Raw genomic sequence first — 111,713 nt, 5'->3', positions numbered from 1 at the left:
CGGACAGTACGAGATCCTCAGGTCGCTGACGCGACAGGGCCGGGCTGGACAGGACCGTGGCGCCCGCGCCCAGGACGAGGCCGCGGCGCGAGGGGATCATGCCTCGACGAAGCGGCTCAGGGCTTCGGCGGGGCTGAAATAGGCCTCCTGCCGTTCGGCGGACCAGTAGCGCAGCGTCTCGAGCGGAATGGCCCGGCCGGACACGGCGCACAGCACGAAGGGACCCGGCTTCAGAACGGCGAACTCGCCGTCGCCATAGTGGAGGGTCGCAGGGATCGGGGTCGCGTTCATGGGGTCAGCTTAACGTTATCGGCACCGGCTGGCTATCGCGCCGGCGGGCGCTGTTCCAGAGCGAAGACGGCGTCGGCCAGTTCCTCGATCTTGCCCGCGATCAGGGCCTGGGCGTCGTACAGGCCGCGATTGTAGATGCCGTGGCCCAGGTCGCGGGCCATGAAGTCCAGCAGCATCGAGGCCTGCAGCGCACCGACCTCCACGTCCAGTTCGTCACGCAGGAAGGCCTGGAGGCGCGGGGCGAGGTCGGCGGTCTCTTCCTTCGAAAAGACGATCGGCTTCATGCGGTGACCTCGGCCAGGGTTTCCTCCGCCGACATCCAGGCGGCTTCGGCAGCCTCGAGGTCGGCCTGGGTCTTCGCGCGCGCCCGGGTCAGGCCCTCGAGCGCCTTCGGGTTGGAGACGGCGGCGTTGGCGAGGTCGTCGTCGATGCGGGCGATCTCGGCCGTCAGGGCGACGACGCGTTCCTCGGCCTTCTTGACGGCGTGGCGCAGCGTGGACGGGGACGGTCCCCCCTTCTGCTTCTGCTGCGGCTTGGCTGCGGGTGCGGCCGCAGCGGGCGCGGCCTCTTCCTTCTTGACCTGGCTGGGCTTCACGGCGTCGCGCTTGGCGCGGTCGAGGACGAATTTGGCGTAGTCGTCCATGTCGCCGTCGAAGGGCTTCACCGTGCCGTCGGCGGCCAGCCACAGCCGGTCGGCGACCATCTCCATCAGCGAACGGTCGTGGGTGATGAGGATAACGGCGCCGCTGTAGTCGTTCAGCGCGTCCAGCAGGGCGCGGCGGCTGTCGATGTCCAGGTGGTTGGTCGGTTCGTCGAGGATCAGGACGTGGGGCGCGTCCATGGCCACCATGTTCAGCAGCAGGCGCGCGCGCTCGCCGCCGGACAGGCTGGCGACGGTCGTTTCCTGCTTCTCGTAGTTCAGGCCGAACTGGGCGAGCTTGGACCGACGGGCGCTCTCGGGGGCATCCGGCATGGCGCGGCGGATGATCTCCAGCGGCGTGTCAGTCGGGTCCATGGCCTCGATCTGGTGCTGGTGGAACCAGCCCACCCGCATCTTGCGGTCGCGGTGCAGCTCGCCGTCCGAGACGTTGAGGGCACCGGCGATCATCTTGGCGAAGGTCGACTTGCCCGCGCCGTTGACGCCCAGCAGGCCGATCCGGTCATCCAGATCCATGCGCAGGTTCAGGTTCTTCAGGATCGAACGGCCGGCCTCATAGCCGACATTGGCGCGTTCCAGCCGGATCAGGGGCGGGGCGAGAGGACGCGGCGGCGAGGGCAGGGTGAAGGGGGCGACGCGTTCCTCGATCGTGGTCGAGACCGGCTGCATCTTGGCCAGACGCTTCATCCGGGACTGGGCCTGGGCGGCCTTGGAGGCCTTGGCCTTGAACCGGTCGACGAAGGCCTGGAGGTGGGCGCGCTCGGCGTCCTGCTTGGCCTTGGCCGACAGCTGCAGGCGGGCCTTTTCGGCGCGGGCCTGTTCGAACTGGTCGTAGTTGCCGGTGTAGATCTCGAGCTTGCGGTTCGCCAGGTGCAGGATGTGGGTGCAGACCTCGTTCAGCATCTCGCGGTCGTGGGAGATGATCAGGGCCGTCGCGGGGTATTTCTTCAGCCGGGCCTCGAGCCACAGCGCGCCTTCCAGATCGAGATAGTTGGTGGGTTCGTCCAGCAGCAGCATGTCGGGCTGGGCGAACAGGGCGGCCGCCAGGGCCACGCGCATGCGCCAGCCGCCGGAGAACTCCGACATCGGCCGCTGCTGGTTCTCGTGGTCGAAGCCGAGGCCGGCGAGGATTTCGGCCGCGCGCGAGGGGGCCCCGTCGGCGTCGATCTCGATCAGCCGGGTCCAGATCTCGCCCATCTCCTCGGGCTCGGCGGTTTCCAGCCGGGCCAGCAGCTCGTGGCGTTCGGTGTCGGCCTCCAGGATCGTCTCGATCACGCTGACGGGGGTGGCCGGGTGCTCCTGGTCGACCGAGCCGATGCGGGCGGTGCGGGGGAGGGACACCTCATCGCCATTGCCGGCCAGTTCGCCGAGGATGATCTTGAACAGGGTCGACTTGCCGATGCCGTTGCGGCCGACCAGCCCGACCTTGGAGCCCGGCGGCAGGCTGACCGAGGCGTCGTCCAGAAACTGGCGGCCCCAGGCGTTGAACGTCAGGTTGGTGATCTGGAGCATGGCGAAGACGAGAACCTCGTCCCTCAAGCAGCGAGGCAGCGCGTGCCGAGCGTTAGGGACACAAAGAAGGAGTGGTTGGAAACCGGGGAGGCCGCGTCTATAAGCCCGCGACCCTCAATCTCCCAACAAGAAGTCTCTCCATGACCGAACGTACCTTCTCGATCATCAAGCCCGACGCCACGCGCCGCAACCTGACCGGCGCGATCAACGCGGTGATCGAGGCCGCCGGCCTGCGCATCGTCGCCCAGCGTCGCGTGCACCTGACCGAAGATCAGGCCAAGAAATTCTACGAAGTGCACGCCGAGCGTCCCTTCTACGGCGAACTGGTCGGCCAGATGACGGCCGAGCCCGTCGTCGTGCAGGTTCTGGAAGCCGATGGCGCCGTCGCCAAGTACCGCGAAGTCATGGGCGCGACGAACCCGAAGGACGCCGCCGACGGCACCATCCGCAAGCAGTTCGCCCTGTCGATCGGCGAGAACTCGGTCCACGGTTCGGACTCGGTCGAGAACGCCGGCATCGAGATCGCCCAGTTCTTCACGGACGACCAGATCGTCGGTTAAGCGCACCCGCTCGCTCGAGCGGCGAGCGTTGGCGACCTTTCAGGAACGACCCGTCTCCGGAACCGGAGGCGGGTCGTTTCGTTTGGCCTCCACTATGGCGATCCGCCAATCCGGAGAGACCCAATGAAGACGATCCTGAAGATGACGCCGCTGGTTGGTGCCATGGCCCTGCTGGCCGCCTGCGGCACGACCATGGAACAACGCGCCGCGACGGGCGCCATCGGCGGCGCGGTCGCCGGTCAGGCCATCGGTGGCAACACCACGGCCACCGTGGGCGGAGCCGTCGCCGGTGCCGCTGTCGGCGCCGCGACCACGCCGCGCCGCCCGAACTGATCGTTCGCGCCTGAAAGACTGAAGGCCCCGGAGCGATCCGGGGCCTTCTTCGTGTCGGCCTACCAGATGCGGGCGCGGGCGTCGGGGGCCAGGTACTGCTCGTCCCCGGGCTTGACCCCGAAGGCGTCGTACCAGGCGTCGATGTTGCGCACCGTCGCCCCGGCCCGGAAGGCCGCCGGCGAATGCGGGTCCACCGTCACCTGCTGGCGCAGGGCCTCGTCGCGGGCGTTCTCGCGCCACACCTGGGCCCAGCCGAGGAAGACGCGCTGGTCACCGGTCAGGCCGTTCAGCACAGGGGCGGGCTGGCCGTTCAGCGACAGGTGATAGGCGTCGAGCGCCAGCAGCAGGCCGCCCATGTCGGCGATGTTCTCGCCCATCGTCAGGTCGCCGTTGACGTTGGCCCCCTCGACGGGGCTCAGGGCGGAGTACTGGGCCCCCAGAACGGCGGCGCGCGCCTCGAACCGGGCGGCGTCCTCGGCGGTCCACCAGTCGCGCAGCACGCCGTCGCCGTCGGTCTTGCGGCCCTGGTCGTCGAAGCCGTGGGTGATCTCGTGGCCGATTACGGCACCGATGCCGCCGTAGTTCACCGCCGGATCGGCGCGCGGATCGAAGAACGGAGCCTGGAGGATGGCGGCCGGGAAGACGATCTCGTTGCGCGGCGGGTTGTAGTAGGCGTTCACCGTCTGGGGCGTCATGCCCCATTCCAGCGGATCGACCGGGCGTTGGAGCTTGCCCAGGTTCCACTGCCACTCGAAGGCCGAGGTCCGTTCGACGTTGCCGTAGAGATCGCCCGGAACGAGGTTTAGCCCCTCATAGCTGCGCCACTGCTCCGGATAGCCGATCTTCACGCCGAAATGGGCCAGCTTGTAGAGCGCCTGTTCCTTGGTCGCGTCGCTCATCCAGTCGATCCGCTCGATGCGGCCCCGCATCGCGACCATCAGATTGGCGACGAGCGCCTCCATCTGGGCCTTGGACTCGGCGGCGAAGTGGCGGGAGACATATTCCCGGCCGAGCGACTCCCCCAGCGATCCATCGACCAGGGTGACGCCGCGTTTCCAGCGGGGCCGGTTCTCCGGCTGGCCGCTCAGGACCTTGCCGTAGAAGTCGAACCGGTTGTCGACGAAGGCCTGCGACAGATACGGGCCGGCCTGATCCACGATGTGGAAGGCCTCCCACGCCTGAAGCGTCTCGATCGGGGTCTCGGCGAAGATGCGCGCCATGCCCGGGAAGGCGGTGTTGTTGGCCGCGATCAGGACCGGGACGTCCTGCACGCCGGCACCCTGCGCCCAGCCCGCCCAGTCGAAGCCGGGGGCGGCGGTGGCCAGGTCGGCCAGGGTGGTCGGGTTGTAGATCTTGTCGATCTGGCGGTTCTGGACCTGGGTCCAGTGTTCGCCGGCGATGGCGGTCTCAAAGGCGAGGATCTTTTCGGCGTTGCCGGCCGGGTCGGACCAGCCGGCGAGCTCCAGGGCCTTGGTGACGTAGGCCAGATAGGCCGCCTTCTGGGTCGCGAAGCTGTCTTCGAGATAGTAGTCGCGATCGGGCATGCCGAGGCCGCCCTGGGTCACATAGGCCGAGACCTTGTCGGGGTCTTTCAGGTCCTCGAACGTCTGGATCCCGAACAGGCTGGCCCCGAACCCGGACTGGGTGCGGCCCATCAGGGCGGCCAGCTTCTCGCGGGTATCGGCGGCGCGGACTTCGTCCAGATCGGCCTGGAGCGGCGTGGCCCCCAGCTGGTTGACCTTCGCCTCGTCCATGAAGTCGCCGTACAGGGTGCCGATGCGCTGGGCGTCGGGGCTGGCGGTCGGGTTGGCGGCGCTCTCGTCGACCAGGGCGCGCAGATTGGCCTGGGACCGGTCGTACAGCATGTCGAACACGCCGTAGGAGGTCTTGTCGTCGGGGATCGGGGTGTTGGCCAGATAGGTCCCGCTGGCGTAGCGGTTGAAGTCGGCCCCCGGCGAAACCGAGGTGTCCATGCCGTTCAGGTCGAAGCCGAAGACGCCGATCTCGGCCTGGTCCTGGGACGGGATCTCGACGGCCACCGGCGCGGTCTGGGCGAGGGCGGGCACGGCGACGAACAGCGCGGCCGAGGCGGCGCAGGCGAGCAGGCGGAGTTTCAGCATGGGGGCGTCCCGACGGGTGAAGATGTCGGAACGGACACTGTCGCGGGTTGCGGGGTCTGTCGCGCCGAAACCGCGCAGATTACGAACTTCTAATCCAGCGTTCGGCAGAAATCGGCCAGGGCCCGGGGGTAGAGGGCATGTTCGGCCTCGAGCACCCGCTGGGCGAGGCTGGCCGGCGTGTCGCCCGGGACGATGGGAACCTGCGTCTGTGCCAGGATCGGGCCCTCGTCCACGCCGTCGGTGACGATGTGGATCGTGCAGCCGGCCTCGCTGTCGCCCGCCGCGATGGCGCGGGCATGGGTGTCGAGGCCCGGATATTTCGGCAGCAGACTGGGGTGGATGTTGATCATCCGCCCGGCCCAGCGGCCGACGAGCCAGGGGGTCAGGACGCGCATATAGCCGGCCAGGGCGACGACCTGGACCGATGCGGCGTCGAGCTCGGCCTGGAGGGACGCCTCGTGGGTCGCGCGGTCCTTGCCGAAGGGCCGGTGATCGATGGCGACGGCATGAACGCCCTTGGACCGGGCGACCGCGAGACCGCCCGCTTCGGGGTCGTTCGACAGGACCAGCACGACCTCATAGGGCGCATCGGCCGGGGCGGCCGCGTCGATCAGGGCGGCCATGTTGGAGCCGCCGCCGGAGATCAGGATGGCCACGCGGACGCGGCCGGAAGGGTCGACCATCGTCAGTTGGACCGAGCGGGCGGATCGCCGACCGAGACGAAGGCCCCGGCCGGGCCCGGGAAGACGACCGGGCTTTCATAGCCGTCGTCGGACACCGCCGAGACGCCGAAGAAGTAGTCGTCGATCGGCACGCCGACCAGCACCAGCCGGGTCGCGTCGCCGGCCCAGCGGCTGTTGGTCCACTGCGGCGCGGTCGTGGAGCGCCACCAGACGCGGTAGCCGGCGGCCCCCGGGACGGCGGTCCAGCTCAGGGTCGTGTCCGGCTTGACCGCCCCCTCGATCGTCACGCCGGACGGCACCATGGGGGCCGAGGCCAGGGCCGCCATGGTCGCGATGTTGAGCCGGGCGACCTGGCCCAGATAGGCGAAGTCGACGCCCTCGAGAGTGTCGCCGTATTCGACGCCGTTCTCGGTGCGCAGGTCCTGATGCTGGCGGTCGTAGTTCTCGGCCCCTTCGGAGATACGGACGGCCGGGAAGCCGGCGCGCAGCATCTCGACCTGATCGCCGCCGCGTCCGAAACGGTCGGTGCGATAGACCATCTCGACGTCGAAGTTCGTCAGATAGCGGTCGGCGATGCCGTCGACATAGCGGCCCAGGTTGCGCGACGAGGAATCGAGCTCGCCGCCGTTGTAGCGCCGGCGGTCGGTCTGGGCGGCGGTTTCGACCGTCTTGGTGCCTTCCGAGAAGACCCGGACGCGGGTGGTGTCGCGGATGCCGTACTGGCCTTCCGAGTTGCCCACGATGTCGTTGTTCAGATTGGCCTCGACGACCCAGCCCTGGGCCTTGGCGTAGTCCGCCAGGATCTTGCCGCCATACAGGCCCTGCTCCTCGCCCGACAGGACGGCATAGACCAAGGTCGCGTCGAACCGGTGCTGCGACAGCACCCGGGCCGCCTCCAGCACGGCGGCGACGCCGGATGCGTCGTCGTTGGCGCCCGGTGCGTCGGCCGTGAAGTTCATCACGTCGGTGACGCGGCTGTCGATGTGGCCCGAGATGATGATGACGCGGTTGGGGTCGCCCGTGCCGCGCTGGATGGCCAGGACGTTGACCACCTCTGTCGGGGTGGGGACCCGCGTCCCGGTGACGGTCTCGGCCGGCAGGGCGATTTCCAGACAGCCCCCGCAGGCCTCGCCCATGGCGCGGAACTGGCGCTCGGTCCAGCGCCGGGCCGCCCCGATGCCGCGGGTCTCGGAGACGGTGTCCGACATGGTGTGGCGGGTGCCGAACCCGACCATGGCGGTGATGTCGGCGCGCATGCGGTCGGGCTCGACCTGGGACACCACCTCATGCAGCAGCGGCTGTTCGGGAGCCGCGGCCGTCTGGGCGTGGGCGACAGCCGGAAGGGCGAGAAGGGCGGCGAGGGCAATCAGACGCATGCGGGACTCCGGTTTGGCGGGAGCCTAACGCCTTCCTTCCGTCAGTGGGAGGGGGTTTGAAAGGGCCGTTCCGGCGTGAAAGGGCGGGGTCGAGCGCGAGATGTCTGCGGATTGGACTCGAAAAAAACCGGGTGCAACGAGTCCAATTGTTTGGACCTGATATGCGGAAAGTCCCTGATCGTATTGAAATCGTTCGCATCACTCCCGTCGTTCTGGATCGGCGCAAATTGCACCCCGTTGGACTCCCGTCGCGTGGATGGCACGCCCGGCAAGGCGATCGACACGGGCGCGGACCTCGGATTGCTCTGGTCGTTCGGGCACATGGCCTCAGTCTGGCACGTCGCTACGTCAGAATCGGACGCAGGGGTGATCCGCGTGCTACCTGGCTCGCTTTTGGTGACGAACGCGTTTGCGATGCTGTCCGGTCGTTGGATCAGGCGGCGCATTGTAGGCCTTGGAGGGCCATGCTGAATGCCGGTCCAAGATGGACTGGGTGGACGAGAAAGTCCGCTTCCCGGTCTGGAATCGATGACCGATTCCGACCCATAGCGGACGTTGCAGCGTATGGCCTCTCGCCTTAGCGTCGAGCCCATGGATATGGCGCGAATATGAACTCAAGCGGCCTACTCTGGGATGATGGAGCCCTAATATCCTTCTACATCTACGCCTTCGGATTCGGATGGGCCGCAACGCTCGCTGGATTGATAGCGTCCGCCCTAGCCGGGACTAGGCAGAGACGCCTCCTTCCCGCGTTGGGATGCGCCGCCTCCGGCAGCCTGCCCTTTGTCTACCTCTGTCTGCTGAGTTTTTTGAAATCGCATGGGCCACACGCCTCAAGTTCGGACATTTCGATTATTGCCATCTCAATCGGGATGGTCACTGCAATCGCCGTGTGCCCTGTTGCTGGCTTCGTTTTGCTTCGACGAAGTGCCAGCCGCCCAGAATGGAACGTCCGTTAGCCACCCTCAACTGACGTTGGAACGCTCAGCTTCAGGCGTCTGGACAGGGTGTCATCACCGACGCGACGTCTGCCCGACATCCATGTGCCCTCTCCCGCCGGGAGAGGGTGCTCAGACCAGCTGGCCGCAGACGAAGGCCGCCTCGCCGGCCTCCAGCAGGCCGGCCAGGACCTCCTCGGCGTTTTCCGGGGCGACGACGAGGATGAAGCCGATGCCGCAGTTGAAGGTGCGGCGCATCTCGTGGTCGCTGATGCCGCCGACCTCGGCCAGCCACTGGAACACGGGCGGCACAGGCCAGGCGTCCCAGTCGAAGGAGGCCGTCAGGCCCTCGGCCAGACAGCGCGGGGGGTTCTCGATCAGACCGCCGCCCGTGATGTGGGCCCCGCCCTTGATCAGCCCGGCCTTCATCAGCGGCAGGACGGACTTCACATAGATGCGCGTCGGCTCCATCAGGGCCTGGGCCAGCGAGCGGTCGCGGGCGAAGGGCGCGTCGTCGCCCCACGACAGGCCGGAACGCTCCACCACCTTTCGGATCAGGGAATAGCCGTTGGAGTGCGGGCCGGACGAGGCCAGGCCGATGATCAGGTCGCCGGTGTTCTGCAGGTCCAGCCGGGGCAGGGCGTGGCCGCGTTCCAGCGCGCCGAGCGAAAAGCCCGCGAGGTCGTAGTCGCCGCCGGAATACATGCCCGGCATCTCGGCCGTCTCGCCGCCGACGAGGGCGCACCCGGCCTGACGGCAGCCCTCGGCGATGCCCGAGACGACGCGGCGGGCGGCGTCGATCTCCAGCTTGCCGGTGGCGTAGTAGTCGAGGAAGACCAGCGGCTCGGCCCCCTGGGCCAGAAGGTCGTTGACGCACATGGCGACCAGGTCGATGCCGACGCCGTCGTGGCGACCGGTCTCGATGGCGATCTTCAACTTTGTGCCCACGCCGTCGGTCGTGGCGACGATCAGGGGATCGACGAAGCCCGCCGCCTTCAGGTCGAACAGGGCCCCGAATCCGCCCAGGGCGGCTTCCGCGCCGGGGCGGCGAGTCGACTTCGCCAGCGGCTTGATATGCTCGACCAGCATGTCGCCGGCGTCGATGTCCACGCCTGCATCGGCATAGGTCAGGCCGTCGTTTTGCGTGTCGGAAGTGTCGCTCATCGCTCACAGGCCTGGATTCGGTGCGGAAATATGGTCGCGGCACTTGCCACGACGGCGTTGCGGGGGGCTATAGCATTTCAATGACGCCGATCACCACCAATGACGCGCTGGTTCAATTCTGTTCCGATGTCGCGAGCGCCCCGTTCATCGCAGTCGACACCGAGTTCATGCGAGAGACGACCTACTGGCCCAAGCTGTGCCTGATCCAGGCCGCGACGCCGACGCATGAGGCGATCATCGATCCCCAGGCGGACGGTCTGGACCTGACGCCCTTCCTCGACATCCTGCGCGATCCCGCGATCGTGAAGGTGTTCCACGCGGCGCGTCAGGACACCGAGATCTTCGTCAAGCTGGGCGCCATGCCCAAGCCGATGTTCGACACCCAGGTCGCGGCGATGGCGGCCGGGTTCGGCGATCAGGTCGCCTACGACGGTCTGGTCCGCCAGATGCTCAAGATCGATCTCGACAAGGGCAGCCGGTTTACCGACTGGTCGCGCCGGCCCCTGTCCGACGCGCAGCTGACCTATGCGATCGGGGACGTGACCCATCTGGCGGCGCTGTATCCGAAGCTGCGCGACCGGCTGGCGCGCGAGGGGCGGCTGGACTGGGTGACGTCGGAGATGGAGGATCTGGTCAATCCGGAGCTCTACGACACCACCCCCGACAAGGCGTGGAAGCGGCTGAAGCCCAAGAAGTACAACGCGAAATACCTCGCCGCCTTCAAGGCGACGGCGGTGTGGCGCGAGCAGGCGGCGCAGGATCGCGACCAGCCGCGCGGGCGTATCCTGAAGGACGAGGCCATCGACGAGATCGCGACCCAGGTCCCGACCGACGTCGAGGCCTTCAACCGGCTACGGTCCGTGCCGAAGGGGTTTGGGGGATCGCGCCTCGGGCTGGAGCTGGCCGAGACCCTGAAGCGGGTCATGCTGGACCCCGAGGCCCATGCCCCGAAGATGGATCGCCCGGCCCACAACCAGCCCGCGCCGCCGTCGGTCGTGGAACTGCTGAAGGTGCTGCTGAAGGCCAAGAGCGACAACGCGGGCGTCGCCTCCAAGCTGATCGCCAATGTGGCCGACCTGGAGAAGATCGCCCTGTCGGACGCCGCGGACGTGGATGCGCTCAAGGGCTGGCGGCGTCAGCTGTTCGGCGAGGACGCACTGAAGCTCAAGCGCGGCGAGCTGGCCCTGGTGCTGAACGGCGCGCGGGTCGAGGTTGTCGAGATCGAATAGTCAGGACGCCGGGGGCTGCCACAGCTCGATGGGGTTGCCCTCGGGATCGTGGATGCGGGCGAAGCGTCCGACTTCGGCCGAGGCGTTCCATTCCGGTTTGGTGATGACCTCGATGCCGGCGGCGGCGAGGCTGGCCGTCAGCCCGTCCAGGTCGTCGACCCGCAGATTGAGCATCCAGCCCTTGTCGGCGGCGAAATAGTCGCTGTCGGCCTTGAAGGGCGCGAAGACGGTCGGTCCGGCCTGCTGGTCCCACAGGAACTGGCCCTCGGGCGCGCCGACGCCGAGGTGCGTCAGGTACCAGGCCGCGAGGGCCTGGGGATCGCTGGAGCGGAAAAAGAAGCCGCCGATGCCTGTGACCGCCATGTCGTCCCCCTGATGAAGCGGCCAGTCTGCCCGCTGTGCCGTCAGATATCCAGCTTCAGGCCCATGGCTTCGGCCAGGGCCTTGGCGCGACGGCGCGTCTGCTCGCCGAGCAGGACGTCGGCATAGCCGTCCGAGGCCGTCAGCTTCAGCTGGCCCCTGGTCACGGTGATCGAGGCGTTGGCCAGCAGTTGTGGCGACCGGCCGGACAGGTCGCACCCGAGCCGCATGGCCAGACCCAGGGCCCGCGCACTCTTCCGGGCCTCGTCGCTCAGCAGCCGGTCCGCCGCTTCCGGGGCCGGCGTCGCGGCATTGCCGCCGTAGCGGGCGTTGAGCGCGCAGGCCAGCCAGACGCGCTCGGGGTGGGTCTGGCCGGGAATCGGCGCCCGCAGGACCTGGTCGAACACCAGTTCCAGCCTGTGGTCGGGATGCAGGCGGGCCCCCAGGTCGGCCAGGCGACAGGCGGCGGCCGCCAGCACCGGATCCCGCTCGGGCCCGAAGGCCTCGGGCAGGGCGGCGATGACGTCGGACAACCAGGCGTTCAGGGCCGCGGGCAGGGCCGGGGAGATGCCCTGGCGCGCGCCGAGGGCCGCACAGCCGGCGATCAACGGGTCGGCCGCCGGCTCGTCGCGGTCCAGAGTCTCGTAGAGCAGGCCTTCGCGCAGGCCCCAGGCGGAGAAGATGACGCGCTTCAGCGACAGGGTGTCGAGCAGCCCCTCGAGCACCAGGGCGGCATAGGGCAGGGTTTCCGCCCGTCGCTTGGACACGCCCGGCAGGCGGTCGAGCGACGCCTTGGACTGCTGGGCGACGAAGCGGGCGACGCCACGCGCATCCTCCGCGCTCATGGCGTACTGGTGCACGATGCGCAGCGGATAGCCGCTCATCTCCATGTGGAGCTGGGCCAGCGAGCGCCAGCCGCCGCCCACGGCGTGCAGTTCGTCGGCGCTGAACTGCGCCCTGACGGGCGACAGGCGGTCGGAGATGGTTGCGCGCAGCCGCGCCGCGTCGAATCCGCCGGGATCCGCCAGGGCGAACGGGCCCAGGGCCAGGGTGACGCCCGGCTCGATCCTGCCGTTGCCGATGCGGATCAGCTCCAGGCTGGAGCCGCCCATGTCGGCGGCCAGCCCGTGAGCGCGCGGGTCGCCCGCCATGACGCCCAGGGCCGAGTAATGCGCCTCTTCCTCGCCCGTCAGGACGCGGACCTGAAGCCCGGTCTCGGCCGCCACGCGCCCGCAGAAGTCCGGACCATCCGTCGCCTCGCGCACGGCGGCGGTCGCGGCGACGAAGGTGTAGGCCGGACGCACGCCTTCCAGCACGGCGGCGAAGCGGCGCAGGGCGGTCATGGCCAGTTCGACGCCCGGCTCGGACAGGCGGCCGGTCGTGGACAGATCACGGCCCAGGCCGGCGAGGACCTTTTCGTTGAACACGGTCCAGATCGCCCGACCCTCCAGACGGTACAGCACCATCCGGACCGAGTTGGAGCCGATGTCGATGACGGCCGCCTCGCGCGGGGCGGTGAAGACCTCGGTCATCGAGACGGCCGGTCGTAGCGAAGTTCCTGCGGCTTGTTCTTCACCTTGCGGCCCCGGCCGGACAGGCTGGGGTTGGTCATGAAGTATTTGTGGGCCGAGAAGGGGCGGTCGGGGTCGACCGGCTGCACGCGGGTGTAGCCGCCGTCGGCGCCGAGGACCCAGCTCTGGGCGTCGTCCTTGAGATTGGCGACCATGATCTGGTCCAGCACCTGGTCGTGGACGGTGACGTTGGTGATCGGCGTCATGATCTCGACCCGGCGGTCGAGGTTGCGGGTCATCCAGTCGGCGGAACTGATGAAGACCTTCGCCTTGTCGTGCGGCAGGTCCTTGCCGTTGGCGAAGCAGATGATGCGGCTGTGCTCGAGGAAGCGACCGACGATCGACTTGACCCGGATGTTCTCCGACAGGCCCGGCACGCCGGGGCGCAGGCAGCAGATGCCGCGCACGACCAGTTCGATGCGCACGCCCCACTGGCTGGCCCGGTACAGGGCATCGATGATCTCGGGATCGACGAGGGCATTGAGCTTGACCCAGATCGCCGCCGGCTTGCCTTTGGCCGCCGCCGACATTTCCCGGCCGATCAGCTCGATCAGCGTCGACTTCATGTTGAGGGGCGAGACGACCAGCGCCTCCAGATCCTCGGGCTGGGCATAGCCGGTGATGTAGTTGAACACCCGCGACGCATCGCGGGCCAGGATGGGGTCGGAGCTGAACAGGCTGAGGTCGGTGTAAACCTTGGCCGTGATGGGGTGGTAGTTGCCGGTACCGAAGTGGCAGTAGGTCTTGAGCCCGTCGCCCTCGCGCCGGACGACGACGCTGAGCTTGGCGTGGGTCTTGTACTCGACGAAGCCGAAGACGACGTGGACGCCGGCCCGCTCCATGGCCCGGGCCCAGCGCAGGTTGGCCTCCTCGTCGAAGCGAGCCTTGATCTCGACCAGGGCGACGACGTTCTTGCCGTTCTCGGCCGCCTCGATGAGGGCCGCGACGATCGGGCTGTCCTTGGAGGTTCGGTACAGGGTCTGTTTGATGGCGATGACGTTGGGGTCCCGCGCCGCCTGGCGCAGGAACTGGACCACCACGTCGAAGCTCTCGAACGGGTGGTGGATGAGGATGTCCTTCTCGCGCACCGCGGCGAAGACGTCGCCGCCCTGGTCGCGGACGCGCTCGGGATAGCGGGGCTCATAGCCGGGGAACTTCAGGTCGGGGTGGCCCGACGGGATCAGATCGCCCAGCTGGGCCAGCCCCAGCATGCCGTCGATCAGCACCACGTCCTGGGGCTCGGCCTCGAGCTCGCCGATGATGAAGTCGCGCAGATCCGAGGGCATGGAGGCTTCGATCTTGACCCGGACCACGTCGCCGAGACGGCGCTGCTTCAGCGCCTCCTCGAACTCCATGACGAGGTCCTCCGCCTCTTCCTCGATCTCGATGTCGGAATCGCGGATCAGGCGCAGCACGCCCTTTTCCAGAACCTCATGCCCCGGAAACAGGTGCTCGATGAACATGAGCAGCACGGTTTCCAGCGTCACGAACCGCCGGCGACCCTTCACGGACCGGCCGTCGCCGGTCAGCTCCCAGAATCGGCGCACCTGCGTCGGCACCGGGACGAGGGCGTAGAGGGTCTTGTTGTCCCGGTTGCGGCGCAGCTTGAGCGCCAGGGAGAAGCCCAGGTTCGGCAGGAAGGGAAACGGATGCGCCGGGTCGATCGCCAGGGGCGTCAGGACGGCGAACAGCTGGTTCAGAAACTCGGGTTCCAGCCGTTCCTTGTCGGTCTTGGTGACCTTCTCGGAATGGACGACCTCGATTCCGGCCCCGACCAGTTCCTTGCGCAACTGCCGCCAGCGCTGCTGTTGCTCGTCCATCAATTCGCCGGCGGCGATGTTGAGTTTTTCCAGCTGCTCCGCCGCCGTCAGGCCGTCGGCCGAGAGCGCCCGCACCCGCTCGCGCACCTGGCCCTTGAGCCCGGCGACGCGGGTCATGAAGAATTCGTCGAGGTTGTTGGCCGAGATGGACAGGAAGCGCAGCCGCTCCAGCAGAGGGTGGTTCGGGTTCGCGGCCTCCTCCAGCACGCGCGCATTGAAGGCCAGCCAGCTGATCTCGCGGTTGAAGAATCGGGTCGGCGAGGCCATCAGCGCCTCGTCGAGGCTCAGCTGGGGCGCGCGAGAGGAGGGGACTTCCTCTCCCCGGGTCTTGTCGGCGATGGCGGCGTCGGACATGGGCCGGTTGTGGGGCGCGTTTGTTACGGCTGCAACCCTTCGTCGGTGCCGGAGAACAGATCGGCGCTCGCCTCCAGCACCTGGCGCGCGAGGGCCCGGGTGATCGGACGATGCTCGTCGTCCAGACGCGCCACGATCCCGGCGGCCGCCTCGGCCGAACGGTCGATCCGCAGCACCAGATAGTCGATCACCCCGTCGCCGGGCGTGATGCTGCGTTCGGCGAATCGGGCGGCGAGGATGGCGGACATGACGGCATCGTCCGGAGCCTCCATCGCGACGACCCTCACGGCGTCGAGCCGCGAGCGCAGATCGGGCACCTGGACCGCCCAGCGACGGGGGGAGGGGCGCGACACCATCAGCAGGGCCCCGCCGTCATGCTGGGCCAGGTTGATGAGGTGGAACAGGGTCTCGTCGTCCGCGTCCTGGGCGATGTCGAGGAGCACGGGGCGGCCCTCCAGCTCCAGCGGATCGGTCAGGGCCGCCTCGGCCCCGTTGAGGGGGATGGCTCCGACCCGCTCGGCCCAGGCCGACGCCAGATGGCTCTTGCCGCACCCGGCCGGTCCGCACAGGGCCATGACGCGGCCGGCGGCATTGGGCCAGGCCGCGAGCGCATCGACGGCATAGGCGTTCGAGCCGGAGCGCACGAAGGTGGCCGCACCGCCGATGATGTCGGTGGTCAGGGGCAGCCTGAGCTGATCGCGAAGGGGACGACGTGCCGTCATGGGGCAAGCATAGCAGATCGTTGCGACTGTCCGGACACGGTAGCGATTCGGACCGTGGACAGACAAGGCGACCTGTGGACGCGTGCCGGGATCGGGCGCGACCTTGACTTTCCGGGACGTTGATGCGCCCTACGCCGCTTCCATTTCCCGCCGTGTCCTGTCTTTCTCGGGGCCGTTACAGACGATTTTGCATATGCACGCCTATCGCTCCCACACCTGCGGTGCCCTCCGGTCGTCGGACGCCGGATCCAATGTGCGGCTGTCGGGCTGGGTGCACCGGAAGCGCGACCACGGCGGCCTGCTGTTCATCGACCTGCGCGACCACTACGGCCTGACCCAGCTGGTCTTCCACCCCGAGACGCCGGGCTTCGAGGCGGTCGAGCGCCTGCGGGCCGAAAGCGTCATCCGCGTGGATGGCGAGGTGGTGGTGCGCGACGCTTCGGTCGTGAACGCCAACTTGCCGACCGGTGAGGTCGAGCTGCGGGTGACGGGCGTCGAGGTCCTGTCGGAAGCCGCCGAGCTGCCGCTGCCCGTGTTCGGAGAGCCGGAGTATCCCGAGGAGCTCCGCCTCAAGCACCGCTATCTCGATCTGCGCCGCGAGACCCTGCACAAGAACATCGTGCTGCGCAGCCGCGTGATCTCCTCGATCCGCCAGCGGATGGTCGGGCAGGGGTTCCTGGAGTACCAGACCCCGATCCTGACGGCGTCGTCGCCGGAGGGCGCGCGTGACTTCCTGGTGCCGTCCCGCCTGCATCCGGGCAAGTTCTACGCGCTTCCGCAAGCGCCTCAGCAGTTCAAGCAGCTGCTGATGGTCTCGGGCTTCGACCGGTATTTCCAGATCGCTCCGTGTTTCCGCGACGAGGACCTGCGCGCCGACCGCTCGCTGGAGTTCTACCAGCTCGACGTCGAGATGAGCTTCGTGACGCAAGAGGATGTTTTCGCGGCGATCGAGCCCGTCATGCACGGGGTGTTCGAGGAGTTCGCCGACGGCAAGTCGGTGACGCCCTATCCGTTCCCGCGCATCCCCTATCGCGACTCGATCGCCTGGTACGGCACTGACAAGCCGGACACCCGCAACCCGATCAAGATGGCCGACGTGTCGGACCGCTTCCGCGACGGCGGCTTCGGCCTGTTCGCCAAGATCCTGGGCGCGGACGCCAAGAACGCGGTCTGGGCCATTCCGGCCCCGGGCGGCGGCTCGCGCGCCTTCTGCGACCGCATGAACAGCTGGGCCCAGGGCGAGGGCCAGCCGGGCCTGGGCTATATCTTCTGGTCCGACGACAACGACGCCTGGGGCGGTCCGATCGCCAAGAACCTGGGCGGCGAGGCGACCGACGCCCTGATGAACCAGCTGGGCCTCGGCAAGGGCGACGCGGCCTTCTTCGTCGCCGGCGACCCCAAGGTCTTCTACAAGTTCGCCGGTTCGGCCCGCACCCGTCTGGGCACGGAGCTGAAGCTGATCGACGAGGGCCGGTTCGAGTTCTGCTGGATCGTCGACTTCCCGATGTTCGAGTGGTCGGATGAGGAGAAGAAGGTCGATTTCAGCCACAACCCCTTCTCGATGCCGCAGGGCGAGCTGGAGGCGCTGACGACGAAGGACCCGCTGGATATCCTCGCCTACCAGTACGACATCGTCTGCAACGGCTATGAGCTGTGCTCGGGCGCGATCCGGAACCACAAGGCCGAGATCATGCTGAAGGCCTTCGAGATCGCCGGCTATGACGCCTCGGTGGTCGAGGACCAGTTCGGCGGCATGCTGAACGCCTTCCGCTACGGCGCGCCGCCGCACGGCGGTCTGGCCCCCGGCATCGACCGGATCGTCATGCTGCTGGCGAATCAGGTCGCCATCCGCGAGGTCATCGCCTTCCCGCTGAACCAGCAGGGCGAGGATCTGTTGATGAACGCCCCGACCGAAGCGGGCGAACGTCAGCTGAAGGACGTCCACATCCGCACGGCGATGCCGCTCAAGGTCTGAGCGGCGCCAATGCCGTCGGGGCGGGCCTTAGGGCTCGCCGCCGTCGGCGATGATGATGTTCCGGCGCGGCGACGGGGCAGGCGCGGGGGGCACCGGCGGCACGGGCGGGCGCGGCGGCGAGACGCGCATGGTCATCCGGCTGGAGCAGCTGCGGACCGTCAGGCGCGCCGGCAGCCGGGTGGAGCTGTCGCCACACGCTTCCGACACCTGGGACTGGGTCAGGCCGCGCGCGCCGGACAGGTCGGCACCGCGGATGTCGGTCCGGTTCATCGACGCATCGGTGAAGGTCGCGCTGCGGAACGTGGCATTGGCCAGTCGCGCGCCGTCCAGCGCTGTTCCGTTGAAGTTGGCCGAGGTGAAGTCACCGCCCGCCATATTGGCCGCGTTCAGCTCGGCCCCGGCGAAGGACGCGCCGCGCGCCGACAGGTTGGCCAGGGTGGCGCCGAACAGCTCGGCCCCCGACAGATTGGCGCGGGTCAGGGCGGCCCCGCTCATATTCGCACCCACCAGTTCGGCACCCGACAGATTGGCGTTGGTCAGGTCGGCGCGGTTGAAGTTCGACCCCTGGGCCTCCGCGCCCGTCAGGACGGCGTCGGTGAAGTTGGCCGCCGAAAAGTTCGAGCCCTGGATCTGGGCCCCTCTGAGATCGGCCCGGCTGAAGTCGCTGGCGGAGAAGTTCGAGCCGACCAGCTCCGCGCCCCGGAGATTCGCCCCCACCAGGGTGGCGGAGATGAAGGTGGCACCGGTGAAGGTCGCGCCGGACAGGTTGCGTCCCGACAGTTCGCAGCGATTGCAGGACCCGCCCAGCGAAACCATGCGGGCGACTTCGCGATCCTGCATGTTGAACTGGACGTCGGCGGAAGCAGGCGATGCGAGGACGCTCACGCCGGCGGAAAGGGTCAGCGCGACGAGGGCGGGGCTCAGGCGACGGCTGTGGGTCACGGACTGTTTCACGCCTTCTAGATGCCTCCTCGTGCCGCGAAACCCTACTTAAATCGCGGTAAGAATGGCGACTTTCAGCAGGCGGGAATGCGCAGCGAACCGGGCAGGGTGGTCGATGCGTCGCCGCACGCGCCGTTCAACTGGGCCTGGGTCAGCCCCGTCGCCCGGGCCAGGCGGGCGCCGGAAAAGTTGGCACCGGTCAGGGTCGCGCGGGAAAAGCTGGCCCCTTCCAGATAGGCGCCGACGAAGCTGGCGTTGGTCAGATTCGCACCGTTGAAGCTGGAGCTGGAAAACACGCCGCCATAGGCCTCGACGTCGCGCAGATCGGCATTGGAAAAGCGCGTGCGGTTCATGACGGCCAGGCTCAGATCCGCCTGGCGCAGCCGCGCGCCGGACAGGTTGAGACCGCGCGATTCCAGTCCGCTGAAGTCACCCTGGAACAGGTTGCAACCGGCACAGCTGGACCCGCTCCGGACGCGCGCGATCTGGCCCGCATTCTGGGCCAGGACCGGCGAGGCGAAGGCGACGAGCGCGACGGCGAGGATCAGGCGTTTCATGCAGACAGACTCCAGGACGCCTGAAGGATAGGCGGAACATCCTTAAAATCTGCTGAGTTCGGCCTGTCTCAGCCCCGCATCGACGGCGCGATGCCACAGGTGTCGCAGATCCAGGAGCCGCCGCGCTGCTGCAGGGTGAAATCTCCGCAGGCCGGGCAGGCCTTGGCCTCGCGCAGGTCATAGGGGCTTACCTCGGGTTCGGCCTTGCGGCCGAACGGCAGCACGACCAGATTGTCCGGCGTCGAGCCGCGCGCGAAGCCCTTCGAGATGAAGCGGGCGGCCGGGACGAGTTCGTCGGCCTTGCCCGACCCCAGGCCGTCGGCATCCAGCGGCTCGGCGTCCGCATTGGCCAGCTCGGTCCGGTCCAGATAGCTGACGCCCAGCTCGCGGAAGATGTAGTCCAGGATCGAGGTCGCGGACCCGACGCGGTCGTTGCCCGTGACCCTTCCGGCCGGCTCGAACCGGGTGAAGACGAAGGCATCCACGAACTCGTCCAGGGGCACGCCGTACTGAAGCCCGATCGAGATGGCGATGGCGAAGTTGTTCATCAGGCTGCGGAAGGCGGCACCTTCCTTGTGCATGTCGATGAAGATCTCGCCGAGCTCGCCGTCCTCGTACTCGCCGGTGTGGATGTAGACCTTGTGCCCGCCCACGGCCGCCTTCTGGATATAGCCCTTGCGGCGATCCGGCAGCTTGCGGCGGGTGCGGACGCGTTCGATGACCCGTTCGACCACCCGCTCGGTGACGGGCGGGGGCGAGGGGGCCGCCGCTTCGGGCGCGCGGCGCAGCGGTTCCGTTTCCGGCAGGAGCAGCAGGGGTTCGCCCGAGGCCTCGCGTCGCGAAAGCCGGACGGCGCGGTTCCCCTGCGAGGCGGCCTGGCTCAGCGTGGCCATGGCCGCACCGATCCCGGCCCGGCTCGGCAGTTCGATCACGGCCAGATCGGCCACGTCACTGAAGGTCTCGGCCAGACGGGTCAGCCCGGCGGAGGCCGCGGCGGGGTCCGCCAGCAGCGTCTTCAGGCGAGACGGGGCCCCGGGCCAGCCCGAGAGGTCGCGGTGCCCGAACACATAGGCCGTCGCCGCCGAGATCTCGTCGGCCGTGGCCAGCAGGCTCAACAACCGCCCCTGTTCGAAGGTGTCCGCGTCGATCCCGAGGACGTCGCGGACGAAGCCGGACTCGAGCACCGGGCGGCTGAACGCGTCTTCCAGACGCTCGACGTGGCCCAGCGCGTCCTCGACCGCCTCCAGCTCCGTATCCGTGAACCCGCGGGCGGCGAGGTCGGCATGGTCGAGGGCCGGGGCATCCACCAGGGTGCGTCGACCCAGAAGCCAGCGCTCGGCGCTTTCCACATCGCCGTCCTGGGTCTCGATCGCCTGCGCGAGCGCCGGGTGAAGACGGCGGATGAGCTGTCCGTCGCGGGTCTGGAACAGATCGACCGCGCCCAGCGTCGCGACGCCCAGGCGCAGGTCGCGCTCCGGGTCGGCGGCCACGGCGGCGATCAGGCTGTGACGCCGGCCGACGGTCTGCGCGGCGTCGAGGGCCTGGGCCGTGCGCAGGGCGGCCGTCCGGCCGAGCTCGGTGTCCAGAAACGAGAGGCTGGCTTCGCGCGCCTTGAGCGAGGCGACCACGTCCGCGGCCCCTGTGGGCCAGTCGGCGGCGGGCCGCAGGGTTTCGGCCAGCTCGCTGGACGCCAGCGACGCCGACGCCGCGAGGAGCCCGGCAGCCGCCTTGAAGGCGTCCTCGGGGCCGGCGCCACGGGATTGGGCGACCAGCCATTCCAGTCCCCCCACCAGGGTGAGCACGATCGGGCGAACCGCATGCCGGCGCCGGGCCAGACGGCCGTCGGCGGCAAAACCGCTGGCGACCTCGATTTCGAGGGCGGTGGTCCAGAGGCGGGCCAGGGCATCCAGGGCGGGGACGAGGTCGGGCAGGGTGGCGGCGACAGCGGGCAGGGAGACCGCGCAGGCCGGAGCCATCGACAGATCGGCGAGGGCCTCGGCGTCCCGCACGGAGAAGGCCACGATAAGATCGTCGGCCAGGGCCCCGTCGGCGGCGGCCCTCAGGGGCGCGTCCACCGGCGCGTCCGGATGGCTGACGGAGACGATCCGCGTCTGGCCCGACGCCTCGGGCTCGGGAGCCGAGAACAGGCGTCCGGCGATGGCGTCGAGAATGGCCGTGTCGTCCGCTCCGGCGCGCCGGGCCGCCAGAGCCGCGCGGGCGAGCGCGGGGTTCGCGGCCGGGTCGCCGCAGACCGAGGCGGGACCGTCGCAGCGCCGGACCGCGTCCGTGACCGACTTCAGGGTCCGCGTGACGCCGGACAGGGCGTGGGCGGTGACCCGGGCCGTGCGCAGCCTTGCCGTCTCGCTCTCGAAGCGGGCGCGGACGACCGGATCATCCAGTTCGAAGATGGTGGCGTTGCGCGTCGGTGCGCCGGCGTCCTCCGCCGAGGGCGGCGTGCGTGCGCCTTCCATGAGGGTCGCGGAGGGGGCGGCCAGGCCCAGCAGCACACTGGCGACCAGTTCCGCCGCGAAGACATCGGCATCCTGTGACGACCGGAACACGCCCGTGGCGCGACCCCAGGCGGCGAGGCGTCCCGCCCACCGATCGAGCGCACCGTCCAGAATCGCAGGCCCGGAAGCGGCGACCCGGCCCGGGGCGCTCTCGAGCCGGGGAAAGTCGTCCGGCGATCGCTCGTGCCAGTCCAGCCACGCCTCGATGCGGGCATCGCTCCAGTTCGCGGGGGCCGTGACCCGGACGACGCGGCTGGCGCGTTCGATCTCGCGCGCCTCGCAAACGACGGCGGCGGACAGCTCGGTCAGATAGGGGTTGAAGCGCATTCGCGGGCCCGCACAGGATCGTTACGACAGCCTAGGGCGCGTCGGGGCCTGCCCGCAATAGATGTGGTGGGTCGCGCGAGGGTTACCCCCAAGATGTTGGCGACAAGGATTTCGGCTCCACGCTGGACGTGAGCGAGGCCGGTTTCTATGATCGCCGGCGTGGATCGGGCCTCCCGCCGATCCGAATCTGGACTGGATACGCCTCGTGCTCGGCAGAATCTTCGGTTGGACGTCCGGCGCGACGATCGGCACCTTCTTCACCATCGCCAAGCGGGGCGAACTGATCGGGACCGACGAGAACGGCAACCGCTATTACCAGTCGCGCGACAACGTCAGCTACGACGGACGCAAGCGTCGCTGGGTCGTCTACAACGGTTATGCCGAGGCCTCGAAGGTCACGCCCGACTGGCACGGCTGGCTCCACTACACCTTTGACGAACCGCCGACCGAGTCGCCGCTGCCGCGCCGCCGCTGGGAGAAGGATCACCTGCCCAACATGACCGGCACGCCCCTCGCCTGGCATCCGCAAGGGTCGCTGGCCGCTGAGGGCGTCCGTCCGGCCGCGACGGGCGACTACGAAGCCTGGAAGCCCGAATGAATCCCGTCCGCTGGCTGCTGACGGGCGCGGCCGCCGTCGTGCTGGCGACATCGGGAGCCGTCGTGGCCGGTGGCCGGCAGGATGGTCCGCCCCAGGACGCCCGTCCCGCGTCCGACCCGATCGGCGACGCCCTGCGCAACGATCCGGGTCAGGAAGCGGCGCCGGCGGGCGACCCAGCCCCGGCCGTGCCCATCGCCATCACGCCACCGGGCCCGGCGGTCGAGCCCACCCAGCTGGCGGCGGACGCGGCGTCGGCCGAGGACGATCAGGACGCCGCCGCCGAGGACGAGGCCAAGGACGACGAGGGCCTCGAAAGCGACGAGGACAAGGCCAAGCGCATGGCCCCCGAGACCCCCACGCCGCGCCAGCGCCGCCGGGTCGCGATCGTCGAGGCCATCGACAAGATCACGGCCGAGAGCATGCGATTCGAGGTCGAGGTCGGCGGGCCGCCGGTGCGGTTCAACAACAACCTGATCTTCACGGCGCGCGCGTGCGAGGTGTCGGCCGACAACGAGCTGGTCAACGACGCCATCGCCTATCTGGACATCACGCTGCAGCCGCGCGCCACGCCGGCGGCGGCTCCGCGTCAGATCTTCCGGGGCTGGATGTTCTCGTCGACGCCCGCCATCAGCGGCCTGCAGCATCCGATCTATGATGCATGGATCGTCGGCTGCAAGGCATAGGACACCGCGTCCAGGCCTGACAGCGGGGCGGAAAGCCCTGCCGGATCCAGGGTCGTCTCCAGCGCGGTCGCCAGGCGCTCCAGATAGGCGGACTGCGGGATCTCGATCAGGCCGAACTGATCCAGGTGGGGCGTCCTGAACTGGGCATCGAGCAGTCGCCAGCCCCCCCGGCGCAGCCGGGCGACGAGGTGGACCATCGCGACCTTCGAGGCGTCGGTGACGCGGCTGAACATGCTCTCGCCGAAGAAGGCCCCACCCAGGGTGACCCCGTAGAGACCGCCGACCAGCTCTTCGTCCCTCCAGCATTCAAGGCTGTGGGCGTGTCCCATAGCGTGCAGCTGGAGATAGAGCCGTCGAATAGGGCCGTTGATCCAGGTGTCCTCGCGCCCGGGAGAAGGCGCCGCGCAGGCGTCCAGCACGGCAGGGAAGACCGTGTTCCCACGGACGACGAACGGTTCGGCCCGGACCGTCCGTCGAAGCCGGGTCGGGATGTGGAAGCCGTCCAGCGGGATCACTCCGCGCAGCTCGGGCTCGACCAGGAAGACGCGCGGATCGTCCCGCGCCTCGCCCATGGGAAAGACGCCCTGGGCATAGCAGCGGAGCAGGGTCTCGGCGGTGAACGAACCGGGCGGCGGGAAGGCTGAGGCGGCGGGGTCCGTCACGTCATGCCTCCCGGAGCGCGCCTAGGCCTGGCCCTTCTGCCGCTTCGCCCAGTTTTCCAGCCAGTGGATGTCGTAATCCCCCGACAGGATGTCGGGCTCGGCCAGTAGCTTCTGGAACAGCGGAATGGTCGTGTCGATTCCGCCGATGACCATCTCGTTCAGGCTGCGCTTGAGCCGGGCGATGCATTCGGCCCGGTCGCGGCCATGGACGATCAGCTTGCCGATCAGGCTGTCGTAGAAGGGCGGGATCGAATAGCCGGCGTAGATGGCGCTATCCAGCCGCACGCCGAGGCCGCCGGGGGCGTGGAAGTCGGTGATGGTGCCGGGCGAGGGCGTGAAGGTCTCGGCGTTCTCGGCGTTGATCCGCACCTCGATGGCGTGACCCTCGAAGTGGATGTCCTCCTGGGTGAAGGACAGCGGCAGGCCGGCGGCGATGCGGATCTGTTCGCGCACCAGGTCGACGCCGGTGATGGCTTCGGTGACCGGGTGTTCGACCTGCAGACGGGTGTTCATCTCGATGAAGAAGAACTCGCCGTCCTCCCACAAGAATTCGATCGTGCCGACGCCCAGGTAGCCGATCTTGGCGATCGCCTTGTTCACCGTCTCGCCGATGGCGACGCGCTCGGCAGCCGACAGGGCGGGCGAGGGGGCCTCTTCCAGCACCTTCTGGTGGCGGCGCTGCAGCGAGCAGTCGCGCTCGCCCAGGTGGACGACGTTGCCGTGGCTGTCGGCGATGACCTGGATCTCGATGTGGCGCGGCTTCTGGAGATAGCGCTCCATGTACACCGCGCCGTTGCCGAAGGCGGCGAGGGCCTCGGACTGGGCCGTCTGGACGGCCTCGACCAGATCGTCGGCCGTCAGGGCGACCTTCATGCCGCGCCCGCCGCCGCCGGCGGAGGCCTTCACGATCAGCGGAAAGCCGATGGATTTCGACGCGGCGATCGCGTCCTCGACCGTCTCGACCTCGCCGGGCGAACCGGGCACGCAGGGGATGCCGGCTTCCAGCACGGTCTGCTTGGCCGTGATCTTGTCGCCCATGATCCGGATGTGCTCGGGCCGGGGCCCGATGAAGGTCATGCCGTGGGCCTCGACGATCTCGGCGAAGCGCGCGTTTTCCGACAGGAAGCCGTAGCCGGGGTGGATGGCCTGGGCCCCGGTGATTTCAGCCGCCGCGATGATCGAGGGGATGTTCAGATAGGATTTGGCGGCCGGGGCCGGTCCGATGCAGACGCTCTCGTCGGCCAGCCGGACCCACATGGCCCCGCGATCGGCCTCGGAGTGCACGGCGACGGTGGAGATGCCCATCTCCTTGCACGCGCGGTGGATGCGCAGCGCGATTTCGCCGCGGTTGGCGATCAGGACCTTGGTGAACATGGCTTACGCCTCGAGCAGGACGAGGGGTTCGCCGAACTCGACGGGCTGGGCGTCGCCGACCATGATGTCGGCCACGACGCCGTCGCGCGGGGCCTGGATCGGGTTCATCGTCTTCATGGCCTCGATGATCAGGAGGGTCTGGCCCTTCTTCACCTTGTCGCCGGCCTGGACGAAGGGCGGCGCCTCGGGCGAGGCCTGCAGGTAGACGGTGCCAACCATGGGCGACTTCACCTGTTCGCCCGATTTCGCGACGATCGTCGCAGGATCGGAGGGCATGGACAGGGGCGCGGCGACCGGTGCCGGCGCGACGGGCGCGGCCTGCGCCGGCGCGGCGGCGTACTGCATGACCGGCGCGGCGGTGATCTCGCGGGCGACCCGGATGCGCAGCTCGCCGCGCTCGACCTCGATCTCCGTCAGGGAGGTGTCATTCAGGATGTCAGCCAGCTGGCGGACCAGGGCGGCGTCGATCTCGGTCGACGGTTCGTTCTTGAGCGGTTTTTCGGTCGCCATGAAAGCTATGCCTTGTGGTCTGGGTTCAAACGGTCGGCGGAGGAACTGCGTTCCCGCACCAGCCGGAGCGCGGCCTTGATGGCCAGTTCGTAGGAGTGGGCGCCGAAGCCCGAGACGACGCCGGTCGCCGCCAGCGAAACGAAGGTCTTGTGCCGGAATTCCTCGCGCGCCGCCGGATTGGACAGGTGGCACTCGATCACCGGAATGGTCAGGGCCTTCAGCGCGTCGAGCAGGGCGATGGAGGTGTGGCCATAACCGGCCGGGTTCAGGATCAGGGCGTGCGCCGCGGTGCGCGTCTCCTGCACCCAGTCGATCAGTTCGCCCTCGCGATTCGTCTGCCTGAAGACGATCGTGGCCCCCTCGGCCGCCGCCTCGCACAGTGCCTGGACGTCGGCCAGGGTCTCGCGCCCGTAGATATGCGGCTCCCGCACACCCAGAAGGTTGAGGTTGGGGCCGTTCAGGACGTAGAGGACGGGGGTTTCGGGCATTCGCTCCGGACGGGTTGGCGACGGCTGGACCGCTTCGGTGGGGCGGCCTTTTAGCGGAACGGCGTCCCTCGTCAAAGCCGAGGATGCGCCGGATCGGATCGGGTTGACGTAACGACATGCGCATTCAAGTCAACGGAGATACGCGCGAGGTGGCCGCCCGGACGGTTCTGGGCCTCGTCGAGGAACTGGGTTTCGACGTGCGCAAGGTCGCGGTGGAGCGGAATCTGTCCATCGTGCCGCGTTCGCTGCATGCCGAGACGGCCCTGGTCGAAGGCGACCGGATCGAGCTGGTCCAGTTCGTCGGCGGCGGCTGAGCGGGTTTCGTTCGCGGCCCGGCGCGCCTAGATACACGGGATGAACGCACCCTTTAGCCCGCCGACCGCCACCGACGCCCCGTCCGACACCTGGACCGTCGCCGGGCGGACGTTTTCTTCGCGCCTGATCGTCGGGACCGGCAAATATGCCGACTATGCCCAGAACGCCGCCGCCGCCGAGGCCGCCGGGGCCGATATCGTCACGGTGGCGCTGCGGCGGGTGAACCTCAGCGATCCGTCCCAGCCGATGCTGGTCGACTTTCTGAAGCCGGACCGGTTCACCTTCCTGCCCAACACCGCGGGCTGCTTCACCGGCGAGGACGCGGTGCGGACCCTGCGGCTGGCGCGCGAGGCCGGGGGGTGGGACCTGGTCAAGCTGGAGGTGCTGTCGAACTCGGCGCACCTGTATCCCGACATGATCGAGACGCTTCGGGCGCTGGACCTGCTGGTCAAGGACGGTTTCGACGTCATGGTCTATTGCACCGACGACGTTGTGATGGCCCAGCGGCTGGAGGAGGCCGGCGCGGCCGCCATCATGCCGGCGGCCTCGCCGATCGGATCTGGCCTCGGCATCCAGAACCGGGTCAACATCCGCCTGATCGTCGAGCAGGCCAAGGTGCCGGTGCTGGTCGACGCGGGTGTGGGCACGGCCTCGGACGCCACGATCGCCATGGAACTGGGCTGCGACGCCGTCATCGCCAACACGGCCATCGCCGGCGCGCGGGACCCGATCGGGATGGCCCGGGCGATGAAGCACGCGGTCATCGCGGGCCGCGAAGCCTACATGGCCGGGCGGATGCCCAAGCGGATGTATGCGGACCCGTCGTCGCCGCTAGGCGGGCTGATCTGAGCGATCGCTGATTGACGGCAGCGTCGCGGCAGGCCATCGTGTTCCCGAAATGTTCACGGAGGCGACCCATGCGCGTGCTGACAGCCAGGGGCTACAGCGTCCTGATCGCTCTGCTGCTGGTGGTGATGATGGTCGGGATTATTGGTGCGGGCGCCGCGGGCGCGCAGGAGGCGCCGGTCCGGCACGCGACCGGCACGTTCGAGGTCACCATGGCTCCGGGCGATGAGGAGCAGGTCGAGGCTGGTCTGGGGCTGTCGCGCTACGTCCTGTCGAAGACGTTCCAGGGCGGCATCACGGCCGTGGGGGCGGGACAGATGCTGGCAGGAGGGCCGCCGGGCAGCGAGACGGCGGGAACCTACGTCGCGCTGGAGCGGGTCGTCGGAACGCTCGACGGGCGGTCGGGCGCGTTTCTGCTGGCCCATCGCGGCGACATCAACAGCGAGGGCTACAGCCTGTCGATCACGGTCGTGCCCGGATCGGGAACCGGGGACCTGACGGGTCTGAGCGGCGACTTCGCCCTGACCATCACCGACGGGATCCACCATTACGATCTGGCCTATCGCCTGCCCGACAGTTGAGGTCGCACCGGCCGGCAACCGGGCAGGACGCTAGCGTTCCAGACGGAAGACGCTGGGGACGTCGCAGCGCCATTCCTTCAGCCGCGCGGTGATGGCGAAGGCCTCGATCTGCGACATCGCCCCCAGCGCGAACGCGGCATAGAGGGGCCACCCGCCCTGTCCGGTGAGGTACAGCTGGATGAACAGGCCCCACAGCGCCAGCCCGAAGGCCTTCGACAGATAGTGGTGCGGCGAGGCCTCGCGGCCGAACCGCGCGAAGCTGAAGGCGTGATTGATCCCCTCCATCGCGATCAGGGTCGCGATCACCGGTCCGGTCGAGGGGAGCAGGGCAGGGTGCATCAGGTGGACCGCGATCGTGGCGCTGGCCCAGAAGAGGACGTCGGCGCGGCTGTCGTAGCGACGCAGCTTCGGCGTCGAAACCTTCAGACGGCGCGCGATGATGCCGTCGAAGATGTCCGACACCACGCCGAGCGACAGAAGCACGACGCTGATCCACGCCGCCGTGTCGCCCGACCGCAGGGCGACCGCGATCAGCGCCGGCCCGGCCAGCAACCGGAAGACGACCAGACTCCAGGGGATGACGGACCGTGGCATACCCCTGGCATAGTGCAGACCGGTGGATTTGCGCCAGCTTCCGAGGCAAGGTCTGGCCCGGAGGGTTCGTGATGCGAAATCGGCTGCTCGGGTTCACGGCGATCGTCATGTGTCTGGCTGCGCCCGCTGCGGTCGCGGATGCCACGACGGCCAGGGCAGACGAAGCCGCCGCCGCCGCCCTCATCCAGACACCGCGCGGCTGCGGCCGCGTGGGCTCGTCGCTGGATGCGGCGTCCGAGACCGGCATGGTCATGGTCGACGGGTTCGGAGGCGCGACCTGGAAAGTCGACACCGACAATCCGGAGGCCCAGGCCTGGTTCGACCACGGCGTGCGGCTGCGGTGGGCCTTCGAACATACGGAATCGGTCCGGGCCTTTCGCAAGGCGAGGGCGCTGGATCCCGAGTGCGGGATGTGCGCCTGGGGCGAGGCGTGGGCACTGGGGCCCAACATCAACGGCGGCGGCACGGACGATGCCTCGATGGATGCGGGCCGCGTCCTGGCCCAGCTGGCGCGCCGGCGCGGGCGCGATACCACGGCCGTGCAGCGCCAGATGATCGACGCCATGATCCAGCGCTACTCCGGCGCAAAGGCCAGTCGGGGCGTGCGCTTCGCCCGCTCCATGGACCGCATCGTCCGGCGCCATCCGCAGGAGCCGCTGATCGCCGCCGTGACCGCCGACGCCTGGATGCTGCAGGCGGACGAATGGTGGGACGAGGAGGGCCGGGCCAAGGATCACGGCATCGTCCGCGCCATGTCGATCCTGGAAGACTCCCTGGCGCGGTCGCCGGACGATCCCGGCACGATCCACCTGTACATCCACCTGACCGAATGGTCCGACGACCCGCACAAGGCCATTCCCTACGGCGAGCGGCTGGCGGCGCTGACGCCGGGCGCATCGCACCTGGTGCACATGCCGTCGCACACCTTCTATCGCGTCGGCCGCTACCGGGACGCCATGCGCTCCAATGTGAACGCGGTGGGCCTGGACAAGCGGTACAACGAACTGGCGGCCCCTCCGGGCGGGGTCGTGGGCATGCCCCTGCACGGGCACAATCTGCATTTCGGCATGGGTGGAGCCCTGATGGCGGGCGGCGCCCAGGAGGGTCTGGCGCTGGCGCAGGACTTCCTGACCACCTATCCCGAGATCGCCGCCAGCAACACCTGGCGTCAGCTGATGGCCAACGACGCCTATGCCATCTTCGGCCGTTTCGGGACGCCCGAACAGGTCGCCGCGCTGGGCCAGCCCCCGGCGGACCGGCCCCTGCTGCGGGCCAGCTGGCACTATGGTCGGGGCGAGGCGGCCGCGCGCGCGGGCGACGCCGCCGCCGTCCGCGCCGAGGCCGGCGCGATCAGGGCGATCCGGGAAGATCCGTCGATCACCGGCGACGATGCCAGGGACATGAAGGACTTCATGGAGGTCTCCCAGCGCGTGCTGGAGGGGCGGGCCGCCATGATCGAGGCCAACCCCGCCGCCGCCATCGCCGCCTTCACCCGCGCCGCCGAGATCCAGGCGGAAGGCCCGGAGGGCGGGGATCCGCCGGTCATCTGGTACCCGACGCGGCGCAGTCTGGCGGCCGCCCTGCTGGCCAATGGCGACGCCGCGGCGGCCAAGGCCAAGATCGAGGAACTCCTGATCGACTGGCCGATGGATCCGTACAGCTATTTCGTTCTGGCGGAGGCCGAGGCGGCGCTGGGCAACCGGGCGGCGGCCGAGGCGGCGCGCGCCCGGGCGGGCGTCGAATGGATCGGCGGCACCATGAGCCTGACGCTCGCCTAGGCGGCGGCCTTCGCAGCCTCGATGGCGGCCAGGACCTCGGCTGGCGCGATGCTGGACGTCGTCTTGCCGTTGATCAGGAAGGTTGGCGTCCCGACGAGGCCCAGGGTCGCGCCCGTCGTATGGATGTCGGCCAGATGCCGGTTCATTTCCGGGGATCCGATGGCCTGTCGGGCCTCGGGCATCGTCACGCCGTTCTCGGCCAGGATGCGGTCCACGGCCTCGCGCGTCAGGGCGTTCTCGGCCATCAGCGCCTGATAGACCTGCAGATACCGGCCCTGCCGGTGGGCGGCCAGGGCGGCGCGGGCCGCATAGTTGGACGAGGTGTCGTCACCCCGATCCAGGATGGGCCAGTCCTTGAACACGAACCGGACGTCCGGATGGGCCTGCATCAGGGCCACATAGTCCTTCGCCACGGCCTTGCAGCCGGGGCAGCGGAAGTCGAAGAATTCCACCACGGTCACCTTGGCGTCTGCGGGGCCGAACGAGGGATCGCGGGGGTCGGGGGCCATAAGCGCCGGGTTGGCGGCCACGGCGGCGTTGATCTTTTCGACCGTGTTGTTCGCCTCAGCCTGCTCGCGGGCCTGCACGACCTCGTCCAGGACGGCCGGATTGGCCATCAGATAGGCCCGCACCTTCGAACCGAAATCCCCGCCCGTCGCATAGGGCGCGACGGAAAAGCCGAGCGAGACGACGGCCACGGCCACAGCGACCGCTCCGCCGCGACCGGAGCCGAACCAGGCAAGCGGATCACGCCGCTCCGGGGAGGAGGGATCGGTCGGGGTCGGGTCGGTCATGTACAGGCTCTGTGGGAAGGGGTCATGCGCCGGCGGGCGGGACGACGGCGGGACGTTCGCGTCGCCGTTCCTGACGCCGGTCGAGGTCGTTGATGTCGTCCATGGTGGCCCCGGAGGCCAGGACGATGTCCATGGCGCGACGCCACTCGTTCGATCCCGGGGGCAGCATGTCGCGGGCGCGCAGGGCGAACTGGGTGGCTTCCTGCTCGCCGCCGGCCGCGAAATAGTATTCGGCCGACGCCAGTCGGGCCTCGCCCTCCTTGCCCTGGCTGGCATAGGCCTGGGACAGGAGACGCCAGGCCAGGGTGTTGTCGTCCTCGCGCGCGACCGCCCGCTTCAGTTGATCGACGGCGGCGTCGAGGTTGGCGGGATCGTTGGTCTCGATCAGGGCGTGCGCCAGGTTGATCCGCAGCAGCGGCGCGTCGGGCTTCAGCCGGACCGATTCGGTGTGCGCGGCGATCGCTTCCTGCGGGCGGCCTTCCTCGAACAGGATCTGGCCCTTCAGTTCCCACAGATAGGGGTCGTCGACGTCTTCAGCGATCAGGGCATCGGTGGTGTCCAGCGCCTTCTGCGTCTGGCCGTCGCGATACCAGGCGATCGCGCGTGCATAGCGGGCGGGAAAGGAGGTGTCGCTGGACCCGTAGGCCCTCAGGGTCTGGTTCGGCGGATCCATGAAGGCGTGGACCTTGGCCAGGATCAGCGCGTGCTGGGCCATCCGCTCGGGGCTGTCGACCTGGCCATAGTGCGAGGCGGCCTCGACCGGACGACGCAGGGCCTCGATCCGCTGCCCGGACAGGGGGTGACTGCGGAAATAGGGATAGCGACGGGCGTCGGAAAACACTTCCTGGCTGCGGAAATTCTCGAAGAACTCCACCAGCCCGCGGCCGGATTCACCGGCGGCCTCCAGCCCGCGCTGGGCGACGATGTCGGCCTCGCCCTCCTGGCCCTGCAGATAGCGGAGCGCGTTGACCGTCCCGAAATACTGGCTTGAGCTCAGCAGGGCGGCCCCGGCGCCGGGTTGACCGGCGATCACGGCCAGCGCCCCCAGGGCCATCGACATCAGCATCGGCTGCATGGCGGCACCCTGGGCACCCTCCCGCAGGACGTGCCGGTTCTTCACGTGCCCGGCCTCGTGCGCCAGCACGCCCAGCAACTGGTTCGGACTGGTCGTGCGCAGGATCAGGCCGGTGTTGATGCCGATGACCCGGTTACCGGTCGCGAAGGCGTTCAGGTCGGCGTCGTTGACCAGCAGGACCTGAATCTCGGACGGCTCCAGCCCCATGGCCGTGAAGACCGGGTCCGTCCATTCCCGGATGATTCCCTCGACCTCGGTGTCGCGGATCGTGGACTGGGCGGAGGCCGGACTGGCAAGCGCAGCCGCCATCGCAGAGACGGCGACGGCGCAGGCCAGGCGCGCGACGAGGCGGGACGCTGTTCGGCTCGACCGTATCATGGCCAACTCCTTCGACCGGCGCCCCCGCCTCGTCTTCATGCTCAATCTAGGCCGTCACGATCCCAGACGCCACCATCCCCGCTTGGGTTTGACCGGGGGTGCGGTGATCTGCGCCGGATCGCTGGCGATGATGGCCGACAGATCGGCCTCGGGCTTCGGCGGAGCGACGGCCTCGACGAGGACCGCGGGTTCCGGCTCAGGCTCGGACACGAAGGGTGCCGGTTCGACCTCGAGCTCGACCTCGGCTTCGACCTCGGGCGCGTCGGCCTCTGCGACGAAGGCCATCTCCGGCTCCAGAGGCGGGGCGATTCCGGTCTCTTCGGCCACGAACTCATCGAGCGGAGCCGTATCCGCTTCGACGATTGATGCCGAGGTCTTGCGACGGACTCGGCGGCGCTGCGGCTCGGCGACGACGACCGGAGCCGGGGCTTCGGACGCGTCCTCGGACAGCATGACGGCCATGGGGACGTCCGGCGAACCGTCGGCGGGCATGCCCTCGTTGGTGGCGCGACCCTCGACCTTCAGATCGTGCGGCGTGGCCCGTTCGGCGCCGCGACCGCGACCCCGACGGCGACGGCGCGAACGGCCGCCCTCGCGGTCGCCGGCGATCTCGCCCTCGGGACGCTCACCGATCCGTTCCTCGACATCCGCCGCAGCCTCGACTGGCCCCGACGGCACGGGGGCCCGCTCGCCGCGATCGGCACGGGCCGGCGGGTTCAGCGGATCAAACCAGACATAGGGATCGTCCAGCGAAGGCGTGCGACCGCGCACCCAGAAGAAGTCGCTGGAGCCGGTCGACGCCGTGTCGCCGTCCTCGCGCACGCGACGCCCGCCACGGCGACCGCGGCGCCGACGGCGGCCGGCCTCGCTGTCGTCATCGTCGTCGGACGCGACGCCCTCGACCGCGGCATCGGCGGCGATCGGTGCGGCTTCCTCATCCCGGCGTCCACCGCGACGGCGACGGCCGCGACCCCGGCCGCGCTCGCCCTCGACCCGTTCCGGCCGCTCGGCACGCTCGCGCGGCTCGTCGTCGTCCGTATCCTCCCGGTCCAGCGCGCTTTCGTCTTCGTCGGCGATGAAGTCGTCATCGTCGTCGTTGTCGTCCTCGTCGCTGTAGGCGGCGTCATCGAAATCGTCGTCGAGGTCCGACAGGGAGACGACGGCTTCCGGCGCGACGAAGTCCTCGTTGGTCTCGGTGCGCTCGATGGCGCTCTCGCCCTGACCCAAGCGATCGTCGATCTGGATGATGACGGCCAGGCCGCGACGCTCCAGCAGGCGCTGCAGATAGTCGCGCTTGTGGTTCAGGATGTAGAGGGCGACGGCCGAGGAGACCTTCAGGTTGATCGAACCCGCGCCGTTCTTGCCGGCCTCGATGTCGACGGCCCGCAGCACCATCAGCGCGGCGGACTCGGCCGAGCGGACACGTCCGGCGCCCTGGCAGTGCGGGCAAACCTCGGTCGCGCCTTCCAGCACGCCGAGGCGGCGACGCTGGCGGCTGATTTCCATCAGGCCGAAGCCCGAGATACGGCCCATCTGGATCCGCGCCCGGTCGAAGCTGAGCTCGTCCTTCAGGATGCGTTCGACGGTCCGGTTGTTCTTGGACTCGTCCATGTCGATGAAGTCGATGACCACCAGACCGGCGAGGTCGCGCAGGCGCAGCTGGCGGGCGGCCTCGACGGCGGCCTCGCAGTTGGTCTTGAAGGCCGTGGCCTCGACGTTGCGTTCCTTGGTGGCGCGCCCGGAGTTGACGTCGATGGCGACCAGGGCCTCGGTCTGGTTGATGACCAGATAGCCGCCGGACTTCAGCGGCACGACCGGCTGGTGGATCTGCGTCAGCAGTTCCTCGATGCCGTTGGCGGCGAACAGCGGCTTCGACCCCTGATACAGGTGCACCTTCTTGGCCTGCGAGGGCATCAGCACCCGCATGAAGTCGCGCGCTTCCTTGAAGCCCTCGACGCCCTCGACCTGGATGCCGTCGAAATCCTTGTCGAACATGTCGCGCACGGCGCGGCGGACCAGGTTCTCTTCCTCGTAGATCAGCGAGGGGGCGTGGGAGGCGAGGGTGGTCTCGCGGATCGTCTCCCACAGACGCAGCAGATATTCGTAGTCGCGCTTGATCTCGGCCTTGGTGCGCTTGGCGCCGGCCGTGCGGATGATCAGGCCCATGCCGCGCGGCACGTCCAGGGCGGACGCGGCGGCCTTCAGGCGCTTGCGATCGGTGGCCTGGGTGATCTTGCGGGAGATGCCGCCGCCCTTGCCGGTGTTGGGCATCAGCACGCAGTAGCGGCCGGCCAGCGACAGCCAGGTGGTCAGGGCCGCGCCCTTGCCGCCGCGCTCGTCCTTGACGACCTGCACCAGCAGGATCTGGCGGCGCTTGATGACGTCCTGGATCTTGTAGCGCCGCATCAGGCGACGCTTCAGGCGCTCCTCCTCGGCCATTCCGCCTTCGGAATCGCCGTCATCGGAATCACGGGCGTTCTCGTCGTCGGAGTCGTCATCGGCCGAGTGCGCCTCGGCCATGATGGCTTCGCGGTCGGCGGCCGGGATCTGGTAGTAGTCGGGGTGGATTTCGTTGAAGGCGAGGAAGCCGTGACGATTGCCGCCGTACTCGACGAAGGCGGCCTGCAGGCTGGGCTCTACGCGGGTGACCTTGGCGAGATAGATGTTGCCGCGAAGCTGGCGTTTGGTTTTCGACTCGAAGTCGAATTCCTCAACCTGGCGGCCGTCCACGATGGCGACGCGGGTTTCTTCCGCGTGCGCCGCATCGATAAGCATGGTCTTTGACATTGAAGGGTTCTCTCTGGCGCGCTCTGCCGGGGCCTGAAGGGGCCGTGGCGGCTCGCCGAACGGGGTAAGGGGCGAACGCGTGCATCATCCCGTCGTCGCGGCGAAGGCCGGACACGACTGCGACCGGCCCCTGAAGGGCAATCGATCGGAGGGAGAGGCAGGCGGAAAAGCCCATGGGGTCTGGTCGGTCCTGGACCCGCACGCGCCGTTGGCGTCGCAAGGTCGGGTAGGCCCGGCTCCGTCGATCGTCAGGGGGCTACCCGTTTTCAGGGTCTGGCCTGGCGATCCGCGAAGGCGGGAGTGGGGCGCCGCGCCGGGGCCGCGCCAGACCGTCGATGCGGCGGCGCGATCGTTCGCGAACGGATACAAGCATAGGCATGCCGGGTGTGAATGAAAAGCCACGATGGTTTTCCGGCGCGCTTAACCCAATCCCAACCGCGATCTGGCAGGTTGCCCTCAACTACAAGAGTGGGTCGCCGTCAGAATGCGCGGGTCTATGCGTTTCAGCCTGTCCGAATGGAGCGTCCGCGACTGGGCGTTGACGGCGCTCGCGCTCGTCGTGCTGGCGGCCGTGTCGCTGGCCGGCAGCCGGTCCATGGCGACCGGCGCGACCGGCGACGTGCGCGGCGTTCGGTTCGGGGGCGATGCGGATCATACGCGGGTGGTCATCGACCTGGACCGATCGGCGCGGGGCGAGGTGATCGAGTCCGGCGCGGCGGGACAGGTGGTCCTGACCCTGGCCGGCGTGGGGGCCGGACGCGGCGTGGACGGGACCGGTTCCGGCCTGGTGCGCGACTGGCGGGTCAGTCCGTCGGGGACGGCCTCGCGGGTTCAACTGGCCCTGGGCCGGACGGCGCGGATCGAGCGGCGCTTCCTGCTGCCGCCCGGAGACGGCGTGGCCCACTACCGCTACGTCATCGACATCACCGCCACGGGCGGGGCTGTCGCCGGCGCCACGACGCGTCGTGCGGCCCCGCGTCCCCCGGCGCGTGCCGAGCGACCGCTGGTGGTCATCGACGCGGGCCATGGCGGCCATGACCCCGGGGCCCTGGGGGCCCATCGCTCGGAAAGCGCCGTCACCCTGGCGGCGGCCATCGCCCTGCGGGACGAGCTGCTGCGCACCGGGCGCTACCGGGTCCAGCTGACCCGCGAGTCGGATGTCTATGTCGACCTGTACCGGCGTGTCCGCATCGCCCGTCAGGCGGACGCCGATCTGTTCATCTCGCTGCACGCCGACGCGGGGGCCGACCCGGCCACGCGGGGCGCGTCCGTCTATACCCTGTCCGAACAGGGCGCGAGCCGCGCCGTGCGCGAGGTCACGCGCGGCGATAACTGGCACCGCGATCTTCATCTGCCCGGCCGCGATCCGTCCGTGGACCGCATCCTGCTGGATATGACGCAGCGCGCGACCCAGAATCGCTCGGCCCAGTTCGCCCGGGTCCTGCTGACCCATCTGGAAGCGGCCGACCATCCGCTGCTGCGTCGCAGCCATCGCGATGCGGGCCTGGCCGTGCTGCTGGCCCCGGACGTTCCGGCAGTCCTGCTCGAAATGGGCTTCATCACCAATCCGGACGACGAGCGGGCGCTCGGCGACGCCACGGAACGCCGTCAGCTGGTTCGCGCCGTGGCCGAGGGTATCGACCGCTATTTCAGCCAGCCGTCGGCTCCGCTGCAGATGGCGGCCCTGAACAGCGCCGCCGGTGCGCCATAGGAAACCGACCGCCCGGTCGCCGACGCCCTAGCGAAGCATCGCGACCCCGGCTAAACCCGTGGGCGACCGTCGGATCATGCGACCCGCGGTCGGGTCGTTGGAGTCTGCGGTGAAGGTTGCCGAACGCTGGTTCGTGATGGCGGGTGTGGCCCTGCTGGGGGCGATCGCGCTCGCCGGGCTGATCGTCGCCGTCTATGCGGCCTGGCTCTTTCACGATCTCCCCGATGCGTCCGATCTCGCGGATTACCGTCCCGCTACGGCGACCCGCGTCTATGCCGGCGACGGCACCCTGATCGGCGAGTTCTCGGACGAGCGCCGCATCTATGTCCCCTACGAGCAGATCCCGCCGCTGGTGGTGAAGGCGTTCCTGGCGGCGGAAGACCGCAACTTCTTCCAGCACGGCGGCATCGATGTCTCCGGCCTGGGTCGGGCCATGCTGAAGAACGTGCTGAACGCGGCGACGGGGCGGCGTCTGGAGGGTGGGTCGACCATCACCCAGCAGGTGGCCAAGAACGTCCTCCTGACCAACGAATCGAGCATCGGACGCAAGCTGAAGGAGGCGATCCTTTCCAGCCGTCTGGAGACGACGCTCTCGAAGCCGCAGATCCTCGAGCTCTATCTGAACGAGATCTTCCTGGGTTACCGGTCGTACGGCGTGGCCTCGGCCGCCTACAACTATTTCGGCAAGTCGCTGGAGCAGCTGACGCCGGACGAGGCGGCGTTCCTGGCGGCGCTGCCCAAGGGTCCGAACAACTATCACCCCAAACGCCACCCCGCCGCCGCCAAGGGCCGCCGCGACTGGGTGCTGGGCGAGATGGCGCAGAACGGCTTCATCACCCAGGCCCAGCTGGTCGAAGGCCAGGCCCGGCCCCTGAATGCCCAGGCCGCGCCACGCCGGGCCGAGTATCAGGACGCTGATTTCTTCGTCGAGGAAGCGCGCCGCCAGGCGGCGTCCAATCCCGATTTCGGCGCCCAGCTGAACGCCGGCGGCTTCTACATGCGCACGACGCTGGATCCCTCCCTGCAGACGGCGGCGCGTGATGCGCTCATGCGCGGTCTCGAGAACTACGACCGCCGCCACGGGTGGCGGGGAGCCTGGGGCACGACGGACTTCGCCCCGGGCTGGCAGGCCGTGGCCCTGCGCGAACAGGCCCCGCCGGAACGCCGCGAGTGGCGCGCGGCCGCGGTCGAGAGCGTGTCCGGCAACACCGTCCGGGTCCGTACGGCGCGGGACGACGAGACCGGCACCCTGCTGACGGCCGACGCCGCCTGGGCCAATGCCAACCGGCCGCTGAAACGCGGCGACCTGATCTTCGTGGAGCCCCGGTCGGGCCAATTCGCCCTGAAGCAGGTCCCGGCCGTCAACGGCGCCCTGGTGGCGATCGAGCCCCAGTCCGGGCGGGTCCTGGCGATGGTCGGGGGCTATTCCTACGCCCTGTCCAGCTTCAACCGCGCGACCCAAGCCCAGCGCCAGCCGGGCTCGTCCTTCAAGCCCTTCGTCTATGCGGCGGCGCTGGAAGGCGACTTCACCCCGGCCTCGATCGTGGTCGACGGCCCGATCAGTTTCGCGGGCGGGCCGAACGGACGTCGATGGACGCCGGAGAACTACAGCCGGCAGTACTATGGCCCGTCGACCCTGCGTCGCGGCCTGGAGCTGTCGCGCAACGTCATGACCGTGCGTCTCGCCGACAGCATCGGCATGGAGAAGGTGGTGGACCTGGCGGCGCGCATGGGCGTTGCCAGCAACCTGCAGCCCAATCTGTCGGTCTCGCTGGGGGCCGGCGAGGTCACGCCCTACAATCTGACCGCCGCCTATTCGGCGTTCGTGAACGGCGGGCGTCGGGTCAATCCCTATCTGATCGAGTACGTCCAGGACCGCGACGGAGAGACCATCTATCGCGCCGATCAGCGCCGCTGCCGCGAGTGCGGTCGCGCGTTCGCCGGTCAGGCCTCGCCCTTCCTCGAGCCGCGCGGCACCCAGGTGATAGACCCCATCACGGCCTACCAGATCAGCTCGATGCTGGAGGGCGTCATCCAGCGCGGCACCGCCGCCAGTGCCCGCGGCCTGGGTCGCTGGGTCGGGGGCAAGACGGGGACGACCAACGAGTACCGCTCGGCCTGGTTCGTCGGCTTCACGACCGACATCGTGGTCGGGGTCTTCATCGGCTTCGACGACAACCGGTCGCTGGGGTCAGGGGAGGCGGGGGCCTCGGCCGCCGTGCCGGTGTTCATCGACTTCATGGAAGATGCCCTCAAGGAGCGGCCGGCCCGTCCCTTCGTGCGGCCGCGCGGCGCGATCTTCCGCAGCGTGAACGGCATCGAGGAGGCCTTCCGCCCGGGCACCGAGCGTCGCCGCGAGGACGAGCGTCAGGCCCAGGCCGCCGCCGTGCCGGAAGGCCCCCAGAACTACAACGACGTCATCCGGCGCGAGGCCGAGGCGGCGGCCGGCGTGACGCCGGGGCTGAACACCCAGTCGAACTCGCCCCCTCCGCCCACCAAACAGGAACCGGCCGAGGACTTGAGCGGGCTGTACTGAGGGCCTAGGTAGGGCCATCGAGCGGCGCGCCATCCGGCGCGCCGTCTTCTTTTTGAGTTCGCAGGAGTTTGCGATGAGACCGGATGTCGAGGCCATGAAGGCCGACATCGAGCAGAGCGTCGCTCTGCTCAGGAGGCGTCTTTGACTGGGATGTCGCCAACCGAAAGCTCGATGAGCTGAACGCGCGGGTCGAGGACCCGACGCTGTGGAACGATCCCGATGCGGCCCAGGCCGTCAGCCGCGAACGCTCGCGCCTCAAGACTCAGATCGACACCGTCCTGGAGATGGAATCGGGCCTGGAAGAGGGCGTGATGCTGGCCGACATGGCCGACGAGGAGGGCGACGAGGCGACGCTGGAAGAAGCCCGCGCGGCCTTGAAGGCGATCAAGGACCGGGCATCCCGGGCCGAGCTGGAAGCCCTGCTGTCCGGTGAGGCGGACGGCAACGACGCCTATCTGGAAGTCAATTCGGGCGCCGGCGGCACCGAAAGCTGCGACTGGGCCGGCATGCTGCTGCGCATGTATTCCCGCTGGGCCAAGGCCCACGGCTATGAGGTCCAGATCGAGGCCTCGGAAGACGGCGACCAGGCCGGGATCAAGTCGGCGACCATTCTGGTTACCGGCCCGAACGCCTACGGCTGGCTGAAGTCCGAGTCCGGGGTTCACCGGCTGGTGCGCATCAGCCCCTATGACGCGGCCGCCAAGCGGCACACCTCGTTCGCGTCCGTGGGCGTTTCGCCCGTCGTGGACGACACGATCGAGATCGACATCAACCCCGCCGACGTCCGCACCGACACCTATCGGGCGTCGGGATCGGGCGGGCAGCACATCAACAAGACGGATTCGGCCGTCCGCCTGACGCACATCCCGACCAACACCGTGGTGGCCTGTCAGGCCGGCCGCTCACAGCACCAGAACCGGGAACAGGCCTGGAAGATGCTGCGCGGGCGGCTGTACGAGCTGGAACTGCAGAAGCGCGAGGCCGCGGCCCAGGCCCTGGCGGACGCCAAGACCGATATCGGCTGGGGTCACCAGATCCGCAGCTACGTCCTTCAGCCCTACCAGATGGTCAAGGACCTGCGGACCGAGGTCGAGACCTCGGACACCCAGGGCGTTCTGGACGGCGACCTCGATGCCTTCATGGGCGCGGCCCTGGCGGCGCGTGTGGGCGAGACGCGCGGGTCGACGGTGGAGTAGGGACTGCGGCGCTTTCCCTCCCCGGCCGGGGAGGGTGGTCGTCGCGAAGCGGAGACCGGGTGGGGGCGACCGGGCCACGCTGCACATCCCCGAGTCCGGGTTGCCTTGACCGCCCCACCCCGTCGCTTCGCGACGTCCCTCCCCCAAGGGGGAGGGAGAGAGTCAGATCAGCTTCAGACCGACTTCAGGTCGATGACCTGCGGCGCGGGCTCGGCGGGCGCGGGGGCCGGAGCGGGCGGGGCTTCGAAGGCCGGCTGGGCCGGCCGGGGCGCGGGCGCGACGGCGGCCGGGGCTTCGCGGCGGCTCTGCAGGACCCGGCCCTGGAAATAGGCACCGATGTCGATCGACAGCTGCTCGGCCGTGATGTCGCCGTCGACATAGGCCGTGGAGACCAGCTTCACCTGTTTGCCGGACACGCCACCGACGATGCGGCCGCGAACCTCGAGGTAGTCGGCCGTGACATTGCCTTCGATGGCCCCGGTCTCGCCCACGATCAGACGGCCGACGCGGACGTCGCCCTTGATCGAGCCGTCGACCTGAAGGTCGCCGGCCCCGGAAACATGGCCCTCGAACTGCAGGTCCGACGACAGGGTCGACAGGCCGCGCGAGGACGCGATCGGCGACGGGGCGGGCGAGGGCGCGGCCGACCGGCTCACGCCCGGCGAGGGCAGGTCGGGCAGCGGCGGAATGGGGGCGGCGTTCGACGAACGGTCGGGCGTGGCGGGGGATTTCGTCTTATTGAACAATCTGGTCTCCTGCTCGGAAGAAGCGCGCGGGGTTCTGGGGTCGGCCGTCCATCCACACCTCATAGTGCAGGTGGACGCCGGTGGATCGGCCCGTCGTGCCCATGGCCCCGATCCTCTGGCCCAGCGCGATGCGCTGGCCGGGCTGGACGGCCATGGAGTTCAGATGGGCGAAACGGGTCTTGAAGCCGTGTCCGTGGTCTATCTCGATGGTGTTTCCATACCCTGAACGCACCCCGGCAAAAGACACGATGCCGGGCGCGGTCGAGTAGATCGGCGTGTTCAGCGGGGCGGCGAAGTCCTGGCCCTGATGCACCGCCGGACGGCCGTTGAACGGATCGAAGCGGACGCCGAAGCCCGATGTCGTGCGGGCCTGGGTCGGTCGGTTGAAAGGCAGGCCTTCGGCGGCATCCGCCAGCCGGCGCATGTCGGTCAGGTTGTCGGCGGCGTGTCGGATCCGGACCGCGAAGGGCTCGTCGACGTCGAGAATGGTCGCCAGCGCCTTGGGATCGCCCGCCTCGATCAGCGGCCCCCCGAGGGCCGATCCGTTGGCCCCGTAGACGGCCGGGTTCAGGCCGGCGAGGCGGAAGGCCAGACGCAGACGTTCGGCCCGGGTCTGGGCGAAATCGCCCGCTCGCTCGATCAGACGTTCCTGGTCCATGCGAACGGCGACGATGCGCTGGATGGGGCGGGCCTGTCCGGGTGCCGGCGGGGTGGCGGGTGTCAGCACGGCCTCCGCGCCCTGTACGCCCTGGAACATGGTCATGACGCGTGTCAGCGCGGCGTGACGCCGCTCGACCATGCCGGCCATCTCGTCGAGGCCGCCCGTCGTGGCCGACATGCGGACGACGGCCGTTTCCAGCCGGGCCTGAAGGTCGGCGTTGAGCCGCTCGGATGCGGCCCTGGCGCGGACGATCTCGTCGTCGGCGCGGCTTCTGGCGACCATGTCGAAGATGAAGCCCCCGGACGCCAGCAGCGTCCAGCCCGCCAGGAAGACACCGGCCACTGCCAGCATCATCTGTCGTCCACTGGTCAGAACATATCCACGCGTATCGCCGTTGGAACGGAGATAAACATGACGTTCGGGAAACCAGCGACCGATGAAGGAGCGCCTGACGGCTCCCTGATCCTCATCCATCGTAACACGCCCCCATGTACGGGGCCGACTATCCTGCAACTGTTGCGCTGCGGCAATAGCGTTCACGCGATGTTAACCACGATGGCATGCCGATGATCCGTGAACGAATCTATTCAGTACAGGATTCGCGCGTCAGGGGTATTTCCGGACACTGTATCGGGTTGAGCAAAGACTACCGGATCGCGTTCAGAGTGTCTTCGCGGCTGCGAGAACGGCCTCGGCATGCCCCTTGACCGACACCTTGCGCCACACCTGGCGGACCGTGCCGGACCCGTCGATCAGGAAGGTGGCGCGCTCGATCCCCATGTAGGTCTTGCCGTACATGCTCTTTTCGACCCAGACGCCGTAGGCCTCGGTGACGCCTGTTTCCTCGTCGGAGGCCAGGGTGACCTTCAGATCGTACTTGGCCTTGAACTTCTCAAGCTTCTTCACCGGGTCTTTCGAGACGCCGATGACCGTCACCCCGGCGGCAGCGAAGGCCTCGGCGTGGTCGGTGAAGTCCTTTGCCTCATTGGTGCAGCCCGGCGTGTCCGCCTTCGGGTAGAAATACAGCACGGTCGGCCCGGCCAGGATGGCACGACCGCCGCCATCGGCGGGCATGTCGAACGCGGGGGCCTTTGCGCCTTCAACGATCTGGGTCATGGCGGTGTCTCCGTTCAGATGGGGCGGACGAGCATCAGCTTTTTCTTGCCGGCGGCCAGTTTGATCACGCCGTCGGCGTTGACGTCGGACGCCTCGATAAGGCGTGCACCGTCGGCGATCGCCTCGTCATTCAGTCGCAGGCCTCCGCCCTGGGCCAGGCGACGGGCCTCGCCGTTGGAGGCGGTCAGGCCGGCGCGCGTGGCGACGGCGGCCAGCATGGCCCCGATCACCTCGCCGGACGGCAGGTCGATGGTCGGCAGGTCGGTGGACAGGGTGCCGCGCTCGAAGGCCCCTTCGGCCGCCGCGCGGGCGGCAGCGGCCGCCTCCGCCCCGTGCAGCAGGGTCGTGGCCGCGTCCGCGAGCGCCTTCTTGGCCTCGTTGATGTCCGCGCCCTGCAGGGCCTCGAACCGGGCGACCTCTTCCAGCGGCAGGTCCGTGAACAGCTTCATGAACTTGCCGACGTCGGCGTCCTCGGCGTTGCGCCAGAACTGCCAGTAGTCGTACGGGCTCAGCTGTTCGGCGTTCAGCCACACGGCCCCTTGCGCGGTCTTGCCCATCTTGCCGCCCGAGGCGGTCGTCAGGAGGGGGGTCGTGAGGCCGAAGGCGGCCTTGTGGTCCACGCGGCGCACCAGATCGACGCCCGAGACGATGTTGCCCCACTGGTCGGACCCGCCCATCTGCAGGGTGACGTTGTGGCGCCGGTTCAGCTCGAGGAAGTCCACCGACTGCATCAGCATGTAGTTGAACTCGAGGAAGGTCATCGGCTGCTCGCGTTCCAGCCGCAGCTTGACCGAGTCGAAGGCCAGCATCCGGTTGACGGTGAAATGCGTGCCGTAGTCGCGCAGGAACTCGACGTAGCCGTATTTCGACAGCCATTCGTCGTTGTCGATCATGACGGCGTCGGTCGGGCCGTCGCCGAAGACGAGGAATTTCTCGAACACCGTCTTGATGGAGGCGATGTTCGACTGGATCGTCTCGTCGGTCAGCTGCGGGCGCGACGCGTCCTTGCCGGTCGGGTCGCCGACCTTGGTCGTGCCCCCACCCATGATGACCACGGGCCGGCCGCCGGCCTGCTGGAGGCGGCGCAGCATCATGATCTGGATCAGGCTGCCGACGTGCAGGGAGGGCGCGGTGGCGTCGAAGCCGATGTAGCCGGCGACGACGCCGGCTTTCGCCGCCGCATCCAGCTCGGCCGGATGGGTGACCTGATGGATATAGCCGCGCGCCTGCAGGGTCTTCAGGAAGTCGGACTGGAAAGATGTGTCGCTCATGGTCGGCTCCGTTAGCAGGGAGGCCGGCGCTGTGTCTCGGGTGTCGCGCCGGCAAAATGCGGCGCAGGGGTTCGCGGCCGCTCGATCAGATCGAGGGGCGGTAATACAGGCCGGGGAGGGCGCAGGTCGCGAACATGAGGTTGTCCTAGCGCCGGGCGTTGACCGGCGTCAACCAGCCGCTATCGGTTCGGGATGCGCGCCACGCTGATACCCCATGTCCCCGAGACGCACGTCTATCCCGAGGCGATCTCGGTCGAGTTCGAGCGGGAGGGTGGCCTGCTGTGGCTGAGGTTCATCATCGACGACAATCCGGATTTCATCGCCTGGCCGGGCGATGCGCCCGTCGGGCGGGCTGACGAACTCTGGAAACACACCTGTTTCGAGGCGTTTGTGACGACAGACGACGGCTACCGCGAGTTCAACCTTTCGCCATCGGGCCAGTGGGCCAGCTATCGGTTCGACGGGTATCGCGAGGGCATGCGCCCGGCCGACGAGGTCTGCGTGGTCGAGGGGCTGGACGGAGGCCGCGATTACGTCGCCCTCGAAGGCCGCATCGAACTGCCTGTCGAGCCCCGGCGTCTGGGCCTATCCGCCGTCATCGAGACCGTCGACGGCGCGAGGACGTATTGGGCCCTGGCCCATCCGTCCGATAAGCCTGACTTCCACCATCCCGATTCCTTCGTTCTGGACCTGCCATGAAATTCGGCATCGACCGCCTGCTCTCCGAGCCCGAGCTCCAAGCCGCTCTGAAGGAGCGGCGGGTGGCGCTGGTGGCGCATCCGGCTTCGGTCACGGCGGACCTGACCCATTCGATCGATGCCCTGATCGCCGCCGGGGTGACCATCAGCGCCGCCTTCGGACCGCAGCACGGGATGAAGGGCGACTTGCAGGACAATATGATGGAGAGCCCGGACGAGACCGATCCGGTCCACGGCTTTCCGGTCTTCAGCCTGTACGGCGAGGTGCGCCGTCCGACCGGCCCTATGATGGGCACCTTCGACGTGGTGCTGATCGACCTGCAGGACCTGGGCTGCCGCATCTACACCTTCATCACGACCCTGCTGTACGTGCTGGAGGCCGCGGCCGAGCACGGCAAGGAGGTCTGGGTGCTGGACCGGCCCAACCCGGCCGGGCGGCCGGTCGAGGGCACCACCCTGGTACCGGGCTGGGAGAGCTTCGTCGGGGCCGGGCCGATGCCGATGCGGCACGGGATGACCCTGGGCGAGCTGGGCCACTGGTTCATCGACCACTTCAAGCTGGATGTGGCCTACCGGGTCATCGAAATGGAGGGCTATCACCCGGACGCGGGCCCCGGCTTCGGCTGGCCGCTGGGCGAGCGGGCCTGGATCAATCCCAGCCCCAACGCGCCGAACCTGTCGATGGCGCGGGCCTATCCCGGCACGGTGATGGTCGAGGGGGCGACGCTGTCGGAGGGCCGGGGCACGACCCGGCCGCTGGAGCTGTTCGGGGCCCCGGACATCGACGCCCGCGCCGTGATCGCCGAAATGCGGGCCCTGGCCCCTCAATGGCTGGACGGCTGTACCTTGCGCGACATGTGGTTCGAGCCGACCTTCCACAAACACGTCGGCCAGCTGTGTTCCGGCGTGCAGATCCACGTCGAGGGCCCGCACTATGACCACGCCGCCTTCCAGCCCTGGCGGGTCCAGGCGCTGGGCTTCAAGGCGATCCGGCGGCTGTATCCCGACTACGACCTGTGGCGGGACTTCCCGTATGAGTACGCCTTCGGCAAGCTGCCGATCGACGTGATCAACGGCGGACCTGCGCTGCGAGAATGGGTCGACGATGCAGCGGCGGCACCGGGCGATCTGGATGCGATCGCAGGACGGGACGAGGCGGCCTGGATCGCGGCGCGCGAGCCCTTCCTGCTGTATCGCTGAGCCAGCCTGCGGCGCGGCGTCCGAAAAAAACACCGTCCGAGGAGTCCGACGAGTCCGCCTCGACCGGGTCGGCCAGAACCGTCCTGGTCTGACGGAGGATGCGGCATTCGACTGTCAAAGACCTGCGGCACGCAGTCTGGCAGGTCGACACGTCAGAATCGGTCGCAAGGCTTTCCGGGCCGGGCTCTTGCTTCCTGTGGGCCGGGGAAAGCCGACGTCAGGCCGGTTCGGCTTCCAGGCGCTTGTCCAGATACAGACCCACGCGGCGGTCCACGGCGTCGATGTGGTCCTGCCAGAAGTGGCTGGCGCCTTCTTCCAGCTCGTAGTCGATGACGATGCCCTTCTGGGTGCGCAGCTTGTTGACCACGCGCTCGACCTCGACCGGCGGCACGATGGTGTCGGCCGTGCCGTGCAGGAACAGGCCGGACGCCGGGCAGGGGGCCAGGAAGCTGAAGTCGTACATGTTCGAGGGCGGCGAGACCGAGATGAAGCCGTCCGTCTCGGGCCGGCGCATCAGGAGCTGCATGCCGATATAGGCCCCGAACTGGTAGCCGGCGACCCAGGTCTGGGTGGCGGCAGGGTTGTTGGACTGGAGCCAGTCCAGCGCCGTGGCCGCGTCGGCCAGCTCGCCGATGCCCGAGTCGAACTCGCCCTGGGACTTGCCCACGCCGCGCGAGTTGTAGCGCAGGGTCGCGAAACCGCGCTTCTGGAACAGCTGGTACAGGGTCACGGTGACCGGGTTGTTCATATGCCCGCCCGCCTTGGGGTGGGGGTGCAGGATCAGGGCGATGGGCGCATTGGCGCGCTTGCCGGGAGAGTAGCGGCCCTCGATACGACCGGAGGCGCCGGGCAGGATGACTTCAGGCATGGGGCTCTGGAATCCGTTCAACTGTCATTTCGGGCCCGCCGAATACTTGACCGCCGGGGTAGGACTTTCTAAGTCCACCCTAGCGTTCGGCCGCCTCGCGAAGCGGCGGGTCATAGCACAGACCCTTTGAAATGCGCGCGATTTTTGAGGACGGCGATGCGACTGTCGACCAAGGGACGATATGCCGTGATGGCGATGGCCGATCTGGCCCGCAACGGACAGGGCGAGGGGGCCGAGGGCCGCGCCGTGTCCCTGGCCGAGATTGCGACACGCCAAGAGATTTCATTGAGTTATCTGGAACAGCTGTTCGCCCGCCTGCGGAAAAGCGGTCTGGTCCGCAGTGTGCGCGGGCCCGGCGGCGGGTATCGGCTGGCCAAGACGGCGGGCGAGACCGTTGTGTCGGAAATCGTTCTGGCGGTCGACGAGCCGATCCGCGCGACCCGGTGCGCGGCCCATTCCTCGCCGCGGGGCTGCATGATGGCGGGTGAACGCTGCATCACCCACAATCTGTGGGAAGACCTTGGCGACGAGATCCACCGCTATCTGGCCAGCGTCTCGCTGGAAGACGTCATCATGAACCGGACGGGGCCGCGGCGCCCGGTTGCGGCCGCGGCCGGCATCGGGGTGGCGGCATGAGCGGCGTCTATCTGGACTACAACGCCTCCGCTCTGGTGCGGCCCGAGGTGCAGGCGGCCATGGCCGAGGCCCTGGCCGACAACGGCAATCCGTCGGCCGTCCATGCGGCCGGGCGGCGGGCGCGGGCCCGGGTGGAGACCGCGCGGGCCCGGGTGGCCGATCTGGTCGGGGCGGATGCCCAGTCCGTGATCTTCTCCTCCGGCGGCACGGAATCGAACGCCCAGGCGATCGCCAGCGCGCTGGCGGCCGGGTTCGAGCGGCTGATCGTCTGCGCGTCCGAACATCCTTGCGTGGCCGAGGCGGCCATGGCCTCGGGCAAGCCGGTCAAGGTTCTGCCGGTGGACGCGCGGGGCGTGATCGATCTGGGCCGGCTGTCCGAACTGCTGCGGGCCCCCGGCAAGGCGGTCGTGGCGATCCACCATGCCAACAACGAAAGCGGCGTCATCCAGCCGATCCGCGAGGCCGCGACGCTGGTGCGCGAGGCCGGGGGCTGGCTGCACGTCGATGCGATCCAGTCGGCCGGCAAGATCCCCGTGTCGATGGGGGCCTTGAAGGCCGACAGCCTGACCCTGTCCGCGCACAAGCTGGGCGGGCCGCAGGGCGTGGGCGCGCTGGTTCTGGGCGAAGGCCGGGCGGCGGTGCAGATCGTGCGCGGGGCCGGGCAGGAACGCGGCCTGAGGGCCGGGACCGAGAACGTGCCGGGCATCCACGGCTTCGGCGTCGCGGCCGACTGCGCCGCGCGCGACCTGCCGCTGGCCGAGGCGCACAAGGCCTGGCGCGACGCGGCCGAGGCGACCGTCGAGGCGGCGGGGGCGACCATTTTAGGCAAGGGCGCGCCGCGTCTGCCCAACACCCTGTTCCTGTCGGTCGTCGACTGGGACAGCCCGCAGGCCCTGATCGTGCTGGATCTGGGCGGGATCATGGTCTCGGCGGGCAGCGCCTGTTCCTCGGGCAAGACCAAGCCCAGCCGGACGATCGTGGCCATGGGCCGGATGGACCTGGCGACCGGGGGCGTGCGGGTCTCGGGCGGCTGGGGCACCACGGAAGACGATTGGTCACGCTTCGCTGCGGCGTGGACCAAGGCATACGAGACACATCGCGCGCGTCAGTCCGCCCGCGTGAAGGAAACCGCGTAAGATCATGGCCGCCGTTCAGGAAACCATCGACGCCGTCGCCGCGCTGGAGAAGTACGAGCACGGCTTCACCAGCGATATCGAGACCGAATACGCCCCGCGCGGGCTGAGCGCCGACATCGTTCGCTTCATCTCCGAGAAGAAGGGCGAACCGGAGTGGATGCTGGAATGGCGCCTCGCCGCCTATGAGCGCTGGCTGGCGATGGAGGAGCCGACCTGGGCCTCGGTGAAATACGAGCCGGTCGATTACCAGTCGCTGTTCTACTACGCCGCGCCGAAGAAGAAGGATGGGCCCAAGTCGCTGGACGAGGTCGACCCGGAAATCCTTGCCATCTACGCCAAGCTGGGGATCCCGCTGGGCGAGCAGGCGGTGCTGGCCGGCGTCGAGGGCGCGCCCCGCTACGCCGTGGACGCCGTGTTCGACAGCGTCAGCGTGGTCACCACCTTCAAGGCCGAGCTGGCCAAGGTCGGCGTCATTTTCATGCCGATTTCCGAGGCCTTGCGGGAATATCCGGATCTTGTGCGGCAATATCTGGGATCGGTCGTGCCGGTCTCGGACAACTATTTCGCGGCGCTCAACAGCGCGGTCTTTTCGGACGGGTCGTTTGTCTACATCCCGCCGGGCGTGCGCTGCCCGATGGAGCTGTCGACCTATTTCCGCATCAATGCGAGCCAGACAGGCCAGTTCGAGCGCACCCTGATCATCGCCGACAAGGGCTCTTACGTCAGCTACCTCGAGGGCTGCACCGCCCCGATGCGCGACGAGAACCAACTGCACGCGGCCGTGGTCGAGCTGGTCGCGCTGGACGACGCCGAGATCAAATATTCGACGGTCCAGAACTGGTACCCCGGCGACGCCGAGGGCAAGGGTGGCATCTACAACTTCGTCACCAAGCGCGCCGACTGCCGGGGTGACCGGTCCAAGGTCAGCTGGACGCAGGTCGAGACCGGCTCGGCCGTGACCTGGAAATACCCGTCCTGCGTCCTGCGCGGCGAGGACAGCTCGGGCGAGTTCTATTCGATCGCCATCACCAACGGACATCAGCAGGCCGACACCGGCACCAAGATGATCCATCTGGGCAAGAACTCGAAGAGCCGGATCATCGCCAAGGCGGTGTCGGCGGGCAAGTCGGACTCGACCTATCGCGGCCTGGTCTCGGTGCATCCCAAGGCGACGGGGGTGCGCAACTTCACCCAGTGCGACAGCCTTCTGATCGGCGGCGACTGCGGCAGCCACACCGTGCCCTATATCGAGGCCCGCAACGGCTCGGCCCAGCTGGAACACGAGGCGACGACGACGCGCCTGTCCGACGACCAGCTGTTCTACGCCCAGCAGCGGGGCCTGTCGCAGGAGGAGGCGGTGGCCCTGCTGGTCAACGGCTTCGTCCGCGACGTCATGCAGAAGCTGCCGATGGAGTTCGCCGTCGAGGCGCAGAAGCTGGTGGCGATCAGTCTCGAAGGCTCGGTCGGATAATCAAGAAGAAACAATGCTCAAGATCAACAACCTCCACGTTTCCGTCGGCGACAAGCCGATCCTCAAGGGCCTGACGCTCGACGTTCCGGCGGGCGAGGTGCACGCCATCATGGGGCCGAACGGGGCCGGCAAGTCGACGCTGGGCTACGCCCTGTCGGGGCGGCCCGGCTATGAGGCGACCGAGGGCGCGGTGTCGTGGAACGGGCAGGACCTGCTCGAGCTTGACCCGGCTGCGCGGGCGGCCGAGGGCGTCTTCCTGTCCTTCCAGTATCCGATCGAGATCCCCGGCGTCCCCGCCCTGACCTTCGTGCGCACGGCGCTGAACGCCCAGAAGCGGGCGCGGGGCGAGGAGGAGGTGTCCGCCCCGGCCTTCCTGAAACAGGTCAAGGCGGCGTCGGCGGCGCTGAAGATGGACTTCGAGATGCTGAAGCGGCCGCTCAACGTCGGCTTCTCGGGTGGCGAGAAGAAGCGGATGGAGATCCTGCAGATGGCCCTGCTGGAGCCGTCGCTGCTGATCCTCGACGAGACCGATTCCGGCCTCGACATCGACGCCCTGCGGATCGTGTCGGAGGGGGTGAACGCCCTGCGTTCGCCTGATCGCGCCATGCTGGTGATCACCCACTATCAGCGGCTGCTCGACTACATCAAACCTGACCGGGTCCATGTGCTGGCCGCCGGCCGGATCGTGGCCTCGGGCGGGCCGGAGCTGGCGCTGCAGCTGGAGGCGGAAGGGTACGACAAATACCTGCCGCAGGCCGCGTGACGGCGCTGGACCTTCGCGACCCCTCGACCTTCCCGTCCCGGCGGGTCGAGGCGTGGAAATACACCGATCTGGCCCGCGTCCTGCGCGAGACGCCGCCGCCTTCGCCGGCCGTGACGATTGCCCCGGGCGGGCCGTTCGCGGCGCTCGGCGGCGAGGAATTGGCCTTCGCCAACGGCCGGGCGGTCGGGGCGGACGCCTTCGTCGCCTCGGGCGAGCAGACGCTGCGGCTGCGGTTCGTCTCGGACGCCACGGGCACGGGCCACAGCGCGGCGGTACGGATCGCGGTGCGACCCGGCGCGCGCCTGACCCTGCTGGAAAGCCATGAAGGCTCCGGCTCAGCCTACGTCGCCAACACACGGATCGAGCTGGACATTCCGGCCGGAGCGGAAGTCACCCGGGTCGTGCTGATCGACGAGCCGGCCGACGCGATCTCGGTCGCCGTGACGAGCGTGAAGACGGCCGCGGGCGCGGTCTATCGCCAGACGACGGTCACCCATGGCGCGCGCCTGCAGCGGCAGGAAACCCATCTGGCGCACGGCGGCGAGGGGACGGAGATCGTTCTGGACGGGCTCTACGCCCTGTCCGGCGAGCGCCATTCCGACCTGACCAGCGTGGTCCGCCACAACGGCCTGAACGGTGTCACCTCCCAGCTGACCAAGGGCGTGGTGCGCGACACCGCGCGCGGCGTGTTCCAGGGCAAGATCGTGGTCGAGCGCGGGGCCGACGGCACCGACGCGCGGATGGGCCACCATGCCCTGATCCTGGGCGAACGGGCCGAGGTGGACGCCAAGCCCGAGCTGGAAATCTATGCCGACGACGTGCAGTGCGCCCACGGCAACACGGTCGGCAATCTGGACGAGAGCGCCCTGTTCTACATGGAGCAGCGCGGCATCCCGGCCGATGAGGCGCGGGCCCTGCTGACCCAGGCCTTCCTGTTCGAGGTCGTCGATCGCATCGCGGACGAAGGCGCGAGGGAGGAGGTCCGGTCATGGCTGACGGCGCGACTCTGAACAATCCTCACCCGCAAAGCGAAGCGACGCGGGGGAGGGGGACCGCGCGAAGCGGGGTGGAGGGGGCGACCCCAGACACGGTGCTTGCGTCCGCCCCCTCCACCACTTCGTGGTCCCCCTCCCCCGCGAAGGGCGGGGGAGGATTTGATGTGCATGCCGCGCGCGCCCAGTTCCCGATCCTGTCGCGAACGGTGAACGGCAAGCCGCTGGTCTATCTGGACTCGGCCGCCTCGGCGCAGAAGCCGCGGGCGGTGATCGACGCCCTGACGGCGGCGATGGAGGGGTCCTATTCCAACGTCCACCGGGGCCTGCACACCCTGGCCAACGAGACGACCGAGGCCTTCGAACAGGCGCGGGAAACTGTCGCCCGGTTCCTGAACGCCGAGAGCCCCGACCAGATCGTCTGGACCAAGGGCGGGACCGAGGCCTTCAACCTCGTCGCGGCCGGGCTGGCGCAGAGCCTGAAGCCCGGCGACGAGATCGTCACGACCCAGATGGAGCACCACGCCAACATCGTGCCCTGGTCGATGCTGCGCGACCGGCTGGGCATCGTGCTGAAATGGGCCCCGGTGCTGGACGACGGATCGCTGGACATGGCCGGTCTGGCCGCGCTGATCGGGCCGAGGACGAAGCTGGTCGCCGTGACCCATATGTCCAACGTGCTGGGCACGGTGAACGACGTGCGCGCCGTCGCCGATCTGGCCCATGCGGCCGGGGCGCTGGTGCTGGTCGACGGCTGTCAGGGGGCGGTGCACTGCAGCCCGGATGTCCAGGCGCTGGACTGCGACTTCTACGTCTTCACCGGCCACAAGCTGTATGGCCCGACCGGCATCGGAGGGATGTACGGCAAGCGCGCGGCGCTGGAGGCCCTGCCGCCGTATCAGGGCGGGGGCGAGATGATCGCCACCGTCACCGAGGATGCGGTGACCTATGCCGGCATCCCGCACCGGTTCGAGGCGGGCACGCCGCCCATCCTCGAGGCCATCGGTCTGGGCGCGGCGCTGGAATGGTTCATGGCCTTCGACCGCCAGGCCGTCGCGGCGCATGAGCGGGCGCTGTACGACCATGTCGTGGCCCGCCTGTCGGGACTGAACTGGCTGCGGATCATCGGCGAGGCCCCGGGCAAGGGGGCCATCCTGACCTTCACGGTCGAAGGGGCCCACGCCCACGACGTGGCGCAGATTCTGGACCGCTATGGCGTGGCCGTGCGGGCCGGACTGCATTGCGCCGAGCCTTTGTCGAAGCGATTTGGCATCACATCGAGCGCGCGGGCCAGCTTCGCCCTATATAACACCGTGGAAGATGCGGATGCCTTCGTGGACGCGCTGATCAAGGCGCGGGAGTTCTTTGTATGAGCGAGATGAACGACCAGACGATCAGCAAGAGCGAGACGTTCGCGGACGCCTGGGCGGAGCCGCAGACGGCCGCCCTGCCGCAGGCGGAGCTGGACCGGCTGACCGAGGACCTGATCGCGGCGCTGAAGACCGTGTTCGATCCGGAGATCCCGGTGGACGTCTATGAGCTGGGCCTGATCTACAAGGTCGATCTGTCGGACGACAGGGACGTGCTGATCGACATGACGCTGACGGCTCCCGGCTGTCCGGTGGCGGGCGAGATGCCCGGCTGGATCGAGGACGCGGTGATGAAGGTCGAGGGCATCAAGTCCGCCCGCGCCAACCTGGTGTTCGAGCCGCCGTGGGATCCGTCCAAGATGAGCGACGAGGCCAAGCTGGCCTTGAACATGTTCTGATGAGCGAGCTTCAGACCACAGCCCGTCCCCGCCGGCCGCGCCCCAAGGTCGTGACCCTGACCGAGGCCGCCGCCGAACGCGTGCGCGAGATCATGGCCAATGCCGAGAAGGCCTATGTCGCCCTGCGTGTCGGGGTGAAGAATGGCGGCTGCGCGGGTCAGGAATACACCTTCGCCTATGCCGAGGAGATCGGCCCCATGGACGAGGTGGTCGAGGACAAGGGCGTCACCATCCTGATCGACCCCAAGGCGATCCTGTTCCTGATCGGGTCGGAAGTGGACTACGAGACGTCGAAACTGTCGTCCAAGTTCGTGTTCCGCAATCCGAACCAGACCGACGCCTGCGGTTGCGGCGAGAGCGTCACCATCATCCCCGCGAAAGCCCTCGAGGCCGACTGACATGATCCGGCTGGAAGGGGTCACCAAGCGCTATCGAAGCGCTGCGGGCGAACGTGTGGCGCTCGACGCCGTCGATCTGGCGGTCGCGCGCGGGCAGGTCTTCGGCGTGGTCGGGCGGTCCGGCGCGGGCAAGTCCACCCTGATCCGCACGATCAACCGGCTGGAGACGCCCAACGCGGGCAAGGTCTTCGTCGGCGATCAGGAGATCACGGCGCTGAAGCCTGCCGAGCTGCGCGCCGCGCGGCGCAGGATCGGCATGATCTTCCAGCACTTCAACCTGCTGAACGCCAAGACCATCGCCGAGAACGTGGCCTTCCCCTTGCGGCTGGAGGGTCGGCCGGCGGCCGAGGTGGCGCGGCGGACCGCGGAGTTGCTGGATCAGCTGGGCCTGGCCGAACACGCGCGCAAACATCCGGCCCAGCTGTCGGGCGGGCAGAAGCAGAGGGTCGGCATCGCCCGCGCTTTGGCCTGCAGCCCCGAGGTCCTGCTGTGCGACGAGGCGACCAGCGCGCTGGATCCGGAGACGACGGACGAGATCCTCGGCCTGCTGGACGGGCTGAACCGTGACCTGGGCCTGACCATCGTGCTGATCACCCACCAGATGGAGGTGGTTCGGCGTGTCTGCGACCGGGTGGCGGTGCTGAAGGACGGGCGTCTGGTGGAGGAGGGGGCCACGGCCGATGTCTTCCTGCATCCCAGATCGCCGGTGACCCGCGCCATGCTGGCCGAAGGCGAGGGCGGCGAGACGTTCGACGCCTCGGTCGTGCCGGCGGGCGGGCGGCTGGCCAAGCTGACGTTCCGGGGTGGGTCGACCTATGAGCCGGAGCTGAGCCGCGTCGCCCGGTCGGCCGGGGTGGACTATTCGATCCTGTCGGGCCGCATCAGCCGCATCCGCGGCGAACCCTATGGCCAGATGGTCGTGGCCTTCACCGGCGGCGACGCCGATGCCGCCGTGGCCCAGCTGGCCGCGCGTGGCGTGGTCGTGGAGGCGCTGTGATGGAGTTCTTCGCCGAGGTCGACTGGCCTGAAATCCTGCGCGCGACGCGCGACACCCTGCTGATGCTGTTCGGCGCCATGGCCCTGACGGTCGTGTTCGGCATCCCGCTGGGGGTGCTGCTGTATCTGTCCGGCAAGGGGCGGCTGGCGGCCAATCCCGTGCTGAACGGGGTGCTGTCGCTGGTGGTCAATATCCTGCGCTCGGTGCCCTTCATCATCCTGCTGATCGTCATGCTGCCGGTGACGGTGATCCTGGTCGGGACCTCTCTGGGCGTGGCGGGGGCCATCCCGCCGCTGGTAGTCGGGGCCGCGCCCTTCTACGCGCGTCTGGTCGAGACCGCGCTGCGCGAGGTGGACAAGGGGGTGGTCGAGGCGACCCAGGCCATGGGCGGGTCGACCTGGCAGATCGTGACGCGCGCCCTGCTGCCCGAGGCCATGCCCGGCATCATCGCCGGCGGCACGGTCACGGCGATCGCCCTGGTCAGCTATACCGCCATGGCGGGCGTGGTCGGGGCCGGGGGGCTGGGCGACCTGGCGATCCGGTTCGGCTATCAGCGGTTCCAGACCGATGTGATGGTGGTGACCGTAGTTCTGCTGCTGCTGCTCGTACAAATTCTGCAGATGATCGGCGACCGTCTGGTCGCTAGGGTCTCGCACCGCTGACCTTCGACTGACCCGAGAGTTCTCCATGTTCCGACGCACCCTGATCCTGGCCGCCGCCGCGCTGGCCCTCGCCGCCTGCGGTCAGGGGGCCGAGAAGGCCGCCGACGGCTCAGCGCCCCTGATCGTGGGCGCGACGGCCGTCCCGCATGCGGAGATCCTGGAGTTCCTCAAGCCCACGCTCGCGGCCGAGGGTTTCCCGATCGAGATCAAGGTGTTCAACGACTACGTTCAGCCCAACACCCAGCTGGCCGAGAAGCGGATCGACGCCAACTATTTCCAGACCAAGCCCTATCTGGACGAGTTCAACGCCGCGCGCGGCGCGACCCTGATCACCGTGGCCGGCGTCCACGTCGAGCCGCTGGGGGCGTATTCGCGGCGGCACCGGGCCCTTGCCGATCTGCCCAATGGGGCGGACGTGGCCCTGCCCAACGACGCGTCGAACACGGGACGATCGCTGCTGCTGCTGCAGTCGGCCGGTCTGATCACCCTGCGCGATCCCGCCAATCCCCTCCAGACCGTGCGCGACATCGCGACCAATCCGAAGAACCTGACCTTCCGCGAAATCGAGGCCGCGACCCTGCCGCGCGTGCTGGACCAGGTCGATCTGGCCGTGATCAACACCAACTATGCGCTGGACGCGGGCCTGAAGCCCCGGACCGATGCGCTCGCGCTGGAGGGCGGCGACAGCCCCTATGTCAACTATCTGGTGGCCCGGCCCGACAACCAGAACGACCCCCGCATCCAGGCCCTGGCGCGGGCCCTGCGGAGCCAGGCGGTGAAGGACTTCATCGCGCAGAAGTACGACGGCGCGGTCGTCCCGGCGGCTTGATCGATGGCCTATGACCCCGAGTTCGGCGACTGGGTGCGAGAGCAGTTCGCCGGGCTGGGGCCTGTCGAGATCAAGCGGATGTTCGGCGGGGCGGCGGTCTATGCCAACGGCCTGATCTTCGCCCTGCTGGACGATGGCGTCGTCTGGCTGAAGGCCGATGAAACCAATGCGCCCCTGCTGGTCGAGGCCGGAGCGCGACAGTTCACCTTTCCGACCAAGGACGGGCAGACGATGAGCATGGCCTACTGGTCGATGCCGGAACCGGCGATGGACGATCCCGACGAGTCCGTGGCCTGGGCCCGCCAGTCGATCGAGGTCGCCCTGCGGAAGGCGGCCGCCAAACGACCGCGGAAGGTGAAAGCCTAGGCGCGGGCGGCCCTGGCCTGTTTCGCCATCTCGTCGGGAGCCAGTACCCGCACGTTCGGGATCACCGGCCCGCCGCGGGCCTCGGCGATCAGCTCTGCGGTGCGGGCCTCGACGATGGCCTCCAGGCGTTCGAGGAACGCCTCCTTGCCCAGACCCGTCGGGATCGGGTCGAGGAACTCCAGCGTCGCCGTTCCGGGATGCTTGGCATAGGCCTCCTGCGGCCAGAACAGACCGAGGTTCGACGCCAGGGGGACGACGGGCATGTCGAAGTCGCGATACATGTGCCAGACCCCCGACCGATAGCGGAACTTCTCGCCCGTTTTGGCCAGGTTGCCCTCGGGATAGATCAGGATCTTGCGGCCCTCGGCATGGGCGGTCGCGCCGCTCTGCTTCAGGGAATCGCGCGCTTCGCGGCCGCCGCAGTTGTTCACGACGATGGCCCCGAGCTTCTTCAGCACCGTGCCCAGCAGCGGAAATTTCTCGAGGTGATCGCCGGTGACGAAGGCCAGGTCGTCGAACTGGTCGTAGGTGGCGAAGCCGTCGCCCCAGCTCTGGTGCTTGGAGGCGATGATGAAGGCCCCCGTCGGCAGGCGGTCCCGGCCACGCACCTCGATCCGGATGCCCGCCAGAAGCCGCATCGCCTGCACCATCCGGTGGACATAGCGGCGAATGACGAAGGCGGTGGCGTCCCGGCCGGGGATCAGGGCGGCGAAGGCGGCCGTCAGACCGTAACCGATCGACAGGATCCAGTAGGCGAGGTTGAAGGCGAAACTGCGCATGGCGTCAGCCTGACAGATGCGATCGGTCAGGCGGCTTCTTCCAGGCGCTCACCGTTGGTGATCTTGTTCCGGCCGGCCCGTTTGGACGCATAGAGCGCCTCGTCGGCGCGGTCGAGCAATGAGGATCCGGTCTCGCCGGGGCGGCGCTGGGCCAGACCGCCGGAGATGGTGACGGCCCCGAGCTCGTCGTTGGTGGACCGCCGGCGCAGGGCGCGGCTGCCGATCTCTTCCCGAATCTGGTTCAGGGCGGCTTCCACCAGCGCAGCGCTTTCGGAGGGGAAGATGATGGCGAACTCTTCGCCACCGTAGCGGGCCGCGACGCGCGGGGCCTTGGAGATGCGGCCGATGACGCTGGCGACATACCGCAGGACCTGATCGCCGGTCTGGTGGCCCCAGGTGTCGTTGAAGCGCTTGAAATGGTCGATGTCGAGCACCGCGAGGCTCATCGGCTGGCGCTTCTTCTCGGCCTCGTCGCAGGCGCGCAGCAGCTCTTCGTCGAAGGCCTTGCGGTTGGCGAGGTTGGTCAGGGCGTCCGTCATGGCGTCGCGGCGGACCTGTTCCAGGTGCTCGCGAAGTCGGGCGACCTCCTTGGTCGAGGTTTCCAGCCGTTTTTCCAGGGTGGCATTCTCGGCCTGGACCTGCGTGGTGGCCCTGGAGAGCGTGGAGACGACGCCGAGCAGGGCCGACGGTTCGGCGGAGCTTTCCAGATGGGCGGAAGCGCCGGCCAGGGTCTGGCCATAGGCGGCCTGGGATTTCTGGGCCTTGGCGATCGCCTCCGAAACCGTCGACAACTCGCGGTTCAGGACGGCGCCGGCATCGCGGATTTCCTCGGACAGTCGGCCGCGCGGCAGATATTCAGCCGCCAGCATCTCGGCCGTGCCGTCGGTGAAGGCCGTGCCGTCGCCGAGCAACCGGGTCATTTCCTGGCCGAGAGCGCCGTCGGGATCACCGAGCCAGTGAATCCACAGTTCGAAGTTCAGGGGCGTCGGCCAGACGCCGGCACGTTCCATTTCATCCACGGCGCGCCGGGCCAAAGCGAATGCTTCGGGGCTACGCAGCGTTGTCTGGACCTGTGTCGACATTCAGGGCTTCCCGCACCGCGTCCTATCGAGGTGACGCGTCTCTCAGCATGACCCTAGACACCGATCCGTAACACCGGGTTAAACGCTACGCAAAAATACACGCGCGCCAGCGAAAATTCAACCCTTGAGTGTGACCGGCCGGCGGAGGAAGGCGGGAACATCGCCGCCGAAGCCCGCGCCCTCGCGTACGGGCGCAGGATCGTGACCGGCCCGGCCGCCGGGGCGGCGGTCGGCCTGGCGCAGGCGTGGCTCGGCCGCAGGCTGGCGCGGTTCGGCCGTCGGCTCGACGATCGTCGGGGCTTCGGCCACCGGCGCGACGGGCTCGGCCGAGGCCGCAGGGGTCGATGCCTTGCTGGACCGGCGGCTTCGGGTGCGGCGTGCGGGGGGCTCGTCCGACGCGACCGGGGCGTCGGCGACGGGCGCGCGCACGACCGGATCAGCGGGCTCCTCGACGGGCTTTGCCACGGTTTCGGTCCGGCTCTTGCCGCGCGCAGGACGCGCATCGGATTTGGCGTCGCTGCGACGGGGAGATCCACCGCCGAGGTTCGACCAGTCGAGGTCGAGCACCAGTTCCTCGGGGCTCATCTTGATCAGCTTCATCACCTTATCCAGCGACTTGTCGTCGGCCGGGGTCACGATCATGAAGGCCTGACCCAGCTTGCCCGCGCGGCCGGTGCGGCCGATGCGGTGGACGTAGTCGTCGGCGTGGTGCGAGACGTCGTAGTTGAAGACGTGGCTGACGTCGGGAATGTCCAGTCCACGCGCAGCGACGTCGGACGCCACCAGGATCTTCAGCGCGCCCGAGCGGAAATCGGCCAGGGTCTTCGTCCGCAGGGACTGATCCAGATCGCCATGGATCGGCGCGGCATCGAAGCCATGCTGTTTGAGGGACTTGGCGACCACATCGACTTCGGATTTGCGATTGCAGAAGACGATGCCGTTGCGGACGTCGGCCCGAGCCATCAGCTCGCGCAGGGCGGCGCGCTTGGCCTTGGGGTCGCTGGAGGGGATGCGGACCAGATACTGGGTGATGGTCTCGGCCGTCATGGCGGGGCGCGACGCCTCGATCCGGGTCGGATCCTTGAGGAAGGCCTGGGTCAGACGGGTGATCTCGGGCGGCATGGTGGCCGAGAAGAACAGGGTCTGGCGCTTGGGCGGCGTCAGTTTGAAGATGCGCTCGATGTCGGGAATGAAGCCCATGTCGAGCATGCGGTCGGCCTCGTCGACGACCATGAGTTCGACGCCGTTCAGCATCATCTTGCCGCGTTCGAACAGGTCCAACAGACGGCCCGGCGTGGCGATCAGGACATCGACGCCCTTGTTCAGCGCCGCGACCTGGTCGCCCATGGAGACGCCGCCGATCAGCAGGACCCAGCTCAGCTTGGTGCCCTTGGCGTATTTCTCGAACGACATGGCGACCTGGTCGGCCAGTTCGCGGGTGGGGGCCAGGACGAGGGCGCGGGGCATACGGGCCCGGGCGCGGCCCTTGGACAGCCGTTCGATGAGGGGGAGGGTGAAGGCGGCGGTCTTGCCGGTGCCGGTCTGGGCGATGCCGAGCACGTCGCGGCCCGCCAAGGCCACGGGAATGGCCTGGGCCTGAATGGGGGTGGCCGTGGTGTAGCCGGTGTCGATGACGGCTTGCAGGGTCGTGGGCGAGAGGCCCAGAGCGGAAAATTCGGTCATGTATCCTTGGACGGAGCCCGGCACGAAGGCGCGCCGGTGGGGAAGCAGGAGCCGCCCGATCGATGGGCCGGCGGGGAATGTCGCGGAACCGCCCTGTCTCTGGGCGAGCGGGCGGCGCGATTCGCCAAATCCTGTCCCGAACGTGCGCCGGATATAGAAGTCCCCACGCCAGAGTCAAGTATTCGCCGACCAGCGGTCGCGTCCCTGGCACGCCGACCGGGCCTTGGATTTGTGTGAACTTTCGTTAAGACTTGGGTCGGGGAAGAGATGCCGGAAGGGGTTCAGGCATGAAGAAGACCATCATCGCGCTGGCGGCGGCCTGCGTCGTGGCGACGCCCGTGACCGCGGCGGCAGAGATCGCCGACATGTTCGAGAACACCCTGGTGTCCCGGTACCCGGACGGCGGCTGGGTGCGCCACTGGTTCAATCGCGACGGGTCGTATTCGGCGCAGTTCTCGGACGGACGGCGGCTGTCGGCGAGCTGGCGGATCGAGGGGCAGCGCGTCTGCCTGAACGGCATCCGACCGGCCTTCATGATGATTTCCCGGTACTGCTCGCCGGTCGTCGAGGCGCGGGTCGGGCAGACGTGGGTGGCGCGCGATCCGCTGGGCCGGCGGGTGCAGAACGAGCTCGCGCCGGGGCGCTGAGCGCCCGGATCGATCGGGCGCTGTGGCACCGTGAACGGGCACCAAGATGCCCCGCCAGCGCGGTCAGACCTGAGACGTTTTCTCGACGAAGGTGTCGATGACCTTCTTTTCGCCCGCCTTTTCGAACTCCACCGTCAGCTTGTTCCCCTCGATGATCCGGACCGCGCCGTAGCCGAACTTCTGGTGGAAGACCCGGTCGCCCTTGACGAAGCCGCTGCCCGATTTCGGGTCGGCGGTGGCGATCAGGCGGCCTTCGCCCTCGATGACGGCGTTGCGGGCAGGGCGGGCGCCCGGCGTCTGGCCGGCCGTGAAGGCCTTGGCGCGCTGCCAGCCCGGGGAGGTGTAGCCTGCCCCGAACGACGGGGCGTCGTCCCATCGGGACTTCGCCTCCTTCATGCCGCCGGAGGCTCCGTAATAGCCGGTGTCTGACTCGGCCTCGACGTGGGCGATGGGCAGTTCGTCGACGAACCGGCTGGGCAGCTGGCTGGTCCAGCGGCCATAGACCAGTCGATTGGCGGCGAAGCTGATGCGGGCGTCCTGTTTGGCGCGGGTCACCCCGACGTAGGCCAGACGGCGTTCCTCCTCGAGGCCCTTCTCGCCCTTCTCGTCGATGCTGCGCTGGGACGGGAAGACGCCTTCCTCCCAGCCGGGCAGGAAGACCAGGGGGAACTCCAGCCCCTTGGCCCCGTGCAGGGTCATGATCTGGACCGCGTCCGACGACGGGCCCCGGTCCAGATCCATGACCAGCGACACGTGTTCGAGATAGGCCCCGAGCGTCTCGAACGACTGCATCGCCTGGGTCAGTTCCTTGAGGTTGTCGAGGCGGGCCGGGCCGGTCGCGCGATCGGCCTTCTGCATGTCCGTGTAGCCGCTCTCTTCCAGCACGGTTTCGGTCAGCAGCCAGTGACGGGTGTCGGACGCCAGGGCCCGCCAGCGGTCGAGGTCGCGCACGAAGGACGACAGGGCCGTGCGGGTGCGGGCCTGGAGCTCGTCGGAGGTGATCAGGTCGCGGACGGCGGTCATGGCCGAGACGCCGTTGTGGCGGGCGATCTGAAGGATCTTCTGCACCGAGGTGTCGCCGATACCCCGCTTGGGCACATTGACGATCCGTTCGAAGGCGAGATCGTCGTCCTCGGACTGGATCAGGCGGAGGTAGGCGTGGGCGTCGCGGATCTCGGCGCGTTCGAAGAACCGCGGGCCGCCGATGACCGTGTAGGGGATGGCGAGCAGGACGAACCGCTCCTCGAACGCCCGCATCTGAAATGACGCACGAACAAGGACGGCCATGTCCCTGTATTTCATGCCATCGCGTTTCGCCGTCTCGATCTCGTCGGCGATCAGCCGGCTCTCGGCGTCGCCGTCCCAGACCCCCCGCACCCGGACCTTGTCGCCGGTCTGGTCCTCGGTCCAGAGGGTCTTGCCCAGCCGGTCGCGGTTAGCCGCGATGAGGCCGGACGCGGCCCCGAGGATGTGGCTGGTGGAGCGGTAGTTGCGCTCCAGCTTGACGATCTTGGCCCCCGGAAAATCCTTCTCGAAGCGCAGGATGTTGTCCACCTCGGCCCCGCGCCAGCCGTAGATGGACTGGTCGTCGTCGCCGACGCAGCAGACGTTGCCGGTCGAGGACGTCAGAAGCCGCAGCCACAGGTATTGGGCGACGTTGGTGTCCTGGTATTCGTCGACCAAGATATAGCGGAAGCGTTTGCGGTATTCTTCAGCGATATCCGCGTGTTTCGAAAGGATCGTGAGGTTGTGCAGCAGCAGATCGCCGAAGTCGCAGGCGTTCAGCGTCGCCAGACGCGACTGGTAGGCGGCGTAGAGCGTCTGGCCCTTGCCGTTGGCGAAATCCTCGCCGGGCGGCAGCTTCTCGGGTGTCCAGCCGCGGTTCTTCCAGTGGTCGATCAGTCCGGACAGGGATTTGGGCGTCCAGCGCTTGGTGTCGATGTTGGCGGCTTCCAGCAGCTGTTTCAGCAGCCGTTCCTGGTCGTCGGTGTCGAGAATGGTGAAGCTGGACTTCAGGCCGACCAGTTCGGGGTGACGCCGCAGGATCTGGGCGGCGACGGAGTGGAAGGTACCCAGCCACCGCAGGCCCTCGGCCGAGGGACCGATCAGGTGGGTGATCCGCTCGCGCATCTCGCGCGCGGCCTTGTTGGTGAAGGTGACGACCAGCAGCTCCCAGGGGCGGGCGCGACCGGTGGCGAGGATGTGGGCGAGACGCGTGGTCAGGACGCGGGTCTTGCCGGTGCCGGCGCCGGCGAGGACCAGCACGGGGCCCTCGGTCGCCTCGACGGCCTCGCGCTGCTCGGGGTTCAGGCCGCCCAGATAGTCGGGCGTCTCATGCGCCACGCCACCGGGACCGCGCGAGCGGGCGAGGTCGGAAATACGGGGGGCGGGCAGGGCGGCGTCGGTCAATGCGGCTGTCTCGGGATTCGGCGTGACCCGGAACATAATGAGCACAGAGGCCAAAGTCAGTCCCCGACGTGGGCATGCGCGGAACCGGCAAGCGTCGCCGTCGTTTCAGCGGTCCAGGGGTGGATTGGAGAGGGACTTTAAAAATGGCAGAGAATTCAAGCAGCGGCGGCGGCAACGCCGGTCTGGCCTTCATCGTCGGCGGCGTGGTCGTCGTGCTGGCGATCGTGGCCTATTTCGTCTTCGCCGGTGGCGGCATGACGCCGAAGACGCAGGACGTGAACGTCGACGTCAACCTGCCGAAGGTGGAAGCACCTTCGCTGCCGGGCGGCAACTAGATGACCGATCCCAACACTCCGCCGGAACGGGTGGTGATCGTCGATCGTCAGCCTCAGACCAACGTCAACGTCCAGCCCGAGCGGCGCGGCGGAGGCGGCGGCTTCATCGCCTTCTTGATCGGCGGACTGGTGATCGTCGTGGCCGTGATCGCCTATGTGCTGCTGAGCGGAAACAATCCGGTGAGTGATGCGGCCGACACCAATGTCGATGTCGATGTGAACCTGCCGAAGATGGAAGCCCCGAACCTTCCGGACATCGAGCCGCCGACCTTGCCGTCGCCGGGTCCGGCCCCTTCGAACTGATCAATGGGTCTCCTCCCCGTTGGCCTTTTGGCCAATGGGGAGGTGGCAGCGAGCCCTTCGCGAGCTGACGGAGGGGCTCTGCGTGCACCGAGAACCCCTCCGTCTCTTCGCTTCGCTTCGAGCCACCTCCCCATCGCTTCGCAACGGGGAGGAGACGCCCGCATCTAGCGCAGCTGATAGGTGACCGTCGCCACCACGCGGACGCGCTTGTCCAGTGAGGTGGATTCGTTGTCGATGTCCTCGCGGGCGAGAATCTCGAACGAGCCCTGGGTCGCCTGACGGATCGGGCCCAGCGGCGCGCCGGAGTCCTTGGCGAACTGTTCGGCACCCGAGCGGGCCGAGGCGGTCGCTTCGGCGATCATGGACGGCCGGACCTCGTTCAGCTTCGTGTAGACGTACAGCGGATCGGCGAAGCCGATGAGCACGTCCTGGCGCACCAGATCGTCCAGCGAGCGCTGGGTCTGGGCCACCCGCGCGACGTCGCGCGTACGGATCGTGACCGAGTTCGTGGCAGTGTAGTGCAGCACGTCGACGGCGGGCTGATAGGCGTTGGCCTTGTTGTCGGTGACCGACAGGCGGCCGTTGGTCAGGGCGTCGTCGGGATAGCCCTGGGCCTTCAGGAACTGCTGGACCTTGAGCAGATCGCTGTCGATCTTGCCGGTGACGGCGTCGAGATCGTCGCCCGAGTGGCTGAAGTTGATGGTCAGGACGGCCAGATCGGCCACGACGTTGCGCTCGGCCACGCCGCGCACGGTGACCTGCCGGTTGCCGACCTGGGCATTGATGACCCCGCCGCCGATGGCGATGCCGGACCCGATCAGACCGATGGCGATGAGGCCGCCGAAGATGGCGGGCGGTAGAAGGCTGCTGCGGTCGACTGGCACGGCGGTATCCCCTGTATGAGGAGGAGACCGTGCGCGCGATTGTCGCAGTTAGCGAGTGATGGATCCTGACCCTGCGTGCTCCAGCGCGAGGAGACGACAGGCCGAGGCGAGGGGGCGACGCCCGCGGGTCTGGTCGATCCAGACCAGAAGGCCAGCATGGCTGAGGTTTCGCTCGGCGGCGATCCCGTCGAGAACGGCCCAGAACTCGGGCTCCAGCGCCACGGAGGTGGCATGGCCGGCCAGGGTAACGGATCGCTTCTTGAGCATCAGGTCTCGCGGTCGGCCAGGGCCCGCTCCTCGATACGGATGCGGTAGGCGACCAGAATGCCGTTCAGGACGCTGAACACAAGCGCGATCCAGACCTGTCCGAAGACCAGCGGCAGGATGGCGATCTCCAGCGAGGCCACCCAGTAGTTGGGGTGACGCACGAACCGAAACGGCCCTGATCGCACAAGCGGGGCACCGGGCAGGGTGATGATGCGGGTCGTCCAGTAGCGACCCAGTGTGGCGATGACCCAGACCCGGCCGAACTGGAGGATGACGTACACCGCCAGCAACCAGGGGTTCGGCACGGCCGTCCAGGGCGTGAAGATGGCCAGGGCGGACAGCCAGGCGGTGTGCAGGATGACGAACAGCGGATAGTGACCCGCGCCGATCTCCACCGCGCCATCGGCCAGCAGACCCCTGGTGTTCCGGTCGGCCAGCCAGAGCTCGCCCAGCCGCTGGGCCACCACGAGGCCCAGGACGATCAGAAACCACATCATTGCGGGTGGACCAGCATCAGCGCCGTGGTGAACCCCGGCCCCAGGGTGGTGAGCAGCCATGGCCCCGGCTCGTTCGCCTCCAGCGTCGCTTTCAGCACGAACAGGACCGTCGCCGAGCTCATGTTGCCGTGCTCACGAAGCACGTCGCGGGTGTGACGCATCTCGCCGGAACAGAGGGTGAAGACCCCCTCCAGGGCCTCGATGACCTTGGCCCCGCCGGGGTGGCAGACGAAGCCACCGACCCCGGCGGCGGTCAGGCCGTTGGTCGACAGGAAAGCCTCCGCGATCGGCTGGAAGTCGTTCTGGACCAGGGCCGGGATGTCGCGGCTGAAGACGACCTTCAACCCGTCGTCGGCGACGTCCCAGCCCATGACGTCAAGGCTGTCGGGCCAGGTGTGCTCATGGCTGGCTCCCAGCACGGGGCCGGTGCCGTCGTCGCGGCACGAGACGATGGCCGCCGCCGCGCCATCGCCGAACAGAGCCGTGGCGACCAGATTGGACTTCGACCGGTCCTGATAGCGGAAGGTCAGCGCGCACAGTTCCACGACCAGCAGCAGGACGCGGCTTTCGGGCCAGGCCTTCGCCGCCTCCGCCGCCCGGGCCAGACCGAGGACGCCGCCCGCGCAGCCGAGCCCGAACAGGGGCACGCGGCGCACGTCCGGACGGAACGGCATGACCTGCATCAGGTGCGCCTCCAGCGACGGCGTGGCGATGCCGGTGGAGCAGACGGTGACGATGCAGTCGATCTGATCCGCGGTCAGGCCGGCCTCGTCCAGCGCCTTTGTGGCGCTCTCGGCCATCAGGGCGACGGCGTTGTCGAGGAACAGCCGGTTGCGCTCCGCGAAGCTGTGGGGCTGCAGATACCATTCGATGGGGACGCAGGAGTGGCGCGTCTCGATCAGCGAGTTCCTGTAGATCGGCTCCAGCCGCTTGAAGCCGCCATGGGTCGTGGCGAACAGCTCGGCCCCGTTCGCGGCGACATCTTCCTGTCTGAGGGTGAAGGGCGGCCAGGCGGTCGAGAGGGCGTTCAGGCGGGGGGTCGGCGCAGGTGTCGGACTGGACAAGGCAATCTCGGTTTCGGCCGCAGGATGGCGGGGGCTCCGTTCAGATACGGGCCGGGGTTCGCGACGGTCGCAGGGTGCGCTACATTCAGCATCCATAGAGCGGGATGCCTTGATGACCATGGATACGGTTGCCGACCCGGAAGAGTTCCAGTCGCTGAAGCCGCAGCGGCTCCAGCCCGTCGCGGCCTTCCGCGCCTTTCGCAAGTTGATCCGCGACAAGGAAGACACCGCCCAGGTCTTTGAAATCATGAAGGCCCTGTCCGGTCGATCGCAGGCCCGCGGCTATGGCCGGATGCTGCGAACCATGGAGGGCGGTCGTCAGGCCTTCCTGCGCGACGAACTGGCGCAAAGGCTGGACGATCCCGTGTGGCTGGCGCAGTTCGCCGACGGGACGGTCGGGGCGGAATATCGGGCGTTTCGCGAGGCGCGCGGCTTTACCGCGGACGGCCTCGCCGCCGTCGAGCGCGAGGTGGTGCCCTTCATCGACGCGCCGCATCCGATCGTCTGGTACTCCCGGCGGCTGCGGGACATCCATGACATCTGGCACGTCCTGACCGGCTACGGCACCGATGCCCTGGGCGAGGCCTGCGTGGTGTCGTTCTCCTACGGCCAGACCCGCAATCTCGGCTTCGCCTTCATCGGCTACGGCGCGGCGCGAGAGATCCAGCGCGAGAACCGGGCCATTCCGGCGCGGCGGGCGGTGCTGCAGGCCTGGCGTAACGGACGCGCGGCGCGGTGGCTGCCGGGACTGGACTACGAGGCCCTGTTCCGGGAGCCGCTGGACGCAGCGCGCAGCCGCCTCAAAATCGCGCCGCCGACGGTCTATGCGGCCGTGCCCGAAGCGGTGCGAGCCGCCGTGAAGCTGCGGGCGTGACATAAGGCAACCTTGGGCTACCAGACGCCGATCGCGGTTGCCTCCGCGTTCGGCGACCGGCATGGATCCAGCCCCTCCTACCGGAATCCTGCCGTGAGCCTGTCCGACACCCTGCGCCGCCCGTCCGCCGATGCTTTGGCGATCGGCGGCGTCGTTCTGTGCGCCGTGATCTGGGGCACGACCTGGTATGCGATCACCTGGCAACTGGGCACGGTCGATCCCGTGGCATCGCTGGTCTGGCGGTTCGGTCTGGCGGCCCTGGTGCTGATCGTCGGCTGCGCGGTGACCGGGCGATCGCTGAAGCTGACCCGCGGTCAGCACCTGGCGGCCGTGGGGCAGGGGGCGTTCGTCTTCGCCATCAGCTACTCCTTCACCTATGCGGCCGAGGGCCATGTGACCTCGGCCATCGTCGCTGTGGTGTTCGCCGGGCTGGCCTTCCTGAACCTGGTGCTGTTCCGGCTCGTCGTCGGCCAGAAGGCCTCGCGCGGGGCGTGGATGGGGGCCAGCCTGGGCATCATCGGCGTCGCGGTCCTGTCGGGTGGCGAGGCGCTGGGAGCGGGCTTCGACCAGCGCGCCCTGATGGGCATCGGCCTGGCCTTCCTGGCCGTGCTCAGCTCGGCCGTCGGCAACTACTTCTCCTGGCGCGGTCAGGAACAGGGGACGGCGATCCTGCCCCAGACGGGATGGGCCATGGCCTACGGGACCGGGATGCTGGTCGTGTACGGCCTAGTGACCGGTGCCCGGTTCACCATCGATTCCAGCCCCGGCTATCTGGTCTCGCTGATCTATCTGGCGGTCATGGGCTCGGTCGTGGCGTTCGTGACCTATTTCGCCGTGGCGCGGGCGCGGGGCTATGCCCTGGCCAGCTACATCTCGGCCCTGACGCCGCCGATCGCCATGCTGGTCTCGCTGCTGTTCGAGGACGCCCGGTTCGGCTGGTCTGCAGCGGTGGGACTGGCGCTGGTGCTCGGCGGACAGGTGTTGCTGAGCCGCGCGCCCAAGGCCGCCGGCTAGTCCTCGCGCCGCGTCTGATCGAGCAGCCGAGACAGGCGCTCGCGTTCCGCGCGGGCCGCGTCGCGCTGATCCTTGGTCAATCCGTGGAGAACACGGTTGGCCTTCGCCTGCGACGTCGCCTCGGTCTTCGCGCGGTCTTTCCGCGCGCGGTTCAGGTTCACGATCTCGGCCATCGGATCCTTTCGGCGCAGCCGGCAACCCGGCGCACGGGTCGGCGTTTGTCTGTCTCACCCCAGACAGGAGACCTCCCCATGGTAGACGTCACGCTCATCAAGGAACACCTCGAAGTCGTCGGATCGGACGGCGGCCACGTCGGCCGTGTGGACCACGTGCTCGGCGACCAGATCGAACTGGCCAAGTTGGATCTCGCCGGCGGCTTCAAGCACCACATGATCCCGGTCAGCTGGGTCGAGTCCGTGGACGACGACAAGGTTCGCCTGTCGCTCACGAAGGACGACGCCAAGGCGCAGTGGACCGAAAAGCCCCACGACGCGCACTAGACCCTGACGGGTTACGACGAATTCACGAGGGCCCCGCTGATATCGGCGGGGCCTTTCGCCTATCTAGGGTCCGTCGGCGATGGGTCGACGGGGAGCGACGCACTTGATCCGACTGATCCTGAACATTCTCTGGTTCATCTTTGGCGGCTGGATCAGCGGACTTCTGTGGCTGCTGGGCGGCGCGATCCTGGCGATCACCGTGGTCGGCCTGCCCTGGGCGTTCTCGGCCTGGCGGATCGCGAGCTATTCGTTCTGGCCGTTCGGGCGTGAGGTCGTCTGGGCCGGCCAGGCCGAGGGCAAGGATATCGGCTGCTTCGGCGTCGGGCTGAACGTCATCTGGTTCGTCTTCGCCGGCTGGTACATTGCCCTGTCGCACCTGCTGATCGCCTTCGCCGAGGCCATCACCATCATCGGCATTCCCTTCGCGCTGAAGGACCTTGAGCTGGCCAAGCTGGCGCTCGCGCCGGTCGGAGCGACGATCCGCGACAAACCCTAGGTGTCGCCAAACTGTGACTGGCACAACCGGAGAACGTTGATACCCTGCTGATCTCCACCAGCAGCCGGCGAGCAGAGGTCAGGCATGGCGACCATCCAGACACCCGACGGGACGGCGCTCTTCTATCGTGACTGGGGGAGCGGCCAGCCGATCGTCTTCCATCACGGCTGGCCCCTGAGCGGCGATGACTGGGATGCCCAGATGCTGTTCTTCCTCGGCCACGGCTATCGCGTCATCGCCCACGACCGGCGCGGGCACGGCCGATCCGGCGAGAGCTTCGACGGCAACGAGATGGACACCTATGCCGCCGATGTCGCGGCCCTGGCCGCGCATCTGGACCTGCGGGACGCCATCCACGTCGGCCACTCCACCGGCGGCGGCGAGGTCGCCCGCTATGTGGCCCGCTACGGCGCCGGGCGGGTCGCCAGGGCCGTCCTGATCGGGGCGGTGCCGCCGATCATGCTGAAGACCGAACACAACCCAGGCGGCCTGCCGATCGAGGTCTTCGACGGCTTCCGCGCCGCCCTGACCGCCAACCGGTCGGTCTTCTACCGCGACGTCGCCGCCGGGCCGTTCTATGGCTTCAACCGTCCGGGGGCCAAGGTGCTGGAACCGGTGATCGACAACTGGTGGCGGCAGGGCATGTCCGGGTCGGCCAAGTCGCACTACGACTGCATCAAGGCCTTCTCGGAGACCGACTTCACCGAGGACCTGAAGGCCATCGACGTGCCGGTTCTGGTCATGCACGGCGAGGACGACCAGATCGTCCCGATCGACGACTCGGCCCGCATCGCGATCACCCTGCTGAAGCACGGCACGCTGAAGACCTATCCGGGCCTGCCGCACGGTATGTGCACGACGCATGCCGAGACGATCAACGCCGACCTGCTGGCCTTTTTTCGCGCCTGACCCTGGCGACGATCAGCCCGGGGAGATCATCTTCTCCGGGCGCACCGCCTCGTCGAACTCGGCGTCGGTCAGATAGCCGCCGCCGACGGCTTCTTGGCGCAGGGTGGTGCCGTTCTTGTGCGCCGTCTTGGCGATCTTGGCGCAGGCGTCGTAGCCCAGCTTGCCGTTCAGGGCGGTGACCAGCATCAGGGAGTTGTTCAGGCCGCGCTCGATGTTGTCGATCCGGGGCTCGATGCCGACGACGCAGTTCTCGGTGAATGACACCGCCGCGTCGGCCACCAGCCGCACCGATTGCAGGAAGTTGTAGGCCATCACCGGGTTGAAGACGTTCAGCTCGAAATGGCCCTGCGACCCCGCGAAGGTGATCGCGGCGTTGTTGCCGAACACCTGGACACAGACCTGGGTCAGGGCCTCGCACTGGGTCGGGTTGACCTTGCCCGGCATGATCGACGAGCCCGGCTCGTTCTCCGGCAGGGCCAGTTCGCCCAGGCCCGAGCGCGGGCCGGAGCCCAGGAAGCGGATGTCGTTGGCGATCTTGAACAGCGACGCGGCGACCGTGTTGATCGCCCCGTGGCTCATGACCATGGCGTCGTGGGCGGCCAGGGCCTCAAACTTGTTGGGGGCGGTCGTGAACTTCAACCCGGTGATGGCGGCGATGCGGTCGGCCACGCCCTCGGCGAAGCCGATCGGCGCGTTCAGGCCGGTGCCGACGGCGGTGCCGCCCTGGGCCAGCTGCATCAGGTCGGGCAGGGTCGATTCGATCCGCTCGATGCCCTTGGTGACCTGCTGGACGTAACCGGAGAATTCCTGGCCGAGGGTCAGGGGGGTGGCGTCCTGGGTGTGGGTGCGGCCGATCTTGATGATGCCCTTCCAGGCCTCGGCCTTGTCGTTCAGGGCGTTGCGCAGCTGTTGCAGGGCCGGCAGCAGACGGTGGACCACCTCCTCGGCGCAGGCGACGTGCATGGCCGTGGGATAGGTGTCGTTGGACGACTGGCTCATGTTGACGTGGTCGTTGGGGTGGACGGGCTTCTTGGAGCCCATCTCGCCGCCCAGCATCTCGATCGCCCGGTTCGAGATGACCTCGTTGGCATTCATGTTCGACTGGGTGCCCGACCCGGTCTGCCAGACCACGAGGGGGAAGTGGTCGTCCAGCTTGCCTGCGATGACCTCGTTGGCGGCCGCGACGATGGTGTCGCCGATCGCCGGGTCCAGCTTGCCTAGGGCCATGTTGGTCTCGGCCGCCGCGCGCTTGACGATGCCCAGGGCGCGGACGATCGGCAGGGGCTGCTTCTCCCAGCCGATCTTGAAGTTGCCGAGGCTTCGCTGCGCCTGCGCGCCCCAGTAGCGGTCGGCGGCGACCTCGATGGGGCCGAAGGTGTCGGTCTCGGTGCGGACGGTCTGGGTCATGATGGGCTGTCTTCGGCTTGGCGACGGATCGCGGCGGGGTGTAGCACGGGCAGGCGGCCGGGCAAGGCGGCGAGCAGGGATCGGCGACAGCCATGAGGCGATTTGGAACAATGGCAGGGGCCTTGGCGGCGCTGGTTTCCGGCGGATGCGCCACGATGCCGTCCCCCGCGCCCGTTCAGGTCGTCATCACCACGGACGTGGGGCGGATGGTCGTCGATCTCGATGTCGAACGGGCACCGGTCTCGGCCTGCAACTTCATCAGCTATGTGACGACCGGCGATTATGACGGCGGCAGCTTCTTTCGCACCGTGGTGGCGGCGACCAACGACAACCCGAACCCCATCGACGTGATCCAGGCCGCGACGCCGCGCGGGTCCGACGATGCGTCGCGGCCCTCCATTCCGCTGGAGCGCACGCGGGAGACCGGTCTGCGGCATGTGGCGGGGACGATCTCGCTGGCCCGGAACGGTCCGGACACGGCGACGTCGAGCTTCTTCATCGTCACGCGGGACACGCCCAGCCTCGACTTCGGCGGCGGGCGCAACCCGGACGGGCAGGGGTTCGCCGCGTTCGGGCGTCTGAGCGAGGGGCTGGATGTGGCGCGGGCCATCCAGATGATGCCCGCCGACGGCGAGGAGCAGATGACGCCGCCGGTCGTCATCCGGTCCGCACGCCTGGTCGGCGACCTGCCGGCGCGGTGCGGGTCTTGAACGGCGACTGGATCGTCTCGGGCAAGGTCCGGGCGCGGGAGGAGGGGGAGGCGGTCGTCATCATGATCGACGGCCTGACCACCCAGGCCAAATACTACAAGCCGCTGGTCTATGAGTTCTTCCGCAAGGAGTGGCGGGGGTCGCGGCCGTCTTACGGCGACTTTGTCGTCGAGATCGTGATGGAGCACGTCGGCGACCCGCCCTGGATGGATCTGGACAATCTGGCCAAGGCCCTGCTGGACGCCATCAAAGGCTATCTGTTCCACGACGACGCCCAGGTGGCGCGCCTGCTGGTCGAGCGGCGCGAGGGCGAGCGGGAACGGATCACGATCCGCGCGTTTCCGCGCAGGGCCTAGCTTTCGGGGCGGTTGAACCTGAGTGTGGGCAGCAGCAACTGCATGTTCGGTCCGATGAAGACCTGGGGCTCCGAGGCGGGCGTCAGGCCTTCGGCCTCTTCCCGCGCCTTGACGCAAGTCCGGGCGGCATTGGCCAGGGCGATGAAGTCCGTAGCCGTCGGCAGGCTCTGGATCACGCAACCGTCGTAATAGGGATAGACCGCATCCTCGCCGCAGCCGAACGAGGCCCGGTCGCGCTTCGCAGCGGTCATGACCATCCGGTTCGGGCCTGACAGGCCGTCGACGAAGACGCCGGAGAAACAGGCCGAGACGACCACGACCGTCGGCCGCTCGCCGCACACCTCGTTGACCAGCCGGGCCATGGAGGTGGGGCTGACGCGGGAGGTCGGTCCGAAGTTGATGCCCTGGGGCGAGCCGTGGGAGCTGACATAGAGGAAGCAGCCGCGCGTGGCCCGGGCGGCGACCTCGGCGAATCCCTCCACGGCCGCCTCGGCCGACGTCGACGGCTCTGCGTCGGGGCGCAGGGTGTAGTCGACCATGTCGGCGCGCCGGAAACCGGCCGCGAGGAACCCGCTGGTCAGGTCGCGACGCGCGTTGTCGAAGGCCTCGATCGGTTGGCCGTCACTGGTCCGCCAGTCGGCGGCGATGATGGCGGACGCCCAGCCGTCGAAACGGCTCTGGCCGAGGGCGGGCGAAGCACCCAACCAGACCAGACATACGATAAACGCAGCTCGAACCAAGGCGTGCTCCCGACTCGACCGGACGCCAGCCTATCAAGGGTGCAGGCCGCGCAAAGCCTATTTCTTGCGGAACTGGTCCAGCGAGACGACCTTGGGACCATCGTCACCCGAGGGGGACGGCTCCGTCCGCTTCGGTGCGGGCAGTTCGGCCACCGGCTCGGCGACCGGCTCGGGGGCCTCGAACTGCAGCAAGAACTGGACGCTGGGATCGTAGAAGCGGGTCACGGCCGTGTAGGGCACGGTCAGCACCTTGGGCATCCCGCCGAACTTCAGCATGACCGAGAACAGGTCGTGTTCGACGGCCAGGTCCCAGTACTGGTGCTGCAGGACGACCGTCATCTCGTCCGGATATTTGGCCACCACGTCGGGCGGTACCGACACGCCGGGGCCGCGGGTCTTGAAGGTGATGTAGAAATGATGGGCCCCCGGGATTCCGCCCGGGCTGGCGGCGCGTTCGAGGGCAGCGCGGATCACGCCGCGCAGGGCATCCTGCGCCAGCTTCTCGTAATGCATCTCGTCGATCGGCGGCGCGTCGTCGGCCATGGAAACCCTCACTCGCGCGACAGATAGCGGGGCTGGGCGGCATGCGGAAGATGGCAATGTAAGGAAAGTGCCGGAGGTTCTGTTGGCAGGCCCCCATCCTTCAAAAAACAGAAGGAGGGCCTCTTGAACAGGAAAGTGCCGGAGGTTCTGTTGGCAGGCCCTCCGGCGGCCCCGCCTAAGGATCTGAACCCCTAGGACTTAAGATTCGAAATCAACCGAACCGCATTACGCGGCGAGGCGGACTTCTCCAGCGAAGTTATCGTTCGCAGTTAGAAAATGGCCCGATACGGTGGGCCAGGACGAGCGAAAGCAATCTTCTTTACACGTCCGTCGATGCTAGTCGGCCCCATACGCTTCCGCCGATAACGCGGGAGAAGAATGGTGGAGCCGCCGGGAATCGCACCCGGGTCCGGTCCGCTTATTACAAGCGCGTTTATCGCCATATCCGGAGCAAGCTCCGGCAAGGAGCAATATAGGGGCAGATGCCCTTGCATCCAAGATACGAAGTGAAGTCTGCTGCAAAACCGGGGGGGCGAGCCATGGCGGAGGACGGCAGGCTGGAGATCGCGGCGGGATTCGCGACCGCGCGCGGGCCCCGCAAGGACAACCAGGACTTCGGGGCCGTCCACATCGGCCCGCCGTCGGAACAGGCCCTGCACGGCATGGTCGCCCTGGTCGCCGATGGTGTTTCGGGGTCCAAGGCCGGGCGCGTGGCGTCGGAGCTGGCGGGGCGCACCTTCATCGACGCCTACGTCGATCAGAACCCCCTGAAGGGTGTGGCGGCGGCGGGGGTCGCGGCCCTGACCGGCTATAACCGCTGGCTGCACGCCAAGGGGCGGTCCGATCCGGACATGACGGGCGCGGCGACGACCTTCACCGCGCTGGTGCTGCGGGGTCGCGAGGCGACGGCGCTGCACGTCGGCGACAGTCGCGCCTGGCATTTCCGCGACGGCGTCCTGACCCGGCTGACCGACGACCATGTGCTGAGCCAGCCGGGCCTCAGCCATGTGCTGTATCGGGCCATCGGCATCGAGGCGGACCTGAGGCTCGACACCCGCCCCGTGGCCCTGAAGGCGCATGACCGGCTGCTGCTGACGACGGACGGCGTGCACGGCGTGGTGCCCGAGGAAGACCTCGTGCGCCTGCTGTCCCGGCGCGCCTCGCCCGAGGCGGACGCCCAGGCCATCGTCGATGCGGCAGGCCTGGCCGGGACGCGCGACAACGCCACCGCCATCGTCATTGACGTCATCCGGATCGGTGCGGTGGATCAGGATGCGATCGGGGCGGAAGTGGCCGGCCTGCCGATCCTGCCGCCGCCGAACGTGGGCGACAACGTTGACGGTTTCCGGCTGGAGCGGCTGCTGTCCGACGGCCGATATACGCGGCTGTTCATCGCCAGGGACGGCGACACGACCGCCCCCGTGGTGTTGAAGTTTCCGAAGCCGGCCCTGCTGTCCGAAAGCGGCGCGCGGGGTGCCTTTCTGCGCGAGAGCTTCATCGGACGGCGGATCGACAGTCCGTTCGTGGGCAAGACCCTGACGCTCGAAGCGGGCCGCCAGAGCCGGCTCTACATCGCCCAGCCCCTCTACGCGGGCCGCACCCTGCACGCGAGGATCGCCGAAGAACCGTTTGATATCGCATCAGGCGTCGACGTCGGCATCCGTCTGGCCAGGGGCGTCGCGGCCCTGCACCGGCAGGGCATCGCGCACCGCGATATCAAGCCGGACAACGTCATCCTCGAGAGCAACGGCGGCGTGAAGCTGATCGATCTGGGCGTCGCGCGCCTGCCCCGGATCGAGGAGTTCGCCGAGGCGGAGGCCCCCGGCACGCCGGGATACAAGGCCCCGGAGCTGTTCGCCGGCTATCCGGGCGATGCGCTGAGCGATCAGTATGCGCTGGGGGTGACCCTGTACCGGCTGTTCACCGGCGACTATCCAAGCGGCCAGGAGGAGGACTTCAGCCGGATGCGGTTCGAGAAGCCCACCCGTCCGACCGTCCATCGGCCCGACATGCCGGCGTGGCTGGAAGCGGCCATCCTGCGGACCCTGGCGGTCGAGCCGCCCGACCGGTTCGCCGACGTCGAGGAACTGATCCATGTGCTGGAGAGCGGCAGCGCCCAGGCCGTGCCGATGCGCCGAGACCTGTCGCTGATGGAGCGCGAGCCCGTGCGGTTCTGGCAGGGCGTCAGCGCCCTGTTGCTGGTGCTGTTGCTGCTGTCGTGGATGGTGCGCTGACCGTGCCGGGTTGAGCCCGGCACGGTCGGAGATCGCCGATCAGCCGCGCGACTGGATCGGCACGTAATCGCGCTGGGTCGGGCCGGTGTACAGCTGGCGCGGGCGGCCGATCTTCTGCGCCGGATCGGCCAGCATCTCTTCCCACTGGGCGATCCAGCCGACGGTGCGGGCCAGCGCGAACAGCACGGTGAACATCGAGGTCGGGAAGCCCATCGCCGACAGGGTGATGCCCGAATAGAAATCGACGTTGGGGAACAGCTTGCGCTCGATGAAATACTCGTCGTTCAGCGCGATGCGCTCCAGTTCCTTGGCCACCTGGAACAGGGGATCGTTCTCGGCCCCGACCAGATCGAGGATCTCGTCGGCCGACTGCTTCATGACCGTCGCACGCGGGTCGTAGTTCTTGTAGACGCGGTGGCCGAAGCCCATCAGCTTGTATTTCTTGGCCTTCACGCCCTCGATGAACTCGGGGATCTTGTCGGGCGTGCCGATCTCTTTCAGCATCGTCAGCGCTTCCTCGTTGGCCCCGCCGTGCGACGGGCCCCACAGGCAGGCGATGCCCGCGGCGATACAGGCGAACGGGTTGGCGCCCGACGAACCCGCCAGGCGCACCGTCGAGGTCGAGGCATTCTGTTCGTGGTCGGCGTGGAGGGTGAAGATCCGGTCCATGGCGCGGGCCATCTTCGGATCGACGACATAGTCCTCGGCCGGGACGGCGAAGCACATGCGCAGGAAGTTTTCGGCGTAGTTCAGGTCGTTGCGCGGCGACACGAAGGGCTGGCCGATGTGGTATTTGTAGGCGCGGGCCGCGATCGTCGGCATCTTGGCGATCAGGCGGATGGCCGAGATGTCGCGCTGCACCGGATCATGGATGTCCAGGCTGTCGTGATAGAAGGCCGACAGGGCGCCGACGGCCCCGACCATGATCGCCATCGGGTGCGCGTCGCGGCGGAAGCCTTCGAAGAAACGGTCGAACTGCGCGTGCAGCATCGTGTGGCGGGTGACGACGTTCTCGAACGCCTCATACTCCGCCGCCGTCGGCAGTTCGCCCTTCAGCAGCAGGTGGCAGACTTCGATGAAGTTCGACTTCTCGGCCAGTTGCCCGATCGGATAGCCGCGGTGCAGCAGAACGCCGGCATCGCCGTCGATGTAGGTGATCGCGCTCTCGCAGGCGGCGGTCGAGGTGAAGCCGGGGTCGAAGGTGAAGGCGTCGGTCGCCGCGTACAGTTTGCGGATATCGATGACGTTGGGTCCGGTCGAGCCCGAAAGGACGGGCAGGTCGACGGTCGTGTCGTTGTAGGTCAGGGTCGCCGATCCGGCGGATTTGGAGGCTTCGGTCATCAGGCGCCCTTGCGATGGTGTTCGGACCGGACGGGAGAACCCGGCCCGCGATGGTAGTCCACGGTCATCTAGTCTGTTGCAGCGCATCATCCAAGCGGCCGAGCGATTCTTCGCGCCCGAGGGCCGACAGGGTCTTGGCGATGTCCGGCGAGACCCCGTCCCCGGTCAGGGCGGCCCGGACGGCCGGTCCGATCTTGCCGAATCCCACCGCCTCTTCCTCGGCAAAGGCCTTGAGCTCGGCCTCCAGGGCGAAGACGTCCCAGCTGGCGAACAGCCGCAGCCGGTCCCGGAGCCGCGCGATTCGCTCGCCGGAGTCGCCGGCCAGCAGGGGCAGGGCCTTCTCGAAGATCTGCAGCGGCCGTCGCCGCAGCACGAAGCCGGTCTGGTCGGCCAGTTCGAGCACGGTCCGGGCCCGGTCCTTGACGAAGGGCATGGCCTGCAGAAGCCGGGATTCATCGTCCTCGGCCAGGGCGTGCCCACGCGTGAGGTGCGTGTCCAGCACGGCCTTGGCCAGCCGGTCATCGTCGGCCATCCGCATCCAGTGGGCGTTGACGTGGGCCAGCTTGTCGAAGTCCAGCCTTGCCGGGGCCTTGCCGACGCCGTCGAGGCCGAACCATTCGCGCGCCTGGTCGTCGCCGAACAGCTCGTCGTCGCCATGGGCCCAGCCGAGACGGGCCAGATAGTTGCGCATCGCCTCGGGCAGATAGCCCATCTCGGCATATTCGTGGACCGCCTGGGCCCCGTGTCGCTTCGACAGTTTCGCACCGTCGGGGCCGTGGATCAGCGGGATGTGGGCAAAGGTCGGACGGGGCCAGCCCAGGGCGTCATAGATCAATGATTGACGAGCGGCGTTGTTCAGATGGTCGTCGCCGCGGATGACATGGGTGACGCCCATGTCGTGGTCATCTACGACGACGGCGAGATTGTAGGTGGGGGCTCCGTCGGACCGTAGCAGAACGAGGTCGTCCAGATCCTCGTTGCCCCAGCTCACCTCGCCCTGAACGGCATCGGAGACGACCACGCGGCCGGGCAGGGGACGGCGGAAGCGGACGACGTGCGGCCGGGACAGGTCGTCGACCGTGGGCTCGCGGTCGCGCCAGGGCGATTCGAAGGTCGTGCGGGCGGCCTTGGCCTCGTCACGCAGCCGGCCGGTTTCCTCGGCCGAGGTGAAATCGCGGTAGGCGGCCCCGAGCTCGAGAAGCTGATCCACCACCTCGCGATGGCGATCGGCGCGGGCGTGCTGGAAGACCGGCTCCTCGTCGGCGAACAGCTCCAGCCAGCTGAGGCCATCGAAGATCGCCTTGACCGCGTCGTCGGTCGAACGCTCGCGGTCCGTGTCCTCGATGCGGACGAGGAACTTCCCGCCGCGACCTTTCGCGTAAAGGTAGTTGAAAAGTGCCGTTCTTGCGCCGCCTATGTGCAGATAGCCGGTCGGCGACGGGGCGAAGCGGGTGACGACTTGGGGGTCGGAAGAGGAGGTCATGGGGGGCGTGTCCGGACGGGCCGCCCTTATACCGCCCGACGCCGCAAAGCCCAGCCCACTGCGCGATCGGTTCTTCGCCTGGATCGCGGACGAAGCGCGCGCGCAGTCCCTGCGCTGGCGGCTGCTGGCGCCGGTGGCCTTCGGCGGCGGGGCCGCGATCTATTTCGCGCTCAGGAGCGAGCCGCCACTGTGGCCGCTGGCGGTCGCTGCGGCGGTGACCGGCGCGACCTGGCTGGCGGCGCGGAGGCGCGGGACGGGACGGCGCGTGACCCTGCCCCTGATGCTGCTCGCCTGTCTTGCCTGCGGACTGGCGGGCGCAAAGGTCCGAAGCGACCGGGTGGCCGCACCGATCGCGCCGGCGATGGCCGAACCGACGGTGATCGAGGGCTGGGTCGTCGACGTCGACAGTCCGGGTGACCGGGGACATCGGGTGGTCGTCGCGCCCGTGCGCATCCGGGGTCTGGCTCCCGAGGCCACGCCGATCCGGCTGCGGGCGACGGTCAGGGGCGATCCGCCGGTGCCGGGCTCGGCCATCCGGCTGTTCGCCATCGTGAACCCGCCCCCGCCACCGGCCAGCCCGGGTGCCTATGACTTCGGACGCGGGGCGTGGTTCGAGCGGCTGGGCGGGACGGCCTTCGCGCTGGCGGAGACGCGGTCGACCATCCTGCCGACAGCGCCCTGGAGCCTGCGGATGGCAATGCGGGTCAATGCGATCCGGTTCGGGCTGGCCCAGCGAATCGTCCACCGGCTGGGCGAGCGGACGGGCGGCATCGCGGCGGCGATGACGACCGGCCACGAGACCTGGATCCAGCGCGACGATCTGGACGCTATGCGCGATTCCGGACTGGCGCACATCCTGTCGATCTCGGGCCTGCACATGGCCATCGTGGGCGGGTTCGCCTTCTTCCTGGTGCGGTTCGGCGTGGCGGCCTGGCCTTGGCTGGCGCTGAGGGTCTCGGGAAAGAAGGTGGCGGCGGTCGCGGGCGTGGTCGCGGTGTGGAGCTATCTAATCCTGTCCGGTGCGCCCGCCCCGGCCGAGCGGGCGGCGATCACGGCGTCCATCGCGTTCGCGGCCATCCTGCTCGATCGGCAGGCGATCAGCATGCACGGGCTGGCGGTCGCGGCCATGGTGGTGCTGATCCTTCAGCCCGAGGCCATCGTGACGCCCGGCTTCCAGATGTCGTTCGCGGCGACGGCGGCGCTGGTGGCCCTGACCGAGGCCTGGCCGCCGCGGACGCGGGAACTGTCGGTGCCCTGGCCGATCGCGCTGTTCCAGTCGGCGCGACACTGGCTGGTGGTCGCGGTGACCGCCAGTCTGGTCGCGGGCGTGGCGACCGGACCGTTCGCCATCCAGCACTTCAACCGGACGGCCGTATTCGGTCTGATCGCCAATCTGGCGACCTCTCCCATCGCGGACTTCATCATGATGCCGGCGCTGGCGTTGGGCGCGCTGCTGGAGCCGATCGGGCTGGGCGGACCGTTCCTGTGGGTGGCGGGCCGGGGGGTCGATGCGATGCTGGCGGTCGGGCACTGGGTTTCAGGACTGCCCGGTGCGGTCCAGACCATCGCCAGCGCGCCGGACTATGTGCTGCCGATCTCGTTCCTGGGGGTGCTGTTCGTCTGCCTGTGGCAGGGGCGGTTGCGGTGGGCCGGACTGCCGTTCGTCTGCGCCGTGCTGATCTGGCCGCGAGCCCCGACGCCGACGGTCTGGATCGGGGACGGAGGGACCAATGCGGCCTTCAGCCGGAGCGGTCAGGCGGTCGTGATACGGCCGGGCGTGCGCGAGTTCGCCACCGACCTGTGGTCGCGGCGGCGGGGACTGACGCTTTCGGAACGGGCTGAGGAGGGCTGGCTCTGCGAGCGGTATTCGTGCGCGCCCGTCAGCGGCACGGCACCCGTCGCCGTCTGGTGGGGCACGACCGCACCGGACCCCGAAGCTCTGACGGTCCTTTGCGAATCGGCACCTCTGGTCAGCGTGCGGGCGACGGTGTCGGCCTTGCCCGAGGCCTGCGACGGCCGGCTGGTGCTGGATGGGGTCGACCATGCGCGTGGCGGTGCCGTCGAGCTGTGGCGGACGCCGCAGGGGTGGCGCGCGGTCTGGTCAGCGGACGTCCGGGGCGACCGGCCGTGGAGCCGGATGCCACCGACGCCGGCGTCGACTCGGTCCGTCAGTGATACTGGCGGATGAGTCCGACCAGCTTGCCCTGGACCTCGACCTGATCCGGACCGAAGATGCGGGTCTCGTAGGCGCGGTTGGCGGGCTCGAGGGCGATGGAGTTGCCCTTCTTGCGCAGACGCTTGAGCGTCGCCTCCTCGCCCTCCACCAGGGCGACCACGATCTCGCCCGACGAGGCGGTGTCGACGCGTTTGATGACCACCAGATCGCCATTGAGGATGCCAGCCTCGATCATCGAATCGCCTTCGATCTCGAGCATGTAGTGCTCGCCGGCCCCCAGCATCGCCTCGGGCACCGAATAGCGACCGTGGTCCTGCTGGATCGCCGCGATGGGCACGCCCGCGGCGATCTTGCCGACCAGGACCAGTTCGCGTGTGTCGTTGGCGGGCTCGGCCGCGCGGGGACGACCGCCGCCCTCGATCACGTCTGGGCGGAAGGGCTGTCGGCCCCGGACCGGGCCGGTCGTCGCCTGTTCCGGCAGCTTCACGACTTCGAGGGCCCGGGCACGATGGGCGAGGCGGCGGATGAAGCCGCGTTCCTCCAGCGCCGTGATCAACCGGTGGATGCCCGACTTGGACGCCAGATCCAGAGCCTCCTTCATCTCGTCGAACGAGGGGGAGACGCCGGTCTCCTTGATCCGCTCATGGATGAACATCAGGAGTTCGTGCTGCTTTTTCGTCAGCATGGTGGGAATCGCCTTCAGAACAAGTCGTGAACCGTTGTCGATGTTCTGTAAGTGTTCTTGCCTAATGTCAACTTAACGGGAAACGGGCTCCAGCAGCGCGATCGTCGCCGCCTCGACGTCCGACTGCCGCATCAGGCTTTCCCCGACCAGAATGGCGCGGGCACCGGCCGCCGCGACCTCCGCCACGTGTCCAGCCGTGAAGATGCCGCTTTCGGCCACCAGCAGGGCACCGGCGGGGGCCATGGCGGCGTAGCGGGCCGTAGCCCCCAGATCGACCTCGAAGGTGCGCAGGGACCGGTTGTTGATGCCGATCAGGTCGCCGCCCAGATCCACGGCGCGGGCCATCTCGGCCTCGTCATGGGTCTCGATCAGGGCGTCCATGCCGAAGCGGCGGGCCTCGGCGAGGAGCTCTGCGGCCAGGACGTCATCGACCATCGACAGGATGATCAGGATGGCGTCGGCGCAAAGGGCGCGGCTCTCGGCGACCTGCCAGGGATCGACGAGGAAGTCCTTGCGCAGGCAGGGCAGGGCGGTCGCCGCGCGGGCGGCGCCCAGATAGGCGTCATGACCCTGGAAGCTGGGTTCGTCGGTCAGGACGGACAGGCAGGTCGCGCCGCCCGCCTCATAGGCCCGGGCCAGGACGGGCGGATCGAAGTCGGCGCGGATCAGGCCCTTGGACGGGCTGGCCTTCTTGATCTCGGCGATCAGGGCGGGGCGGCCGTCGTGCGAGCGTTTGCGCAGCGCGGCCAGAAAGCCGCGGGGCATGCCCGCGACCATGGCCAGCGATTCGATCTCGGCCAGCGGGCGGGCGGCCTTGCGCTCGGCGACCTCGACCCGCTTGTAGGCGGCGATCTGTTCCAGGATGTCGGTCATGGGGCCTCGACGGGCTCGGGCGCGGAGGTGATGGCGGCCAGTCTGGACAGCGCGGTGCGGGCGGCTCCGTCGTCGATGGCGCGGGCGGCGAGGACGACGCCGTCCTTCAGGTCCCCGGCCTTGTCCGCCACGACCAGGGCCGCGGCCGCGTTCAGCAGGACGACGTCGCGATAGGGCCCGGTCGCCCCGTCCAGCAGGGCGGTCAGGGCCGCGGCATTGGCGTCGGCATCGCCGCCGCGCAGGGCCGCGATGTCGGCGCGGGGCAGGCCTGCGTCTTCGGGGGTGACGGTGAAACGGCGGACGGCACCGTCCTTCCATTCGGCGACCTCGGTCGGGCCGGTCGTGGTCAGTTCGTCCAGACCCTGGCCGTGGACGGTCCAGGCGCGGGTGGCCCCGAGGTTGCCGAGCACCTGGGCCAGAGGCTCCAGAAGGCGCGGGTCGTAGACGCCCATGACCTGACGGCGGGCGAGCGCCGGGTTGGACAGGGGGCCCAGCAGGTTGAACACGGTGCGGAAGCCGATCTCGGCGCGGATCGGCCCGACGTGGCGCATGGCCCCGTGATAGTGGGGCGCGAACAGGAAGCAGATGCCGGCCTCGTCCAGCGCCCGCTTCTGGCGCTCCGGCCCGGCGGTCAGGTTGACGCCCAGGGCCGACAGCACGTCGGACGAGCCGGACCGCGAGCTGAGCGCGCGATTGCCGTGCTTGGCGACCTTCAGGCCGGCACCCGCGAGGACCAGGGCGGCGGCGGTCGAGATGTTCCAGGTATGCTGGCCGTCGCCCCCGGTGCCGCAGGTGTCGATGACCTCGTACGGCTGGTCGAAGGGGCTGGCGGCGGCCCGCATGGCGCGGGCGAAGGCGGTGATTTCGTCCACCGTCTCGCCCCGGATACGCAGGGCGGTGACGGCGGCGGCGACCTGGGCCGGGGTCGGCTCGCCGCGCAGGCAGGCGGCGAAGAAATCGCCGGCCTCGGCCTCGCTCAGCGTCTGGCCGTCGACCAGCCGGGCCAGCAGCGGCTTGAAACCCTCGGACACGGCCTCAGACCATGGCCAGGCGTTTGACGCCCGCCAGATCGAGGAAGTTGGCCAGCAGGGCGTGGCCGTGTTCGGTGGCGATGGATTCGGGGTGGAACTGGACCCCGTGGATCGGGAGGGCGTGGTGCTGCACGCCCATGATCTCGCCGTCCTCGGTCCAGGCGGTCACGTCCAGGCTGTTGGGCAGGGTGGCCCGCGCGACGGCCAGGCTGTGATAGCGGGTGGCGGTGAAGGGCGACGGCAGGCCGGCGAACAGGCCGCGATTGTCGTGGGTGATCGGCGAGGTCTTGCCGTGCATCAGGGCCTTGGCCCGCACGACGTCGCCGCCGAAGGCCTGACCGATCGCCTGATGCCCCAGGCACACGCCCAGGATCGGCATGTCGTCTGGGGCCGTGGTGATCAGGGGCAGGCAGATGCCCGCCTGATCCGGCGCGCAGGGTCCGGGCGACAGCAGCACCGCCTCGGGCTTCAGCGCCCAGGCCTCCTCGACCGTCAGGTCGTCATTGCGGATGACGTGCGTCTGCGCGCCCAACTCCGCCAGGTAGTGGACGAGGTTGTAGGTAAAGCTGTCGTAGTTATCGACGACGAGGATCATCCGGCGCTTCTAGAGGGGGATATCCCCGCCGCCAAGCGGACGCGTGCGCACACGGATCGTTAACCGTTGCCGTTCGAGATCAGGGCTCGCGACGGAGGGCGATTCCATGACCATGCAGGCCCAGATCGAACAGGCGCGGCAGGCCCTCGTCGAGGTCGAGCCCCGACCCAACGTGATGGCGACGCTGGGGGCCGCTGCGCTCGCGGCGACGGCGGCCGTGCTGCTGGCCGGGGTGATGATCCTGGGGCCGGGCGTGGCGATCGAGGATCAGCCGGTGCCGGTCAGCGCGTCGGCCTGACCGGACAACGCTGGGGTGGCAGTGCCATCCGAAAAAACGCGTGCCAGCCTGCCAGTGCGATAGTTCAGCGGAATCAGACACTAACGATCCCGGTGGGTCGGCAGGGTGCCAGATTATGAGAAATCCACCGGCGTCTCGCCCCTGTGTACCTGATGTGCGACGTGTCAAAGACCCGGGCGACGACGTGGGGAAGGACGCATCGGACCGCAAGACTTTTGACGGAATAAGTTCCTACACGAGGCGTGCGCCGCGCGTCATATCTCGCCGGCTGTATTGAGCGGCGCGCCCAGTTCGAACCGCCAGGCGTCCTCGGCCGCCCGCATCGGCGCACGAGCCTTGGCCTCGGTCTCGGCATATTCGGCCGCCGGATCGCTGTCCGCGACCACACCCGCCCCGGCCTGGACGAAGACCTGGCCGTCGGCGAACAGGGCCGTGCGCAGCACGATGCAGATGTCGGCCTCGCCCCCTGCCGAGATGTAGCCGACGCCGCCGCCATAGCCGACGCCGCGCTTTTCGGTCTCCAGCTCGTCGATGATTTCCATGGCCCGCACCTTGGGCGCGCCCGAAAGCGTGCCGGCGGGCAGGGCCGCCAGGAGCGTATCCACCGCGTCGAGGTCGGGGTGGGCCCGACCCTCGACATTCGAGACGATGTGCATCACCTGGCTGTACCGTTCGACGACGAAGCTCTCGGTCACCTTGACGCTTCCGGGCGCGGCGACGCGGCCCACGTCGTTGCGGCCCAGGTCCAGCAGCATCAGATGCTCGGCCAGTTCCTTCGGATCGGCCAGAAGTTCGGCCTCCAGCGCCCTGTCGGCCTCCGGCGTCGCGCCGCGCGGGCGGGTGCCGGCCAGCGGACGGATCGTGACGCCGCCGTCCTTCAGCCGCACCAGGATCTCGGGGCTGGAGCCGGCCAGCTGGAACTCGTCGAAGTTCAGGAAATACAGATAGGGCGACGGGTTCTGGCGGCGCAGCGAGCGGTAGAAGGCGAACGGATCGCCGCTCCAGGGCGCGCGGAACCGGTGGCTCAGCACCACCTGGAAGATGTCGCCCGCCCCGATGTAGTCCTTGGCCGCGGCGACCAGACCGGCATAGGCGGCGGCATCCACGGGCGAGGCGAACGCGATGGCGGGCGCGGGCTCGACCTGCGACCGGCCCAGCAAAGGCCGGCGAAGACGCGCCTCGAAATCGTCCAGCCGGGCCTCGGCCGTCTCTGCGGCGGCCTCCGCGTCCCCGTCGGGCCAGACCGGGGCCATGACGACGATCTCGTGCTTCACCGAATCGAACACGGCGATGACCGACGGCCGGGTCAGGACCGCATCGGGCAGGTCCAGCGGGTCGGGGTTCGGCGCGCCGAGCGGTTCCAGCAGTCGGACCATGTCATAGCCGAACACGCCGAACAGACCGGCGGCCATGGGCGGCAGACCCTCGGGAAGGTCGAAGCGCGTCTCCGCGATCAGGGCGCGAAGGCTGTCGAGCGCGCCGCCCGACTGGTCGGCGTAGCGCTTTGCCGCGATATCGGTCCCGCGCGCGATCGAGGCCACGCCGTCGCGACAGCGCCAGACCACGTCCGGATCCAGCGTGATGATCGAATAGCGGCCGTTCAGGGCCCCGCCCTCGACCGACTCCAGCAGGAAGGCGTGGGGACGGCCCCAGCCCACCTTCAGATAGGCCGAGACCGGCGTCTCGAGGTCGTCGATGATCCGGCGCACCGCGATCTGCGGCTTGCCGGCCTTCAGTCCCGCGACCAGAGCGTGCCGGTCGGTCGCCTCGCTCATTGAGCGGGAGCGGTCGGCGTGGCCGCCGGAGCGGTGACGCCCAGGGCTGCGACCGCGGCGGCCGGATCGTTCTTGGCCTTGGAGCGCACGGCGGCCGCCGTCACCAGCTGCTCGACGCCGGCGGTGACGATGTCGTTGCCGATCCGGCTGCGGATCTGGTCCGCCAGGCGCGAGGCTGTGGCCGGGTCGGCGGACCGGACCGCATCGACGCGGCCGACGACGAAGCGGTTTTCCGTGCCGGGTCCGGTGAAGACCTGACCGCGGGCCTGGCCGAACAGACCTTCCAGAACACCCTGGCCCAGGGCCGTCTGGGTTTCCGCGTTCTGCTGCAGGCCGGTCCGGTTGATCAGGGTCGCGCCCGCCGAGGCGGCGACGGCGGCGATATCCTGACCGCCGCGAACGCGCGTGGCCAGTTCTTCGGCCTTGGTCGACAGGCGACGGGCGTTTTCACGCTGCGTCCACTGCTCGGCCAGAGGGCCGCGGATTTCCGCCAGGGTCGGCAGGGCGGCGGGGCGGATGTCGTCGAGGCGCAGCACGAAATACTGGCCCTGTCCGGCGTCGATCACGTCGCTTTCGCCGCCCTTGGTCAGGGCATAGGCGCTCTGCAGGATCTGCGGCGGCGCATTCATCGGCTGCCCGTCGGGCAGGCGCCCGTCCTGGGTGAAGGGCGGCAGCTGGACGAAGCGGGCACCGACCTGTTCGGCGGCGGCGGCCAGCGGCTTGCCCTCGGTGCGCGCCTTTTCATAGGCCTCCACCCGCGCATAGACGCGCGCCTTCATGTCCTCTTCCTGAAGCTCGGCGGTCACGGCCTCGCGGACGCTGTCGAGCGTGGCGGGCGTGCCGGGCAGGATCACGCTCACCTTGGCGACCGTGAAGCCGACGCGTCCCTGGATCGGCGCGGACACCTGGTTGGCGGCCAGACCGAAGACGGCGGTGGCGACGGCCGGATCGGGCAGGGCGCTCCGGGGCTGGGCGTCGTAGACCGCAGGCTGGATGCTGTTGGCCTCGGCGACGGCCTGCGGGGTCTGGCCCGCGCGCAGCGCACCGGCGATGCGATCCGCGGCCGCCTGGGTCGAGACCGTCAGGGTCGTGAAGGTCCGGCGCTCCGGGGTCGACAGGGCATCCTTGCGGAAGTTGAACCGCTCGACGACGCGGGCCTCGGGAATGGCGGGCGGCGTGAAGCCCGGGGCGTCGTTGAACAGCAGGACCGTGGCGATGCGGAACTCGGGACGGCGCAGCTGGGCCGCGTTCTCGTTGATGAAGGCCGTCAGCTGGGCGTCCGTCGGGGCCGGGGTGGTGCCGGCCATCGCCTGGGTCACCTCGAACCAGCGGCCGTCGCGGACCTGGAAGGCCTGACCGGCCAGCAAGGCCCCGTAGATGCGCGGCGTGCGCAGGCCAGCCTGGATGGCCGTGCCGTAGTGCTGGCTGACGGCGGTGTCGCGGAATTCGTCCTCGAGCATCACCGGCGTCACGTTCTGGGCGGCCAGGGCCTGCTCGTACTGGGCCTGATCGAACTGACCCGTAACCTGGTTGAAGAAGGCGGGGATTTCGCGGATGCGCGTCAGGACAAGCTCCTCGCTGACCCGGATCCCGGCCTTGTAGGCCCAGTCAAGGAAGCCGAGACGGTTGGTCTGTCCCTCAAGATAGCGGACGTGGACGTTTTCCTTGACCAGGTCCTCGTTGGTCACCGGGCGTCCGGCCTGTTCCTGCATGCCGGTGCGGACGCGTTCGAACTCGGTGCGGAACTGGAGCGCGTCCACGGACCGGTCACCGGCCGTGACGATATGCTTGGGCCCCAGGCTGCTGAAGATGTCGGTCTGGCTGCCCCCCACGACGAGGAAGCTGAGGATCAGCAGGACGAACAGACCCGCCGCCCACTTGGATTTGGCGAAGGCACGGAACAGGGAAATCATCGAGTGGGCCTGACGGTCGGACGGCGAGACGCGCCGCGGGGACGAATAAGCGGCGTATAGGGGAGGCGACCCACACCCCGCAAGCGTCGGGCTTGGCAGGCGGGAAGACGCTGCCTAGACAGGGCCGCATGAAACAATCCGTGAAGATGATCGTCGGCAATTGGAAAATGAACGGCCTGTCGGCCGATCTGGTGGAGGCCACGGCCCTGGCCGACAGCCTGTCCGGGTCCGCGCCGGCGGCGCGGGTGGCCCTGTGTCCGGCGGCGACCCTGATCGCCCGGATGGCTTGGGCGCTGAACGGCAGGCCGATCGAGATCGGGGGGCAGGACTGCCATACGGCTGCGGCCGGGGCCCATACAGGGTCGATTTCGGCAGCCATGCTGAAGGATGCCGGAGCCGGGCTTGTGATCGTCGGCCATTCGGAACGACGCCAGGCCTGCGGAGAGACCGACGCCATCGTCGCGGCCAAGTTCGAGGCCGCCGTGGCCGCGGGTCTGGAACCCATCGTCTGCGTCGGAGAGACGCTGGCCGAACGCGAAACCGGCCAGGCCGTGGCCCTGGTCACCGTCCAGGTGGCCGCCTCGGTGCCTGCCACGGCCGCCGGTCAGGCCTTCGCGGTCGCCTATGAGCCGGTCTGGGCCATCGGAACGGGGCTGACGCCGACGCTGGAGCAGATCGCGGAGGTCCACGCCGCGATTCGCGCGGCGCTGGTCGCGCGGCTGGGCGACGGGGGGCACCGCGTGCCGATCCTGTACGGCGGGTCGGTCAATCCGGGCAATGCCGCCGAGATTCTCCGGGTTGCCGAGGTGGGGGGCGCCCTCGTCGGGGGCGCGTCGCTGAAGGCCGACAGTTTCCTGGCCATCATCCGGGCGGCCGAACCGGCGCGCGTTGCCGCTGACGCCCAAGGATGATAGACGCCGCCGCTTGATCGGCGGACTGCCCCGCCACACATGTAAGCGACCATGCTCCAGACCATTCTCCTCGTCGTCATGATCCTGATCTCGCTGGCCCTGACCGGCGTGATCCTGTTGCAGCGTTCCGAAGGCGGCGCCCTGGGCATGGGAGGCGGGCCGTCGGGCTTCATGACCGCGCGCGGGGCAGGCAACCTGCTGACGACCACGACCTGGTGGCTGGGAGCCGGTTTCGTGATCTGCGCCATCAGCCTGACCATCATCGGCAACGTCGAACGGTCCAACCGCTCGGTCGTGGACGCCGATGCCGTGGGCTCCATCGCTCTGGATGGCGCACCGGCCACGACGACGGCACCGGCCGCAGATCCGGCGACGCCGCCGCAGCCGGCCGCGCCGTCGCTGAACGACCTTGAGGCCAGCCTGCCCACTGCGGCTCCGGCTCCGGCACCGACTCCGGCAAACTGAGGATGACGGCGGAGGTTTCTCCGCCGCCTTCCCGCCGCCCCCACCTCCCGCCCTCATCAGAGGCGGGGGTGAAAGCGCGTTTTCAACAGATGGATCGTGCCGCGATCCGCAGAACATTCCAGCATGACGGATCGCCAGGCGATCCTTCGGCGAATCGGCTCTAAGGTGATCCCCCGTGGCTAGATATGTCTTCATCACGGGCGGCGTGGTTTCCTCGCTGGGCAAGGGGCTGGCGTCGGCAGCTCTCGGCGCGCTGCTACAGGCGCGCGGCTACAAGGTGCGGCTGCGCAAGCTCGACCCCTATCTGAACGTCGATCCGGGGACGATGAGCCCCTATCAGCACGGCGAGGTCTTCGTGACCGACGACGGCGCCGAGACCGACCTCGACCTCGGCCACTACGAGCGGTTCACCGGGGTGTCGGCCGCGAAGTCCGACAACATCACGACCGGCCGGATCTATTCGACGATCATCGAGAAGGAACGCCGCGGCGACTATCTGGGCGCGACCGTGCAGGTGATCCCGCACGTCACCGACCAGATCAAATCCTTCTGCCTGACCCCCGCCCTGACCGACGAGGGCGAGGACGTCGACTTCGTGCTGGTTGAGATCGGCGGCACCGTCGGCGACATCGAGGGCCTGCCGTTCTTCGAGGCCATTCGCCAGCTGGGTCAGGACCTGGACCGTGGCCAGTCCTGCTTCGTCCATCTGACGCTGCTGCCCTTCATCAAGACCGCCGGCGAGATGAAGACCAAGCCGACGCAGCACTCGGTCAAGGAACTGCGGTCCATCGGCATCCAGCCCGACATCCTGCTGTGCCGTTGCGAATTCCCGATCCCGCCCGAGGAAAAGCGCAAGATCGGCCTGTTCTGCAACGTGCGTGAGAGCGGCGTCATCCAGGCGATGGACTCCGCCGACATCTATGCCGTGCCGCTGGACTATCACGCGCAGGGGCTGGACGCCGAGGTCCTGGCCCACTTCGGCATCAAGGACGCGCCCGAGCCCGACCTGTCGATGTGGCAGGAGATCGCCCGCCGCCGCCTGCAGCCCGACGGCGAGGTCACGGTGGCCGTGGTCGGCAAATACACCGTCCTGAAGGACGCCTACAAATCCCTGATCGAGGCCCTGCAGCACGGCGGGGTGGCCAACAACGTCAAGGTCAACATCGACTGGGTCGAGGCCGACACCTTCGAGGGCGACCGCGAGCTTTGCGAACAGCGTCTGCAGGACGCCCACGCCGTGCTGGTGCCGGGCGGCTTCGGCGAGCGCGGGGCCGAGGGCAAGATCGAGGCGGCGCGGTTCGCCCGCGAGCGGAACATCCCCTATTTCGGCATCTGTTTCGGCATGCAGATGGCGGTGATCGAGGCGGCGCGGAATCAGGCGGGGCTGGCCAAGGCGTCCTCGACCGAGTTCGGCCCGACCGAGGAGCCCGTCGTCGGCCTGATGACCGAATGGACGCAGGGCAACCAGCGGGTGCTGCGCCAGCAGGGCGGGGATCTGGGCGGCACCATGCGACTGGGGGCCTATGATTCGACTTTGGCGCCGGGATCGAAGATCGCGGAGATCTACGGGACCACGGCGATCAGCGAGCGGCACCGGCACCGCTATGAGGTCAACATCAACTATCGCGAGGCGATCGAGGCCAGGGGACTGCGCTTCGCCGGCCTGTCGCCCGACGGCGTCCTGCCCGAGACGGTCGAGCGCACCGACCATCCCTGGTTCATCGGCGTCCAGTATCATCCGGAACTGAAGAGCCGGCCGTTCAAGCCGCACCCCCTGTTCGCCAGCTTCATCGAGGCGGCCGTGGTCCAGAGCCGGCTGGTCTGATCTTCATGATAGGCTGAGCCTATCCTGAAGATCAGTATTTCAACTTCGACTAATGCGTAAGCTTGGCTAGACTTCCCGTCCTCAACCACGAAACGGCAGGATGGAACGATCATGGACGGCAGCGATATCGTCGAGCCCACCACCAAATGCCCCCTTCGGCACGGGGTGCGTTTTCACACCAGTTTCGGCGGTCGCTCGAACCGCGACTGGTGGCCCAACCAGCTGAACCTCAAGATCCTGTCGCAGCATTCCGCGCTGGTCAGCCCGTTCGCGCCGACCTTCCGTTATGCCGACGAGCTGGAAAAGCTGGACGTCGAGGCGCTGAAGGCGGACCTGCGGGCGCTGCAGACCGATTCCAAGGACTGGTGGCCGGCCGACTTCGGTCACTACGGCCCGTTCTTCGTGCGGATGGCCTGGCACAGCGCGGGCACCTATCGCACCGGTGACGGGCGCGGCGGATCCGGGTCCGGCACGCAGCGGTTCGCGCCGCTGAACAGCTGGCCGGACAACGGCAACCTGGACAAGGCCCGTCGCCTGATCTGGCCGATCAAGCAGAAGTACGGAAACAAGATCAGCTGGGCCGACCTGATGATCCTGGCCGCCGACGTCGGCATGGAGACCATGGGCTTCAAGACGTTCGGCTTCGGCTTCGGCCGAGAGGACGTCTGGGAGCCGGCCGAGGACGTGCACTGGGGGGCCGAGGACACCTGGCTGGCCGACGACCGCTACCAGGGCGAGCGCGAGCTCGACAAGCCACTGGCCGCCGTCCAGATGGGCCTGATCTATGTGAACCCCGAAGGCCCGAACGGAAACGCCAACCCGTCGGCCTCGGCCCACGACATCCGCGAGACCTTCGCCCGGATGGCGATGAACGACGAGGAAACCGTGGCCCTGATCGCCGGGGGCCACACCTTCGGCAAGGCACACGGCGCGGGCAATCCCGAGCACGTCGGGGTCGAGCCCGAGGGTGCCGGGATCCTCGAACAGGGTCTGGGCTGGCGGAACAGCTTCGAGAGCGGCAAGGGCTCGCACGCGATCACCAGCGGCCTCGAAGGGGCCTGGACCAGCCATCCGACGCGTTGGGACAACGGGTATTTCGACCTGCTGTTCAAGTATGACTGGGAGCTGACCCGCAGCCCGGCCGGCGCCCAGCAGTTCACGCCGATCAACATCGCCGACGAGGATCTGGCCCCCGACGCGCACGATCCGTCCAAGCGGGTCAAGCCGATGATGGCCGTGACTGACATCGCCCTGAAGACCGACCCGGCCTATCTGGAGATCTCGAAGCGGTTCCACGCCAACCCGGACCAGTTCGCCGACGCCTTCGCCCGCGCCTGGTTCAAGCTGACCCACCGCGATATGGGCCCGCGCGCCCGCTATCGCGGTCCGCTGGTCCCGCAGGAGGTCCTGATCTGGCAGGACCCGATCCCGGACCTGGATCACCCGCTGGTCGAGGCGGCCGACATCGCCGATCTGAAGGCGCGCATCTTCGCCTCCGGCCTGTCGGTCACCGAGCTCGTCGCCACGGCCTGGGCCTCGGCCTCGACCTTCCGCGGCTCCGACAAGCGCGGCGGCGCCAACGGGGCCCGGATCCGTCTGGCACCTCAGAAGGACTGGGCGGTCAACCAGCCGGCGCAGCTGGCGCGGGTCCTGTCGGCGCTGGAAGCCAGCCAGACCGACTTCAACGCGGCCCAGACGGGCGGCAAGAAGATCTCGCTGGCCGACCTGATCGTGCTGGCGGGTTCGCTGGCGGTGCAGAAGGCGGCGCAGGACGCCGGCTTCGACGTCGAGGTGCCGTTCACGCCCGGCCGGATGGACGCCAGCCAGGAGCATACCGACGTCGAGTCCTTCGACGTGCTGGAGCCGACGGCGGACGCCTTCCGCAACTATCTGAAGACGGAATACACCCTGACGGCCGAAGAGCTGATGGTCGACCGGGCGCAACTGCTGACCCTGACCGCGCCCGAGATGACGGTCCTGGTCGGCGGCCTGCGGGCGCTGAACATCAACACCGACGGCGTCCAGCACGGCGTCTTCACCCGGCGTCCCGGCCAGCTGACGAACGACTTCTTCGTCAACCTGCTGGACATGGACACGGTGTGGACGGCGACCTCGAACGAGGAAGCCGAGTTCGAGGGGCGTGACCGGGCGACCGGCGCGCCGAAATGGACCGCTACCCGCGTCGATCTGGTGTTCGGCTCCAACTCGCAGCTGCGGGCCCTGGCCGAGGTCTATGCGCAGGCGGACTCGGGCGAGAAGTTCGTCCGGGACTTCGTCGCAGCCTGGACGAAGATCATGAACGCGGACCGGTTCGACCTCGCCTGAACGTTCGATCGCTGACAACGGAAAGGCCCCCGTCTCGTCGAGACGGGGGCCTTTTCTTTGGCGGGATGGCCCGGCCTATTTCGCCGCGACCGGGGCGGCGTCTCCGATCCGGCCTCGGGCGGCGAACAGCAGGGCCGCCCCCACGGTCGCCCCCAGCCCGAGGATGATGGACACCAGGGCCAGGGACCAGCCCGCCTGGAACAGGAAGCCCGCCAGCACGGGGGCCAGGGCCGCTCCGCCGCGGCCCACGCCGATGACGAAGCCGGTCGCGGTCGCCCGCAGCTGCGTCGGGAAGGACTGGGCCACGATGGCATAGAGGCCCACGATCGGGGCGTTGGTGAAGAAGCCGGCCACGGCCGCGGCGATCGAGATCTCCTGCAGCGTGTCCCAGCCACGGCCGAAGGCGATCACCGCCGCCGTCGAGGCCAGCATGGCGAGAATGGTCAGCGCGGTCACCCGGGCCTTGAGGGTCAGCAGGCCCAGCGTCAGGGCCCCCAGCGCCCCGCCGATGCTGGCCCAGACCAGAACCCCGGCCGCCGTCGGCGGGGCATAGCCCATGTCGACGACGATCTTCGGGATCCATTTGATGATGTAGTAGAAGGTGATGATGTGGCTGAAGTAGGCGAGCCCCAGCAGGATCGCGAGCACCGCGAACTGCCTGGAGAACAGCAGCGACATCCCGGCGCGCGGCTTCACGGCCGGGGCATCGGGCAGGGCGTCCACGGGCGGGTGACCCATGCGGCGCAGGGTCGTGTTGATCCGCTCGAGCGCACCCTTGCCGCGGCGCTGCATCTCGAAGGCGATCGATTCGGGCACGCGCCACAGGACCAGGGGCACGAACAGCAGAGTCATGACGCCGCCGAAGATGAACACGGCCGGCCAGTCGTAGACCTTGAGCAACTGGCCGGAGATCATGCCGCCAATGACCGAGCCGATCGGATAGCCGGCCGACATCAGCACGACGCACAGGGCGCGGCGTCTGGCGTTGGCGGCCTCGGCCACCGCGGCGTTGATCGAGGCCAGCATCCCGCCGATGCCCAGGCCGGTGAAGACGCGGTAGATCGACAGCGTCGTCAGGTCGTGGGCGGTCGCCGCGGCGAACATGCCGATCGCCATGACCAGCAGACATCCGAGAATGGTCCGGCGTCGGCCGAGCGTATCGGCCACGCCGCCGAGGAACAGCGAGCCGACCGCCATGCCCAGCAGCTCCATCGACAGGACGATGCCGAGCGCGGCGCGGTCGATGCCCCAGTCGCGCACGATGCCGGGCGAGGCGTAGCTGATCGACAGGACGTCGAAGCCGTCGAGCGCGTTCAGCCCGACCATCAGCAGGACCGCGGTCCACTGGAACCGCGACATCGCGGCCTTGTCGACGATTTCGCGTGGATCGGTCGCCATGGTGTCTACTCCCTCTGCGGCCGCTGACGGGCCGCTTCACATATCGATATCAGAGATTGGCCGGTCACAACTGGACGATGACGGATTTCAGCTCGGTGTAGGCCTCGACCCCCGGGCGACCGTGTTCCCGGCCCAGGCCGGACTGTTTGTAGCCGCCGAACGGCATGGCCGGATCGATGACCGAGTGGCAGTTGCCCCAGACGGTGCCGGCCTTGATCTTCCCGGCCAGCCGATGCATCGCCGACAGGTCCTTCGTCCAGATGCTGGCCCCGAGGCCGAAGGCGCTGTCGTTGGCCTGACGGGCCACCTCGTCGAGGTCGTCGAAGCGCTGGGCGACCACGACGGGGCCGAAGATCTCCTCCTGAACCACCCTCATCTGGGGCTTCACGTCCACCAGCACGGTCGGCTCGATGTAGTACCCCTCGGACCCCAGCGACCCGCCGCCGATGGCGACCGATGCGCCGGCCTTCTTGCCGTCGTCGATATAGGCCATGACCCGTTCGAACTGGTCCTGGCTGACGACCGGCCCCATGTGGCCGGCGGGGTCGAGCGAGGCGCGGGGCGACCAGAAGGCGGCCTGTTCCGACACCTGCTCGAGGACCCGGTCGAAGACGTCGCGGTGGGCATAGATGCGCGATCCGGCCACGCAGATCTGGCCGGCATTGAAGAAGATGGCGCCCGCTGCCCCGGCTCCCGCCGCCTCCAGATCGGCATCGGGCAGGATGACGACCGGCGACTTGCCGCCCAGCTCCAGGGTGACGTGTTTCAGGGTGTCGGTGGCGGCCCGGTTGATGACCTTGCCGATCTCGGTCGAGCCGGTGAAGGCGATCTTGTCGACGTCCGGATGGGTCGTCAGGCGCGCCCCGGCGGTGTGACCGTTGCCGGTGACGATGTTGACGACCCCGGCGGGGAAGCCGGCCTCTGCGATCAGGTCGCCCAGACGCAGCGCGGTCAGCGAGGTCTGTTCGGCGGGCTTCAGCACCACGGTGCAGCCGGCGGCCAGGGCCGGGGCGATCTTCAGCGTCGCCATGACCAGGGGGAAGTTCCACGGCGCGATCAGGGCCGCGACGCCGACGGCCTCGCGCCGGACGTAGGCGTGGTAGGCCCCGACGGGGAGGGAGGCGGGCAGGGTGGTCTCGGACGAGATCTTGGTCGCCCAGCCGGCCATGTAGCGCAGCATGTCGATGGCGGAGGGGATGTCGGCGGCGGCGGCCATCCCCTTGGGCATGCCGTTGTCGATCGCTTCCAGTTCCGAAAACTCGTCGGCATGGGCCTCGATCAGGTCGGCGAGGCGATGGATGCAGCGCTCGCGGTCCAGCGGGCGCAGCGTCGTCCAGCGCCCGTCGTCGAAGGCGCGGCGGGCGGCGGCGACGGCGCGGTCGACGTCGGCGTCGGAGGCATCGACGAAACGGCCGATCTCGCGCGCGTTCGACGGGTCGATGATCGGGATGGTCGCGCCGTGGGTCGAGGCGACCCAGGCGTTGTCGATGAACAGGGCCGGCGCGCGGGCGATGGCGCGCTTGGCGGCGTCGGAGTAGTCGCGCTGGGTGAAGGGGCTCAAGTCGTTCATGGGGCGTCTCCTCGGGCGGGCGTCCGGTTGAATCCGTTGCCTCAGGGTCTGGACGGGTTGGCCGCGCGCGCGGCCCTGGCGGTGTTGGACAGAAGGCAGGCGATGGTCATGGGGCCGACCCCGCCGGGCACGGGGGTCAGCCAGGCGGCGTGGGCGACTTCGTCGGCGGCGACATCGCCGACCAGCCGCGATTTGCCGTCGTCACCCTGGACCCGGTTGATGCCGACGTCGATGACGATGGCCCCCGGCTTGACCCAGTCGCCGCGCACCAGGCCCGGACTGCCGGCGGCGACCACGAGGATGTCGGCGCGCCGGGCGATCTCGGGCAGGCCGCGCGTCAGGATGTGGGTCACGGTGACCGTGCACTCCCGCTCGAGCAGCAGCAGGGCCACCGGCTTGCCGACGATGTTGGACTTGCCGATCACGACGGCATTCAGGCCCCGGAAGTCGTCGATGACTCGCTCCAGCAGCATCATGCAGCCCAGCGGGGTACAGGGGATCAGCCCGCCGCCGGTGGACAGGCGACCGACGTTCACGGGGTGGAAGCCGTCGACGTCCTTGGCCGGATCGATGGCGTCCAGCACGGCGGCCGCGTCGATCTGGGAGGGCAGGGGCAGCTGGACGAGGATGCCGTGGACCGCCGGGTCCGCATTCAGGTCCGCGACCAGGTCGAGTAGCGCAGCCTGGGTGGTCTCAACCGGCAGCCGGTGCTCGATCGAGCGCATGCCGACGCGCCGGGTCTCGGCCACCTTGCGTCCGACATAGACCAGGCTGGCGGCGTCCTCGCCCACCAGCACGACGGCGAGGCCCGGCGTGATCCCGTCCGCGATCAGCCCGGCGACGTCCTCGGCCACGCGCGTCGTGACCTCGGCGGCGATCGCGCGCCCGTCCAGAATGGGCGCGGTTCCGGTCATCAGTCGCTGAAGACGACGGTCTTGGAGCCGTTCAGCAGGACCCGGTCCTGCAGATGGAAGGCCACGGCCCGGGCGAGCACGCGCCGCTCGATATCGCGCCCCTTGCGGACCAGGTCGTCCGGCCGGTCGGCATGGGTCACCGCCTCCACGTCCTGGGCGATGATCGGGCCCTCATCCAGATCGGCGGTGACATAGTGGGCGGTGGCCCCGATCGACTTCACGCCCCGGGCGTGGGCCTGATGATAGGGCTTGGCACCCTTGAAGCCCGGCAGGAAGCTGTGGTGAATATTGATGCAGCGGCCCGACAGATAGGCCGACAGGTCGTCGGACAGCACCTGCATATAGCGGGCGAGCACGACCAGTTCCGCCCCCGTCTCCTCGACGATCTGCTTGATCCGGGCCTCCTGCTCGGACTTGGTTTCCTTCGTGACCGGCAGGTGGTGGAAGGGCGCGTCGCCGATCAGCGAGATCAACAGGGCCTCGCGCGGGTGGTTCGAAACAATCCCCACGACGTCCATCGGCAGTTCGCCGGTGCGGTTGCGATAGAGCAAATCGCCCAGGCAGTGGTCGAACTTCGAGACCAGCAGCAGGACCTTGCGACGCTCCGTGGTGCTGCGCATCGACCAGGTCATGGCGTGGCTTTCGGCCAGCGGCGTGAAGGCCGCCTTCAGGGCCGGCAGCTCGATCCCGTCGTCGTCCAGCGCGAACAGGACGCGCATGAAGAAGCGGCCGGCGTCCTGGTCGTTGAACTGCTGCGCCTCGATGATGTTGGCCCCGCGCTCGAACAGCAGGCCGGCCACCTTGGCCACCAGACCCGGCTGGTCGTCGCACGACAGGGTCACTACGCAGATATCGGACACGCTTTTCAGCCTCCTCAGACGAAAATCAGTTGCCGTGTTTGGCGGCGTAGTCGCTGACCCATTCGGCGGTCTTGGCGATGCCGCCGAACGGATAGAAATGCAGGCTCAGATCGCCGTGCCGGACCGGGTCGATGCGGGCGGCGAGGTCGCCGATCAACCGGTCGGGGCCGGCCGAGCCGATCAGCTGGGTGATCGACAGGCCATAGCGACTCATCACCTTGGCCGAGGTCCCGACCCCGCAGCGCGCCGCGAACCGCATCAGGGTCTTGATCCCCGCCGGGCCCGGCACGCCGATGCGGATCAGGGCGTCGATACCGTGAGCCCGGACCTGTGCGATCCAGTCGACGATCGGGTCGGGATCGAACCCGAACTGGGTCAGGATCGTCATGGAGATGCCGAGCTCGCCCAGGGCGTCGCGCTTGTCGAACATGGCCCGCCACAGCTTGTCGCCGTCGATGTCGGGGTGGCCTTCCGGATAGCCGGACACGCCGACGCTCTCGAGGTTCAACCCGGCCAGCATGCCGGATCTGATCAGCGACAGGGCGTCTTCATACGGACCTTCGGGCACCGGCGGGTCGCCCGCGACGACGAACAGACGCTTGATCCCGGCGTCGGCGGCCAGACGCTCGAGGAAGGTCCGGAGCTCGGTTTCGGACGCGATCCGTCGCGCGGAGATATGGGGGGCGGGGTCGAACCCGAGGGCCCGGACGCGGACGGCCGCATGCAGGCGGGCCTCGAAGGTTTCGCCGGGCAGGAAGGCGATGGCAATGCGCGTCCCTTGCGGAATGAACCGCGCGGCCTCTTCCAGCGAAGGGACGTCCTTGGCCGTCATCTCAAGCGAAAAGTGGCGCAGCATGCGGCCGGTGGCGCTAGCGGTCGGCGCGTCGGCGTCCTTGAGCATGTCCATGGATGCGTCCCTCGAGCGTTGTCCCGGGTCAGTTCGTCTGACCTCTAGCGACGCCTCATTTATTCGTATAGATGAACTTTTCGGGGATGTGAAGAGAAGGAGGGGCCATGTCGGGATCGCGCGCTGCGCCGCTTCTGCTGCTGCCCGGACTGTTGTGCGACGCCCGGATCTGGCCGTCCGCCGCTCTGGACCTGACCCATCCGGTGATCGCGCCCATGGGATATGGACTGGCAGACTCACTGGAAGACATGGCCGCCATCGCCCTTGAGACGGCTCCCGCACGCATCTCGCTGCTGGGCCATTCGATGGGGGCGCGGGTCGCGCTGGAGATCGTGCGCCAGGCCCCCGAACGCGTCGAGCGCCTGGCCCTCGTCAGCACCGGCGTCCATCAGCCACGCGACGGCGAGGCCGCGGCCCGTCATGCCCTGCTGGACCTTGGTCGGGCCGAAGGGGCCAAGGCTCTGGTGGATCGCTGGCTGCCGCCGATGGTGGCCCCGGCGCGCCGGGACGACCACGCCCTGATCGATCCGCTTCGCGCCATGTGCGTTCAGGCGGGTGTGGATGTCTTTGCTGCCCAGATCACGGCCCTGCTGGCCCGGCCCCCGGTCGAGGATCTGCTCGGCTCCATCGCCTGTCCCACCCTGGTGCTGGTCGGGTCCGAAGACGGGTGGAGCTCGCCCGCCCAGCATCGCGACATCGCCGACGCCATCCCCGGCGCCGAACTCAGAGTCATCGCCGGCAGCGGCCACATGCTGCCGGCCGAAGCGCCCGAAGCCTTTGTCGACGCCGTCCGCCGCTGGCTGGCGTCCAACCCCGTCCCGGCCTCAAAGGCCGAGCATCAAGCCGCCTGAACAAGAAACGAGAGAGGAAACCCCATGACTGCCAAGAGCCTGCAGGACGTCCTGAACGGCGTCGACAACATCCCCGACTTCCTGCGCAACCAGCAGGCCGGGCCCAATGCCTATCCGGGCGTTCCGGGCGAGTTCAGCAACTGGCGCGACGAGCAGATCGCCTGGCAACAGACCTGCGTGCTGTTCAACCAGAGCTACCACATGGTGGACCTGCTGGTGGAAGGCCCCGACGCCCTCGCCATGCTCAGCAGCCTGGGCATCAACAGCTTCAAGGGCTTCCAGGTCGACCGCGCCAAGCAGTTCGTGCCGGTCAGCCATTCGGGCCACGTCATCGGCGACGTGATCCTGTTCTATCTGGCCGAAAACACCTTCAACATGGTGGGCCGTGCCCCGACCATCGAATGGGTGGAGTTCCACGCCGCGACCGGCGGCTGGGACGTGCGCGTCGCCCGTGACGAGCGCACCGCCGTCCGTCCCGACCCCCAGAACCGCAAGTCGTACCGGTACCAGATCCAGGGTCCGAACGCGATGAAGCTGATGGAGAAGGCGCTGGGCGAGACCCCGCCGGACCTGAAGTTCTTCCACATGACCCGTCTGACCATCGGCGGCCGCACCGTGCGGGCCCTGCGTCACGGCATGGCCGGCCAGCCCGGCTTCGAGCTGTTCGGTCCGTGGGAAGAGAAGGACGAAGTCCATGCGGCGCTGGTCGAGGCCGGTGCCGACTTCGGCCTGAAGCTGGTCGGGGGCCGGACCTATTCGTCCAACACCCTGGAGTCGGGCTGGATCCCGTCGCCGCTGCCGGCCGTCTATACCGGCGAGGAGATGCGCCCCTATCGCGAATGGCTGCCCGCCACGAGCTATGAGGGCAAGGCATCGCTGGGCGGCAGCTTCTACTCGGACAACATCGAGGACTACTACCTGACGCCGTGGGACCTGGGGTACGGCCCCTTCGTCAAGTTCGACCACGATTTCATCGGCAAGGAAGCGCTCGAGAAGAAACAGGCCGGGCCGCACCGCAAGAAGGTGACCCTGGCGCTCGAGAGCGAGGACGTCATCCGGGTGATGAGCTCGCAGTTCCAGAAGGGCGACCGCGCCAAATTCTTCGAGTTCCCCTCGGCGGTCTACACCATGCACCAGTTCGACCGGGTGCTGGGTGCCGGTGGCAAGGACGTCGGCCTGTCGACCTGGGTCGGCTACAGCGCCAACGAGGGCCGCGGCCTGACGCTGGCCATGCTGGACGAGGAACACGCCAAGCCCGGCACGCAGGTCACCCTGCTGTGGGGCGAGGAGAATGGAGGGTCGCGCAAGCCCACCGTCGAACGTCACGTCCAGACCGAGATCCGCGCGACGGTCAGCCCCGCGCCGTATTCGGAAGTGGCGCGCGACGCCTATGCCGACAGCTGGCGCACGCGTCAGTTCGCCTGATCGATCAGGGGCGTCGGCGGTTCAGGCCGCCGACGCCGCTTCGCCGGCGTCCGATCCCAGACCTTCGTCCGCCGGATGCTCCAGCAGGTCGACTGCCCGGCGCAGCAGGTCGATCGTGAAAGCCTCGAGGTCCGGTGTCAGTCTGGCCAGCGGAATGGCGACGCTGACGGCTCCCACGGCCCGATCCCCGGCCATGACCACCTTGCCGATGGCATGGATGCCCGGCGTGTATTCCTCGCGCGTCCGCCCCAGGCCTGTCCGGCGGACCTCGGCGATTTCGGCCCTGAGATCGGCCTCGTCGATCAGGGTCTGCGGCGTCATCGATTTCCGGATCGACTGCGCCAGATAGGCCTCGAACTCCGCCTCGTCGTAGGTGGCCAGAATGGCCTTGCCGGCGGCGAAGGCGTGCATGGGGGCCCGCTGGCCCACGTCGAGCGTATAGCGCAGGGCGTGGGTGCCGATCTCGCTGACCGCGGCCTCGACCTCATGACCTCTCGGCACGAAGAAGCCGACCGTCTCGTTCAGTCTCAGCCGCAGCGACTGGACGACCTTGGCGGCGCGCTGGGTCAGGGTGTCGGCCTCGTGGCGGGGCTGCAGCCGCGACAACCCCTGGCCCGGCCCATAGCGCCGACCGTCCCGCGCGACATAGCCGCGATCGGCGAGGGTGTTGAGGAGGTAGGACAGGCTGCTGACCGGTATGGCCAGGGCCGTGGAAATCTCGTGCGCCGCCAGCGGACGCCCCTGGGCGACGAGCAGCTCAAGGATGTCGAGCGTCCGCATGGCGGACTTTACGGTCGAGGCGGGGGCTGTGTCAGTCATGGCGTCCTGGCCCCAATGATCGGTCGCTGTCGGGCTGACAAGAGGTTTTGCCTGTCGTCGGGACTAGGCGGCGGTTGAGAAGGTCAGCGCGCCGCGACGTTCGGAGAACAGCCAGCGGCCGTCGATCCGCACGAAGCGATCGCGATAGGTGCCGACCAGCGGGGGCTGATCGGGGGCGGTGAACAGCAGGATGGCGCTGGTGGCCGAGGCCGTATCCACGCTCTCCACGCTGACCACGATGTTGGCGCAGACGTGCTGGGTCGTGCGCGGCGGGCGGGAGGTAAAGGCCGCCAGCAGGTCGGCATGACCGACGATGGCCGCGTCGGGCGCGGTCGGTCGGGTCATCAGACCGTCGGGCGCATACAGGGCCACGACCTCGTCCCAGCGCGCCTGGTCGTTCAGGGTCGCATACAGGTTGATCAGGCGGGCGCAGGCCCATTCGATCCCCAGCCGCTCGTTGTCGGTCATGACCGTCCTCGAAAAGAGATGGCCCGGAGCGGGTGTCCGCTCCGGGCCGGGTCATCAGAACCGATAGCCGAGGCTGACGCCATAGGTGCGCGGGGGCAGGTAGGTGACGCCGATCAGGCGACCCGTTGCCAGGGCAAAGGTCGAGGAGCGGATCTCCTCGTCGCCGATGTTCTTGACCCAGAGCTGGCCGCGGATCGCCCCGTCGCCGCTCTCATAGACCAGAGAGGCGTCGAACACGGTGTAGGCGTCCGAGCTCTCGATATCCCGCTCGAATTCCGAGAAGAAAACCTGGCTCTTGTGCGAGGCATCGCCCTGCAGCATCAGCGACCCGTCCATCGGCATGGCGAACGGCAGGTCCAGTTCGCCGTGCAGGCTCCAGGCCAGGTCCGGCGTGTTGCGGACCTTGTTGCCCGCCAGCTGCAGGTTGCCGCCGCCCGGCGCGCCGAAGGCGGTCGGATCGGGGTTGGTGGTGGCGTTGTAGGGCGTGCCACCGGAGACGTTCTGCGGAGCCAGCGGATCGATGGTCAGATAGTCGTCGAACGTCGCGTCCGTGTAGGACAGGCCGCCCGAGAACCGGAACACATCGGTCGGTCGCGCGAAGAACTCGAGTTCCACGCCGTTGGCCGAGGTCTTGGCCGCGTTCTGGAAGATCGTCGTGTAGCCCGTCGGGCCGCCCGAGATCGTCTTGTTCAGCTGCAGGCCTTCCAGCTCGTACGAATAGGCCGCCGCGTTCACGGTCAGGCGCTGATCCAGCAGGGTCGCCTTCACGCCGACCTCGTGGTTCGAGATCGTTTCCGGATCCACGATGGTGGTGGAGCCCGACGCGTTCTCGCCCGACCCGGCTTTGAAGCCTTCCGAGTAGGTATAGTAGAGCAGCAGGTCGGGATTGACCTCCCACTGGACGCCGACTTCCGGCGTGAAGTCCTCGAAGGTCCGCTCGGTGTGGGTTCCGGCGGCCGTCGGGTTCAGCGTCGGCAGATGCTGGTTCGGGGCCGTCGGGTTGTAGCGGATCACGATGCCGGGGTTTTCCGACATCACCTCCTCGTGGCTGTAGCGGCCGCCCAGCTTGACGCTGAGGCCTTCCAGGCCGGGCGAGATCATGCCCAGATCGAAGTTGGCCTGGCCGAAGATGGCATAGGCGGTCGTCTCGAGGTTGGAGCGGGTGCAGACCCGCTTGGGCGTGATGATCGCCGATCCGCCCGTCGTGGAGCCGGGACCGTAGCCGCAAAGGTTGTAGGCCAGATCCAGAGGGATGTTGTCGCGCGCCAGGATGGCGGGAGACTGGGCGTTGCCCGAGCGCCGCTTGAAGCCGACGCTGTCGATCGGGTTCTGCTGCTCGTTGAAGTAATAGGCCCCGAGCACCGCGTTCACATGGTCGGTGTCATAGTTCAGCTGCAGCTCGTTGGAGTACTGGTCGCTGTCGATCCGGCGTTCCTGGATCGTGCTGGCCAAGCCGTTGAGCGAGGGCTCGTTCTGCACCGCCGACAGGTCGAGGTCCTGGAAAAGCGCGGATTCGAAGCTGCGGAAGTTGGCGATGTTCGTCAGCGAAAGCGTGTCGCTGATGTTGGCCTTGAGGGTCGCGGTGAAGGCGTAGGAGTCCGTGCTCGTGCCCGGCTGATCCTCGCTGGCCAGATCGCGCGGGTCGGTCGCGTATCCGCCGACGCCCAGGGGGGCGAGGCGGGTCACGCCCGGGAAGCTGGCGCGCAGGTAGTGCACGGCCCCCGAGCTGTCGTCCTGACGGAAGTATTCGCCCGACAGCAGCAGGCTGACATCCGGGGTGAAGTCGAAGTTCAGCTGTGCGCGGACCATGCGGCGGTTCAGGTCGTCGACGTCGGCGCCCGTCACCGGATTGGATCCGAAGCCGTCGCGCTGTTCGGTCTTGCCGGCGACGCGGAACTGGATGCCGTCGGTGATCGGGCCGCCGACGGCGACCTCGCTGACCAGGGCGTTGTAATTGCCGAAGGTCAGGCGGCCGTAGCCTTCCATGACATCCGTCGGCTTGGCGCTGATGACGTTGATCGAGCCGCCGACGGCGTTCCGGCCGTACAGGGTGCCCTGCGGACCCCGCAGGACCTCGACGCGCGCGATATCAAACAGCGACGTCAGCTGCGCCTCGGCGCGGGCCACATAGGCCCCGTCGACGTGCAGCGCCACGCCGGTCGAACTGCCGGTCGTGGAGGTGTTGGCCCCCACGCCGCGGATGAAGATCTTGGCCTGGTTGAAGTCGTTGCCGAAGTTCACGGACGGCACGATCGTCTGCAGGTCCTGCAGGTTGTTGACCTGGGCGTCGCCCAGACGTTCCTCGCTCAGCGCCGTGACGGCGATGGACACGTCCTGGACCGACTGTTCGCGGCGCGAGGCCGTGACGATGATGTCGTCGACAGACGATGAGTCCGCCTGGGTCGTCTGGGGTGGCGCGGTCTGGGCATGCACGCTGGTCGAGGCGAGCAGCGCCGCGACGGTTCCGATGACGATTCTCATGTGTGGATCCTCCCTGGTGTTTTTTTGTCGTGCTTTGATTTTGGTCGTGTCCCGGCCCACGGCGGCCGGCGTCGTCAGTCCCCCGTGATCACCACCTCCAGAAGCCTGGGCCCCACGCCCTGGAAGAGATCTTGAATGGCCGCGTCGAGGGCCGCCGGATCGCTGACCCGCGCGGCCGCGACGCCCTGGCCCTGCGCGAGGGCGCAGAAGTCGAGGCCGGGCAGGCGGCTGCCGACCGCCTCCATGCCGAACAGGCCGGCGAAATGCTCGAGCGCGACGTAGCCGCCGTTGTTGACGATCAGGAACCGGACATCGAGCCCGTGCCGCGCCGCGGTCCACAGGCCCTGGATCGCATACATGGCCGAGCCGTCGCCCAGCAGGCACAGGACCGGACGGTCGGGGCGCCCCATGGCGACCCCGAGCGCGGCCGGCAGACCGTGGCCCAGGCCGCCGCTGGCGCAGGTGTGGAACTCCTCGTCCGCGCGAACCCGGAAATAGTCGTGCAGGGGTCCGCGCGTGCTGGGCGCTTCCTCCACGACGGCGATCCCCTTCGGCCGCAGGGCTTCCAGCCGCGACATCAGCAGGCTGTCGGTCAGACGTGAGTCGTCCGGTGCGGCAGGCACGATCCGCGCCCGGGGCAGGGCGCGCGGCCGCTCGGGCACGACCTGGGCCAGATGGGCGATCGCGCGGGTGACGTCCCCCGTGATCGCCAGACCCAGCGGCGTGCGCGCGGCCATGGCCGGGTCGTCGACGATCTGAACCAGATCGGCGCCCTCGGGCACGAAGGGACCAAACCCCTCGACGTGGAAGGTGAAGACCGGGGCCCCCAGCACCAGAACCAGATCGTGTCCGTCCAGCGCGTCGACGATGGCCTCGCGCGAGGCGGCGAGGAACCCCGCGAACAGCGGATGGTCTTCCGGAAAGACATTGCGCGCCGCCATGGGGGCGGCCCAGACCGGCGTGCCGTGCTGCTCGGCCAGATGCACCAGCGCCTCGCGGGCCCCGTCGCGCGCGACGCCTGCGCCCGCAACGACGACCGGTCGGCGGGCGGCATGCAGCAGACCCGCCGCTTCGGCCAGCAGAGCCGGATCGACATCGACGCTGCGGCTGACCCGGGCTGGCGTGATCGGCGGGCAGGGCTGTTCCCAGTCGTCGATCGGGATGGAGACGAAGACGGGGCCGCAGGGTGCCTGCATGGCGATGTGATGGGCGCGCGCGATGGCCAGGGGCACATCCTGGGCGCGGGCGGGCTCGATGGCCCATTTCACGAACGGGCGCGGAAACTCGGTCGACCGCTCGGCGTAGAGGAAGGGCTCATAGGGCAGGATCGAGCGCGCCTGCTGACCGGCGGTGACGACCAGCGGCGTCTGGTTGCGGAAGGCGGTGTAGATATTGCCCATGGCATGGCCGACGCCCGCCGAGGAATGAAGGTTGACCAGGGCGGCCCGGCCGGTCGCCTGGGCGAACCCGTCCGCCATGCCGACCGCCACCGATTCCTGCAGGGCGAGGACATAGGACAGCTCCGGCGGCAGGTCGCGGAACATGGGCAGTTCGGTCGAGCCCGGATTGCCAAAGATGGTGGTCATGCCGAGGTCGGCGAGCAACTGGTGGACGGCGTGCCGTACGGTCGGGCCGTCGCCCACGCGCAGGGCATCGACACGCAGGGCGCGGGCCGTCATCCGGCGCGGCCGGGCTGAACGTCAGTGCGTATGGTGTCGACCCGAAAGGTCACGCCGTCGCCTCCCTGATCTGTCTTTTCCTATATGTGAAAAGTTCAGAAGGGTGAAATAGCCCATTGTTCGGCGACTCGCAACTCACCCCCGTGACGCAGCGAGGTCGGCCCCTTCGCGGAGCGCCGCCAGCTTCATCCAGCAGACGGCCGGGTCGATCTTGCCGTAGCCGGCGAACGTGCCGAACCCGCAGTCGGTGCTGGCCACGACCCGGTCCGCGCCGACAATGGCGGTGAACCGTTCGATCCGCTGGGCGATGAGTTCGGGGTGCTCCAGATAGTTGGAGCAGGTGTCGATCAGCCCGGGGGCCAGGACCTTGTCGTCGGGCACCTTCGCGTCGCGCCAGACGGTCCACTCGTGCTCGTGACGCGGGTTGGCGGCCTCGAACAGGATGGTCGCGGGCCGGGCGGCGAGGATGATCGACATGATCCGCTCCAGCGGAATGTCGTGGTTGTGCGGGCCTTCGTAGTTGCCCCAGCAGATGTGCATCCGCATCCGGTCGGGGGCGATGTTCGCCGTGGCGGCGTTCAACGCCTCGACGTTCGCCTCGATGGTCTTCAGGAACCCGGCTTCGTCCATGTCCTGGTAGCCGGTGTGGCGCGACATCGCGAGATCGGGACAGTCCAGCTGAAGCTCGAACCCGGCGTCGACGATGGCCTCGTACTCCGGCCGCATGGCATCGGCGAGATCCGCCAGATAGGCCTCGTGCGTCGGATAAAAGGCATTCGCCTGGAAGGCCGTGATCAGGCCGGGCGAGGCCGCGTTCATGAAGGCCCGCGTGCCGCCGCCGTGGGCGTCGAGCGCCACCTGGAACCGGCGGATATCGTCGTGCAGGGGCTGCAGGTTCACCAGCCGGACCGGTCCGGTGCAGGACGCGCGCGTGAACTCCTGGGCTCCCATGATCCCGGCCAGCTTCTCGCGGAACTCGGGCAGGGGTGCGAGGTCGAGCGCGGGCTTTCGGGGGCTGTCGCCGCCGAAGCCGGACAGCCGCTCGATGATATAGGTGGAGTAACCGACCTTGCCGAGCTCGCCGTCGCTCACGATCGTGACCCCGGCCTCGACCTGCCGCTTCACGGCCTCGGTCACCGCCGTCTGCACCACGGTGTCGAAGGCCTCGGCATCATAGGGCTCGCCATGGTCGCGGGCCAGCAGCAGGGGCGTGAGTTCGGGGCCGCGCGGCAGGCTGCCGACGTGGGTGGTGGCGATCGTGGGGGCCATCAGTCGCTCCAGTAGAGGCGGGTCGGGTTGTCGATCAGCAGCTTGCGCTGAAGCTCGGGCGTCGGTGCGATCCGCGGGATGACGTCGACCAGCGCGCCGTCGTCGGGGATGCGGCTTTCCATGTTCGGATGCGGCCAGTCGGTGCCCCACAGACAGCGGTCCGGGTAGGCCTCGACCAGCGGACGGACCGCCGCGACGAAGTCCTCCCACGGCGGGTCCTGGGCGGACAGGCGATCGGGGCAGGTGGCCTTGAAATGGATGTCGTCGCGGCTGTCGAGCAGGGCGCGGAAGGCGCGCATGTCGGTTCCGTCCGGCCCCTGGGCGACGTCCGGACGCCCCATGTGATCGACGACGACGGGGACGGGCAGGGCGTCGAGGAAGGGACGCAGCTCTGCCAGGGTATCCGCCTCGAAATAGACCACGACATGCCAGCCGGCGGGCAGGCGGCCGGCGACCTCGAGAAATTTGTCCTTCGGCGCATCGTCCACGAGCCGCTTCAGGAAGTTGAACCGGATCCCCCGGATGCCGCCGTCATGCAGCGCCTGGAGTTCGACATCGGAGATGGCGGGATCGACCACGGCCACGCCGCGCGCCCTGCCTTCGGACACGGCGATGGCGTGCAGGGTCGCGGCATTGTCGGTGCCGTGACAGCTGGCCTGGACGATGACGTTGCGGGACAGCCCCAGCCGGTCGCGCAGGGCGAACAGCTGCTCCGGCCCCGCGTCCTGCGGCTTGTATTTGGCCTTGGCGCTGAACGGGAACCGGTCCGCCGGCCCGAAGACATGGCAGTGGGCGTCGATCGCGCCCTCGGGCGGACAGTAGCGGGGAAGGGAGGGCTCCAGCGTCCAGCTGCGGACGCGTCCCTCGGCGTCGACGCTCATGCGAACACCTTTCCGTCCATCAGCTTCCTGGCCGTGCGCAGCAGGGCGGCGGACACGACGGTTCCGGCCGCATCCGTCTCCAGCACGCAGGTCATCTCGCCGGTCGGATGCTCCACGGACAGGGTCTTTCGCGGGCCGGATGGAACCACGGCCACCTCGGCGGCCGGCGAGCCGTCGAGCAGGCAGGCGGTGGCGACACTGACCGCCCCCAGCACCCCGACGCTGGCATGGGCGCGTTTGGGAATGAAGCTTCGCACCGTGACCGCGCCATCGTGACGCGGCGGGGCCACAAGCATCATCTTGGGCACCGAGCTGTCGGTCACGTCGCCCAGGTTCATCATCGGACCGGCCTGCAGCCGGATCGCCTCGATGCGGGCCTTCAGGTCGGCCGCGGCGTCCAGCGCCTCGCGATCCTCGTAGCCGGTCGCCCCCACCGCATCCGCGCGCATGACCACGCAGGGCATGCCGTTGTCGATCAGGGTGCAGGCGATGCCGTCGATCACATCCACGGCGTTGCCGGTCGGCAGCAGGGCCCCGCAGGACGACCCGGCGGTGTCCCGAAACGCCAGCGGGACCGGGGCCGCGGTCCCGGGCACGCCGTCGATGCGGGCCTCGCCGTCATAGGTCACGACCCCGCTCGGGGTCGCCACGGTCGCCACGGCGATCTGGCCGGTGTTCACCATGAAGATGGAGACCGGGGTCTCGTCACCCGTCGCCTCGACCAGGCCGCGTTCCAGGGCGAAGGGTCCGACGCCCGCCAGCATGTTTCCGCAGTTCTGGGCGTCGGTGACCGTGGCCTGATCCACGAAGACCTGCAGGAACAGATAGTCGACATCGACCCCCTCCCTGTCCGACGTCGACACCACGGCCACCTTGGACGTCAGCGGGTCGGCGCCCCCCATGCCGTCGATCTGGCGCGGGTCGGGGGAGCCCATGATCCGCAGCAGGAAGGCGTCGCGCGCGGCTGTGTCGGACGGCAGGTCGGCGGCGAGGAAGAAGGCTCCCTTCGAGGTGCCTCCGCGCATCCACATGCAGGCGACGCCCTCACTCATAGCGCAGGCCCATGGCCTCCAGCTTGCCGCGCATGTCGTAGATGTCGAGGCCCAGTTCGCCCGCCGCCAGACGCGCGCGCTTGGAGGTCTCGTTGGCCTCGCGGGCACGGCCGGCCTCGAGGACCGCCGCGGCGTCCGCCCGGCGCACGACGCAGACGCCGTCGTCATCGGCCACGATCACGTCGCCCGCCTCGATCGCCGCGCCGGCGCAGACGATGGGCACG

General features: G+C 68.5%; 107 protein-coding genes and 1 other RNA gene (2 of these 108 running past the window's edge). 46 read left to right on the top strand and 62 right to left on the bottom strand.

The annotated features are described in order from the left end of the window. The 4 genes in view from BRESU_RS11040 to BRESU_RS11025 are tightly spaced (at most 32 nt apart) and all read right to left on the bottom strand, a layout consistent with a single transcriptional unit that may run on beyond the window. Window positions 1-100, bottom strand: partial view of a M23 family metallopeptidase gene (locus BRESU_RS11040; RefSeq protein WP_013269636.1) — the 5' portion only. It extends 764 nt beyond the left edge of the window; 100 of the gene's 864 nt are visible here — the first part of the coding sequence; its start codon is at window positions 98-100; the stop codon falls past the left edge of the window. Next, entirely contained in the window at window positions 97-291 is a 195-nt protein-coding gene (locus BRESU_RS11035; protein WP_013269635.1) for a DUF2093 domain-containing protein, read from the bottom strand. The genes BRESU_RS11040 and BRESU_RS11035 overlap by 4 nt, the downstream gene beginning before the upstream one ends. A gap of 32 nt (window positions 292-323) precedes the next feature. After that, the gene (locus BRESU_RS11030) at window positions 324-575 is read right to left on the bottom strand and encodes a DUF2164 domain-containing protein (protein WP_013269634.1); all 252 of its coding nucleotides are present in this window, start codon (window positions 573-575) and stop codon (window positions 324-326) included. Next, complete coding sequence (locus tag BRESU_RS11025) at window positions 572-2,461, bottom strand: ABC-F family ATP-binding cassette domain-containing protein (protein ID WP_041761556.1); 1,890 nt, start codon at window positions 2,459-2,461, stop codon at window positions 572-574. Before BRESU_RS11025 ends, BRESU_RS11030 begins: the two co-directional genes overlap by 4 nt. A gap of 140 nt (window positions 2,462-2,601) precedes the next feature. Here BRESU_RS11025 and ndk point away from each other — a divergent pair, with 140 nt between their 5' ends. After that, window positions 2,602-3,021: a nucleoside-diphosphate kinase gene (gene ndk, locus BRESU_RS11020; protein WP_013269632.1), complete on the top strand. Its 420-nt coding sequence runs from the start codon at window positions 2,602-2,604 to the stop codon at window positions 3,019-3,021. A gap of 123 nt (window positions 3,022-3,144) precedes the next feature. After that, on the top strand, window positions 3,145-3,354 hold the full coding sequence (locus BRESU_RS11015; protein ID WP_013269631.1) for a glycine zipper 2TM domain-containing protein: 210 nt from the start codon (window positions 3,145-3,147) through the stop codon (window positions 3,352-3,354). 59 nt (window positions 3,355-3,413) lie between these two features. Here BRESU_RS11015 and BRESU_RS11010 read toward each other — a convergent pair whose 3' ends face one another. The 4 genes from BRESU_RS11010 to purM all read right to left on the bottom strand — a co-directional run bounded on the left by BRESU_RS11010 (window position 3,414) and on the right by purM (window position 9,635). Continuing rightward, a complete protein-coding gene (locus tag BRESU_RS11010; protein ID WP_013269630.1) occupies window positions 3,414-5,474 on the bottom strand; it encodes a M13 family metallopeptidase in 2,061 nt (686 codons plus the stop codon). A gap of 89 nt (window positions 5,475-5,563) precedes the next feature. After that, on the bottom strand, window positions 5,564-6,157 hold the full coding sequence (purN, locus tag BRESU_RS11005; RefSeq protein ID WP_013269629.1) for a phosphoribosylglycinamide formyltransferase: 594 nt from the start codon (window positions 6,155-6,157) through the stop codon (window positions 5,564-5,566). A 2-nt stretch (window positions 6,158-6,159) separates the two neighbouring features. Beyond that, on the bottom strand, window positions 6,160-7,533 hold the full coding sequence (locus BRESU_RS11000) for a M28 family metallopeptidase (RefSeq protein WP_013269628.1): 1,374 nt from the start codon (window positions 7,531-7,533) through the stop codon (window positions 6,160-6,162). A gap of 1,070 nt (window positions 7,534-8,603) precedes the next feature. Then, window positions 8,604-9,635, bottom strand: coding sequence for a phosphoribosylformylglycinamidine cyclo-ligase (gene purM, locus BRESU_RS10995; protein ID WP_013269627.1), 1,032 nt, complete (start codon window positions 9,633-9,635; stop codon window positions 8,604-8,606). Between the two features lie 80 nt (window positions 9,636-9,715). On the opposite strand from purM, the gene rnd reads away from it, so the two are divergent. After that, entirely contained in the window at window positions 9,716-10,864 is a 1,149-nt protein-coding gene (gene rnd, locus BRESU_RS10990; protein ID WP_013269626.1) for a ribonuclease D, read from the top strand. Here the strand turns inward: rnd and BRESU_RS10985 are convergent, their stop codons facing one another. From BRESU_RS10985 to BRESU_RS10970, 4 genes are read right to left on the bottom strand one after another with little or no spacing between them, the layout of a single operon-like run. Beyond that, a complete protein-coding gene (locus tag BRESU_RS10985) occupies window positions 10,865-11,227 on the bottom strand; it encodes a VOC family protein (RefSeq protein WP_013269625.1) in 363 nt (120 codons plus the stop codon). 41 nt (window positions 11,228-11,268) lie between these two features. Then, on the bottom strand, window positions 11,269-12,756 hold the full coding sequence (locus BRESU_RS10980; RefSeq protein WP_013269624.1) for a Ppx/GppA phosphatase family protein: 1,488 nt from the start codon (window positions 12,754-12,756) through the stop codon (window positions 11,269-11,271). Continuing rightward, a complete protein-coding gene (locus BRESU_RS10975; protein ID WP_013269623.1) occupies window positions 12,753-14,969 on the bottom strand; it encodes an RNA degradosome polyphosphate kinase in 2,217 nt (738 codons plus the stop codon). Before BRESU_RS10975 ends, BRESU_RS10980 begins: the two co-directional genes overlap by 4 nt. A gap of 23 nt (window positions 14,970-14,992) precedes the next feature. Next, a complete protein-coding gene (locus tag BRESU_RS10970) occupies window positions 14,993-15,691 on the bottom strand; it encodes a P-loop NTPase family protein (RefSeq protein WP_013269622.1) in 699 nt (232 codons plus the stop codon). A gap of 184 nt (window positions 15,692-15,875) precedes the next feature. Between BRESU_RS10970 and aspS the strand changes: the two genes are divergently transcribed. After that, window positions 15,876-17,666: an aspartate--tRNA ligase gene (gene aspS / locus BRESU_RS10965; RefSeq protein ID WP_174262868.1), complete on the top strand. Its 1,791-nt coding sequence runs from the start codon at window positions 15,876-15,878 to the stop codon at window positions 17,664-17,666. A 27-nt stretch (window positions 17,667-17,693) separates the two neighbouring features. Here aspS and BRESU_RS10960 read toward each other — a convergent pair whose 3' ends face one another. From BRESU_RS10960 to BRESU_RS10950, 3 genes are all read right to left on the bottom strand, one after another. Continuing rightward, a complete protein-coding gene (locus BRESU_RS10960; protein WP_013269620.1) occupies window positions 17,694-18,620 on the bottom strand; it encodes a pentapeptide repeat-containing protein in 927 nt (308 codons plus the stop codon). A 62-nt stretch (window positions 18,621-18,682) separates the two neighbouring features. Beyond that, window positions 18,683-19,165: a pentapeptide repeat-containing protein gene (locus BRESU_RS10955; protein WP_013269619.1), complete on the bottom strand. Its 483-nt coding sequence runs from the start codon at window positions 19,163-19,165 to the stop codon at window positions 18,683-18,685. A gap of 68 nt (window positions 19,166-19,233) precedes the next feature. Next, window positions 19,234-22,002, bottom strand: coding sequence for a TSCPD domain-containing protein (locus tag BRESU_RS10950; RefSeq protein ID WP_013269618.1), 2,769 nt, complete (start codon window positions 22,000-22,002; stop codon window positions 19,234-19,236). A 205-nt stretch (window positions 22,003-22,207) separates the two neighbouring features. Between BRESU_RS10950 and BRESU_RS10945 the strand changes: the two genes are divergently transcribed. Together BRESU_RS10945 and BRESU_RS10940 are read left to right on the top strand one after the other, a co-directional pair. After that, complete coding sequence (locus BRESU_RS10945) at window positions 22,208-22,600, top strand: NADH:ubiquinone oxidoreductase subunit NDUFA12 (protein WP_013269617.1); 393 nt, start codon at window positions 22,208-22,210, stop codon at window positions 22,598-22,600. Continuing rightward, a complete protein-coding gene (locus tag BRESU_RS10940; protein ID WP_013269616.1) occupies window positions 22,597-23,283 on the top strand; it encodes a DUF2155 domain-containing protein in 687 nt (228 codons plus the stop codon). Before BRESU_RS10945 ends, BRESU_RS10940 begins: the two co-directional genes overlap by 4 nt. On the opposite strand, the gene aat is transcribed toward BRESU_RS10940, so the two are convergent. Genes aat through BRESU_RS10920 form a run of 4 tightly spaced genes read right to left on the bottom strand, consistent with a single transcriptional unit; the run spans window position 23,250 to window position 26,317 of the window. Then, window positions 23,250-23,945 (bottom strand): leucyl/phenylalanyl-tRNA--protein transferase, encoded by a 696-nt coding sequence (gene aat / locus BRESU_RS10935; RefSeq protein WP_013269615.1) that lies wholly within the window; start codon window positions 23,943-23,945, stop codon window positions 23,250-23,252. The genes BRESU_RS10940 and aat overlap by 34 nt on opposite strands. Window positions 23,946-23,966: 21 nt before the next feature. Then, window positions 23,967-25,319, bottom strand: coding sequence for an acetyl-CoA carboxylase biotin carboxylase subunit (gene accC, locus BRESU_RS10930; RefSeq protein ID WP_013269614.1), 1,353 nt, complete (start codon window positions 25,317-25,319; stop codon window positions 23,967-23,969). 3 nt (window positions 25,320-25,322) lie between these two features. Beyond that, on the bottom strand, window positions 25,323-25,829 hold the full coding sequence (gene accB, locus BRESU_RS10925) for an acetyl-CoA carboxylase biotin carboxyl carrier protein (protein WP_013269613.1): 507 nt from the start codon (window positions 25,827-25,829) through the stop codon (window positions 25,323-25,325). A 5-nt stretch (window positions 25,830-25,834) separates the two neighbouring features. Then, complete coding sequence (locus BRESU_RS10920) at window positions 25,835-26,317, bottom strand: type II 3-dehydroquinate dehydratase (RefSeq protein WP_013269612.1); 483 nt, start codon at window positions 26,315-26,317, stop codon at window positions 25,835-25,837. Window positions 26,318-26,433: 116 nt separating this feature from the next. Here BRESU_RS10920 and thiS point away from each other — a divergent pair, with 116 nt between their 5' ends. The 3 genes from thiS to BRESU_RS10905 all read left to right on the top strand — a co-directional run bounded on the left by thiS (window position 26,434) and on the right by BRESU_RS10905 (window position 28,059). Next, window positions 26,434-26,631: a sulfur carrier protein ThiS gene (thiS, locus tag BRESU_RS10915; protein WP_013269611.1), complete on the top strand. Its 198-nt coding sequence runs from the start codon at window positions 26,434-26,436 to the stop codon at window positions 26,629-26,631. Window positions 26,632-26,671: 40 nt separating this feature from the next. Further along, the gene (locus BRESU_RS10910) at window positions 26,672-27,481 is read left to right on the top strand and encodes a thiazole synthase (protein WP_013269610.1); all 810 of its coding nucleotides are present in this window, start codon (window positions 26,672-26,674) and stop codon (window positions 27,479-27,481) included. A 68-nt stretch (window positions 27,482-27,549) separates the two neighbouring features. Beyond that, window positions 27,550-28,059, top strand: coding sequence for a DUF3224 domain-containing protein (locus BRESU_RS10905; protein ID WP_013269609.1), 510 nt, complete (start codon window positions 27,550-27,552; stop codon window positions 28,057-28,059). A gap of 30 nt (window positions 28,060-28,089) precedes the next feature. Here BRESU_RS10905 and BRESU_RS10900 read toward each other — a convergent pair whose 3' ends face one another. Further along, a complete protein-coding gene (locus tag BRESU_RS10900; protein WP_013269608.1) occupies window positions 28,090-28,653 on the bottom strand; it encodes a CDP-alcohol phosphatidyltransferase family protein in 564 nt (187 codons plus the stop codon). Between the two features lie 71 nt (window positions 28,654-28,724). On the opposite strand from BRESU_RS10900, the gene BRESU_RS10895 reads away from it, so the two are divergent. After that, window positions 28,725-30,431, top strand: coding sequence for a hypothetical protein (locus tag BRESU_RS10895; RefSeq protein WP_013269607.1), 1,707 nt, complete (start codon window positions 28,725-28,727; stop codon window positions 30,429-30,431). On the opposite strand, the gene BRESU_RS10890 is transcribed toward BRESU_RS10895, so the two are convergent. The 3 genes from BRESU_RS10890 to BRESU_RS10880 are packed head-to-tail and all read right to left on the bottom strand — an operon-like array spanning window position 30,428 to window position 35,465. Continuing rightward, a complete protein-coding gene (locus BRESU_RS10890) occupies window positions 30,428-31,225 on the bottom strand; it encodes a DsbA family protein (protein ID WP_013269606.1) in 798 nt (265 codons plus the stop codon). The two genes, BRESU_RS10895 and BRESU_RS10890, sit on opposite strands and share 4 nt — an antisense overlap. A gap of 22 nt (window positions 31,226-31,247) precedes the next feature. Beyond that, complete coding sequence (locus BRESU_RS10885) at window positions 31,248-32,678, bottom strand: M48 family metalloprotease (protein WP_013269605.1); 1,431 nt, start codon at window positions 32,676-32,678, stop codon at window positions 31,248-31,250. A gap of 54 nt (window positions 32,679-32,732) precedes the next feature. Further along, window positions 32,733-35,465 carry an Rne/Rng family ribonuclease gene (locus BRESU_RS10880; protein WP_013269604.1) on the bottom strand — a complete coding sequence of 911 codons (2,733 nt, stop codon included), beginning with the start codon at window positions 35,463-35,465 and terminating at the stop codon, window positions 32,733-32,735. Window positions 35,466-35,961: 496 nt separating this feature from the next. On the opposite strand from BRESU_RS10880, the gene BRESU_RS10875 reads away from it, so the two are divergent. The 3 genes from BRESU_RS10875 (at window position 35,962) to prfB (ending at window position 40,908) form a co-directional block, all read left to right on the top strand. Continuing rightward, a complete protein-coding gene (locus BRESU_RS10875) occupies window positions 35,962-37,176 on the top strand; it encodes an N-acetylmuramoyl-L-alanine amidase family protein (RefSeq protein WP_245528560.1) in 1,215 nt (404 codons plus the stop codon). A 76-nt stretch (window positions 37,177-37,252) separates the two neighbouring features. Next, a complete protein-coding gene (locus BRESU_RS10870; RefSeq protein ID WP_041762463.1) occupies window positions 37,253-39,712 on the top strand; it encodes a penicillin-binding protein 1A in 2,460 nt (819 codons plus the stop codon). 73 nt (window positions 39,713-39,785) lie between these two features. Continuing rightward, window positions 39,786-40,908 (top strand): peptide chain release factor 2 gene (prfB, locus tag BRESU_RS10865; protein ID WP_013269601.1). Its coding sequence is split into 2 segments (ribosomal slippage): window positions 39,786-39,854 and window positions 39,856-40,908, totalling 1,122 coding nucleotides; the frame shifts between segments, so codons are not numbered across the junction. A 173-nt stretch (window positions 40,909-41,081) separates the two neighbouring features. Here prfB and BRESU_RS10860 read toward each other — a convergent pair. The 4 genes from BRESU_RS10860 to tyrS form a co-directional block, all read right to left on the bottom strand. Beyond that, window positions 41,082-41,654 (bottom strand): bactofilin family protein, encoded by a 573-nt coding sequence (locus BRESU_RS10860; protein ID WP_013269600.1) that lies wholly within the window; start codon window positions 41,652-41,654, stop codon window positions 41,082-41,084. Then, window positions 41,644-42,789, bottom strand: a complete 1,146-nt coding sequence (locus BRESU_RS10855; RefSeq protein ID WP_013269599.1) for a M23 family metallopeptidase — start codon at window positions 42,787-42,789, stop codon at window positions 41,644-41,646. The genes BRESU_RS10860 and BRESU_RS10855 overlap by 11 nt, the downstream gene beginning before the upstream one ends. A gap of 186 nt (window positions 42,790-42,975) precedes the next feature. After that, window positions 42,976-43,431, bottom strand: a complete 456-nt coding sequence (locus BRESU_RS10850; RefSeq protein WP_013269598.1) for a peroxiredoxin — start codon at window positions 43,429-43,431, stop codon at window positions 42,976-42,978. Window positions 43,432-43,445: 14 nt separating this feature from the next. Further along, window positions 43,446-44,702 (bottom strand): tyrosine--tRNA ligase, encoded by a 1,257-nt coding sequence (tyrS, locus tag BRESU_RS10845; protein WP_013269597.1) that lies wholly within the window; start codon window positions 44,700-44,702, stop codon window positions 43,446-43,448. 192 nt (window positions 44,703-44,894) lie between these two features. Between tyrS and BRESU_RS10840 the strand changes: the two genes are divergently transcribed. Next, a complete protein-coding gene (locus tag BRESU_RS10840) occupies window positions 44,895-45,401 on the top strand; it encodes a DOMON-like domain-containing protein (protein WP_013269596.1) in 507 nt (168 codons plus the stop codon). Further along, on the top strand, window positions 45,398-46,600 hold the full coding sequence (locus tag BRESU_RS10835; RefSeq protein WP_013269595.1) for an exo-beta-N-acetylmuramidase NamZ family protein: 1,203 nt from the start codon (window positions 45,398-45,400) through the stop codon (window positions 46,598-46,600). The genes BRESU_RS10840 and BRESU_RS10835 overlap by 4 nt, the downstream gene beginning before the upstream one ends. Before the next feature lie 217 nt (window positions 46,601-46,817). Here BRESU_RS10835 and BRESU_RS10830 read toward each other — a convergent pair whose 3' ends face one another. After that, window positions 46,818-47,468, bottom strand: a complete 651-nt coding sequence (locus BRESU_RS10830; protein ID WP_013269594.1) for an alpha/beta hydrolase — start codon at window positions 47,466-47,468, stop codon at window positions 46,818-46,820. A gap of 156 nt (window positions 47,469-47,624) precedes the next feature. On the opposite strand from BRESU_RS10830, the gene BRESU_RS10825 reads away from it, so the two are divergent. The 12 genes from BRESU_RS10825 to BRESU_RS10770 are packed head-to-tail and all read left to right on the top strand — an operon-like array spanning window position 47,625 to window position 57,486. Next, window positions 47,625-48,104, top strand: coding sequence for an Rrf2 family transcriptional regulator (locus BRESU_RS10825; RefSeq protein ID WP_013269593.1), 480 nt, complete (start codon window positions 47,625-47,627; stop codon window positions 48,102-48,104). After that, window positions 48,101-49,240, top strand: coding sequence for a cysteine desulfurase family protein (locus BRESU_RS10820; RefSeq protein WP_013269592.1), 1,140 nt, complete (start codon window positions 48,101-48,103; stop codon window positions 49,238-49,240). The genes BRESU_RS10825 and BRESU_RS10820 overlap by 4 nt, the downstream gene beginning before the upstream one ends. Before the next feature lie 4 nt (window positions 49,241-49,244). After that, complete coding sequence (sufB, locus tag BRESU_RS10815) at window positions 49,245-50,711, top strand: Fe-S cluster assembly protein SufB (RefSeq protein ID WP_013269591.1); 1,467 nt, start codon at window positions 49,245-49,247, stop codon at window positions 50,709-50,711. 13 nt (window positions 50,712-50,724) lie between these two features. After that, window positions 50,725-51,474 (top strand): Fe-S cluster assembly ATPase SufC, encoded by a 750-nt coding sequence (gene sufC, locus BRESU_RS10810; RefSeq protein WP_013269590.1) that lies wholly within the window; start codon window positions 50,725-50,727, stop codon window positions 51,472-51,474. Next, window positions 51,471-52,484, top strand: coding sequence for a Fe-S cluster assembly protein SufD (gene sufD / locus BRESU_RS10805; RefSeq protein ID WP_013269589.1), 1,014 nt, complete (start codon window positions 51,471-51,473; stop codon window positions 52,482-52,484). The genes sufC and sufD overlap by 4 nt, the downstream gene beginning before the upstream one ends. Continuing rightward, window positions 52,463-53,839 (top strand): aminotransferase class V-fold PLP-dependent enzyme, encoded by a 1,377-nt coding sequence (locus tag BRESU_RS10800; protein ID WP_013269588.1) that lies wholly within the window; start codon window positions 52,463-52,465, stop codon window positions 53,837-53,839. Before sufD ends, BRESU_RS10800 begins: the two co-directional genes overlap by 22 nt. Window positions 53,840-53,844: 5 nt before the next feature. After that, the gene (locus tag BRESU_RS10795) at window positions 53,845-54,234 is read left to right on the top strand and encodes an SUF system Fe-S cluster assembly protein (RefSeq protein ID WP_041762462.1); all 390 of its coding nucleotides are present in this window, start codon (window positions 53,845-53,847) and stop codon (window positions 54,232-54,234) included. Then, window positions 54,234-54,632 carry a HesB/IscA family protein gene (locus BRESU_RS10790; RefSeq protein ID WP_013269586.1) on the top strand — a complete coding sequence of 133 codons (399 nt, stop codon included), beginning with the start codon at window positions 54,234-54,236 and terminating at the stop codon, window positions 54,630-54,632. The genes BRESU_RS10795 and BRESU_RS10790 overlap by 1 nt, the downstream gene beginning before the upstream one ends. Window position 54,633: 1 nt before the next feature. After that, window positions 54,634-55,629 (top strand): methionine ABC transporter ATP-binding protein, encoded by a 996-nt coding sequence (locus BRESU_RS10785; protein ID WP_013269585.1) that lies wholly within the window; start codon window positions 54,634-54,636, stop codon window positions 55,627-55,629. Further along, window positions 55,629-56,291: a methionine ABC transporter permease gene (locus tag BRESU_RS10780; protein WP_013269584.1), complete on the top strand. Its 663-nt coding sequence runs from the start codon at window positions 55,629-55,631 to the stop codon at window positions 56,289-56,291. Before BRESU_RS10785 ends, BRESU_RS10780 begins: the two co-directional genes overlap by 1 nt. A gap of 25 nt (window positions 56,292-56,316) precedes the next feature. After that, a complete protein-coding gene (locus BRESU_RS10775) occupies window positions 56,317-57,120 on the top strand; it encodes a MetQ/NlpA family ABC transporter substrate-binding protein (RefSeq protein WP_013269583.1) in 804 nt (267 codons plus the stop codon). 3 nt (window positions 57,121-57,123) lie between these two features. Then, entirely contained in the window at window positions 57,124-57,486 is a 363-nt protein-coding gene (locus tag BRESU_RS10770) for a TfoX/Sxy family protein (RefSeq protein WP_013269582.1), read from the top strand. Here BRESU_RS10770 and BRESU_RS10765 read toward each other — a convergent pair. The 3 genes from BRESU_RS10765 to BRESU_RS10755 all read right to left on the bottom strand — a co-directional run bounded on the left by BRESU_RS10765 (window position 57,483) and on the right by BRESU_RS10755 (window position 61,030). Beyond that, on the bottom strand, window positions 57,483-58,265 hold the full coding sequence (locus BRESU_RS10765) for a lysophospholipid acyltransferase family protein (protein WP_013269581.1): 783 nt from the start codon (window positions 58,263-58,265) through the stop codon (window positions 57,483-57,485). The two genes, BRESU_RS10770 and BRESU_RS10765, sit on opposite strands and share 4 nt — an antisense overlap. 26 nt (window positions 58,266-58,291) lie before the next feature. Next, the gene (locus tag BRESU_RS10760; protein ID WP_013269580.1) at window positions 58,292-59,347 is read right to left on the bottom strand and encodes a GGDEF domain-containing protein; all 1,056 of its coding nucleotides are present in this window, start codon (window positions 59,345-59,347) and stop codon (window positions 58,292-58,294) included. Between the two features lie 117 nt (window positions 59,348-59,464). Next, complete coding sequence (locus tag BRESU_RS10755; protein ID WP_013269579.1) at window positions 59,465-61,030, bottom strand: DEAD/DEAH box helicase; 1,566 nt, start codon at window positions 61,028-61,030, stop codon at window positions 59,465-59,467. A 287-nt stretch (window positions 61,031-61,317) separates the two neighbouring features. Between BRESU_RS10755 and BRESU_RS10750 the strand changes: the two genes are divergently transcribed. Then, on the top strand, window positions 61,318-61,677 hold the full coding sequence (locus BRESU_RS10750) for a hypothetical protein (protein WP_013269578.1): 360 nt from the start codon (window positions 61,318-61,320) through the stop codon (window positions 61,675-61,677). Between the two features lie 63 nt (window positions 61,678-61,740). Here the strand turns inward: BRESU_RS10750 and BRESU_RS10745 are convergent, their stop codons facing one another. Next, window positions 61,741-64,122 (bottom strand): ATP-dependent helicase, encoded by a 2,382-nt coding sequence (locus BRESU_RS10745; protein WP_050762495.1) that lies wholly within the window; start codon window positions 64,120-64,122, stop codon window positions 61,741-61,743. Window positions 64,123-64,229: 107 nt separating this feature from the next. Here BRESU_RS10745 and BRESU_RS10740 point away from each other — a divergent pair, with 107 nt between their 5' ends. Together BRESU_RS10740 and BRESU_RS10735 are read left to right on the top strand one after the other, a co-directional pair. Continuing rightward, entirely contained in the window at window positions 64,230-64,421 is a 192-nt protein-coding gene (locus BRESU_RS10740) for a hypothetical protein (RefSeq protein WP_013269576.1), read from the top strand. Continuing rightward, window positions 64,422-64,724: a hypothetical protein gene (locus tag BRESU_RS10735; RefSeq protein WP_013269575.1), complete on the top strand. Its 303-nt coding sequence runs from the start codon at window positions 64,422-64,424 to the stop codon at window positions 64,722-64,724. Window positions 64,725-64,888: 164 nt separating this feature from the next. Here the strand turns inward: BRESU_RS10735 and BRESU_RS10730 are convergent, their stop codons facing one another. The 4 genes from BRESU_RS10730 to BRESU_RS10715 are packed head-to-tail and all read right to left on the bottom strand — an operon-like array spanning window position 64,889 to window position 67,436. Then, window positions 64,889-65,608, bottom strand: a complete 720-nt coding sequence (locus tag BRESU_RS10730; RefSeq protein WP_013269574.1) for an SIMPL domain-containing protein — start codon at window positions 65,606-65,608, stop codon at window positions 64,889-64,891. Between the two features lie 48 nt (window positions 65,609-65,656). Then, complete coding sequence (locus tag BRESU_RS10725) at window positions 65,657-65,875, bottom strand: ribbon-helix-helix domain-containing protein (RefSeq protein ID WP_013269573.1); 219 nt, start codon at window positions 65,873-65,875, stop codon at window positions 65,657-65,659. Next, window positions 65,875-66,372: an isoprenylcysteine carboxyl methyltransferase family protein gene (locus BRESU_RS10720; RefSeq protein ID WP_013269572.1), complete on the bottom strand. Its 498-nt coding sequence runs from the start codon at window positions 66,370-66,372 to the stop codon at window positions 65,875-65,877. The genes BRESU_RS10725 and BRESU_RS10720 overlap by 1 nt, the downstream gene beginning before the upstream one ends. Beyond that, complete coding sequence (locus BRESU_RS10715; protein ID WP_013269571.1) at window positions 66,369-67,436, bottom strand: type III polyketide synthase; 1,068 nt, start codon at window positions 67,434-67,436, stop codon at window positions 66,369-66,371. The genes BRESU_RS10720 and BRESU_RS10715 overlap by 4 nt, the downstream gene beginning before the upstream one ends. A gap of 112 nt (window positions 67,437-67,548) precedes the next feature. Between BRESU_RS10715 and BRESU_RS10710 the strand changes: the two genes are divergently transcribed. Together BRESU_RS10710 and BRESU_RS10705 are read left to right on the top strand one after the other, a co-directional pair. Beyond that, a complete protein-coding gene (locus tag BRESU_RS10710; protein WP_013269570.1) occupies window positions 67,549-68,310 on the top strand; it encodes a Coq4 family protein in 762 nt (253 codons plus the stop codon). Window positions 68,311-68,403: 93 nt separating this feature from the next. Continuing rightward, window positions 68,404-69,324 carry a DMT family transporter gene (locus tag BRESU_RS10705; RefSeq protein ID WP_245528559.1) on the top strand — a complete coding sequence of 307 codons (921 nt, stop codon included), beginning with the start codon at window positions 68,404-68,406 and terminating at the stop codon, window positions 69,322-69,324. Here BRESU_RS10705 and BRESU_RS17185 read toward each other — a convergent pair. Beyond that, a complete protein-coding gene (locus BRESU_RS17185) occupies window positions 69,321-69,497 on the bottom strand; it encodes a DUF4169 family protein (RefSeq protein ID WP_013269568.1) in 177 nt (58 codons plus the stop codon). The genes BRESU_RS10705 and BRESU_RS17185 overlap by 4 nt on opposite strands. 78 nt (window positions 69,498-69,575) lie before the next feature. Here BRESU_RS17185 and BRESU_RS10700 point away from each other — a divergent pair, with 78 nt between their 5' ends. From BRESU_RS10700 to BRESU_RS10690, 3 genes are all read left to right on the top strand, one after another. Beyond that, window positions 69,576-69,824 (top strand): DUF2171 domain-containing protein, encoded by a 249-nt coding sequence (locus BRESU_RS10700; RefSeq protein WP_013269567.1) that lies wholly within the window; start codon window positions 69,576-69,578, stop codon window positions 69,822-69,824. Between the two features lie 103 nt (window positions 69,825-69,927). After that, the gene (locus BRESU_RS10695; protein WP_013269566.1) at window positions 69,928-70,320 is read left to right on the top strand and encodes a YccF domain-containing protein; all 393 of its coding nucleotides are present in this window, start codon (window positions 69,928-69,930) and stop codon (window positions 70,318-70,320) included. 84 nt (window positions 70,321-70,404) lie between these two features. Further along, window positions 70,405-71,229 carry an alpha/beta fold hydrolase gene (locus BRESU_RS10690; RefSeq protein ID WP_013269565.1) on the top strand — a complete coding sequence of 275 codons (825 nt, stop codon included), beginning with the start codon at window positions 70,405-70,407 and terminating at the stop codon, window positions 71,227-71,229. A 12-nt stretch (window positions 71,230-71,241) separates the two neighbouring features. On the opposite strand, the gene fumC is transcribed toward BRESU_RS10690, so the two are convergent. Next, entirely contained in the window at window positions 71,242-72,636 is a 1,395-nt protein-coding gene (fumC, locus tag BRESU_RS10685; protein WP_013269564.1) for a class II fumarate hydratase, read from the bottom strand. A gap of 155 nt (window positions 72,637-72,791) precedes the next feature. On the opposite strand from fumC, the gene BRESU_RS10680 reads away from it, so the two are divergent. Further along, a complete protein-coding gene (locus BRESU_RS10680) occupies window positions 72,792-73,346 on the top strand; it encodes a peptidylprolyl isomerase (protein ID WP_218915382.1) in 555 nt (184 codons plus the stop codon). Between the two features lie 62 nt (window positions 73,347-73,408). Further along, window positions 73,409-73,702, top strand: coding sequence for a RusA family crossover junction endodeoxyribonuclease (locus BRESU_RS10675; RefSeq protein WP_425358227.1), 294 nt, complete (start codon window positions 73,409-73,411; stop codon window positions 73,700-73,702). On the opposite strand, the gene BRESU_RS10670 is transcribed toward BRESU_RS10675, so the two are convergent. The 3 genes from BRESU_RS10670 to ssrA all read right to left on the bottom strand — a co-directional run bounded on the left by BRESU_RS10670 (window position 73,699) and on the right by ssrA (window position 75,487). Then, window positions 73,699-74,406: a C13 family peptidase gene (locus BRESU_RS10670; protein WP_050762494.1), complete on the bottom strand. Its 708-nt coding sequence runs from the start codon at window positions 74,404-74,406 to the stop codon at window positions 73,699-73,701. The two genes, BRESU_RS10675 and BRESU_RS10670, sit on opposite strands and share 4 nt — an antisense overlap. Before the next feature lie 93 nt (window positions 74,407-74,499). Beyond that, complete coding sequence (locus BRESU_RS10665; RefSeq protein ID WP_013269560.1) at window positions 74,500-74,985, bottom strand: SspB family protein; 486 nt, start codon at window positions 74,983-74,985, stop codon at window positions 74,500-74,502. A gap of 134 nt (window positions 74,986-75,119) precedes the next feature. Further along, window positions 75,120-75,487, bottom strand: a transfer-messenger RNA (tmRNA) gene (ssrA, locus tag BRESU_RS17180). 37 nt (window positions 75,488-75,524) lie between these two features. Between ssrA and BRESU_RS10660 the strand changes: the two genes are divergently transcribed. Further along, entirely contained in the window at window positions 75,525-77,219 is a 1,695-nt protein-coding gene (locus BRESU_RS10660; RefSeq protein WP_013269559.1) for a bifunctional protein-serine/threonine kinase/phosphatase, read from the top strand. 39 nt (window positions 77,220-77,258) lie between these two features. Here the strand turns inward: BRESU_RS10660 and gltA are convergent, their stop codons facing one another. Together gltA and gltX are read right to left on the bottom strand one after the other, a co-directional pair. Next, on the bottom strand, window positions 77,259-78,560 hold the full coding sequence (gene gltA / locus BRESU_RS10655; RefSeq protein ID WP_013269558.1) for a citrate synthase: 1,302 nt from the start codon (window positions 78,558-78,560) through the stop codon (window positions 77,259-77,261). A 64-nt stretch (window positions 78,561-78,624) separates the two neighbouring features. Next, on the bottom strand, window positions 78,625-80,043 hold the full coding sequence (gltX, locus tag BRESU_RS10650; protein WP_013269557.1) for a glutamate--tRNA ligase: 1,419 nt from the start codon (window positions 80,041-80,043) through the stop codon (window positions 78,625-78,627). On the opposite strand from gltX, the gene BRESU_RS10645 reads away from it, so the two are divergent. Beyond that, window positions 80,042-82,231: a ComEC/Rec2 family competence protein gene (locus BRESU_RS10645; RefSeq protein WP_156796151.1), complete on the top strand. Its 2,190-nt coding sequence runs from the start codon at window positions 80,042-80,044 to the stop codon at window positions 82,229-82,231. The two genes, gltX and BRESU_RS10645, sit on opposite strands and share 2 nt — an antisense overlap. On the opposite strand, the gene lexA is transcribed toward BRESU_RS10645, so the two are convergent. The 4 genes from lexA to BRESU_RS10625 form a co-directional block, all read right to left on the bottom strand. Then, a complete protein-coding gene (gene lexA / locus BRESU_RS10640) occupies window positions 82,212-82,904 on the bottom strand; it encodes a transcriptional repressor LexA (protein ID WP_013269555.1) in 693 nt (230 codons plus the stop codon). The genes BRESU_RS10645 and lexA overlap by 20 nt on opposite strands. 72 nt (window positions 82,905-82,976) lie before the next feature. Beyond that, window positions 82,977-83,777: an indole-3-glycerol phosphate synthase TrpC gene (trpC, locus tag BRESU_RS10635; protein ID WP_013269554.1), complete on the bottom strand. Its 801-nt coding sequence runs from the start codon at window positions 83,775-83,777 to the stop codon at window positions 82,977-82,979. Beyond that, the gene (trpD, locus tag BRESU_RS10630; protein ID WP_013269553.1) at window positions 83,774-84,808 is read right to left on the bottom strand and encodes an anthranilate phosphoribosyltransferase; all 1,035 of its coding nucleotides are present in this window, start codon (window positions 84,806-84,808) and stop codon (window positions 83,774-83,776) included. The genes trpC and trpD overlap by 4 nt, the downstream gene beginning before the upstream one ends. A 4-nt stretch (window positions 84,809-84,812) precedes the next feature. Beyond that, entirely contained in the window at window positions 84,813-85,403 is a 591-nt protein-coding gene (locus tag BRESU_RS10625) for an anthranilate synthase component II (RefSeq protein WP_013269552.1), read from the bottom strand. A gap of 106 nt (window positions 85,404-85,509) precedes the next feature. Between BRESU_RS10625 and BRESU_RS17695 the strand changes: the two genes are divergently transcribed. After that, window positions 85,510-85,701, top strand: a complete 192-nt coding sequence (locus BRESU_RS17695) for a hypothetical protein (protein WP_013269551.1) — start codon at window positions 85,510-85,512, stop codon at window positions 85,699-85,701. Window positions 85,702-85,955: 254 nt separating this feature from the next. Here the strand turns inward: BRESU_RS17695 and trpE are convergent, their stop codons facing one another. Both trpE and BRESU_RS10610 read right to left on the bottom strand, forming a co-directional pair. Next, on the bottom strand, window positions 85,956-87,476 hold the full coding sequence (trpE, locus tag BRESU_RS10615) for an anthranilate synthase component I (RefSeq protein WP_013269550.1): 1,521 nt from the start codon (window positions 87,474-87,476) through the stop codon (window positions 85,956-85,958). Next, a complete protein-coding gene (locus tag BRESU_RS10610) occupies window positions 87,473-89,389 on the bottom strand; it encodes a peptidylprolyl isomerase (protein WP_013269549.1) in 1,917 nt (638 codons plus the stop codon). Before BRESU_RS10610 ends, trpE begins: the two co-directional genes overlap by 4 nt. Before the next feature lie 128 nt (window positions 89,390-89,517). On the opposite strand from BRESU_RS10610, the gene tpiA reads away from it, so the two are divergent. From tpiA to katG, 4 genes are all read left to right on the top strand, one after another. Continuing rightward, window positions 89,518-90,300: a triose-phosphate isomerase gene (gene tpiA / locus BRESU_RS10605; RefSeq protein ID WP_013269548.1), complete on the top strand. Its 783-nt coding sequence runs from the start codon at window positions 89,518-89,520 to the stop codon at window positions 90,298-90,300. A gap of 51 nt (window positions 90,301-90,351) precedes the next feature. Then, window positions 90,352-90,765, top strand: a complete 414-nt coding sequence (secG, locus tag BRESU_RS10600; protein WP_013269547.1) for a preprotein translocase subunit SecG — start codon at window positions 90,352-90,354, stop codon at window positions 90,763-90,765. 175 nt (window positions 90,766-90,940) lie between these two features. After that, window positions 90,941-92,590, top strand: a complete 1,650-nt coding sequence (locus BRESU_RS10595) for a CTP synthase (RefSeq protein WP_013269546.1) — start codon at window positions 90,941-90,943, stop codon at window positions 92,588-92,590. Between the two features lie 111 nt (window positions 92,591-92,701). Beyond that, window positions 92,702-94,915: a catalase/peroxidase HPI gene (gene katG, locus BRESU_RS10590; RefSeq protein ID WP_013269545.1), complete on the top strand. Its 2,214-nt coding sequence runs from the start codon at window positions 92,702-92,704 to the stop codon at window positions 94,913-94,915. A gap of 75 nt (window positions 94,916-94,990) precedes the next feature. On the opposite strand, the gene BRESU_RS10585 is transcribed toward katG, so the two are convergent. The 5 genes from BRESU_RS10585 to BRESU_RS10565 all read right to left on the bottom strand — a co-directional run bounded on the left by BRESU_RS10585 (window position 94,991) and on the right by BRESU_RS10565 (window position 100,564). Then, on the bottom strand, window positions 94,991-96,313 hold the full coding sequence (locus BRESU_RS10585) for an MFS transporter (RefSeq protein WP_013269544.1): 1,323 nt from the start codon (window positions 96,311-96,313) through the stop codon (window positions 94,991-94,993). Between the two features lie 64 nt (window positions 96,314-96,377). Beyond that, window positions 96,378-97,883 carry an aldehyde dehydrogenase family protein gene (locus tag BRESU_RS10580; protein ID WP_013269543.1) on the bottom strand — a complete coding sequence of 502 codons (1,506 nt, stop codon included), beginning with the start codon at window positions 97,881-97,883 and terminating at the stop codon, window positions 96,378-96,380. A gap of 41 nt (window positions 97,884-97,924) precedes the next feature. Next, window positions 97,925-98,797 (bottom strand): bifunctional 5,10-methylenetetrahydrofolate dehydrogenase/5,10-methenyltetrahydrofolate cyclohydrolase, encoded by an 873-nt coding sequence (locus BRESU_RS10575; protein WP_013269542.1) that lies wholly within the window; start codon window positions 98,795-98,797, stop codon window positions 97,925-97,927. Then, window positions 98,797-99,657, bottom strand: a complete 861-nt coding sequence (purU, locus tag BRESU_RS10570; protein ID WP_013269541.1) for a formyltetrahydrofolate deformylase — start codon at window positions 99,655-99,657, stop codon at window positions 98,797-98,799. The genes BRESU_RS10575 and purU overlap by 1 nt, the downstream gene beginning before the upstream one ends. Window positions 99,658-99,682: 25 nt before the next feature. Further along, the gene (locus tag BRESU_RS10565) at window positions 99,683-100,564 is read right to left on the bottom strand and encodes a methylenetetrahydrofolate reductase (protein ID WP_013269540.1); all 882 of its coding nucleotides are present in this window, start codon (window positions 100,562-100,564) and stop codon (window positions 99,683-99,685) included. A gap of 107 nt (window positions 100,565-100,671) precedes the next feature. Between BRESU_RS10565 and BRESU_RS10560 the strand changes: the two genes are divergently transcribed. Both BRESU_RS10560 and desA read left to right on the top strand, forming a co-directional pair. Continuing rightward, the gene (locus BRESU_RS10560) at window positions 100,672-101,415 is read left to right on the top strand and encodes an alpha/beta fold hydrolase (RefSeq protein WP_013269539.1); all 744 of its coding nucleotides are present in this window, start codon (window positions 100,672-100,674) and stop codon (window positions 101,413-101,415) included. Window positions 101,416-101,439: 24 nt separating this feature from the next. Next, window positions 101,440-102,840 (top strand): syringate O-demethylase, encoded by a 1,401-nt coding sequence (gene desA, locus BRESU_RS10555; RefSeq protein ID WP_013269538.1) that lies wholly within the window; start codon window positions 101,440-101,442, stop codon window positions 102,838-102,840. A 21-nt stretch (window positions 102,841-102,861) separates the two neighbouring features. On the opposite strand, the gene BRESU_RS10550 is transcribed toward desA, so the two are convergent. The 8 genes from BRESU_RS10550 to ligK form a co-directional block, all read right to left on the bottom strand. Continuing rightward, entirely contained in the window at window positions 102,862-103,659 is a 798-nt protein-coding gene (locus BRESU_RS10550; protein ID WP_013269537.1) for an IclR family transcriptional regulator, read from the bottom strand. A 63-nt stretch (window positions 103,660-103,722) separates the two neighbouring features. After that, window positions 103,723-104,127 carry a nuclear transport factor 2 family protein gene (locus BRESU_RS10545; RefSeq protein WP_013269536.1) on the bottom strand — a complete coding sequence of 135 codons (405 nt, stop codon included), beginning with the start codon at window positions 104,125-104,127 and terminating at the stop codon, window positions 103,723-103,725. Window positions 104,128-104,181: 54 nt separating this feature from the next. Beyond that, the gene (locus BRESU_RS10540) at window positions 104,182-106,608 is read right to left on the bottom strand and encodes a TonB-dependent receptor (protein WP_013269535.1); all 2,427 of its coding nucleotides are present in this window, start codon (window positions 106,606-106,608) and stop codon (window positions 104,182-104,184) included. Window positions 106,609-106,682: 74 nt separating this feature from the next. Next, complete coding sequence (gene mdlC, locus BRESU_RS10535) at window positions 106,683-108,287, bottom strand: benzoylformate decarboxylase (RefSeq protein WP_013269534.1); 1,605 nt, start codon at window positions 108,285-108,287, stop codon at window positions 106,683-106,685. 135 nt (window positions 108,288-108,422) lie between these two features. Next, window positions 108,423-109,556, bottom strand: a complete 1,134-nt coding sequence (locus tag BRESU_RS10530) for a cobalamin-independent methionine synthase II family protein (RefSeq protein WP_013269533.1) — start codon at window positions 109,554-109,556, stop codon at window positions 108,423-108,425. After that, window positions 109,556-110,437, bottom strand: a complete 882-nt coding sequence (locus BRESU_RS10525; RefSeq protein WP_013269532.1) for an amidohydrolase family protein — start codon at window positions 110,435-110,437, stop codon at window positions 109,556-109,558. The genes BRESU_RS10530 and BRESU_RS10525 overlap by 1 nt, the downstream gene beginning before the upstream one ends. Next, the gene (locus BRESU_RS10520; RefSeq protein ID WP_013269531.1) at window positions 110,434-111,489 is read right to left on the bottom strand and encodes a 4-oxalomesaconate tautomerase; all 1,056 of its coding nucleotides are present in this window, start codon (window positions 111,487-111,489) and stop codon (window positions 110,434-110,436) included. Before BRESU_RS10520 ends, BRESU_RS10525 begins: the two co-directional genes overlap by 4 nt. Next, window positions 111,482-111,713 carry the final stretch of a 4-carboxy-4-hydroxy-2-oxoadipate aldolase/oxaloacetate decarboxylase gene (gene ligK / locus BRESU_RS10515; RefSeq protein ID WP_013269530.1) on the bottom strand. It continues 443 nt past the right edge of the window, so the window shows 232 of its 675 coding nt (coding positions 444-675); its start codon lies off the right edge, out of view — the gene reads right to left on this strand; it ends in the stop codon at window positions 111,482-111,484. The genes BRESU_RS10520 and ligK overlap by 8 nt, the downstream gene beginning before the upstream one ends.

The organism is Brevundimonas subvibrioides ATCC 15264, from assembly GCF_000144605.1.
GTDB lineage: Bacteria > Pseudomonadota > Alphaproteobacteria > Caulobacterales > Caulobacteraceae > Brevundimonas > Brevundimonas subvibrioides.
Note: the sequence above shows the minus strand (reverse complement) of the source record. Positions and strands in the feature narration are given on the sequence as shown.

Bases quoted from the DNA above. Each gene is read 5' to 3' on its own strand.
- BRESU_RS11035 (WP_013269635.1), bottom strand. From the start codon at position 291: ATGAACGCGACCCCGATCCCTGCGACCCTCCACTATGGCGACGGCGAG.
- BRESU_RS11030 (WP_013269634.1), bottom strand. From the start codon at position 575: ATGAAGCCGATCGTCTTTTCGAAGGAAGAGACCGCCGACCTCGCCCCG.
- BRESU_RS11025 (WP_041761556.1), bottom strand. From the start codon at position 2,461: ATGCTCCAGATCACCAACCTGACGTTCAACGCCTGGGGCCGCCAGTTT.
- ndk (WP_013269632.1), top strand. From the start codon at position 2,602: ATGACCGAACGTACCTTCTCGATCATCAAGCCCGACGCCACGCGCCGC.
- BRESU_RS11015 (WP_013269631.1), top strand. From the start codon at position 3,145: ATGAAGACGATCCTGAAGATGACGCCGCTGGTTGGTGCCATGGCCCTG.
- BRESU_RS11010 (WP_013269630.1), bottom strand. From the start codon at position 5,474: ATGCTGAAACTCCGCCTGCTCGCCTGCGCCGCCTCGGCCGCGCTGTTC.
- purN (WP_013269629.1), bottom strand. From the start codon at position 6,157: ATGGTCGACCCTTCCGGCCGCGTCCGCGTGGCCATCCTGATCTCCGGC.
- BRESU_RS11000 (WP_013269628.1), bottom strand. From the start codon at position 7,533: ATGCGTCTGATTGCCCTCGCCGCCCTTCTCGCCCTTCCGGCTGTCGCC.
- purM (WP_013269627.1), bottom strand. From the start codon at position 9,635: ATGAGCGACACTTCCGACACGCAAAACGACGGCCTGACCTATGCCGAT.
- rnd (WP_013269626.1), top strand. From the start codon at position 9,716: ATGACGCCGATCACCACCAATGACGCGCTGGTTCAATTCTGTTCCGAT.
- BRESU_RS10985 (WP_013269625.1), bottom strand. From the start codon at position 11,227: ATGGCGGTCACAGGCATCGGCGGCTTCTTTTTCCGCTCCAGCGATCCC.
- BRESU_RS10980 (WP_013269624.1), bottom strand. From the start codon at position 12,756: ATGACCGAGGTCTTCACCGCCCCGCGCGAGGCGGCCGTCATCGACATC.
- BRESU_RS10975 (WP_013269623.1), bottom strand. From the start codon at position 14,969: ATGTCCGACGCCGCCATCGCCGACAAGACCCGGGGAGAGGAAGTCCCC.
- BRESU_RS10970 (WP_013269622.1), bottom strand. From the start codon at position 15,691: ATGACGGCACGTCGTCCCCTTCGCGATCAGCTCAGGCTGCCCCTGACC.
- BRESU_RS10955 (WP_013269619.1), bottom strand. From the start codon at position 19,165: ATGAAACGCCTGATCCTCGCCGTCGCGCTCGTCGCCTTCGCCTCGCCG.
- BRESU_RS10950 (WP_013269618.1), bottom strand. From the start codon at position 22,002: ATGCGCTTCAACCCCTATCTGACCGAGCTGTCCGCCGCCGTCGTTTGC.
- BRESU_RS10940 (WP_013269616.1), top strand. From the start codon at position 22,597: ATGAATCCCGTCCGCTGGCTGCTGACGGGCGCGGCCGCCGTCGTGCTG.
- accC (WP_013269614.1), bottom strand. From the start codon at position 25,319: ATGTTCACCAAGGTCCTGATCGCCAACCGCGGCGAAATCGCGCTGCGC.
- accB (WP_013269613.1), bottom strand. From the start codon at position 25,829: ATGGCGACCGAAAAACCGCTCAAGAACGAACCGTCGACCGAGATCGAC.
- BRESU_RS10920 (WP_013269612.1), bottom strand. From the start codon at position 26,317: ATGCCCGAAACCCCCGTCCTCTACGTCCTGAACGGCCCCAACCTCAAC.
- thiS (WP_013269611.1), top strand. From the start codon at position 26,434: ATGCGCATTCAAGTCAACGGAGATACGCGCGAGGTGGCCGCCCGGACG.
- BRESU_RS10910 (WP_013269610.1), top strand. From the start codon at position 26,672: ATGAACGCACCCTTTAGCCCGCCGACCGCCACCGACGCCCCGTCCGAC.
- BRESU_RS10905 (WP_013269609.1), top strand. From the start codon at position 27,550: ATGCGCGTGCTGACAGCCAGGGGCTACAGCGTCCTGATCGCTCTGCTG.
- BRESU_RS10900 (WP_013269608.1), bottom strand. From the start codon at position 28,653: ATGCCACGGTCCGTCATCCCCTGGAGTCTGGTCGTCTTCCGGTTGCTG.
- BRESU_RS10895 (WP_013269607.1), top strand. From the start codon at position 28,725: ATGCGAAATCGGCTGCTCGGGTTCACGGCGATCGTCATGTGTCTGGCT.
- BRESU_RS10890 (WP_013269606.1), bottom strand. From the start codon at position 31,225: ATGACCGACCCGACCCCGACCGATCCCTCCTCCCCGGAGCGGCGTGAT.
- BRESU_RS10885 (WP_013269605.1), bottom strand. From the start codon at position 32,678: ATGATACGGTCGAGCCGAACAGCGTCCCGCCTCGTCGCGCGCCTGGCC.
- BRESU_RS10880 (WP_013269604.1), bottom strand. From the start codon at position 35,465: ATGTCAAAGACCATGCTTATCGATGCGGCGCACGCGGAAGAAACCCGC.
- BRESU_RS10875 (WP_245528560.1), top strand. From the start codon at position 35,962: ATGCGTTTCAGCCTGTCCGAATGGAGCGTCCGCGACTGGGCGTTGACG.
- BRESU_RS10870 (WP_041762463.1), top strand. From the start codon at position 37,253: ATGCGACCCGCGGTCGGGTCGTTGGAGTCTGCGGTGAAGGTTGCCGAA.
- BRESU_RS10855 (WP_013269599.1), bottom strand. From the start codon at position 42,789: ATGGATGAGGATCAGGGAGCCGTCAGGCGCTCCTTCATCGGTCGCTGG.
- BRESU_RS10850 (WP_013269598.1), bottom strand. From the start codon at position 43,431: ATGACCCAGATCGTTGAAGGCGCAAAGGCCCCCGCGTTCGACATGCCC.
- tyrS (WP_013269597.1), bottom strand. From the start codon at position 44,702: ATGAGCGACACATCTTTCCAGTCCGACTTCCTGAAGACCCTGCAGGCG.
- BRESU_RS10840 (WP_013269596.1), top strand. From the start codon at position 44,895: ATGCGCGCCACGCTGATACCCCATGTCCCCGAGACGCACGTCTATCCC.
- BRESU_RS10835 (WP_013269595.1), top strand. From the start codon at position 45,398: ATGAAATTCGGCATCGACCGCCTGCTCTCCGAGCCCGAGCTCCAAGCC.
- BRESU_RS10830 (WP_013269594.1), bottom strand. From the start codon at position 47,468: ATGCCTGAAGTCATCCTGCCCGGCGCCTCCGGTCGTATCGAGGGCCGC.
- BRESU_RS10825 (WP_013269593.1), top strand. From the start codon at position 47,625: ATGCGACTGTCGACCAAGGGACGATATGCCGTGATGGCGATGGCCGAT.
- BRESU_RS10820 (WP_013269592.1), top strand. From the start codon at position 48,101: ATGAGCGGCGTCTATCTGGACTACAACGCCTCCGCTCTGGTGCGGCCC.
- sufB (WP_013269591.1), top strand. From the start codon at position 49,245: ATGGCCGCCGTTCAGGAAACCATCGACGCCGTCGCCGCGCTGGAGAAG.
- sufC (WP_013269590.1), top strand. From the start codon at position 50,725: ATGCTCAAGATCAACAACCTCCACGTTTCCGTCGGCGACAAGCCGATC.
- BRESU_RS10800 (WP_013269588.1), top strand. From the start codon at position 52,463: ATGGCTGACGGCGCGACTCTGAACAATCCTCACCCGCAAAGCGAAGCG.
- BRESU_RS10795 (WP_041762462.1), top strand. From the start codon at position 53,845: ATGAACGACCAGACGATCAGCAAGAGCGAGACGTTCGCGGACGCCTGG.
- BRESU_RS10790 (WP_013269586.1), top strand. From the start codon at position 54,234: ATGAGCGAGCTTCAGACCACAGCCCGTCCCCGCCGGCCGCGCCCCAAG.
- BRESU_RS10785 (WP_013269585.1), top strand. From the start codon at position 54,634: ATGATCCGGCTGGAAGGGGTCACCAAGCGCTATCGAAGCGCTGCGGGC.
- BRESU_RS10780 (WP_013269584.1), top strand. From the start codon at position 55,629: ATGGAGTTCTTCGCCGAGGTCGACTGGCCTGAAATCCTGCGCGCGACG.
- BRESU_RS10775 (WP_013269583.1), top strand. From the start codon at position 56,317: ATGTTCCGACGCACCCTGATCCTGGCCGCCGCCGCGCTGGCCCTCGCC.
- BRESU_RS10770 (WP_013269582.1), top strand. From the start codon at position 57,124: ATGGCCTATGACCCCGAGTTCGGCGACTGGGTGCGAGAGCAGTTCGCC.
- BRESU_RS10765 (WP_013269581.1), bottom strand. From the start codon at position 58,265: ATGCGCAGTTTCGCCTTCAACCTCGCCTACTGGATCCTGTCGATCGGT.
- BRESU_RS10760 (WP_013269580.1), bottom strand. From the start codon at position 59,347: ATGTCGACACAGGTCCAGACAACGCTGCGTAGCCCCGAAGCATTCGCT.
- BRESU_RS10755 (WP_013269579.1), bottom strand. From the start codon at position 61,030: ATGACCGAATTTTCCGCTCTGGGCCTCTCGCCCACGACCCTGCAAGCC.
- BRESU_RS10750 (WP_013269578.1), top strand. From the start codon at position 61,318: ATGAAGAAGACCATCATCGCGCTGGCGGCGGCCTGCGTCGTGGCGACG.
- BRESU_RS10745 (WP_050762495.1), bottom strand. From the start codon at position 64,122: ATGTTCCGGGTCACGCCGAATCCCGAGACAGCCGCATTGACCGACGCC.
- BRESU_RS10740 (WP_013269576.1), top strand. From the start codon at position 64,230: ATGGCAGAGAATTCAAGCAGCGGCGGCGGCAACGCCGGTCTGGCCTTC.
- BRESU_RS10735 (WP_013269575.1), top strand. From the start codon at position 64,422: ATGACCGATCCCAACACTCCGCCGGAACGGGTGGTGATCGTCGATCGT.
- BRESU_RS10725 (WP_013269573.1), bottom strand. From the start codon at position 65,875: ATGCTCAAGAAGCGATCCGTTACCCTGGCCGGCCATGCCACCTCCGTG.
- BRESU_RS10720 (WP_013269572.1), bottom strand. From the start codon at position 66,372: ATGATGTGGTTTCTGATCGTCCTGGGCCTCGTGGTGGCCCAGCGGCTG.
- BRESU_RS10710 (WP_013269570.1), top strand. From the start codon at position 67,549: ATGACCATGGATACGGTTGCCGACCCGGAAGAGTTCCAGTCGCTGAAG.
- BRESU_RS17185 (WP_013269568.1), bottom strand. From the start codon at position 69,497: ATGGCCGAGATCGTGAACCTGAACCGCGCGCGGAAAGACCGCGCGAAG.
- BRESU_RS10700 (WP_013269567.1), top strand. From the start codon at position 69,576: ATGGTAGACGTCACGCTCATCAAGGAACACCTCGAAGTCGTCGGATCG.
- BRESU_RS10690 (WP_013269565.1), top strand. From the start codon at position 70,405: ATGGCGACCATCCAGACACCCGACGGGACGGCGCTCTTCTATCGTGAC.
- fumC (WP_013269564.1), bottom strand. From the start codon at position 72,636: ATGACCCAGACCGTCCGCACCGAGACCGACACCTTCGGCCCCATCGAG.
- BRESU_RS10680 (WP_218915382.1), top strand. From the start codon at position 72,792: ATGCCGTCCCCCGCGCCCGTTCAGGTCGTCATCACCACGGACGTGGGG.
- BRESU_RS10675 (WP_425358227.1), top strand. From the start codon at position 73,409: ATGATCGACGGCCTGACCACCCAGGCCAAATACTACAAGCCGCTGGTC.
- BRESU_RS10665 (WP_013269560.1), bottom strand. From the start codon at position 74,985: ATGGCCGACGACGCGCCGCCGATCGACGAGATGCATTACGAGAAGCTG.
- BRESU_RS10660 (WP_013269559.1), top strand. From the start codon at position 75,525: ATGGCGGAGGACGGCAGGCTGGAGATCGCGGCGGGATTCGCGACCGCG.
- gltA (WP_013269558.1), bottom strand. From the start codon at position 78,560: ATGACCGAAGCCTCCAAATCCGCCGGATCGGCGACCCTGACCTACAAC.
- BRESU_RS10645 (WP_156796151.1), top strand. From the start codon at position 80,042: ATGGGGGGCGTGTCCGGACGGGCCGCCCTTATACCGCCCGACGCCGCA.
- gltX (WP_013269557.1), bottom strand. From the start codon at position 80,043: ATGACCTCCTCTTCCGACCCCCAAGTCGTCACCCGCTTCGCCCCGTCG.
- lexA (WP_013269555.1), bottom strand. From the start codon at position 82,904: ATGCTGACGAAAAAGCAGCACGAACTCCTGATGTTCATCCATGAGCGG.
- trpC (WP_013269554.1), bottom strand. From the start codon at position 83,777: ATGACCGACATCCTGGAACAGATCGCCGCCTACAAGCGGGTCGAGGTC.
- BRESU_RS10625 (WP_013269552.1), bottom strand. From the start codon at position 85,403: ATGATCCTCGTCGTCGATAACTACGACAGCTTTACCTACAACCTCGTC.
- BRESU_RS17695 (WP_013269551.1), top strand. From the start codon at position 85,510: ATGACCATGCAGGCCCAGATCGAACAGGCGCGGCAGGCCCTCGTCGAG.
- trpE (WP_013269550.1), bottom strand. From the start codon at position 87,476: ATGAGCGAGGCGACCGACCGGCACGCTCTGGTCGCGGGACTGAAGGCC.
- BRESU_RS10610 (WP_013269549.1), bottom strand. From the start codon at position 89,389: ATGATTTCCCTGTTCCGTGCCTTCGCCAAATCCAAGTGGGCGGCGGGT.
- tpiA (WP_013269548.1), top strand. From the start codon at position 89,518: ATGAAACAATCCGTGAAGATGATCGTCGGCAATTGGAAAATGAACGGC.
- secG (WP_013269547.1), top strand. From the start codon at position 90,352: ATGCTCCAGACCATTCTCCTCGTCGTCATGATCCTGATCTCGCTGGCC.
- katG (WP_013269545.1), top strand. From the start codon at position 92,702: ATGGACGGCAGCGATATCGTCGAGCCCACCACCAAATGCCCCCTTCGG.
- BRESU_RS10585 (WP_013269544.1), bottom strand. From the start codon at position 96,313: ATGGCGACCGATCCACGCGAAATCGTCGACAAGGCCGCGATGTCGCGG.
- BRESU_RS10580 (WP_013269543.1), bottom strand. From the start codon at position 97,883: ATGAACGACTTGAGCCCCTTCACCCAGCGCGACTACTCCGACGCCGCC.
- BRESU_RS10575 (WP_013269542.1), bottom strand. From the start codon at position 98,797: ATGACCGGAACCGCGCCCATTCTGGACGGGCGCGCGATCGCCGCCGAG.
- BRESU_RS10565 (WP_013269540.1), bottom strand. From the start codon at position 100,564: ATGGACATGCTCAAGGACGCCGACGCGCCGACCGCTAGCGCCACCGGC.
- BRESU_RS10560 (WP_013269539.1), top strand. From the start codon at position 100,672: ATGTCGGGATCGCGCGCTGCGCCGCTTCTGCTGCTGCCCGGACTGTTG.
- desA (WP_013269538.1), top strand. From the start codon at position 101,440: ATGACTGCCAAGAGCCTGCAGGACGTCCTGAACGGCGTCGACAACATC.
- BRESU_RS10550 (WP_013269537.1), bottom strand. From the start codon at position 103,659: ATGACTGACACAGCCCCCGCCTCGACCGTAAAGTCCGCCATGCGGACG.
- BRESU_RS10545 (WP_013269536.1), bottom strand. From the start codon at position 104,127: ATGACCGACAACGAGCGGCTGGGGATCGAATGGGCCTGCGCCCGCCTG.
- BRESU_RS10540 (WP_013269535.1), bottom strand. From the start codon at position 106,608: ATGAGAATCGTCATCGGAACCGTCGCGGCGCTGCTCGCCTCGACCAGC.
- mdlC (WP_013269534.1), bottom strand. From the start codon at position 108,287: ATGACGGCCCGCGCCCTGCGTGTCGATGCCCTGCGCGTGGGCGACGGC.
- BRESU_RS10530 (WP_013269533.1), bottom strand. From the start codon at position 109,556: ATGGCCCCCACGATCGCCACCACCCACGTCGGCAGCCTGCCGCGCGGC.
- BRESU_RS10525 (WP_013269532.1), bottom strand. From the start codon at position 110,437: ATGAGCGTCGACGCCGAGGGACGCGTCCGCAGCTGGACGCTGGAGCCC.
- BRESU_RS10520 (WP_013269531.1), bottom strand. From the start codon at position 111,489: ATGAGTGAGGGCGTCGCCTGCATGTGGATGCGCGGAGGCACCTCGAAG.